Here is a 115343-nt window from a genome sequence, read left to right on the forward strand (position 1 = left end):
TCGAGGTAAGCACGGCAGAAATCAATTTCTGTGCGCATTTCAGCAAGTTTAAAACGTGTATTTTGAAAAGCACCGATCGGTTTACCAAACGCTTTACGGTCTTTGGTATATTGAACGGTATGTGCCAGCGCTGCTTCTGCGCCTGCTTGACAGATAATCGCGACCAGCATACGTTCCCATGCCAACTCTTTCATCAGCATGATAAAACCCATGCCTTCCATACCCAATAAATTTTCTTTTGGCACACGAACATCTTCAAAGAACAATTCGCAAGTATCTTGTCCTTTCATACCAATTTTATTGAGTGGTTTTCCTTTGCTAAAGCCAGCACGGTCAGCTTCAACAATAATCAAAGATAGGTTGGCAGAACCTTTCTCTGAACTGCCTGTTTTACATACGACAATTGCCATATCGCATAGATAACCATTGGTAATAAAGATCTTAGAACCATTGATTACATATTCATCCCCATCTAAAACAGCGGTGGTGCGAACACCTTGTAGGTCTGAGCCTGTTCCTGGTTCTGTCATCGCAATGGCTGTGACGGTTTCTCCAGAAGCCATTTTAGCAATCCAATGTTTTTTCTGCTCTTCATTACCAAAGTTGTTGATGTAGTTGGCAACAATATCCGAGTGCAAAGAAAAACCTGTAGAAGAATCCATTGCATAGGCTTGTTCTTCAATCAGAATCATACTGTAGAGGCGATCTACGCCATAGCCACCATATTCTTCAGGCATAGTCGCACAGAGCAGACCCATTTCACCTGCTTTGTTCCATAAATCGCGATCTACATGTTGTTGCTGTTCATATTTAGCAATATTTGGCACAACTTCTTTTTCATAAAATTTACGTACTGTTTCACGAAAAGCATCGTGATCGGAATTAAACAATTTACGAGGCAACATATTGGTTAAAGGTCGGATAGCACCTGATTGCATTTTTATAATATCCATATGAGTTTTAGTGAGTTGAAATTATGTGAATTGCTTATTTGTCGCAATGAGATGAATGCTCAAAACTCATTTTTAAATGATGAATTTGGTCATTTAGAAGAATTTAGCGAGAAATTGATCGGGAATCGGGTAAACTAAGTCAGAATTAACCATTGGGGGAAAATGATGTCAGAAGAACTTACTTTAGAAGAACGTAAAGTGATTTATCGTGCTCGTCGCGGTTTAAAAGAGATTGATGTATATTTTGACCCATACGTAAAACAATATTACTTAGCAGCAAGTGCGCAAGAAAAAGCCTTGTTTAAAGAGTTAGTTGATCAGGAAGACCCAGATTTATTGGATTGGTTTATGGAAGTTTCAGAGCCACCTCGACCTGAACTCAGAAGCTTGATCAATAAACTTAAAGATTATGTCCACGGATGAGTTAAAAACTCACCAACGATATCAAATCAAACCCAGTCGTATTGCACTGGGTTTTCAGCTTTTGTGTTTAACAATTATTTTTATAGTGCTGTACTCCATTATCACTGTATGGATAAGTGTATTACTGCTGTTGTTGGCATGCTTCAGTCTAAAAAGATTTAGAATGCGTCCACAAGTCCGAAGTTTAGAACATTTTGATTTAGATCAGTGGACCCTACAATATGAGGATTCCAATCAAATTCATCATGTACAAATTCAGCAAATGATTGATCATCGATTTTATATCGCAGTGTATTTTTGTGAGGAAAACAATAAAAGTTTAATTATTTGGCAAGATCAAGTGAGCAAAATACAGTGGAAATCTTTAAAATCTCGGGTTAAATTAAGTTAATTGTCTAACAAATATAAAAAATCTAATTTTAATTTAATTTATATAAAACATAACCTTATTTATATTTTTGCTTATTTAATATTCATTGTTAGACCAAATATATACAAAATAGCGCAATTGTAAAATTGTCCGACAATTATCTCTGTAAAAATCTGATCTTGCATGTAAATTAAAACTACCAACAGCGAGGAGGAATTTCCAAATGGGTGAAATTCATACGTTTTGGTTCTTAGTGGTTGCAATTGTTTTTGCAATTATATTTGGAAGACTAGGAACTATGCTGAGGGAACAGATTGAGAAAGCTAACGCTAACAGTGTTAACGGTAGCAAATTTAAAAGACTTAAAACCAATAAACTCTCTTAAAGAGTTTACCTTTTAACAAGTAGCATGTGCTGAACCGTCGCAATGCTACTTTTTTTTGCTTAAAATTTGTATAAAAACCAGATCAGGTCAATTGAATACTTTCTATATTGTGGCAAATTCTTCAGATGAAATTAGAGCTATTACTCTGTTATTCAGAGATTGCATCTGATATTGTTATTTTAAAAGGGATATAAACACAATTATATAGAGGACAGGAAGTATGTCTAAGGTCCACAAGCTTGGTCAATTGATGCTGACCGCTGTTGTTGCCTCATCTGTGTTATCAGGTTGTTCATATGTTGTAAAATCAGGTGCCAATGTTGCGCTTGGCTTTAGTGAAAAACATATCGTCCCACCCATTTTGGCGGGCAATGATACTGATATGGCGTGCAACTCAGGCAATGCATTAACGCCAGCGATTATGGCAACAAAAGATATGGGGGCCGACCCAACCCGTATGGCGGTATTGTTATATTCAGCTGCGGGGATGTGTGCAGAAAATCGTGCTTTGGATGCAGAACTCAGATATTTACGTGCTTCAAAAGACGGTAAAGTGACTGAAGCGCAAGATGCTCGTATAGAACAAAAACGTTGGGCAGCCCTTGCCGCAGAACGTCAATACACGGGTTATCAATTATTTGCAGAACGTTGGCAGGCAAAATATAAATATACTTTAGGTGATTCTTGTCCAACCATGCGTAAGGACTTAGATCAAACCATCTATTTAATTGGTATGCTCAGTGGTTTGCAATCGATGACCAATGACATTAACTCTGGCGGTGCAGTGAATGTACCGAAAGATATTGCTGCGATTGTCGAACGTGGTATGGCATGTTTAGACAATAACAAATTCTGGGGTGCGCCAATGGCGACACGTGCAGTGATTTGGATATTGTTACCAGGTGCAGGAGATGGTAAGCCTGATCCAACACAGACCTTACAACAATCAATGCAAATCGCAGAACAGAAAGGTGTTCGTTTAGCATTTGCAATGAATGCCGTTGCAGCGCAAGCCAGTGGTGATGATGCTAAATTAAGAGCAGCGTTAAAAGCCTATGCCGCATCGCGTGCAGATGATAAGCCAGTAAACCCTGAATTTAGATTATTAGATGGTATGGCCGGTCAAATGGTTCAAGGTATTGCCGATCGTTATTGGACTGAACATACTGGTGTTCGTGCAGCAGATGATGGAATGACCACATTCTGGGATGAACAAGCATCTACGGGTGATGATGAATTGTTTAATGATCTACCTGCACCGACCGAAGAGCCAAGTGCTTCAGCTGACGAACCTGTAGCAAATCCATAGTATTCAATTGCATGAATTGGTTAGAATTGAGGAAGAGCGACAGCTCTTCTTTTTTTATGGTGTAGCATGGAACAACACAAGTTAGATAAAAATATATTGTTTATTGCAACCAGTATCATTTTTTTTGCAATTCTTCAGCTTTTTCAAACTCATTTCATTTATCAGCACGATGTTTTTTTAAGCCAGCCTTGGCGCTGGTGGACAGGGCATTGGGTTCATGTGGGATGGATTCATTATGTTTTAAATGTTTTGGCTTTGGCTTGTTTACCCTTTTTATTTCCAAACATTAAAAAGCAAGTTTTTATTGCTTTATTGCTTATTTTACCGCCTTTACTCAGTCTCTGTTTTTATCTGATTTATCCTCATATTTTTGCTTATGCAGGTTTGTCTGGCATTCTTCATGGTCTGTTTGTATTTTGTGCAATCGTCAGTTTAAAAGAAAAGCCAGAACGAAATTTTGCCTTCATCGTATTGTTATGCATCTTCGGCAAAATCGCATGGGAACATTTTTTTGGTGCACTACAAACTGAACAATTGATTGGTCATCCTGTTTTAATACAGGCGCATTTGCTTGGGGTGATTTTTGGAAGTATTTGTGCCATCTTGAGCTTAATTTTTCGACTTAATGTTATGAAATAGAAAATGAATCAAGAATATTATTTGTATGAAGTATTATTCTATAAAATTTCATTATTTTGATGAGGTTAAGCACATAGAAGTGTAAAGATATTTAAAAAATAAATTTGAATGAATGCTTTGTAATGAATGGGTGCTGATTCTCATTTGTGGTTAATTATGTGAATGTTACATCTATTTTGGTTGTGAAAAATATAAGTACTTAGTTGTTTTTTCACATTTAATGATAAGACTATAGATGAGTTGACAAAAAGCTCGCCAAAAAAATTAATCTTTGTCATGTTTTTCTTAGGAAAATTAGGGCAAATTTGAGTGGTGATGATAGGAATGGGTATTGGTAAAGGATTTTACCTCTCACCTAATAATAAAAGATAAGCTGTGCAAGCGATTGTACACTGGTTATAAAAACTGGAATAACAATGCAAGAACCTGTAAATAATAGATCGGGATTAGGTCTACTCAGTTATCTCTGGAATGAGTGGTTCTCAACCTTTTCCATCCTTATTCTGCTTCTCCTGACCTTGATCATTGGGACAGGGGATATGATTCATGGGCAAATGCTTCGTTTAGGTGAACGCCTATATGGAGATGAAAAAATAGGAATGCAATATTCCTTTTTACGTGCTGAGCCCAGCAAACCTTCATGTGACCGCAATGTAGATATCGATAAACTTGTCAAAGAAAAAATGCAACAGGAAGCCAGTGATCCTGATGCGGCATTTTTTGGTTTAACGCCAGAAGCAGATGTTCGCGCTTCATTCGTTTCAGCTCAGACGGACTGTGAACAGAAATATGCATTCTATGATAAATCGATTAAACATATGGAAGATCATCCTTCCCTTCGTTCATATCGTTCGATGGAAACGGGTTTCTTCTGGATATTGAAATGGGGCTCTGAACATCGCGTACTCATCCTGATTTTGATGGTCGTGATTGCTGCAATTACAGCATCATTGAAGATGCATCATATTGGGCTACGTCCAGCGCGTACTAAGCTTGATTTTAAAGTCTATAATATTGCGATGGTACTGGGGAATGCCTTACTGAGCTTCTCGGTCATTAGCCAATATCGTTCAGTACTCAATTCTGGTGTTGAATCGACCATTGAAACGATTGGAGTCTATTGGCTATGGATGATTCTGTTTGTGGTCTTAACAGTCATCAGCCTGTTTAAATTATTCCGTACACCAGAAAATGCTGAAGAAGGCGGTAAATTTGGCCTTGCGCTGTTGAGCATACCTTTATATGCCTTTATGGCAATTGTGACAGGTATTGCGTTTACTTTCTTTATGGACTACCCAATGGGGCAAGGTATTTACCTTGGCTTGTTGACTGAATTTTCAAATATCTTCCTTAACTTAGCACTGTTTATTTGGGCAGGGATGTTATTGACCCAAACACGTGTGATGGATCTTTTCTTAGCGATTCTTCGTCCTTGGAACTTAGCGCCTGAAACGTTGACGTGGATCATTTTGATTGGTGCAGCAATTCCAACCGCATATACAGGTGCTTCGGGAATCTTCGTTGTTGCTGCTGGTGCGATTATCTATAAAGAAGTGTGGAATTCAGGTGCACGTCGTCAATATGCATTGGCTGTTTCAGCAATGTCAGGTTCACTTGGTGTTGTATTACGTCCGTGTCTATTGGTGATCTTAATTTCAATGCTGGATAGCCGTCATGTAACTTCAGACGAGTTATTTGATCATGGTATTTATGTATTCTGGTTAACCGCATTTATTTTCTTAGGGGTGTCGTTATTCCTTGCTGAGAATAAGTTCCGTATTAACTCACCGAAAACTGCTGTCCCTGGTATGTTGCGTGCTTTCGTTCCAGTGCTTCCATATATCTTGATTGTTGCTGTAGTGATTGGCTTCTATCAGTTTGGTCTGGACACGAAAATGGATGAATTTACCGCACCTGTAATTCTTCCAATCATGTTATTGGCATTTATTTTATTTGATAAGTTATTTGGTAATAAATTACCGATACCAGAAAACCCAAATAAAGCGCTTGCTCTAGAACATGAAAAAAATTCTGAATACTTACGTGAGCATGGTGATACCGCTGAAACGAAACGTGGCTTCCGTAGCGCAATTCGTTTTGCAACATCGGAAAGTGTTGGTCATATTGGTGCGTTAATTATCCTAATGGCATTGTCTGCAAGTGTTGGTGGTCTGATTGAACGTAGTGAAATCGTGACGATGGTTCCAACGCATCTGGGTAGTATCTTGGTGACACTTGGCTTTATGGCATTGTTACTTGCATTAATTGGTATGACAACAGATCCATTTGGTGCGGTGATTCTTGTTGCTGCGACGATTGCGCCAGTTGCATTTGAAAATGGTATTCATCCGATTCACTTCTGGATGATCGTACTGGTTGCATTTGAGTTTGGTTATGTTACGCCACCTGTTGCGCTCAACCATTTGCTGACGAGGCTCTCGGTCGGTGATGCAGAGGTTGCCGCCGCCGATGCTGAGGCAAAAGCCAAATATACAAGCTTCTACTATCGTTATGAGCGTTGGATCTTGCCAATCGTGGTGCTGTTCTCAGCATTGGTGATTGTGACCTATGCGCCGTACATGTTTAACTTGTTTGACTGGTATGCCAGTAAATAATTGAATGTCTAAAAAGCGCCTTCGGGCGCTTTTTTTCTGTCTGTGGCTTTGAATAGATTTAGTGATCTTTAAATTGAAACTGCTGAATGTACTCACTCGGCGTCAAACTGGTTTCACGTTTAAACATAGCACTAAAGGCACTGGCACTGTCATAGCCCAAATCAAGTGCAACATTGAAAATAGATTTATTCATTGCCAAATCAGTCATGGCTTGCATCAGCCTTGCCTGACGTACCCAATGACTAAAATGCATATTGGTTTCTTTCTGAAAATGCCGAGTGAGGGTTTTCGGACTAACATGTAAAAATTGGGCGGCATGTTCGAGTGTCCATGTATGGCTGAGATCAAGTTTGATTTCAGCACAAAGCTTTTGCAATTTAATATTTTGTGGCTCAGGTAAGTTAAATGGTAGAACAGGGAGAAGCTCCAACTCATCTAAAATTAGTTCAAGCAATCGTGCTTCACGACTTTGAGGATGGATTGTGGTTTGAATCTGCATCGCTGAGCGAATAAGCTCTTTTAGCAGGGGTGAGATCGTGACAACACGACATTCATTGACTAATTTTGAACGCGCATCTGGCTCAATAAATACACCATAAGCTTGCACATCACCACTGATCAGTAACGCATGAGCCTTATATGCTGGAATCCATACACCGCGTCCCGGTGGCGTGACCCATGTTCCTTCTGTCGTTTGAATACGGAGAACACCAGAAAGCGTATGAATCAGTTGGATACGTTCATGGCTATGCCAATCTTCAATATGCCCATGGGAATAATTTTCAGTAAAGGCATAAATTGGATAATCTAAAAATCCATGATCATAATTATTCCCCACGATTTACTCCTCAATCAATACGGCACTGCCAATCATATATTCGTGGAATTGCTTAGACCTCAAGCATAATGTCCTTTTTACGATAATTATTGTCATTTTGTCGTACAAATACAAAATGATTATTTTTTAACATGGTTGAATCTTTCTGTATAGGCAGAGCAGCATGTTTCAAAAAGCTTATTTCTACCCATTGTTCGCCATTTTATTTTGGGCTGGAAATGTGATTGTGTCTAAAATGGCAAGTCATGCAATTTCACCTGTGGCGATTACATTTTATCGTTTGGTTTTTGCGCTCGCGGTGATGAGTACTTTTGTATTGATTCCCACGTGGAAAAATCGCCATATTATTCGCCAGTATTGGAAACATTTGGCTTTAGGTGGATTTCTTTCTGTATCCTTATTCCAATTTTTGTCTTATCAAGCAGCGACAACCACAACAGCGACCAATATGGCGATTGTGACGGCATTGATTCCATTATTGACGATTATTTTAAGTACATGGATTTTAAAAGATCAGATTAGCTACGGCTTAGTAATCGGAGGCTTCTTATCATTCTATGGCATTTTGTATTTATTGAGTCATGGGCATATTGCCCAAGTTTTTAGCCAAGGGATGCATCTTGGCGATGGCTTGATGTTGCTTGCCGCAATCGGCTACGCTTTATATGGTGTGCTGTTAAAACGTTGGAAAATGCCGATCCCTGCATGGCAATCTAATTTTGTGATGTCGAGCTTTGCCATCTTATATGTTTTGCCGTTTTTTATCTTTTTACCCGCATCACAAATGCAATTGAATCAACAGACCATTCCTTTGATTTTGTATGCCAGTATTTTCTCATCGATTTTATTGTCTTATCTATGGATTGAAGGTGTAAGACATTTGGGACCCAATAAAAATAGTATTTTTATGAATTTATTGCCTGTGTTTACAGCTTTAATTGCCGTGGTGCTCTTGGGTGAACATTTACAAGTTTTTCATTTGGTTGGTGGTGGTTTAACACTCTGTGGAATTTTATTGGCGCAAATTATCCAAAAGCCAATCCAATGGAAAAAATCAACACAGCAGTCATTGGACTCACTTTAAAATATTGAAATGTCTATTGTTCAAATTGAAAAAAGCCTTAACTTATAAAGAGGTTAAGGCTTTCTGATATCAGATCGTCATTTTTGCACATGATCAAAAATTATTGATTTTGTGCGGCCATTTGCTGTTGAAGTAGCTTGATTTGCTCTTCCTTAAGTTTAATCAATTGATCCGCATCAGCATGTTGTGATTTGAGGTTTTGTTGCTGATCATCAAGTTGTTTTTGGATGTCTTCTAGTTTAGCCACTTCTTCTTTCGCTAAACTGGCATTTTCAGGAATTTTATCTTTTAAAATTGATGCTTTGACCAATTCTACATTGGCAGCCTCTGAAGCAGCACTTTGTTCAACAGGCGTTGCCACAGGTGGTGCCGTTGTTTCCACTTTCTTCGCAGCAGGTGTAGTCTGATTCAATGGCTCATTGATTTGGGTGCTTTCAGAGGTGTTATTTAACCAGAAAAAAATAGCAATTAAAACGATAACTGCCCCCAACCCGCCTGCAATAATCCACATTAATTTTGAATTGTTTCTTTGTTCTATATGCATTTTATTCGGTCCGATCTATTTTGAAGAGCGAGGCTTGAATTGAATGACCCCAATTTCATCAGGTATAGCAGGTTCTTCAGGCGCATCTACATGGGTAGGGCGATTTTCAGAATATCCACACTCGATGCATTCAATCCATTCAGCATCGCCTTGGGTGAGCATAACAATACGATCCATCGCTTCACATTTTGGACATTTTGCACCAGCAATGAAACGACGTCTAATATTCATACACCCACCACACTTTAAACAATTTTGGCCGTTAGTTTAAGCGTTTTTTTAGCTATTCGTCCAACCTTGATGACGTAATAATGCATCTATTTTAGGTTCACGACCACGGAAATTGATAAATGCATCAAGTGCTGTATCTTTTCCGCCAACTGCAAGGATTGCCTTACGGAACTCTTGTCCAGTTTGGGTATTAAACACACCTTCATTTTCAAAGCGGTCAAAAGCATCACTTGCTAAAACTTCTGCCCATTTATAAGAATAATAACCCGCAGCGTAACCACCCGCAAAAATATGGCTAAAGCCATTTTGGAAGCGATTATAAGGTGCTGTTGCTAAAACAGCATACTTCTGGCGAATATCATCTAAAGTGGCTTGGATTTGTTCGGCATTTAGTGCAGGTGTAAGTTTATGAATGGTTAAATCGAACAGTGCAAACTCAATTTGTCGTAAAGTTTGCATACCTGACTGGAAGAAACGAGCATCGAGTAAGGCTTTTAAAAGATGCTCAGGAAGTGAGTCTTTAGATTCAATATGTTCACTGATTAAAGCCAAGCTTTCCGTATCCCATGTCCAAAATTCCATAAACTGGCTAGGTAACTCCACTGCATCCCATGCAACGCCGTGCGTTCCAGCAACTGCAATATTGTCTACTTCGGTCAACATATGGTGTAAGCCATGACCAAACTCATGAAATAAGGTATTCACTTCATCATGCGTTAATAGGGCAGGCTGATCACCGACAGGTGGGGTAAAGTTCCCAACCATATAGCAGATTGGTTTTTGTAACCCCGTTTCGGTTTGCATACGCGAGCGGAAACCACTCATCCATGCACCACCACGTTTACCGTTACGTGCATAGAGGTCAAAGTAAAAACCACCAATCACAGTGCCTTGGTCTTCTAGTTCATAATAATGAGCATCTGTATGCCAAAGTGGTGCTTGGCGTTCAATGACTTGGATTCCATATAAACGATTGACCACATTAAATAAGCCTTGAATCACTTTAGGCGCAGGGAAGTATGGTTTTAAATCTTCCTGAGAAAGGTTGAACTGTTGAACTTTTAGTTTTTCAGAATAATAACTACTGTCCCAAGGTTTTAGCTCATCTATGCCATCTTGTTTGGCAATGGCTTTGAGTTCTTCGATTTCTTTTAATGCAGGTGTACGTGCATGCTCTGCTAAATCAACCAGAAATTGATCAACAGTGGCCACATCGGGTGCCATTTTTGAAGCAAGTGAGTATTCTGCAAAATTGTCAAAACCTAAAAGCTTGGCCATTTCCTGACGTAAGCTGAGGATTTCAACCATCACGGGTGCATTGTCAAATTGCGTATCGCTGGCTTGATCTGAGGCGCGTGTAACATAAGCGTGATAGATTTCTTCACGGAGCGCGCGATCTTCTGCATAGGTCATGATGGCCAAATAAGATGGAATATCTAAGGTAGCAACAGGCTGATCTAGTTCGCGTTGTTGACCATATTGTTTGAGTAATTCAATACTGCCTTGCGGTAGACCTTTAAGCTGATCCGTGGTTAAAGTTTTGCTATAGGCTTGAGTTGAATCCAAAACATGATTAGAAAAATCAGAAGACAGTTGTGATAATCGTGCTGAAATTTCTGCATAGCGCTTTTTAGCCTCACCTTCGAGGGCAACACCTGAAAGTTTAAAATCACGTAAAGCCAGCTTAATTGCACTTTGTTGCGCCGTTGGCAAGTCGCTAAAAATCGCATGATCATAAACATTTTGATAAGTTTGGAACAAGGCAACGTGTTGACCGATCTGAGTGTAGTATTCACTTAGACTTGGCAATAAGGCTTGATAGACTTCACGCGTTTCAGTGTTATTCATCACTGCATTGAGGTGTGACAAAATTCCCCAAGATTCACTCATGTTATTTTCAAGTGAATCTACATTTTCGATCACTGCAAGTTGTTGTTGAATGCTTTCAGGGACTTGGACCAAGTCATTTAAAAAGTTTTGACCGTCTTGGATGGCTTTTTCAATATTTTGTTTGAGTTGATCTAAACTAATTTGATCAAATTGCGGTACTGGCAACGTTGCCTGTTCTAGTGTCATGAGCTTTATGCCAAATCATTTCTTAAGTTATAGATAGATGTAGGGCTTCTGGCAGGGGAAATCAAGGTGTGACAATAAAATTAACACAGATGTTAATGGACTTGTTTGGTTTTGAGGTTGTATTCAAAAGGGATAGAATATGCGCCCGCATCAAAACTGATGCCCAAAATATCTTTTTTAAGATAAAAGCCATTTGCATTTTTTAGCGCAATAAAATTTCGATCTTCAGCATAGTATCGGTATAGGTATTGCAGATCTGCGCTATCACAGTCATTAGACGTTTTAGAAAGCGTTGCTGTTTTATTTTCAATACATGGGTCAAGTTGCTGAGCAATTTCATTTGAGATTTGTGCTGCAGACAATTGATATTTTTGTAGTATTTGGGACAATGTTGCGAACTGTTTATTTTTTAAATCGATCACGTAATACTTTTCACGAAAATAGCTTCGTCCGCCTTCAATTTCTAAATGAGTATAAACACTTAAATAGTTTTGATCCTGATAGATCTTTCCTGAACTAAAGTCGATACGTGTAGCATCATCTGCCAAAAGTTCGTGTTTGATCTGTTGGTTGATTTTTTCAAAACCTTTGCCTTGGATAAAGGGAAAATTTCCTGAAAAGTTTATGTATTTTGAAGGAATCGCTTGGGTTGTAAAGGTGATGGTTTCAGCAGAAGCTATACAGCTGAGTAGCAGTATTGAGAGTGATAGTATATTTTTAATTTTCATGCTGTTATTTCTAGAGTTATTTGAGTCGCTATAGATGCATTATAAAACAAGGAAGACTCTATGAGGGTACAAGAAAAGTATTTTTAGACGTATTCAAATTTAAAATTTTAATGATAAAAAAGAGAGCCGAAGCTCTCTGATTTTGTGGTAAGTAAAATTACTCAGTCTTTGCTTTTGCGTTCGACTTTTTCTTTTTTGCTTTAGCCTTTTTCTTCACTTTATCTTTAGCCTTTGTTTCAGGCTGAGTTGCAGCACTTTTTCCAGGTTTTTTATTGTAAGAGCTGGGTTTTCCTTTGGGCTTTTTCTTTCGAATGGGACGTTCCCCATCTTCGCTGGCATTCCCACTGTCAGATTCAGATTTAACTTTGACAGGACGTTCAGAAAAAACTTCTTCTTTGGCAACGGGTTTTGCAACACGTGGTGCACGACTACGGATTACACGGCCCGCATGCGACAGTTGTTGTAACAATTCAAAATCAATCTTACGTTCTTCTAGGTTAACCCCAGCAACTTTGATCTTGACTTCGTCACCCAAGCCAAAGGCTTGACCACGATTTTGACCGACTAAATTTTGACTAACTTGATCATAAACAAAGTAGTCATCGCCCAATTGACTCACGTGAATCATACCATCCACATATAAGTCTTTTAGGGTTACAAATAAACCAAATTCAGCGGTTGCACTGATCACACCAACAAATTCTTCGCCTAAATGTTGCTGCATATAGTGACATTTCAGCCATGAAGTAACCGAACGCGAGGCTTCATCTGCACGACGTTCAGTTGCAGAGAAATGTTCACCCGCATCTTCTAACGCCGCACCTGAAAGTGGATACTTTTTGTTGGTTAAACTGGCTTTAATCGCACGATGTAATAGCAGGTCAGGGTAGCGACGAATTGGTGAAGTGAAATGGGTATATGCTTCATAAGCCAAGCCATAGTGGCCCACATTTTTTGGACCATAGTAGGCTTGCATCATTGAACGTAATAACACCGCATGAATACTCGGTGCATCAATACGATCTTTGGTTGCTTCAATCACCGTTTGATAATCGGCTTGTGTCGGTTGGTCTGGGAATTTAAAGCCCAATAATTTTACAAAGTCTTTTACTTTTTGAATACGTGAAAACTCTGGTGCTTCATGCACACGGTACAACATTGGAACTTCATTTTTTAAGCAATATTCCGCTGCTGCAACGTTAGCAAGCAACATACATTCTTCAATAAGCTTATGCGCAACATTACGTGAACGCGGTAAAATTTCTTTAATTCCACCCAATTCATCAAAAGTCATGTAGGTTTCAACGGTTTCAAATTCCATTGCATGACGTTGTGCACGTAAACCTTTTAAGGTTTCATACAATTGGTAGAGCGTATTGACCGATTTACGGACATCACGATCTTCAGGAATCGCATTGCTGTCGCCATCCAAATATTGTGCAACTTGGGTATAGGTTAAACGTGCTTTTGAATGCATTACTGACGGATAAAATTCAAATTTAGTCACTTTACCAGCACGACTTAAATTTAAATCACACACCATACATAAACGGTCAACATGTGGATTTAAAGAACATAAGCCATTTGAAAGTGCTTCAGGCAACATTGGTAATACATAGTGTGGGAAATACACCGATGTACCACGTTCTTGCGCTTCATCATCTAAAGGTTTACCAACACGGACATAATGACTGACATCTGCAATCGCGACAACGACACGATAGCCACCACCAGGACGTTTTTCCGCATAGACTGCATCATCGAAATCACGTGCGTCTTCACCATCAATGGTGACTAAAGGCAGATCTCGTAAATCTATACGACCTTGACGATCTTTTGCAGAAGGTTCTTTAAATGCTTCAGCTTCTTTGATGACTTCTTCTGGGAACTCATAAGGTAAACCATATTCTAAAATGGTTTGCGGGATAATGATTTCAGTATCGGCTTTATCCGCCATTGATTGAATCACATGACCTGTCGCAAATTCATCTCGAGTTGGATAGTCATCAATTTCAACACGTAATGCATCGCCTACTTTGGCTTTGGCATGTTCAATCAGTTCTTTTTCTAAAGTTATGGGCTGATGTGCATTGGGAGGTGCAGGTTGAATAAAGTATTCACCTTCAAATTCTGCAACTTTACCGATCAGTTGTTTAACTCGACGTTGAGTCACTTCAGTAATATAGCCCCAAGCTTTACCTTTACGGTCTACAGAAGTTTGTTGGACTTTAACGCGGTCACCATGGAAGACTTGACGTAATTCGCGCTCAGGCAGAAGGAACTCATCTTTCTTCCCATCTAAGCTTGCAACACCTAAACCTTTAGCGTTGACATAAACAGTAGCGTCTAGGGTAGGTTGATCGGCCATCAGCTGATATTTAAAACCATCTTTCATCAACTGACCATCACGGACCATTGCACTTAAACGATGGCTGAGCGCATCTATACTTTTTTGATCGACAATTTCAAGCAGTTCAACAAGATCTGCATGTGACAATGCTTCTTGTTTTCGTTCAATGATTTCTAAGATAAGGGTACGACTTGGAATGGGATTGTCGTAACGCTCAGCTTCAGCTTTGGCTTCAGGATCGACCCAATTTTTCATGATGTATTTGGTTTCTAGTCAGAAGATATGATTAGCATAAGACATAGCGTGGAATACTGCACGTAATTGATTGCAATATTGTGTTTTTAATTTAGTTTTTAGAGAAAATTTCTAGGTATTTGTAGATTGTGATTATTTTGCAGCATAAAAAAACAACAAAATGATGAAAATCGCTTAAAAAGTATTTAATTGAGTAAATTTCTCTATTTTTTTTAATGTCATCACTTGCCGAATCGGGTTTTAGTTTGTATTATGGCGGCTCGTTACGGTGAGATGGGTGAGTGGCTGAAACCACATCCCTGCTAAGGATGCATACGGGTAACTGTATCGAGGGTTCGAATCCCTCTCTCACCGCCAACGATTACTTATGACGCGCTCATAGCTCAGCTGGATAGAGCACTTGGCTACGAACTAAGGGGTCGGGAGTTCGAATCTCTCTGAGCGCACCAATAAGTTAATCATGATGTAACGAATGCCTTTTGGCAACACAAGTATTGCGCTCATAGCTCAGCTGGATAGAGCACTTGGCTACGAACTAAGGGGTCGGGAGTTCGAATCTCTCTGAGCGCACCAACTTGAAGAATTAACCGCATACATTGCGGTTTTTTTGTGCCTGAAATTTAGATCGATGATTTTAGGCCGGTGATTTTACTTGGTTGAATATATTAATTCTCTTGGCTACTTTTCGAAAAATAAAATAGCTAAATGCAATAAGCCCAATAATAATGCCAGTTATCTCTAAATAGGAAAAAGTGCTAATTTTAAAAAGAAAAAAGATGCTGATTAAACTTAGACTAAGCCACAATAAACAGAAAAATAGCATTTCATTAAAGAAGAATAGTTGAAAGAGCCATTTGCGTAATGCCTTATTTTTAATTCGCGTCAGAAATAAAAACCGATGTTTAAAACCGAATGAACTGTTTGGCGAGATTTCAGCTTTGGACAGCAGCATTCGATAAAAATGGATCTCATCAAAAGACGCATTGAGTTTATTTTTAACAGGCTGTTGTGTCTTTTCATGATTATTTAACCATCTATCCACCTCAAAGCAGGGCAGTAAAGACTCTCCAAAACCATCGATATCTAAATATCGATTTTGGGATGTTTTAAGTTCAAAAGATTTTGGCAGCCAATATTTGGATGGTGATGGACTTTTGGGATCTCGATGTTTTTCTTCGATGAAATGGATCATATCCACCATTTCATTGTTAGCTTCTATGCTAAATGGATCAATCATCATTGCCATAATATCGGTAATATTAAGCTCGACTGAAAATGTTGGAGTACGTTGTAAATATTGTAAAAATGATTGCGCTAAAATGGCTACTTTTTCATCATTATAGAGTGCTGACCATATATTGAGTCTGGATTTAAACGTTTCAGAGCTTTTTAAGATCGTTGCCCGAAAGACGTAATAGCTTAAGCCATCTTCATCTTGAAGAGTGTTAATGTCTTCAACTTTAAATAAGGCCAACCAAAATAATGGAATCGAGTATTTAACTTCTTGATAGGTTTCATTTTCATCCATTTCACCCGTGGTTCTATCGAGATCGGATGAAATTAAAAGTGTTGAGTAATGTCCCATTGTTTCCTTTTATCATCTGAGTTTTTATAGGAATATTTATGAAATAATAGTACAGGATTGATTGATGTGGAATTTAAATAAAATGAATTTTATTATTTTTTGCACGTCTATTCTTGTCGCAGAGCAAGGATTGCAACATCTATTCTAGAGCTAAAAACTTTAAAATAATAAAATAACCGGAGCTTTAGAAAGAAGAACATGAAGAAATATACAGATGGATATTATATTTACCAGCATGTTGATTTTATTTGTCATTTCAACCTGCAACAGTGTGATGGCTGTAATCGCACGCTGACAGGTTTTGTCTATGAACTGAAAATCCAAAGTTTAGAAAATGAATCTGTCATCTTCTGTGCTGAATGTATGGAATTGTTAGACGTGGTGAATGCCGAATAATTGCTTCGGGTCGATGATTGTTTAATTTTAACTTCGCTTATTTTTTCATCGTAAAAAAAGTAAGCATTATCTAGCATTATTTTTATAGAAAAGCTTATCTGATAATCATATTTATTTAGAAAAAATTCTCACTGTAAGATAGTTCCAAATCATTTTTTCTGCTTTAGAGCGTAACAATAAAATAATTATTTTGGACGATTTCTTTGAATTGGCAATATATCTACAGTGTGATGCCACAGTTTGCTTCGGCAATGGTGACGACACTCAAAATCTCAATCATCAGTATTATTCTCGCAATATTGGTTGGTTTAATTTGCAGTATTTTCATTACCTATCGGGTACGGGTCTTTGACAAAATTGCCAAAATTTACATTGAATTATCACGCAATACGCCCTTATTGATTCAGTTATTTTTTCTCTATTACGGTTTACCAAAACTGGGGATTAAAATTGATGGATTTACCTGTGGGGTCATTGGTCTAACTTTTCTAGGTGGAAGCTATATGGCTGAAGCTTTTCGTGCAGGTTTACAAGCTGTGGCCAAAGGGCAAATTGATTCGGGTGAAAGTATTGGACTGAATCCACTGCAAGTTTTTCAATATGTGATCTTCCCTCAAGCTCTAGCAATTTCAATTCCTGCAATTGGTGCAAATTGTTTATTTCTGATTAAAGAAAGTTCTGTGGTGAGTGCCATCGCGGTGGTGGAACTATTGTTTGTCACCAAAGACTTAATTGGTATGGATTATAAAACCACAGAAGCATTGTTTCTCTTGATCATGTCTTATCTGATTATTTTATTGCCTGTGTCTATTCTCACCAGTTATCTGGAATACCGCAGTCGGAAGGTGAGCCATGGAATTTGATTATTTGTTTCAACCCAGCCACCTTGCACGATTACTGGAAGGGCTATGGGTTACTGCAAAAATTGCCTTTATATCAGTATTTTTTTCAGCAATTTTTGGCACGATTTTCGGTGTCATTATGACGTCAAAAAATTTACTGATTAAAAGTTTGTGTCGACTGTATTTAGAAGCGATTCGGATTATTCCAATTCTGGTTTTATTGTTTGTTTTCTATTTTGGCTTTGCAACATGGTTTAACTGGCAGCTCTCAGCGGTACTGGTATGTATTGTGGTTTTTGTATTGTGGGGGACTGCTGAAATGGGCGATTTAGTCCGTGCTGCCATCACATCGATAGATCAACATCAACGCGATTCTGCACATGCACTTGGCCTGAGTCCTATCCAAACTTTGGGCTATGTGATTTTCCCGCAGAGTTTAAAAAGAGTCACACCGGGCGCAATCAATTTATTCACGCGTATGATTAAAACCAGCTCCTTGGCAGTGCTGATTGGCGTGGTCGAAGTGATTAAAGTTGGACAGCAAATTATTGAGAATTCGCTGTTAATTGTTCCGAATGCATCTCTTTGGATTTATGGTTTGATCTTTATTTTATATTTCATCATTTGCTATCCCTTATCCCGTTTAGCGACGCATTTAGAAAAAGTTTGGGAGTAATCATGACTTTGTTATCTATACAACATTTACAGAAATCATTTGCAGAAAGTCATATTTTACAAGGCATAGATTTGGACGTAAAACAGGGTGAAGTCGTGGTGATCCTTGGTCCATCGGGATGTGGGAAAAGCACATTGTTACGTTGTATCAATGGCTTGGAAAAAATTCAGGGTGGCACAATCAATTTAGATGGCTCAGGTGTATTGGGCAAAGATTTAGCGTGGGTGGATGTACGTCAAAAAATTGGCATGGTGTTTCAAAACTATGAACTTTTTGGGCATATGAATGTGATTGATAACATTTTATTAGGCCCTTTAAAAGTTCAAAAACGAACAAGAGCTGAAGCTGAGAAAGTCGCAGACGAATTATTGAAACGTGTCGGTTTATACGATCGTAAGCGAGATTATCCGCGACAGTTATCTGGTGGGCAAAAGCAACGTATCGCAATTGTGCGTTCATTGGTGATGCAGCCTCAAGTGATTCTGCTAGATGAAATCACCGCTGCTTTAGACCCTGAAATGGTACGTGAAGTATTAGATGTGGTTTTAAAACTTGCACATGAAGGAATGACCATGTTGATCGTGACTCATGAAATGTCTTTTGCCAGAAAAGTCGCAGACCGAATTATTTTTATGGATAAAGGCAAAATTATTGAGCAAGCCACACCTGAACAATTTTTTGAGCATCCACAGACTGAACGGGCAAAAGCCTTTTTAAATATGTTGAATTACTAACAGTAATTTAGACATCAATATTCACCCTAATAGCAACACATAATGATCTATAAAAATGAGGATGTATGGCTTTATCTTATTTAACTCAACCATCGATTTTTTTTAATATTTCCAACATTGTTCGAACATTGAGTGTGGCCTTATGTATGGGAATGTTGAGCGCATGTAGTCAGCCAACTGAACCAAATGCATCAGCGGAGCAAAATACCCAGAATGATCAATCTTTAGATCAGATTAAAAAGCAGGGCGTGTTTCGTGTGGCTGTTTTTGCAGATAATCCACCATTTGGTTATGTGGACAGTGCAGGTAAACCACAAGGTTTTGATATCGCTTTAGCAAAAAGAGTGACCAAAGATTTGCTTGGGGATGAAAATAAAGTTGAATTTGTGGTGACTGAGGCTGCTAATCGGGTGGAGTTTTTAAAATCGGGTAAAGCAGATGCGGTATTTGCCAGCTTTTCAGTCACTCCTGAACGTAAACAAGTGGTTGATTTTGCTCAACCGTATTTAAAGGCTGCTTTAGGCATCGTATCGCCTAAAGCCAAGACGATTACAGATATTCAGCAGCTTGAAGGCAAAACCTTGATCGTCAATAAAGGCTCGACATCAGATATTTATTTCACTAAGAATTACCCAAAAATTAATTTATTAAAGTTTGAACAAAATACTGATGCCTTTAATGCATTGAAAGATGGTCGTGGTGATGCAATTTCTCAAGACAGTACTTATGCCTTGGCATGGGCAGCTGAGAATCCAACATTTACGGCGGGAATTCAACAAATTGGTAATCAAGACTTTATTGCACCTGCAGTGAAAAAGGGCAATAGCCAACTTCTAAATTGGCTCAATACTGAAATTTCAAGCTTACAAAAAACAGGTGAAATTCAGAAGATTTATGATCAGACCTTAAAGCCTGTTTACGGTGGAACTGTGGATGCTCAAGTCTTTTTGGATGTGACACCGAAATAAAAATTGCATTAAAGCGTTTAACTATGAAAAGAAATCATTGTTTAAATATGAAAATAGATCAGAGGAAAATTAAATGAATATATCAATAAAACAGCTGACTCATCTACTTGCGGCCTCAGTGCTTAGCTTAGGGTTGGCGGCGTGTAATAAAAACGCGCCAACAACTGAAAAAGCTGCTGAACCTGAAAAAACCAGCTCAAGTATCGAGCAAATTAAGAAAAATGGTGTGGTTCGTATCGGGGTGTTTAGTGATAAGCCGCCTTTTGGTTACTTGGACGCACAAGGTAAAAACCAAGGTTTTGATGTGGAAATTGCCAAGCATGTTGCCAAAGACCTATTGGGAGATGAAAACAAAGTTCAATTTGTTTTAACGGAAGCTGCCAATCGTGTGGAGTACCTTAAAGCCAATAAGGTGGATATTATTTTTGCCAATTTCACCGTGACACCTGAACGCAAGGAAGTTGTCGATTTTGCCAAGCCTTATTTAAAGGTTTCTTTGGGCGTTGTATCACCTAAAGCTAAGCCGATTACAGATATTGCGCAGCTTAAAGAGCAGACTTTATTGGTCAATAAAGGCACGACAGCAGACTCATTCTTTAGCAAATCACATCCTGAAATTAAATTACAAAAGTACGAGCAGAATACAGAGACCTTTGATGCGCTGAAAGATGGACGTGGTGTGGCTTTGGCACATGACAATTTATTGGTACTGGCTTGGGCAAAAGAGAACCCAAATTACACCGTGGGTATTACCAGCTTAGGTCAGCATGATTTAATTGCACCTGCAGTCAAAAAAGGCGATAAAGAATTATTGGATTGGTTGAATCAAGACTTAGAAAAATTATCTAAAGCGGGGGTTATCCAGCAAGCCTATGAAAAGACGTTAAAACCTGTCTACGGTGATAGCATTAATCCAAAAGATTTATTGGTTGAGTAAAACCCTTAAAACTTAAGTTTGCTCTTTTAAAAATATCATCGACTTTAACTGGGAAAACATGATTTGCATTTAATTGATCTTTTTCACAAAGGTCTCTTGTGCAAGTAGATGTTTTCCTTTTTTTGTCATAGGTTGCATAAGTGCTAATTCATCACCTGTGTTTTTCTCAAGTAAAATAGAATGTGGTTGATCCTCAGCAAATAAAAATTGCTCACCCCATTGACGTAATGCCACGATGATCGGGAACAGTGCGTAACCTTGTTCAGTGAGCACATATTCCAAATAGGCTGAGCCATTAGAAGCGGGTTGGTTCTTTAGAATTTGAGCATCAATAAGTTTAGCCAAACGATCAGATAAAATATTTTTGGCAACATTTAAATTTTTTTGAAAATCACTAAATCGTTTTACCCCATCAAAAGCTTCGCGAATGATCAATAAAGCCCAACGATCTCCAATCAATTGCACTGACCGTGCAACTGGGCAAGCTTCATATCTGTCTTGATTCATCAGTCGTTCCTTTCATCTTAAAAAATAGACTATAAATCTAGTTGCAATTTAAAACAAGATTGCGTAATTTAATCTGGTTGCAAATTAAAACCAGATTGGTGCAAAATGAACAAAACAGATCATCATCAGCGCAATAAAACAAGAGAGCAAAAGCAATCCCATCTTTCTCCAGCCTTGGTGATGCTGTTGGCGTGTGCTGCTGGATTGAGTGTTGCAAATGTTTATTATGCACAGCCATTGCTGGATTTGATTGCCCAAGATTTTAAATTAGATTATTCGTGGGCGGGGTTAGTTGTTTCATTGACTCAAGTGGGATCAATCATTGCATTAATTTTTATTGTGCCTTTAGGCGATTTATTACCACGAAAATCTTTGATGTTGTTTCAGTCCATCATTTTATGCCTAGCTTTAATCTCGTTGGTTTTTTCAGATCATATTTTCACGTTGTTATTGAGTATGCTGATTGTGGGCATGTTGGGCACAGCGATGACCCAAGGCTTAATTGTTTATGCATCAGTTTTGGCAGCTGCTGATGAACGCGGCAAAATCGTCGGTACAGTCCAAGCTGGTGTGTTGATTGGCATACTTTTATCTCGGGTACTGTCTGGTAGTTTAGCTGATTGGTTTGGATGGCAAGGGGTATATATATTCTCTGTACTATGTATGAGTATGATCAGTGTGTTTTTATGGAAATACTTAGCTGTTATCCGTATCGAAAAAGATCCTATTCAGCAATCTACTTATTCCCAGATGATCTTTTCATTGTTTGAACAATTGTTTAAAAATAGAGTGTTACAGATTAGAGGCGTACTTGCTTTCATCATTTTCGTCAATTTAAATCTGTTTTGGAATACTTTGGTATTTCCTTTATCTGTTCAGCCTTTTGAATATTCACATAGTTTGATTGGTTTTTTAGGCATCATTGGTGTCATTGGTGCGGTTATGGCAATCCGTGTTGGTGGGTTGGCTGATCGAGGCTATGCGCAGCGTGTTACACAATATGCGTTTCTATTACTGATCGGAGCTTGGGTCATTTTAACCAGCTTATATTTTTCAATTTGGATTTTTATTTTAGCGATTATTTTATTCGATGTGGCCATTCAATCAGTTCATGTGATTAATCAAAGTCTGATCTTCCAAGCGGATATTCGATTACATGGGCGATTGGTTGGTGCTTATATGTTGTTTTATGCATTGGGCAGTGCTGTGGGATCATTATTGGCAACAACACTCTATGGTCATTGGGGATGGTATGCCGTGTGTGCGGCTGGAATCCTATTGAGTATAGTTGGCTATTTATTTTGGTTGTTTACTGAAAAATATTTAATTCAATTTCAAATGAAACAGCATGCAAGCAGTGTATAAATGCATAAATTCTAGGTTTTTTGTCGATTTAAAGATAAATAGCCCAAATACTAAACACTTGGTGTTTAACTATTGAAATAATCCTTAACAAAAAAATGAAAAGGCGTATAATGCGTCCCATCAAGACGTCGCGCTCATAGCTCAGCTGGATAGAGCACTTGGCTACGAACTAAGGGGTCGGGAGTTCGAATCTCTCTGAGCGCACCAACTTGATAAAATATTTAAAAAAACCGCTTTATTGCGGTTTTTTTGTGCCTAAAAATGGCACAATGAGCGAGATAATAAAAATAAGGCCAATCATTCATGCATAAATATTTCTCATTGTTTATCGTGCTGTTCATCACTCAAATGATGGGATGTACCGCCATTCTGTGGAATAACAGTGATTCTGGCAGGTTGGCGACGGGTAAAGTGGTTTCAACCCATGCAGATCGTGTGATTGTAGATCAGGATCAAATTGTCGGTTTTGCCTATTTAGAAGAAAATGCCTCCTCAAAAAATAGCCATTATAGAAACAATGCAGATCGCTCCTTAATCGTGGTTGGGCAAAAATATGCGTATATGATTGATATTGGAAATAAGGAAATTTTAGAGACCATTCAATCTGATTTAGACCCCAAGTATTGGCGGATCAAACCAGTCCGTCCGAGTGACAAGCATTTTAGCTTGTCTTTAATGCCTGAAAGCGATGATCAAAAAAATCCACAAGCAACTCAATTTAGCGGTGATATTGAACTGTATTATGCAAAAAACAATTTAACTGAACAGGAAGAAAATAGGTTATCTCGACTTGGACTGAGTCAGTACGAATATGGTCAGGAAAACTCTGAATTTTATCAAAGAAAAATTGGATTGGTTGGGCGTGTTGTGGGTTTAAACGCTGAAATTAAAAATATGAAATTTCAGAACTTTAATCAGAACTATACGATTGCGATGTATACACAAGGAAAAACCAAATACTCACTACATTCTAAAACATTGTTGCAGAAAGTCGCCTTAACCCCAGTCACTTTAGTCGGTGATCTGGTCGCAATCCCGTTATATTTCCTATTTAATATTGGTACAACAATCAAACATCTGGCTGATTAATTGAGTTTTAAAAGTCCAATCAGCACTACTTTACTTTTTGAGCAAAAATTGCATTTGCACCTAGTGCAGGTAACATTTCATGGTAGGGTAAACTGCGTGCTGCTTTGAGTAGGAATGGTGCTTTTTCATCAATTTTGATGGTGGTGGTCATTTTGAGTAAGGTGTTATTGCCTTGGGGTAAAAATTGAATTTGACCTTTGAGATAACGTAGATCACCGCCATTGGCATAGAAGTTATTTTCAGTGGCTTTGGGATAGCTAAAACGCATTTTAAAATCAAATGGGATGCTAATAACGCCCAATCCGACACTAACTTTAAAGTCTGCATCTTGTCCTTGTGTGTTGATCGCTGTGGTTTTAATACTTTTGATTTGTTTTGGAAAAATCTCTTTATAGGATAAGGGTTGTGTCCAACGTTGTAATTGTTGCGGGGTGGCATTTAAATATTGATAGCTTGTGGTAAAGCGTAAAACTTCTCGACCATGGGTATAAGGTACAGTAACAGGATTAAGTACAATACTGACGGGCTGTTGCGCGTTGGCACTGACCTGAACAATTTTATTGATTTGAGCTGTATTTAATTGTGGGCTAGGCAGTTGCCCTGCATTTAATGCCGTCACTTTTTTAGCCGTATATTTATTTTTGAGTGCTTCTAAAACAAAGGCGCTCGAACCATTTGGAATCGCCAGTTTTACTTCAGGGAAAGCATTTAAAATTTTCTTAAATAGGAAACCCTGCGGTTGGTTTAAATCGCCCCATTGTGTCAGGGTCACTAAGGTTTTGTTGTCAGCTAAATTGAACCATTCAAATTTTCCTAATGCATAAGGAATTGGACCATCAATCACCATGGTTGAAATGCTATTTTGTCCAATTTGATGTTGCATCACCACATCTTCATTAAAATTCAATACAGGTATCGGTGTCGGGATGGAAATACGATATTTCAATTGACTGACAGGTCCTGCTGTTTCGATGACTTTTGCTGATTTTAAAGTCGGGAATAACCCAACATATTGCGTGTAATGGCTTAAAGTTTTAGCCACTTCTTGGCTACTTACAGGCACAACAATGGCTGCTGTTGAAAATTTAGCTATAGGTTGAGGCTGTTTGCTGAATGTCGGTAGCGACGTCTTGGTCGCTGGATGGGCATAAATTAAAATATTGTCTTGTGCAATTGCTGCGATTTGCTGGGCATTATTGTCAAATGGCTTTAGTGCGCTGGGAATATTATCGGTCCAAGTGACCAATTTCGCGAAACTGATTTGACTGATACCGATTAAGAGCACGAGACCGATATTTAAATAAAAAGCTTTCATCACAATTCCTTTTGCGCCTTCATAATCGGCAATCTTTTGTTCTTATAAAAACCATTTGTATGAAAGACCCTAAAAGGATTCACTTTTAAAAAATAGAGGTGTTCTGTAAAACAAGATGAAAATCCGCATCTCGCTGGAAAAATCTAGTGTAATATCTTGGTATCGTAAAACATTTGTATTGAAGCAACTATGTCAGACACCCAGCCTGCATTATCTGCACGTTATTATCTTAATTTAGAAGAATCTCAAGATGGTTTTAAACTGGCAACTTTTGGTAAAAAGCAAATTAGCCAATTTCTCACGCCTTTGGTCAGCATCGGAATCATGGTTTGGGGGATTTACCTCGGTTTAGAGGGTGTGGGTAAATATTATGTTTGCTTAGGTGCTTTTTTCTTAATTCTGCAAATGCTGATGCGGTATTGGTTTTTACCGATGATGTTTAAACGCCAATTCGTTAAATATCAATTTGGTAAAAGCGAACAAGGTATTGAATTATTTCAAGACTATATGGAATTATTCAGTAGTGGCCGTCCAAAACAAGTTCATCATTATTCAGATGTAGATAAATTTGCAGAAGGCAAGCTTACCTATATGATCGAATTAAAAAATCGTACTGTGGTGATTGTGCCTAAACGAGCATTTGCTACACCCGCAGATCAAACGATTTTTATCAATACTTTTAAAAAGTAATTTGGAATTATAAAGTTTTTAACGCTGAGCAATAAGAAGGGAACAATATGAGTACACGTCCATCTAAAATTGTATGTGTCGGTCGTAGTTATGCAGCGCATGCAGCAGAATTAGGTAACGCAATTCCAGATCGTCCAGTCTTATTTATCAAGCCGCCCAGTAGTTTGATTTCATTGCAAGACGGTATCTCTTGGAATGAGGCGTGGGGAAATTGCCACCATGAGTGTGAACTGACGTTACGTATCGACAAGTCACTTAAGGGCGAAACCAATTTAGATAAAGTATTGGATGCGATTGGTGCGGTGACTTTAGGCTTAGATTTAACTTTACGTGATCTCCAAGATGACTTAAAGGGCAAAGGCCAGCCTTGGGAGCGTTCAAAAGCTTTTGATGGTTCATGTGTACTGGCAGATTGGGTCAGTGTGGATGAAATTAAAGATTGGTCGGCTGTTACTTTTGAATTTGCAGTAAATGATGAAGTTCGTCAAAAGGGCGATACGGCTTTATTGATTTTTGATATTGCTTACTTACTTGCAGACATCTGCCAGGTATTCTCTTTAGAACCAGGGGATGTGGTGATGACAGGGACACCAGCAGGTGTTGCAGCATTGGCTTCTGGTGATCAATTGAGTATGACTTTACATGGTCAAAGTCAAGATTTTGTTTGGAAAACTTTTGTAAAATAATCACTTAAAATTCAAGCAACCCAGTGTTTATTTATAATCAATACGCATTGGGTTTTTTATTATCTACAGTTTTATAAAACAATAATTCATCACTAACTTTTGGGATATATCCCGCTTTATTTATCAGTTGAAATTTACAGCATCGCTATTTTTTAGCTATCGTGCAGAAGCTTGGACGAAACGCTTTGATAGCAAAGAAGCAGAAAAGCTGGATGACTTTGGTAAATTACTACATAATCCAAAGTTAAATTCAGCTCATGCATTTTTAGATCGGTGTATAGATTGGTCGGGAAGATTGTTTATTATCAGTATTTAGATCATTCCACCTCATCTACTCAAAATTTAAAAAGTTGATTTAGTGACGCAACAATTTTCTAAACTGGTCTGGGGTACGCATCATCCAACGTTTAAACATATTGATAAAAGCAGAAGCATTGGCATAACCTAAATCCAGTGCAATGCTTTCAACCGTTTTTCCCTCATTGAGCATAGACATGGCTTTCATGACTTTAAGGCGTTGTCGCCATTCATTGAGTGACATTGCCAACTCTTTTTGACTCAGTCTTGCCAAGGTACGTTCAGTCATATTAATCCGTTGGGCTAAAGCCTCTAGGGTACTGTGATCAGCAGGGTGGGCATGTAAAAAATCCAAAACTTGTTTTAAGGCAGCATGATTGGTATGGGGTAAATAACTACCGATTAACTCAGCATGTTGTAATTGATCAAGTAATACCTGTAATAGCCGCAAATATTCGGGCTCAGATGCTTGCATTGGGTGTTGTTTGATGTGCTGTAAAATCGCTGAAACCAAGGGTGAGGTTAAGAGAATCCCAGCTTGTTGAGGTAAGGCACTACATAACGATTGGTGGATATATAAAGTTGCATGGGAAACAGGAGTCCGGTTCAAACCACTGTGTTGCGTATTTGGCGGTAACCAAACTCCATATGGAGGTGGTGTAATATAATTAATTTGATCAATATTGACTTCCATCACCCCATTAAAGGCATAAATAAATTCGCCCCAAGCATGCCCATGTTCAGGATAAGCAGACAGTGCAGGATCATGTCGAAAAATAAGCCACAGCGGCGCAACAATTTCATCATTGGTACTGAGTTGAGTCAGTATATTTTTATCGCTTGTTTTTGTTATCGTCATGCAAAGATTGCCTGAATAAAAAGATCTTTTGTCTACTTTGAATTATATCCTATAAAAAAGACAGGTTAATACCATTGTGGTGTCTTTTATCCGCTTTATGCAGTGGTTTTGGCTATTGCGAAATTATAACGATTCATCGAAAAAGTAATATCACTTCCCTTTCCAATGGGCACGGCTTGGAAAGGGAAGTTGTTTATCTATCTGGGTTAAGATTACTTATCATCCAAAATGGTTGAAAGCGGAATTGATAACTTGGCTGCCAAATATTCATCGGATTCAATTAAAGTTGGACCGATATGTTTCATCCAAACATCATCATCATGGACATGTTCAACATCATGACGACGAGGGAGGGTATAAGGCAATGATGTATAGAATGACCAGAAATCAATTTCATCTAAATTTCTGACCAGCACATATTCATTATTGTCAGTACATTTAACCAAATTCTGTTTTTCTAGAAGTTGGATATAAACTGGCCAGCGTCCAATTTCACCACGACCTAAAATATTTAGTGCTTCTGCATCAGTCACCACGTCACCCATTTTCTGTTTTTTATAAAATAATTCCAGAATATCGAGCATCATCAACACAGGATGGCGGGTTTGGATTTTACCTGTATGAAATGCGGTAAGGGCATAGCTGATTTCCACACCCAATAAGACGATATTCCACGATAAAAAGATCCACAACAGAAAAATTGGTACAGCAGCAAAAGCACCATAAACAAGGGTATAGCTGGTGAAATTTGCCATAACAAAACCAAATAGGTTTTTAAGTAGCTCAAATGCAATCGCACCAAAAAGACCTGCAATCGCGGCCGCTCGAACAGGAATACTGCGATTTGGAATCGTCCAATATAAAATGAAAAAGCCTAAAGTAGTCAGTGCAAACGAAATGACCCCAAGTAACGCTGTACCATCAACTTCATAACCTGCAAAGTTATTACTTAAAACATTCATAGAGGCCAATGTTGATGAAATGACAAAGGCACTCCCCAATAAAATCGGGCCTAAAGAAATAATGGTCCAATAACGCATAAAGCCAATGATGCCATTACGCGTTTCTTGAACACGCCAAATCCGATTAAAAACCGTTTCGATACTGGTAAGCATCAGTACTGTGGTAATGAATAAAAACAGCACACCAATAACAGTTAAATTACTTGAGTTCTCGGTAAAGACATTAAAAGCTTTATCAAAAGCAATGCTGGTTTTCGGCAAGAAATTACTATAAATCATCTGCTGGAGTTGCTGTCTAGCAGGCTCTAAGGCTTTGATTGATGAGATAATAACCAAGAAAACAGTCAACATTGGAACAACAGCAAATAATGTCGTATAGGTCAGCGATCCCGCTTGTTCACGACAACGATCTGCTTCAAAACGACCAAGTACAAAAAGAATGAATTGAAACCAAGTTTTTTCATAGAAGGGTAGTTTTTTAAGTAATTCAAGCATATATATCTTTGATCTCAATTATTTTTCGGCATATCTTGCATTTTCATTGTCTAGCTTACCCAAAAAAGCAGAAAAATACCGTATAGTTTTATTTTCTTATGTTGAAATCAAGAAATCTCTATGCAAGCTTATGTTCTCGTACTCTATTACAGTAAATATGGATCTACCAAAGAGATGGCACACTTGATTGCCAACGGGGTAGAAGCAGCGGGTGTCGCAGTAAAAATTCGCACTGTGCCTAATCTTTCCACTGTAGTGAAAGAAGCGGAAGCCAGTATTCCAGAACATGGCGATATTTATTGTACATTGGATGATTTACAAAATTGTGCAGGATTGGCTTTAGGTTCACCAACACGTTTTGGCAATATGGCATCTGAAATGAAATACTTTTGGGATCAAACCACCAGCCTTTGGCTAAATGGTGCATTACACGATAAACCTGCTTGTGTATTTACCGCGTCAGGGTCAATGCATGGTGGACAGGAAAGCACATTATTAACGATGTTACCGCCATTGTTTCATCATGGCATGATGATCATGGGGCTGACCAATGCCAATCCAGCTTTATCCAACACTAAATCAGGCGGTACGCCGTATGGAGTCAGTCACGTCAGTGGACCACGTCATGACCAAAACTTAAGTTCCGATGAAAAAGCTTTATGTGCAGAACAGGGCAAACGTCTAGGTGAAACGGTTAAAAAGTTAAACCCATAATTTTTGATGCTCTTGCGAGATCTAGATAAAATTCAAATACTTCTCTTTTTGCTCGTTTCTAATCGATTAAAAGAGAAGTTCTTTATCATATTGATATTTTATATTTTGTTATTTTAGATTAAAGCGATGATTACATTTTTTACATTGGTAATCAAAAAAGATATTTTGGTCAACAATCACACCTGCTCGTTTACCAAAGCGATTTCCTAGAAATCCACCTGTAATTCCAACACTGATTGCGCCTACGAAGGTTCCTACGGTTCCACCAACAATAACGCCTAAAGGACCTGCAACCGTTCCGATAGCCGCACCAATTGAAGCACCAGAGGCAGCGCCACCTACAGTTCCTGCTGCTGCACCCGCAGAAGTCAATAATACACTGCCTGCTTTGCCTAAAAGTTGTTCATGGTCACGGCGTTCTAAGTCTGTAGCGCCACACTTTGGGCACTTTACTGTTTGTTCATCAGTCATTGATTTTTACTCACTCAACAAAGTCCATTTGTCTTCGTTAAGTTATGGTTAAGCGTTATATTCACGTTCACTACTGGCATTTTTGTCATGCTTATCGCTATCGTTACAATCATGTCAGGGATATGACATGATTTTGATTGTAACTGAATACCGTGATCAGTCTTTATATTTTGTGTGAATGTAATAGATAGAATGATTGACACAAACTTATAGAAACATCTTGTTATTGCTTCAGCCGCATTAAACTTTCCTGATTAACGCTACACACCAATCGACCATCTTGCCACATCCGGCCGAAATTAAGCCCTCTGGATTGGCTAGATACTGTGGCATTCATATCATAAAGTAGCCACTCATCTACTCTAAAATCTGTATGAAAATAAATGCTATGGTCTAAACTTGCACTACGTACACCGCCGTTCGCATAGCTGACACCATGCGGTCTAAGTGAAACCGTCAGCAGGTTATAGTCAGAATAATATGCAGCAATGGCTTGGTGCATCATGGGTGTATCTTGTTGAGTGGGAATCGTTTCAAAGGTTTGAAAATATTCAGCATAATTTGTGTCTAATTTTATCGGTTTAAATGGATTGAATGGCTGTACAGGATGGATGTTGATAAAAAATTGACGCATAAATATTGCGCGTGCAGGTTCAGGAACATCCTCATAAATCATTTGTTTCAGTTGTTGTTCAGGGATCAGTTCATCTGGCGAAGGGTAGTGAGGTGGTTCAATCTGATTTTCTAAACCCTCTTCAATATTGGCAAATGAAACCATGGCCGAAAATATAATATGGCCGTTTTGCCAAGCATGGACTTGGCGAGTCGAAAAACTTTTGCCATCTCTTAAATTTTCAACTTTATATAAAATCGGAATATCTGTGCGACCACTGCGAATAAAATAAGCATGTAATGAATGTGCTGGTCGATTGGTGGTTTTTGATGCGGCAATCAATGCTTGTGCCACCAATTGCCCACCCACAAGGTGTGATCCAAATAATCGTGTGTTTTGCCCTTGAAATAGACCATCATCCAATTGTTGTACGTCGAGTAGATCAACTAATTTTTGAGTGATTGATCTCATTTATTATTTACCTGAGTTATCTCTTTATTTACACAATATAGCTGAGGGCTTGATCAAAATAAAAGGTAAAACAAAGACGCTACTGATCAAAAAGCAAAAAAAAGAGCGCCTAAAGCACTCTTTTTTAATGAAAACTTTTGAAGTAAGACCAGCTTATTCTTCTACAAAGCTTACCGTACCGTTTGCCAAAGATTCAACACGTGCCAAAGATTCAACACGGTAGCCTTTATCTAATAACAATTGACGGCCTGGTTGGAAAGATTTTTCAATCACAATCCCAATACCCACAACTTCTGCATCCGCTTGATGAATCAAGTCAGCGAGACCTAAAGCGGCTTGACCATTTGCTAAGAAATCATCAATAACCAAAGCTTTATCGCCTTTGCTAATATGTTTCTTAGAAATCGCAATGGTGCTTTCAATTTGCTTGGTAAAAGAGAATACTTTTGAACGATATAAATCATCTTTAAGGGTTAAAGACTGATATTTACGTGCAAAAATAACGGGTACACCAAGTTCCAAACCAGCCATCACAGCAGGCGCAATGCCTGATGCTTCAATTGTGATGATTTTGGTAATGCCGGCATCTTTAAAAAGACGAGCAAACTCTTGACCGATGAGCTGCATCATCACAGGGTCAATTTGGTGATTTAAGAAAGAATCGACTTTCAGAACTTGATCAGATAGAACGATACCTTCAGCTAAGATTTTCTGTTCTAGTGCGTGCACAGGGAGAATCCTCTAGAGGCAAGGTGCTTTTTAAAGCAAAGGCGTATTTTAAAAAGCACTAAAAAAAATGCAAGCTGAAATTGATCAAAAGGTGAAAAATGTCTTACTTTTTGTAACTGGTCAAGGTTAGGTTATAAGATGTTTTACCATCAACATGTGACATTTTCACGGGTAAATAGTCTAATTGAGGCGCTAACCAGAAAATTGAACTCTTTTCACCATTGTCATGGGTGAGTACAACTTTGACCGTGTTATAGGTTCCCGCAGGGGCTTTAATTGACTCTGTGCCTTGTTTAACAAAGCGACGCGCATCTAAACCTTTTGCATCTGCAATTAAATAACTTGATTTTAGACCTGCACCTTTTAAGTCTTCACGTACTTGTAATTCAGCATTTAACTCATCTAAAGCACCTGCTTTCCATGGGAAAGAACGTGCCTGATCTTTTTTCTTGGTGTTAATGGTTTTGCTGTTTGGATTAAAGTTAATGGTCATGGTGTCATTATGTACCAACACTTTACTGGTACGACTAAAACTACTTGAGTTAATTTGACCATTGGTAAAGCTAAAACGGCTTGTTTCACTTGCAGAAGCAATTGCTGCTGCTTTTGCTGCAAATACATAGGTCCAGTTATTGCCACTTTGACTCAATGTACGGGTCGCAGTACCTAAGTTTTTACCATTATAGGCAAACTGGTAGCTTGCTTGGAACGGACTCATGGCAAGAGCATTGCTTGAAAATCCAACCAATAACATTGCAGTTGAAACACCAGTTGCGATACTTAATGTTTTAAATAACGTTTTTGCCATCATTAAATGTCCTATGCATTTAAAAGTATTTTTGGATATGACACCTATTATGCGGTGTAATTAAAGAGAAAATATTCACTTTATTTCTAATCCTGTGAATTTATGTATACATTTTGATTGCGATAACTTGAAATCTAATCTGCAATTTGAGACTTAACTCTTTTGCTCAATCGGTGTAACTTCAGTTTCAAGATAATCATCTTCGTCCCAGTCTGGGTCTTTATCTTCTCTAAATTTACTAAATAAAGCGGTTAGGTTTACATTACCAATCACCACCAACTCAGTTTCACGTAATTCTGCATGGTTCACATGGACTTTGTTTAATGTGTCCATAATAGAACGATTTTTTCCTAACCAACGATTCAGATCTAAGTGAAGTAATTCATCTTTTACGGTAATGACATTAAATTTTTCTAGGATCATTCCTAAAGGATCTTTTTTCAGTACCTTTTGATAGAAGAATAAAGCAGTATTTACGCCCATCTTATACCAAACATTGGGATAGCTAGCTTCGATCACTTGGGTGTTGCTGATTTGTTCAAAAACAATCAACTGCATATCTTTGTTGAGTTCCATTTGAACTAACTTAAGATCTACAGAAAGAACCAAATGCATGCCTTTGACATTGAGTGTGGCATAAAGTTTTAACCAATCATCATGCAGGTCGGCATGTAAATCTTCTAAAATTTTGACGTTGTCGGTGACAAAACGTTTAAAGGTCGCATTTAAAAATACTTGTGATACTGGAAACTCGCGTTCTTCTTCTATAAAACCTTCTGCTTTTTGGTATACTTGTCGAATACGTTTAACAATGTTAGAAAGTAGCGTCGGCATAAGTATTGTCCCAAATCATCATCATTTTTTAAGGCGATAAACTTGTCGATTATTAAAAAAATACAAGTCTAACGATTGCAGTTTAACAAAAAACATTGCACCATTTTGAGTGTTTTAAAATTACGTTTTTACTTTTACTAAATAAGTCACAAAGTTTGTGAATAATGTAAAGTTAAACTTATTTTAATAAATTTTAAATTTGGCGATTGGGGAATTTTGTCGGATTAATGTCATGATAAAAAAATTATTTGCCAATACACAGCATTCTGAGTACTGGTGGCAAGACGCATTATTTGTTGGAGCTGTTTCTGCAGCTGTCATTGCACATGTACTTTTTTTATCTGTTCAATTTGGAATGCCACAAGAAAATAATACCAGCACAAAAGAAATCGCAATCAGTATTCGCCCAAGTGAAGATGAAATTAAAGATGCAGACTTTTTAGCGCAAGCAAATCAGCAAGGTTCTGGAACATTCCGTAAAGAGCATCGTATTTCAAGTGATATGCCAGCGCAAGCAGAAGACAAGAGTGCGGGTGATCAGCAACTCGAAGCTTTAGAGCAAATACAGCAAAAACGAGAATTGAAATTCGAAGAAAAAGTATTAATGACGGTTCTTAGCTGGCAAAAGCAGGCCGAACAAAACGATCGTAAAAAGGCCATGGAAGAGTTGCAGAGCCAGATGCAAGCTAAAACGGCAATGGTGGCGAGTCTAGAAGCTCAATATTTACAGAAACAACAAAATTTTAGTAAACAACAAAAAATTAAAACCTTAGATGGTATTCAAGCCAAACAAGATGCATCTGCTGGATATTTAGATAAATTTCGTGAAAAAGTTGAGATGTATGGAAACCGATATTACCCAGATCTTGCCAAACAGCAGCGTCTTTCGGGTGAGGTCCGTTTAATGGTCATTCTCAATAATGAGGGTGGGATTCGTGCTATACGATTGATTGAAAGCTCAGGTCATTCAAACCTCGATGAAGCTGCCAAAAACTCAGTGCGTAAAGGTGCACCTTTTGGACGTTTTGATTCAAAAATGAAAGATATTTCTGAACTGCGGATCGTGCGTACTTGGCGTTTTGATCCAGCTGAATCTGAATTTGAAGTGCGCTAGAAACTGAACAAGATGTAATGGGATTATCTTGATTCTATTTTTTAGTATCTACCTTCATAAATAGACCGATTTTTAAGTGATCTAGTGCTAATAGCTTTTTTGAATTTGGCAAATCTCGACACTAAATTTTTTATACCACTGTTGTTTACCAATTCGTTGAGCTGCTTGATGTTCTGCATCTTTATGCCAAGCCTGGATATCTTCAAGTGTATTCCAATAAGAAAGCGCAACTTCAAAATCATTTTCACAAAGAGACTCAAATTTTTGGCAGTTAAACTGGCTCAATGCTTTCTCTCGTAAAAGTTGTGCAGTTTGAAAATACTGTTGATCAAGCGTATTGATCTGTGCCTTAAAGATAACCACATATTTCATTTTCAGTGCTCGGCCTTTACTTTAACTTCTCTTTAAAAAGGGCAATAAAATCAGAAACTGATGTATTAAAGTAAATTGTGATCATGGGCTTGAATCGGTGGAGGAGTCGGTTTCCCTAGAGTTCCCAATAATTCAATTTCAATCATTCTTACCATTGAATCTAAAGGTAAATCATTACTTTGCGTACCAAAAGGTTCTTCTATCTCGGTACTTAAAGCATCTAGCCCCAGAAAAGTATAGGCTAAAATACCCACCAGCAAAGGTGTTGCTAAACCCAGTAATGAACCTAAGCTAAAGGGCAGCATAAAGCAGAAAAAATAGACTGTACGATTTAATAAAACTGAATAAGCAAAAGGCAAAGGTGTGGTTGCAATACGGTCACAACCGGTTTGTACCAAACTGAGCTCATTTACATGTTCATTTAATTGGGTATAGATAATGTCGGAAATTTCGCCTTCTTTGAGCGCTTGCATCAATTCCCATTGGATCAAACTCAGCGTGTATTGCGGCGCATTGGTTTGTTGATACAACTGTGTCAGTGCCTGTTGACTCATACCACTGGTTTCCACCAGCGCATCTGGATTTGCTGTTTGATGCCTCAGACGATCTCTTAATAAGTTTGCAAATACAATCACATGTTGAATGATCCGTTCACGACGCCCTTGAGGGAATATGCGACAATCACGGTCAAAGTGACGTGCATTGGCGATCAGCATTCCCCAAAGTTTACGCGCTTCCCACCAACGGTCATAACAGGCGGTATTTTTAAAGCCTAGAAAAATAGAAAGCACCACACCAATCAGGGTAAAGCCAACCAAGGGTAATTCAGGAAAACGATATAAATTGGTATACTCAATGCCACCCACAATTGCAGAAATCAGCATCACAAAACCAAGCGGTGGCAGCACTTTGGGTAAAATCGTACCACGCCAAGAGAGTAATATTTTAAGGGTATCGTTTTGATCGCGGACAATCATACTTTTAAATCTATATTTTTTAGTGATCTTCACCGCTTCAAAGGTGCTTGTCAATCACATTTGTAGGGAAAGTTTTGGGTTTGATGAGTCCGTGTTCAGCAAAGGAGTAGCTTTGCTCAGCAGCAATGATCATATGATCCAATAATTCTATTTCAAGCAGTTGACAGGCTTTTAATATTTCTTGAGTTAAATCGTAATCTTCACGTGAAGGCTTGGCAAAACCTTTAGGGTGATTATGGGCAATAACGATAAAAGTCGCATGTTTTTGTATGACATATCGTAATAATTGATTAATGGAAATATTGCAGTAATTGATTGAACCATAAAATAGTTTTTTAAAACTCAATTTACGTAACTGGCTGTCTAAACACAGTACCGCAAAGACTTCTTGAGATTCTCCGATCAATTCATAACGTAAATAATCTCGGATTAAATCAGAACGACTCAAGTCTAAACCTTGGTTTAGTTGATGTTTCAAGTAACGCCGTCCCAGTTCTTTCACTGCCATCAGTTGTGAATACTTGCTTTCGCCAATACCATGAAATTGTTTTAAATCGTCTAAAGACGAATCAAATACAGCATTTAAATGACCAAAATGTTGAATGAGCAAGCGTGCTAATTCAACAGCGGAGTGTTGTTTTGAGCCTGAGCGTAGAAAAATCGCAAGTAATTCTGCATCAGATAAGCTGTGCGCCCCTTGTAAGAGTAATCTTTCACGTGGACGTTCTTGTTCAGGCCATTGTTTGATTGAATGATTCATTATTTTTCACATTTTAAAATTATTTTACTTCTGATTTTTCTCCCTTGAATGACTTGGGAGATAGACTATTTAATGATATTGTGAGCGCCACTGCAACTGAAAGGTAGCCTGATAGTGAGTTTTGATCTCAGTGTATTTTCTAATAAAAATATTATCCTCGCTGTAACAGGCGGTATTGCCGCCTATAAAAGTGCAATCCTGGTACGTCGTTTAAAGGATTACGGCTTTAATGTACGCGTGGTAATGACCAAAGGTGCACAGGCATTTATTACCCCTTTAACTTTTCAGGCCTTATCAGGCAATTCAGTTCATACCGAATTATTAGACCCTGAAGCAGAAGCGGGAATGGGGCATATTGAATTGGCGCGTTGGGCTGATTTAATTTTAGTTGCTCCTGCAAGTTGTGACACCATTGCAAAGTTCGCCGCGGGTTTGGCTGACGACTTGCTCAGTACTTTGTATTTGGCAACCAAAGCACCTGTTTGGGTTGCGCCTGCAATGAATCAGCAAATGTGGGCAGCTAAGCCGACACAACGTAATCTGAATACCTTAGTTGAAGATGGCGTACATGTGATTATGCCTGAAGCGGGTTCACAAGCTTGTGGTGATGTCGGTTTAGGGCGTATGCCTGAACCTGAAGATTTAGCTGAACAAGTTAAAAATTACTTCCATCAAGCACAACGTGCGATTGCTGAAAAGTTTGGCTTGCTTGCTGGAAAACGTGTGGTGATTACTGCGGGGCCAACACGTGAAGCGATTGATCCTGTGCGCTATATTTCCAATCACAGTACAGGGAAAATGGGCTTTGCCATTGCAGCAGCCTGTTATTCAGCAGGGGCAAAAGTGACGCTATTGGCTGGCCCAGTCAGTTTGGATACCCCGAATGGTGTGCGTCGTATCAATGTTTCTTCTGCGATAAAAATGCTTGATGAAAGCATGCATCAGCTTGAGGAAGGCTGTGACGTGTTTATTGCAACCGCGGCTGTTGCTGACTATCGTGTGGCAGAAGTTGCGGAACATAAGATTAAGAAAGCGGGTGATGAGCTGAATGTTTCGTTGGTGAAAAACCCTGATATTGTGGCGACCATTGCACAGCAGTCAAAGCGCCCATTTATGGTGGGTTTTGCGGCTGAAACCCGTAATGTAGAGGAATATGCAGCAGGAAAACTGGTTGCCAAAAAACTCGATATGATTGCCTGCAATGATGTCTCGCGTGCTGATATTGGTTTTGCTTCTGATCAAAATGCGATGACCGTGTTTTTTGCAGAACAGTACCAGATGGAAAAGCGTGATTTAGAAAAAGCCTCGAAACAAGAGATTGCACAACAATTGGTTGAAGCGATCCACGATGCCTTACACCATGAGATTGAACCAATTTAAGTCTTTCTCTGATTATTTCTGAATATAAAAATGCAACGAATTCGTTGCATTTTTATTTGCAATTTTTTGTGCTTTTAAACTATGTTTAATCTTGGAAATGGACAATAGCCACAATGGGCTTTTTTACACCCCACAATAGCCACAGTTTTAAGGAAGATCATAATGATCAAAAAAACTTTAGCCACCGTCATGATGATTTCTGCTTTAGGTTTCAGCTCAATGACTTTTGCTGCAACGCTACAACAAAATATGCAGGCATTAGGTAAAAACTATAAAGCATTTAATCAAACCAATAATGCTGCTGAAGCAAATAAAGCTTTAGATAATATGCGTGCTGCTGCAACGGACGCTAAAAAAGTCAAACTTAAAGGTCGTGGTGATGCCAGTGCTCCGACTTCGACTCAGTTATATGATCAATTGATTGCGCAAATTGATAAGACTCAAGCGCTAGTCAAAGGCGGTCATTTAGATCATGCCAAAATGGAAGGCAAGAAAATTGCTGAAATACGTGATCAAGGGCATAAGATCTATCAGTAATCGATTCATTTGAAAGCACAAAACCGTTAGTTTTAATGACTAACGGTTTTTTATTGTGAGGAGATTTTTAACGATATTGAATCACTAAACTCAGCATGATTCGGATTTGCTCATTGCATAACAACTGTTAAGTTAGATGTAGAAAAGTGAGGAGAAATGCGATGCAACAGCACCATCAGTTTGAACGTATTGCAAAGGCCATCGAATACATTAAACACAATTTTAAAGCACAACCGAATTTAGATGAGGTGGCTGCGCATATTCATTTAAGCCCTGCACATTTTCAACGCTTATTTACAGAATGGGCTGGTACCAGCCCGAAGAAGTTCTTGCAATATATCAGCATAGAACATGCAAAAAACTTGTTAAAACAAGAGCATTCGGTATTTGATGCGACTTATGACACAGGACTATCGAGCACCAGTCGGTTACATGATCTATTTATACAAATTGAAGGGATGACACCTGCTGAATACAAAAGTGGCGGAGAAAATTTAACCATCCACTACCAGTATGCTGAAACACGCTTTGGAATAGTTTTAGTGGCTTCAACAGCCAAAGGGATTTGTTTTATGTCTTTTGTCGAGCATGAACAAGATGCCTATAGTACACTCGTTGAAAAATTTCCTAAAGCAAGATTTTATCAGCAAGCAGATGCCTTGCATGAACACGCTTTGGCCATTTTCTCATCTGAACAAAAACCATGGAGCCAAATTAAGCTGCATCTAAAAGGTACTGATTTTCAGCTTAAAGTTTGGGAAAGTTTGCTTAAAATCCCGATGGGACAATTGGCGACCTATGCAGACCTTGCAGAACAGATTGGAAATCCAAAAGCTTCCCGTGCAGTCGGTACTGCGATTGGCAATAATCCAGTGGCTTTTTTAATTCCATGTCATCGTGTGATTCAAGCGACAGGTGTTTTAGGTGAATATCATTGGGGTAAAACACGTAAAGCCGCAATGATTGGCTGGGAAGGTGTGCAAGTACATGCCAGCGTTTAATTCACAACAAGCAACAGCGTTGCTCAATAAAATTGAGGGTTTAGATTGGGAGTCAATCCATGCTCAGATGCATACACAAGGCTACTCAATCCTTAAAGACTTTTTATCTGATGAATTGTGTGAGTTGATCAAAAGTCATTATAACCATCAACAACTGTATCGAAAAACCGTCACTATGCAGCAACATCGTTTTGGATATGGCGAGTATAAATATTTTAATTATCCACTACCAAACTTGCTTCAACAGCTTCGAACTCAGTTTTATCCGTATCTGGTTCCTATCGCCAATGCTTGGTCTGATGCTTTAAAGTTGGATCGACAATATCCAGATTCACATCTTGAATTTTTACAACAATGCCAACAAGCGGGTCAAAATAAGGCCACTGTTTTGATTTTGCACTATCAGCAAGATGGGTTTAATACCTTACATCAAGATCTATATGGAGAGGTCTATTTTCCGATCCAAATGGTATTTGTTCTTAGTCAAGTCAATAGCGATTTTACCGGTGGTGAGTTGGTGTTGACTGAGCAAGTACCACGAGCACAGTCAAAAGCCATTGTTTTACAACCTGATCAAGGGGATGTGTTAATTTTTACCACGCAGTTTAGACCCAAGAAAAGCACTCATGGCTATTATCGAGTCAATATGAAGCATGCTGTCAGTCAGGTGCGTACAGGGGAGCGTTATACATTGGGGATTATTTTTCATGATGCTGTGAGTTAAATGATGATTAAGCATGATGACATTGAGCGTTTGGCGTTATATCGAAAAATCAGGAATGCTGAAATTTTATTTGCAGGCAATCAAAAGCTAAAAATTTATGGACGTTTAAACTGTGGTTCGGGCAAGCGTATGTTAAAAGCCAATCGGGTGTTCTTTAGTTGTGAAGCTGAAGCCTTGGCATTGCAATTTCGCCCGTGTGGACATTGTATGAAATCAGCCTATGTGAAATGGAAAAATGCAACAACTTGAGTTTCTAACCGATCCCCATGAGAACTTGCTTCCACAAGATGGAACAGTGAATTATTTCGGAAAAATCATGGATGAAGCCATCGCCAATGATTATTTTGAGCAATTGCTAACGCATATTGAATGGCAAAATGACCAAGCGATTATTTTTGGCAAAAAGATTATCACTAAACGGAAAGTGGCTTGGTATGGAGATCGCGCTTTTGAATACACTTATTCAAATAGCTCCAAATATGCCTTGCCATGGACTGAAGAATTACTCGAACTGAAACAACAGATTGAAATGATCACGGGTGAAACATTTAATTCTTGTTTGCTGAATCTTTACCATACCGGTGAAGAGGGTATGGCATGGCACAGTGATGGTGAAACAGATCTAAAAAAGAATGGTGCAATTGCATCTTTAAGCCTAGGCGCAGTTCGAAAATTTGCCTTTAAACATAAAAATAGCCAAGAAAAGATTGAGGTTTTTCTCGAAAATGGCAGTTTGCTGGTCATGAAAGACACCACACAAACATATTGGTTGCACCGCTTAGCCCCAACAAAGAAAGTGCATACGGCTCGGATTAATCTAACCTTTAGAACAATCGATGAATCATGATTTTCCCTCACGGATAAGCCAAACAATTCCTGCAAAAATAAAGCCAGGGTCTGTTGACAATTCGTCTATGTTTGCGACTACGTGTGTTTTTAGACGATACTAGGCACGAAATACGAAATTTAGTCATTCTAAATGAGTAGTTCGTAACGAAGTAGCGGCAAAAAACACACTAGTCCCGAAGGGTTGTGGCTAAAATTATCTCAGCCTACGTTATGAAACTCGAAAATAGTCTCGCTATTCTCTTCGTTTCCTGCCTTGCCTGCTCAATTTTAGCCTACAACGCAAGCCATTTATGAAATGTCAACAGACCCTAAACTTCCATAGAAAATAAAATTGTAGGGAATCATGTTGAGTAAAACTTGAGAATAACTCAGTGGATAAAAGGGATACATATCTACATGCATCAACGCATCTAAAAAAACATGACTAAAACTACCGACCAAAGCACTGACTGTCGCCACTTGCCATGTGATCTGCCAGTCTGCTTGTTTGAATAAGTTGCGTAAGCAAAACTCACTCATCACTTTACCTATGGGGACTGCAAGCAAAGCAATCAACAAAGCACCAAGTAAATTATGGGTATATAAATGGAGTGTGGTCCAGCCTCGAATGATGCCAATTAGAGGTTCTATATCCATCAAAACCTGAACACCAGAGAAAATTAACAAGCTAAATTTTTTATTTGCAATGGCTTTACAGCTTGCGCCTAAGCCCAAATGTAAGGGAGTAAATGGCATTGTTATTGTTCATGCTTATTGTGATGTTTAAATTATAAAAAATTGCATCACCCACGGTTGTGAAGTTTGGGTGATTTTTATCTGATCAAACATAAAAAAGACCGCATAGTGCGGTCTTTTAAACTTAATTATTGAGAAATTAAGCTTGGCCTTCAGCAGCAGCGCCTTGGGCACGTTCCATATTTGCTTCAAACTCTGCATCAAAATTGATTGGCGTAAGAAGTAATTGAGGGAAGCTACCTTTCGTTACAAGATCATTAACTGCTTCACGCAAGAATGGGAACAAAATGTTCGGGCAGTAAGCACCTAAGATGTATGGAAGACGGTCTTCTTCAATACCATCAATCAAGAAAATACCTGATTGTGTTACATCGACGATAAATGCTGTATCGCCGGCATTGTTCGCTTGAACAACAACTTTTAAAGACACTTCAAAGTGGGTTGCATCCACTTTTTCAGCAGCAGAAGACAAGTTGATGTTTAATTCAGGTTGCCATTCTTTGGTAAAAACTTGAGCCCCAGGTACTTCAAAAGAAATGTCTTTTGTATAAATACGTTCTAAAGCAAGTTGTGGTTGAGCTTGTTGTTCTTCACTCATTCTTTATTCCTTAAATTTTAAGAAGTGATTCATTAATTAAGTTGTGGATTAACCAAGTAACTCATCGAGTTTGCCAGCTTTTTCTAAAGCATAAAGCTGGTCAAAACCACCGATAAATTCATTATTAATAAAAATTTGTGGCACTGTACGGTGTCGAGTTTTCTGGATCAGCTCAGTCTTAACTTCAGGTGCTTCTTCATCGAGATTGATTTCGGTAAAAGCAACACCTTTACGCTCAAGTAGAGATTTCGCACGTACACAGTATGGGCAAAAAGTTGTTGAATATACTTTTACTTCAGCAGTCATGTTGAGCTCCTTAAGCTTATTTTTTAGCTTTAACTAATGGCAAGCCTTGGGCTTTCCAGTTACTGATACCACCATCAAGACGATAGCTGTCTGCATGGCCGACTTGTTGTAAAGCACTTCCTGCAACTTGACCTAAGTTACAGATAAATACTAAAGGACGGTCAGCAGTTTTTAACTCTTCAATGTGACTGGCAATTTGACTGTATGGAATGTTGCGGCTGCCACTCACATGACCTTCACGGAAATCTTTAGCATCGCGTAAATCAATCAACATCGCATTTTTAGCCTTCACTAAAATACCAAGTGATTGTGGTGAAATCTTACGACCACTGCGTTGTCCTTCAAAAATAAAGAACAAGATCGCCAGTACCCCTAAAATACCAAATAAGAAGGGGTGATTCCCCATAAACTCAAACCAACGTTCCACAAGTCACCTAATTACAATCAAAAATTGCGTCGAGTATAGCGTATATATATGGTGATCAAAATCACCGCTTCAAGGTTCTCAAAGAAGAAATTTAATTTTTTTGTTGCGCATCAGTGATTTCTTCAATTAAACGTAAATAACTTTCATGTCGTCTGGCTAGAATTTCACCATTTTCTACCGCTTTTTTAATTGCGCACTGTTTCTCATGTGTGTGGGTGCAATTACGATATTGGCAATGTCCAATCAAGTTAGAGATTTCAGGAAAGCCTGCATCAATCTTTTCTAGGCTCAAATGCCAAAGCCCAAATTCACGGATGCCGGGCGAGTCGATCAAAGCACCATTTTCACCAAAACGAATCAAACGGGTAGAGGTGGTTGTATGTTGTCCGAGTGCTGAGTTTTCAGAAATAATATTGGTCTTTTGTTCTGCATCAGGAACGATGACATTAATCAAGGTACTTTTGCCGACACCTGATTGCCCAACGAAAGCAACGGTTTCATTGTCGAGTCGTTGCTTTAATTCGCTAATATCACCTTCAGACTGAGTGATCAGTACTTCATAGCCCAAGTCTTGATATTCTTTAATGAGATCTAAAATAGGGTCATTTTCTTTGAGTAAATCTGATTTGTTTAACACCAAAAGGACTGGAATATCCGCATCTGCACATGCCACTAAATAGCGATCAATCAGCGTGGGTGCTGGCTCAGGCAGAGTTGCAAAGACAATGACGATTAAACTGATATTGGCTGCGACAGGTTTAACTTTATGATAACGATCGGGACGCGTTAACAATGAAGTCCTTGGATGAATGGCAGTGATGATGCCTAAACCTGTATTTGGATCTGCTTGCCACTGAACTTTGTCGCCTGTCACTAACAGCTCTAAATTGGTTCGTGTATGACAGCGCCAGACACTGCCTAATTCAATCGGTTTCCAAAAGGGCTCTGGATCACCTTCATTGACGATGGGTTTTTGCGGATGTTGAGTAGGAACAGAAAGGGCTTGTACTTCGAGTTGTCGTCCATAATGCTGAACAACAAGACCTTCAAGGTCATTGGAAGTGTCGATTTCTTCTTGACGTGTTTTATGTTGTTTCTGAATGCGGCGTTGCTGCTGTTCAGTTAAACGACGTTTACGAATTAAAGCCATTCATATCCTAAAAACCTTAAAAATGAGAAGGCAAAAATACCATGACAGGCGAATGAATTACAGCGAAGATGCAAGAAATTTGCTACTATTCATTTTTTATTGGCCTAATAAGATTGCACTATATGAGCAGCACTCCGGATACCCGCTTAATTTGGATCGACCTAGAGATGACAGGTTTAGATACAGATAATGACAAGATCATTGAAATTGCGACAATTGTAACAGATGATCATTTGAACATTTTGGCGGAAGGGCCTGTGCTTGCAGTGCATCAATCAGATGTTATCCTCAATGCCATGGATGAGTGGAACACCAAACAACACGGTCAGTCAGGTCTGATTGAACGGGTACGTCGTAGTAAACTCACAGCGCAAGATGCAGAGCAGCAAACGTTAGAATTTTTGAAGAAATGGATTAATCCTAAAACTTCGCCAATGTGTGGTAATTCAATCTGCCAAGATCGTCGTTTTATGCACCGTTTAATGCCAGAGCTTGAACAATTCTTCCATTATCGTAATTTGGACGTGTCTTCAGTGAAAGAGTTAGCAAAACGCTGGAGACCTGAAATTATGAGCGGTCTAAAGAAAAATGCTTCACATTTGGCAATGGATGATATCCGCGATTCGATTGCTGAACTTAAATATTATCGTCAGTATTTCTTTATTGCCAATCAAGATTAATCATTTGAGTGGTTAAATCTCATTACATATCAGATTGAAAGAAGAGGCTTTTTAGCCTCTTTTTTTGCTATGCATTTTGGTTTTTTAAGCTATACTAAAGCTGATGTCCTCTGACAACTCGTTACAAAAAATAGCAAGCAGTTCAAATTGTTTGCATAAAAAACGTTTTAATATCCTTATATATATTTGAATTATTACAAAGAGATTGACTATGCAAAGTAATAACCCAATTTTAACGCGTGCGGAAACGTATGCAGATTATGAACAGCCAATGACTGTACAAGGCGCAATTCAAAAATCAGTTTTATTGACTGTTATTGCGGCCATACTCGGTGTTGGAATTTTTTTCTATAGCTTTACCACAATGAATGTTGGAATTGCCTATGCTGCCGCAATGGTCGGTGCAATTGGTGGTTTGATTCTTGGATTGGTTGCTACATTTAAGCCGAATACGGCACGTGTTTTAGCTATTCCTTATGCATTCTTTGAAGGTGCATTTTTGGGTGGTGTTTCAGTGATCTTCCAACTGAAGTTTCCGGGCGTACCATTACAAGCACTTTTAGCTACATTTATCACAACTTTAGTGATGTTTGGTTTATATAAATTCCAAATTATTCGTGCAACTGAAAAATTTAAATCTATTGTGATTTCAGCATCTATCGCAATTGCATTGGTTTTTGTAGTGCAGTTCATTATGCGTTTGGCTTTTGGTTCAAGTATTCCATTCTTATTTGAAAGCAGCATTTTAGGTATTGGTTTTGCTGCATTTGTTGCGGTGATCGCATCATTGAACTTGATTCTTGATTTCGATTTGATTGAATCGGCTGCTGCACAACGTGCACCGAAAGCCTATGAATGGTTATGTGGTATCGCTTTGTTGGCAACATTGGTATGGATGTACTATTCATTCTTACGTTTATTGAGCTTGTTGCAAGGTGATGATTAATCATTCCCTTTATATAGATTGATAGATTTGAAAAGGCGCACTCGATTCAGTGCGCTTTTTTTATGTTTTTAGTAAACTTTTAAAAAAAGATGCATTATGCAATTTAGTTATGGGTCAAGACTTGGCATTATGCTTACAAAATTGATCAGGTGAGAATTTCATGGCACAAGGACTATTGGCAGGTAAACGCTTTTTAATCGCGGGTATTGCAAGTAAATTATCCATTGCATTTGGTATTGCTCAGGCATTACATCGTGAAGGTGCAGAACTCGCATTTACTTATCCAAACGATAAACTAAAAAAACGTGTAGATGATTTTGCAGAACAATTCGGTTCTACTTTAGTTTTCCCTTGTGATGTTGCTGTGGATGCTGAAATTGACCATGCATTTGCTGAATTAGCAAAGCATTGGGATGGTTTGGATGGTGTTGTACATTCAATCGGCTTTGCACCTGCGCATACACTTGATGGTGATTTCACGGACGTCACAGATCGTGAAGGTTTTAAAATTGCTCATGACATCAGTGCTTATAGTTTTGTTGCTATGGCACGTGCAGCAAAACCTTTATTGTTGGCTCGCCAAGGCTGTTTATTGACTTTAACTTACCAAGGTTCAGAGTCTGTTATGCCAAACTATAATGTTATGGGTATGGCGAAAGCATCTTTGGAAGCAGGTGTGCGTTATTTAGCATCAAGCTTAGGTGCTGAGGGTATCCGTGTAAATGCAATTTCAGCAGGTCCAATCCGTACTTTAGCGGCATCTGGGATTAAATCTTTCCGTAAAATGTTAGATGCCAATGAAAAAATTGCACCGTTAAAACGTAATGTTACGATTGAAGACGTAGGTAATGCAGCCTTATTCCTATGCTCACCTTGGGCAAATGGGATCACTGGTGAAATTCTATATGTTGATGCTGGTTTTAATACGGTCGGTATGAGCCAGTCAATGATGGACAGTGAATAGCATTTAGTCTATATAACAATTTGAATTAAAAACATAAATCTCAACATTAAGCATTTAATGTTGAGATTTTTTTACAAATTTTAAAAAATTAACCGATCAATAAACTAGGATTCAATCGTTTTTTTTGATTAAATATTCATAAATATTAATATTATTTTAAGTTTGATAAAAAAATGAATTTTGCCAATATATTTTCGGCTCTGCAACACCTTGGATTGACTGCGCAAAAACGAGCCTTGCATATCCAATTTAGCAATCCTAATTTGACTGCTCAAGTCTTCTTACAACGCATCGATGGACAACATGGTCTAAACCAAGGTGTGTCTGTTGAACTGATTTGCCTTGCCACTTCGGCTGTGATTCCGCTTAAACAATTCATTGGTAGCCAAGTGGCCATTGATCAAGTCACAGATCATGGACAACTGTTTCGTAGCACAGGGGTGATTACTGAAGCGGCACAAGGGCAGAGTTATGGCGCACTAACGTTATATAAACTCAAACTCGAAGATGCCACTTCACTGTGGCATAAACGCCGTAACAGCCGAGTGTTTATGAATAAGTCGGTTGTGCAAGTCATAGAAACGCTGTTTAAAGAATGGCAAGACAAAAGCCCACTCTTTGCCTCAAGTCTAAGCCTGGATAAAAGTGGACTGAAAAAAGACTACGATATCCGACCATTTATCATGCAGAGCAACGAAAGTGACTATGCATTTTTAAGCCGCTTGATGCGCAGTGAAGGGATCAACTGGTTGATTGATGAAGCACAATTGATTGTGCCTAGTTCTGCGACTCAAATTCAGCCGCAAAAACTGCGTTTGGTGGATGATAACAGTGAATACAAAGCGCTAGAACGAAGAAAGATTCGCTTCCATCGTAGCAGTGCCACAGAACAACAAGACAGCATCACCAGCTTTATCGGACAACGTAGCTTACAACCCACCGCTGTCCACGTACAACGCTGGCAAGCAGATGTGTTAGAACAAGAAGAGGGTGCAGGCAGTGTTCAAAGCAAACACCAGCACAGTCAAAATCAGAACAATGCCAGTCTCGGTTTAGAACAAGCTTGGCATATCAGCCCAGCATGGATTCAAGACCTGAATGGTGAAGATCAAGCAACCGCTTCAAATAACAATCAGATTGAAAAGATCAACCAAAACCTCAGTCATTATTACGATGCTCAATCCAAACAATTCATTGCTAACTCCACTGTACGCGATGCGCAAGTAGGTTACTGGTTTGAATTGAATGAACACCCAGAAATAGACCAACACAGTGGCTCAGACAAAGAGTTTCTGATCACATCAAAGACATTTTATAACCAGAACAACTTACCCAAAGATCTGAATGAACAAATCAATCGCTTGCTCCAACAAAGCAATTGGGTCAATTCAAATGTAGACTCAAACAACCAAGAACGCCAAGCCAATCAATTGGTACTACAACGCCGTAATATCACCACTGTTCCTGAATACCACCCACTACAACATCGTCCTAGTACCCATCCACAACGAGCCAAAGTGGTTGGGCCAAGTGGAGAAGAAATCCATGTGGATGAATGGGGACGGATTAAAGTTCGCTTCCTATTTACCCGCAATGAAGATCATAGTCATGATGGTGGTGCAGGGAGCAATGACAACGATACTGATTCCGCTTGGGTGGATGTACTGACCCCGTGGGCAGGTGAAGGCTATGGTGCGCGGTTCTTACCGAGGATTGGTGAGATTGTGGTGATAGATTTCTTTGATGGTAATATTGACCGACCATTTGTGGTGGGGCGTATCCATGAAGCACAACGTAGCCCAACTAAATTTGATGACAAAGGCCAATTGCCTGATACCAAAAAACTGGCGGGGATCAAAAGTCGAGAAGTTAAAGGCAGTGGCTATGGCCAGCTTAGATTTGACGATACCACAGAGCAAATCAGCAGCCAGCTACAAAGTAGTCACGGTGCGAGTCAACTTAACCTTGGTAATCTGAGTCATCCTAAAGAAACCGAGACCAGTGAAGGACGAGGCGAAGGCTTTGAACTAAGAACAGACCAATGGGGAGCGTTACGAGCTGGGCAAGGCCTACTACTCAGTACCTATGCTCAAGATTCAGCCTCAGGTAACCATCTCGATGCAACCGCCGCCAAAAGTCAGTTAGAAAGTAGTCTAAATAATTCCAAAGCCTTAAGTGAAGTTGCTAAGAATCAGCAAACTGATCCTTTGGAGGTGTTGGAAAGAATAAAAGGGTTTATCAATACACTAGACCAACAAGATCCGAAAAAAGCAAATGCATTTAAGTCTGCGGTGATGATGTTGGCTTCCCCTAATTCGATTGCGCTTGCCAGTAACGAAGATATTCATCTATCAGCAGATGGGCAAATCAGTCATACCGCAGGCGACAGTATCAACCTAAGTACACAAAAGGCTTTGATTGGGCATGCCAGTGCTAAGATCAGTCTTTTTGCGGCACAGGAAGGGGCAAGGTTATTTGCTGGAAAAGGCAAAGTTGAGATCCAAGCTCAAGATGGTGGTGCAGATGTGATTGCACGCAAAGGTATTCAAATCATTTCGACCGAAGACGCGGTTTATATCATCAGTCCGAAAGAGATTAAGTTGATTGGTGATGGTTCTGAATTAAAGATTAATGGTTCAGGGGTATTTTCAACTACAGGTGGTTTGTTTCAGGTGAAGTCGGGGCAACAGAAGTTTACCAGTGGTGCGAAGATTAATTCAGACATTCCTCAGCTTCCTATTTGTGAAATGCGTGTTTCTGGTGCTGCGGCAAAAGGTGATGCTTCTGTGGAGCTTTCATAATGTTATTAGAGCCTATACATCCAAAAGAGGTGATTGAGTATGATTACGTCATTATTGACCCGAATCTAAATGCGCAATATTTTTATGAAGTGGAAGCTCAACTTAAGTCTTTAGCACCTGATTATGCGAAGAATGTACAGCATGTTTTTCCGTATTTATTGCGCTTAAATTCAGTTGATGCTTCGCTTGTTGATGAAATAAAGCAACATGATCAAAATCAGATCAAAGCGGGGCTTTCACCTTTTTTTCTAATGACGTTTAAAAGTGTTCCAACTCGAGAACCTGATATTGTTAATCACTTAAAACAAAATTTAGTCTATGAAGTAGGCACTAAGAAGTATTTGTATCGGTTTTTTGATCCGAAAATTTGGATGTTACTCAATTATTTTGAGAGTCAGGATTTTATATGGATCAATAAATATTTTAAAAATATTGAATTTAATTTCTTAAATGAAACATTGTGCTTTGACGCTGGATCTGAGGGGGATTTTATTCAACAGCCTGATCATGATTTATTGGACAAAATCAGTGTAAACAACAGAGTATTTGAAAAGTTAAAATTCAAGACTGACGACCTGCCAGCATACTTTTTAAAAGTAAATCAGATTTTTAATTATGCAGACTTAATAAAAAATAAAGGGATTTTGACAAAGGATGATGCTGTAGCATCCATTTTTCATACAGATTTAATCGGCGAAAGTTTTCTTGAAACCCATTTTTTTCAACGTTTAACAGAAAGTCCCAAAGGCTATGAACAAGCAAGCAAACAGCTTTCAACGTCTGAGTGGGATGACTTTTTTAAAAAACAAAATATTGATGATGAAAATTTAAAAAATAAGGTGATGTATGACTACTGATAATCAAGAATATCCTTGTGATTTTTGTAAGAGAGATGAAGGGCTACAACTCCTATTAACAAGATATGTTGTTGTGACAAAAAAGGGAACTTATCCTGAAGAAAATGAGGATGATACGGTTTTATCGTGCTATGAAAAGAATGATCCTGCGCTACAAAATCTAACAAGTGTTGAGAATAGCATAAAGAGTGAACTTGAGTTTCGTAAAAAAAGCAATGCTTATTATAAAGCACATGCAAATTATATAAATGGTAGTGGTAAGCCAAAACCTACCAAACCACTACGATCAATATCAGTTACAGCAAGTTTGGATGAAAAATCTTGTTTTAAAACTGTTAATAAGATAGCTCCAACAGAAGGATATGCTTATGGGCTGACTACTTTGAGAGCTGGATATTTATATGTATTTATGAAACATATAGATAAGTGGCATGAATATGAAATATCTCAGCAGGGTTTTTTAAAAAGAATTGATAATAATAATTACTTCTCTGAAACGATCAGCAACTCACAAAGTAAAGAGCCTTGTAGTAAAACAGTTCATCGTGCAAGAGCGCTCATGATTACAATCCCAAAAGCTTCTGAAGCAACTGAAATTTATATGAAATATTCAGAATTAAAATGGAGTAAGGAGAAAAAAATTGAGAATAAAAATAAATACAAAAAAAATATGAATGTATTCAATGTAAAAGCATATTTAAATGGACAGGGGAGTGATGATCGACAATTTCCCATCACAGAGCATAACTTAAACTTAATAAAAAATTACAATTTAGAGCAATATATTTTTTTAGATTCTAATAAGTCTAGCGCATATCTTCAAACTCCGTGGACTTTGAGTAATGTATCAACTAATTTTGAAAATCATTATAATCAGATCTTTGATTATTTGAATTTTAAGAGTTGCTCATCAGAAGCTATTGATAATGACGAAGATTCATCAGTAATTAATAAGTATGATAATTATGAAGTAACAGAATTAAAAGATATTTTATCTGATAATAAAAAAACGAGATTATTTACAGGTGCAATTTTTTGTTTGGATGATTATGTCGGCATAATTCAAGATATTGCTTCTAATGCACTATCTGTATTGGAAGATACTTCAGTATATACAGATCAAGAAAAAACTTTACTTGACGTTGAAGGAATTAAATTAGCATTTGGAATAAATAAAGATATTTATTTTACAGAAGCTGAAAAAGCTGAAATTAATAAAGATCCTATTTTTTTAGATCCTTCTGAGCAATTAGCGAATGAATTTGGAAAATATCTAAAAGAACAAATGCAGAAGAAAAAAACACCTGAACAGATCGCAGAAGAAGAAATTAGAGATAAAGCAAATCAACAAAAATATAAACTACAAGATTGGAATAAAAACTATCAAAGCTGTTTAAATGATAAAATTTACTCAGATGCAATTAAATCAAAAAACGAAAAAGATGATCAGAAATCTAAAAAAATTGATTCATTGGATGAGTGGGCATTAAAATTATTTATGAATAATATTATAAATGAACACTATTTTTATGTTACAGAAAGAGATAATCCAAAATCTTTGTCAGGTAATTATGAGTTGAGTTCCTCTATTCTTGAGTTTTGTAAAGCTTTACCTAAATGTTTAGACTATTTTGTAAAACAGCTTTACTTAATTTCAGGTAATAAAAGTTTGATTTCTGATGCATTATGCTGTAGTTCTTCTGATATTAAAAATAGTGTATCAAGCTATATTAACTACTCAAACTTATCTACAATTCCATGGGGAGATTTAATTTCTCGCACGAATTCAGTAATTTCATCATTAAATTCTTTTGAAATAGCATATTTACAAAGTTCAATAAGTCAGTTTGTTTTGCATTTATCTCCTGTCGCTATGCGTGGAATCGAACTTAATCCTAATCAATTGAATCCTCTTACCATAATGCTAGGTGGCTACACACAAGCACCAGTTAAAGAAGGAATTATTCAGGCGAAAAATGTTTCTCAATTCAATAATAAACTCGCTGACTTATTGATTGCATATTATAAAGATACATTTGGAGCAGATGTTAAGATCAGTAGAGATAGTATGCTTAGTAAAATAGCCAATGATCCACTTTGGAATGCTTCTCGGGAAAAATTAAGAATTAATTTGCCTTATCTTGATGTTAGCACTCAAAATTTACCTAGAGAAAAAGCACATTTTATTAATACTATATCCAGCATGTTATTGGGGAATTATTCAAGTGATGCTGTTCCAAATGAAGTAAATACCTCTAATAAGCTTAAAATCGAAACAGAAATTCCCGTAAACGTATTTACAGATAAAAAAATATCATTTGAGCATCTGGTTGCTACAGGAAACTTCGTTTTCCAGTCACTTGCCATGTATACAGTTTGGACTGATCAAAATTTAAGTGGTTCAGAAAAAGGTGGGCGTAAGGCTGCATCATTAGCAGGTATGGGAATGGCATTAGCAGAAGGTACGTCCATGATGCTTAGTCAATATTTTGAAAGAAAGATGGCTGTTGGACCATTACAAAATACAAAACTATTTGTATTTTCGAAAGATTTAGCCAATGCGACAAGCTTGAAACATTTGGGCTGGAGAACATTAGGTACATTAGTAGGTGCTATTTTTGGTGTGTTCGATATGATTAATGGGTGGAATAGTTTTAAAAGTGGAGAAAGAACTTACGGTTCATTTCTATTTTTAAGTGGATTAACAATGGTTGGTTCATCACTATTTATTATGCTTGGTTTGGCAACCCATCCAATAGGATTAATACTCTTAGCATTAAGTATTGGTTTTGCAATTTATGCACTTTATAAAAGAGAAAAAGAATTGCAAAAATGGTTGCGGAAATGTTTTTTAGGAAACCTAGAAGAAGGAATGATTCCTTTTGGAAAATATGAAATGCAATTATCTGCTCTAAATGGACTATTTAAATGAAAAACCCATGGTATTTTGTTTCTCGTACTAAAGTGGGAGAAAGAGTAAAAAAGTATCAAATTTTTAATTTAGATACTTTTGAACTGAAACGAGTGATCAATCATAATTTTTCAGTTGTTCAGATGAATTCTAACTTTATTGAATTCACAAATAAAAATTATGTATGGAAAGGAAAGAAATTAATCTTTTTATCTTTTTTTGGTATTCCTTTTGTTTTATTAGTTTTATTTGGTGGTTATCTATTTTTAAAAGATGGTATTGGTGATTTGTTAGGTTTTTTAATTTCATTAATATTTGTTTTTCTTATTTCATTATATATGCTTTTAACTATGTTAATTCCTTTCTTGAAACTTGATTTTTTAAAGCCCATTTATTTACCAATTTTAATAAATAGACAAAAAAAGACAATGATAGTCTGCTCTGATGGGGGGAGTACCGCTCAGTTTCAATTAGATGATTTGTATTTTGATATCGTTCAATCGCAAGGTGTCGTTGGGCTCCCTTTGTATGAGTTACATGCCTATATACTAGATGGTGAAGTGATAAAACATGATATACAGTTGGGTACACCGAATATTCATAAAGACTATATAGAAGGCTTTTTATTATTTATCAAAACTTATGTAGAACAGGGACCTGAACCCTTGTATTACAGAAAAGGGATAGACGACCCAGAGCAAGATTATAAAAGTAAACTAACATATTGCTATGATATTCAAGAGAAAAAAGAATCCTTTAAACAAAGTTGGCAAACTGTGTTTATTAATCATTTTCAGACACCACTCTATGCGCTTATTTTTGCTATACCTGAATTTGTAAGGTTCTTTGGACGACGAATTACAGTTGTTTTTTCAAAGCCATTTTATTGGAGTGAGGAACTTAAAAAGGAGCACGTTATAGATGGAAATGATCCATATATTGTGACAGCAAAAGACAATTTGAAATTTGGTTTTTTTAGTGTGAAAGATAAATGATAAAGCGCTTACGCGCTTTGATTTTTAAAAATTAAAAAGAAAATTATTTTTTTTTGAGAGCTTAATATTTAGCAGCATCCGTAAACATGGTTACATGATGAAAAGTAAAATTAAAAAACATGTGTTTGGTTATGATGTGTTTAAAGAAAATATACCTTTTTCAAAATTAGATAAAGGTGATGTACTTTTATCTCCCTATGATGAATTCAAACGTAATCATAACTGGTCTTTTCTAAGCATGAATGATGATTATATTGAACTTATAGATCAATCTTATGCGAGGTTAGGAAAAGGAATAAGTCTTTTAGTTTTTATATCACCTTTAATATTTTTTATAATTGGTTGCTTGGTCTACATGTTGGTTAACCCATTTTATAATGAAGGTGTTTTCTTATATATATTTATTGTATTTGTTTATTTATTCTTATTGTTTTTTACATTATATGGTTTTTTGAGTCCATACTTTAAGCATGATCATAAAAAACCTATTTGTAAACCGATTTTATTTAACCGAAAAATAGGTAAAGTATTTTTTTATTTAACTGATGCTGAGTATATAGAGCGAGATTGGAAAGATGTTGTTTATGTAATGGGTACAAGCTTTGGGCTTTCAGGATTTACCTTAAGAGAACTGAGAGCACATATTGTTGAAGATGGTCTGTTAAAACATACTTTTGTCATTGGCTTTCCAATGATTGGTTGGGATAATACCCAAGGATTATGGTCATTTATATGTCATTTTATGCATAAAGGACCAGAAGAATTGTATCCCAAGCCTAATCCGATGTATGGAACGATAGACCCTTTTACTCAATTGACATTTTGTCAGCAGGTCATTGGTGCAAAAGAAAGTTATCGAGATACATGGAAGTCCTTTCGAATCATTTATCATGATAACTGGGTTCCTGCGTTATTTTCCTATCCTTTCGATGTGTGTAATTTTATTGCAAGACGAATATTGCTTAATATAAAACCTCTACCTGTATGGCATAAAGAGGTTATCCTTAAAAATAAAATGGAACAACAACGCCCAGAGGAAATCAGTTTTAAAGACAACTTTGAATTTAGTATGTTTGAGATGAAAGATAAATGATAAAGCGCGTAAGCGCTTCTATCTTTAATTATATTAATAGGTTAACTATGTTCAATGGTACTTTACAATACCCAGTTTATAAGAATGATAGACATCTAACCCCAAAAGAAAAGGACAACATTCTTTCCAAAAGAGCCACTGATAAATCAAATATTTCTCATAGCTATAATTTTATAAAAATGAATTCTAGCTATATGGAATGTGTGAATAATAGCTTTTTCTTAAAGGGGAATTCTTATTTTAATTTGCTCGGTGTTTTACTAATAGGCGAACCAATTATATTATCGTTATGGATTTTTACTTTTTATGTAAATTTGATCAAATATGATCATGAATTTTTGAGCTTTATTGTCATTTTTTCTCCAATGCATATTTTATTTTCTTTTATTCTTTATGTTTTTTATAAAGGCTATCAGAATTTTAAAAAGTATGAAAAATTAGGCTATAACTATTACCCAATCCGATTTAACAGAATAAATCAAAAAGTTTATGTTTATGATGTAAGTGGCCAAATATTCATAGGTGATTGGAATAAAATTGACTTTATTTTAAATAGTCGACTTGGTGGATATGAAGGTACTTTTTGGGAAGTCAAAGGGTTTATCAAGGATAACAAAGATTTGATAGTTTATACCTTTGCCTTTGCACTCAGTAAGAATAAAAAACAAGAGACACTGGAGATATGGGAATTTATCAAAGAATATATGAATAATGGACCTGAGAAACTTTATTTTAATAAAACGGTAGCAGGTGTAATTCATCGCCTACCCGCTGAAAAGTTAAGTTATTGTCTAAATATCGAAGCACACCCTGAGTCTTTAGAAACTAGTATGGAAATCGTTGCTTTAGATTATCAAAGTGAAATTCGATCATTCTACTCACGAGCAATGATCAAAATTTTAGGGAATACTCGGAACAAATTTATTCGTGCTGATAAACAACCAAAATGGCCTCAGAATGTGAAAAATGAATGTAGGGTTGATGTTACAGACCCCTATGTTGTTGATGCTTCGACAACATACCAACTTGATACATTTGCAAAAATAATCAAATAAAAAAGCCCCTCAGGGCTTTCTCATCTCAACACATTCTTAAGGTAATTGCTTAATCGGGCTACCACCCAAAGCTTGCATCAAAGTGACATAAGCATTGTATTGGCTTTGCTTGGCTTGGACTAAAGACAAACGAGCACTACGCGTAGTTTCTTGAGCATCCAAAACATTTTTTAAAGCAATTGCACCATTACGATAACGTACATTGGTTAAACGTTCTGTTTTTTCCGCAAGTTCCAAGTTCTTTTGTTGAAAGGCGACTTGTTTATCTAGCTCAGTACGATTCGACAATGCATTTTCAGTATCCGCAAAAGCTTGGTACAAGGTATTGCGATATTGAACAATGGCTTTTTCATAGTCCAGTTCACTGATCTTTAAATTCTTTTGCATATCATTATATTGTAAAAACGGCAGGCTTAAGCTTGCGCCTAAAGTCAGTGCAGGATTTTTCAATAAATTTGTCAATGATGTGCTGGTTGAACCTAAATTCCCCGTCAAACTGATTGAAGGATAATAGCTGGCTTTGGTGGCATCTTTGGTCGCCAAGGATTCACGTAAACGCAATTCGGCTGCTTTTAAATCAGGACGGCGCGACAAAATATCTGCCGGCAAACCTGCTGAGATATTGGGTAGACTGATCTGCGGTAATTGCTGTGGTTCTTGAATATTTAACTGTTGCACAGGTATTTGTAATAACACGGCCAAAGCGGTACGTGTTTCAACACGTTGCTGTTCAATTTGACTTAAACTGGCTTTTTGGCTTTGTACCGATTGCTCAGCTTGGGTCAAATCTAGTCCTGAAACTGCGCCAGCGCGATATTGAGTACGCACCAATTCAAAGGTTTTTTGAGTGGCGGCTAAGCTCTGTTGGGCAGAGCTATAGCGTTCATTTAAATAACCCAATTGCCAATATAAATTTGCGGTTGTGGCAATTAAGGTCTGCCCAGTGGCTTGTAAGTCTTGTTCCGTGGCTAAAGATTCCCACTTTGATGCTTCAGTTTGACGTGCTAATTTTCCAAACAAATCCACTTCATAACTGACACCCGCACTGAGAGATAGACCTTTGGCAGCATCATCACCTGAATGAAGGTCAAAGCTATGTCCCGTAGATACCCCTGAATTAACACGAGGACCTTGTTGGTCTCGCGCTAAGCCAGCTCTTAAACGGGCTGTTTGTAAGTTAATCCCTGCAACAGCTAAATCAGCATTGCGTTGAATCACTTGATTGACCAGTTGATTTAACTGAGCATCACCAAATAAGGTCCACCACTGATCTGCATATAAATCTGCCTGAACTTGTTTAGATTTTGCATTGTCATAAACAAAACCATTTGGAATTTGCACAGCAGGGACCTCGTATGGGGTTTTAACCACAGCCGCACAACCGACTAATGAACTCCCAAGAATCAAGGCGCTTGCAAGTTTGCTTAAATTCATTTGCATTAATAATTTCCTTATTCTTCGGTTATTCACGCGAAAGTGCATCAACAGGATTGAGCTGTGCTGCATTACGAGCTGGGATAAATCCAAATACCACACCAATCAAGGTTGAACATACAAATGCCGCAATGATAGAGGTGCTTGAATACGCCATTTGGAAACTGCCTTTCGCAATATGTCCAATTAACTGTCCAATGCCTAAAGAGAGCAGAACCCCTAAGATACCGCCCAAAATACACACCAAAACAGCTTCGATCAGGAACTGTTGCAGAATGTCACTTTGCCGAGCACCTACAGCCATACGCACACCGATTTCTTGGGTTCGCTCGGTCACCGACACCAACATGATGTTCATTACCCCAATACCACCGACAACCAATGAAATCACCGCAATAGCTGAAACCAGTAAAGTCATAGTTTGTGTGGTCTGTTCAATGGTTTGACGAATACTGTCAGAGTTTTGAGTAAAGACATCTTGTGCGCCATGACGTTGTTCCAACAAACTTAAAATAGCATTTTCAGCAACCGCAGTTGGATATTCATCTTTAATACGCACGATGATGCTACGAACATTGGATTGTCCTAACATTCGGCTCATGACGGTTGAATAAGGTAGATAAACATTGAGACTGTCTGAGTTGCCCATAAAGCCTTGCTGTGCATCAATCACACCAATGATTCGGCTTGGAACACTCCCCAATAACAGCACTTGCCCTACAGGGTTAGTGCCATCTGCAAAGAAAGTCTTTTCAGTATTGGCATCAATCACCACATCCTGCGCTCGCCCAGTGATACTGTTTTTATCAAAAGCTTGCCCAGATTTAAAGGTCATACCACGTACATAGAAGAAATCAGCACTGACACCATTGACGGTTGCAGAAGCTTCGGTGTCTTTAAAACGCGCTGTTACGCTACTATTGACTGTTGGACTGACTGCTTCGACATAAGGTTGCTCTGAGAGTGCTTCAGCATCTGCTGGAACCAAGGTTTTAAACTGTGCTGTTTTCGAGTTATCACCAAAGCCACGTCCCTGAAAGACGGTAATGGTATTGGTGCCTAAACTGCTGATGTTATCAAGAATCTGCTTTTGTGAGCCATTGCCCAAAGCCACCACCGAGACCACAGATGCAATCCCGATAATAATACCCAGCATGGTTAAAAAGGTACGCATACGGTGGGCATTCATTGCCAGCAATGCCATACGAAAGGCTTCTGCAAAACGATCTAATGCAGAGCGCCATTTGGATGATTTTTTACGATTTGACTTAGGTTCTTGGTCGACAACAACATCAATCTCATCATCATGTTCGGGAACATTTGGCTTATCCGCGATGATGTTACCATCACTGATTTCAATGATACGTGTCGCATTTTTTGCCACATTCATATCATGGGTAACCAGAATAATGGTATGACCTTTGGCATTGAGCTCACGCAAAATACGCATAACCTCAACACCACTGTGCTTATCTAGTGCACCAGTTGGTTCATCGGCAAGGATGACATCACCACCATTCATCAAAGCACGTGCAATTGAAACACGCTGTTGTTGTCCACCCGAAAGCTGATTTGGACGGTTTTCAGTTTTTTCACCGAGTCCTAAGTCAGTCAAGATTTCATGTGAACGCTTTTGACGCACACTCGGGTCCATACCAGCATAAATCGCTGGAACTTCAACATTTCCTGCGGCATTTAAATCACCCAGTAAGTGATAGCGCTGGAAAATAAAGCCAAAATATTCACGACGTAATTGCGCGAGTTCATCGGGTTCAAGTTGACCTGTTTCACGTCCATTGACTTGATAACTACCTGATGTAGGTTGATCAAGACAGCCCAAGATATTCATCAATGTCGATTTACCCGAACCAGATTGCCCAACAATAGCAACCAGTTCACCGGGGTAAATTTTAAGGTTAATACTCTTTAAAATCTGAATAGTGGATTCACCCGCAGGGAACTCACGAATCAGATTACTGACCTCAAGTAGAGGTTTGATCTGATGATTGTTCTGATCCATGCTTAGAGTCTCATTGGGCCACTGTTTTTATTGCTTCGTTTTGCAGAGTCATTGGATGTATCTGAACCATCTGCTAGTACAACTTGATCACCTTCATTGAGGCCACGCAGTACTTGGGCGGTTACACGGTTATTTAAACCAATTAAAACTTGTTTACGTTGAGCGCTACCATCCGCCTGTAAAACGCGAACAATCGAAACCGAAGCTTTACCTTGATCAATCAAAGTCTTTTCATCTGCTGTGAGTTCAAGACGTTCTGGGCGATCAGCAGCATTTTGTCCATTTTTATTTGCTTGACCTTGAGGTGCAGATGCTGAACGAGTTGAATTTGCAGCAGATGCGCCATTTGCGGATTTATTGGCACGTTGTGGGCGGTTTGAAGACTGTAATGCCGCAGCAGGAACAGTCAGTGCATTTTTGGCTTCAGCCAGAATGATATACACCTGTGCGGTCATATCAATTCGGAGTTTACCGTCATCGTTTGGTACATCGAATAGGGCATTATAATAAATCGCTGTACTTGTTGATGATGAAGATGAGTTGCTTGATGTTTCAGTATTAATTGATTCTGGTGCAGGCTCTACTTGACGCAGTGTTGCATAGCGTTTTTTCTCACTATCACCCAGTGTAGTGAAATAAACTTTTTGACCTTCTTGAACTTTCATGACATCTGCTTCAGACACTTGTGCCTTGATGGTCATGGTGTCCAATTTTGCAAGTTTCACAATAGTCGGTGCACTTTGGTTGGCGTTTACCGTTTGACCTTCTTCGGTCACAATGGCTACCACGGTGCCGTCCATAGGTGCAACAATACGGGTATAACCTAAGTTTTCTTGTGATGTTGCAAGTGTAAGTTTGGATTGCTCAATTTGTGCATCCATCGAAGCAATATCAGCTTGTGCTGTTTTAAATGCGGCTAAGGCACTGTCATAATCTGCTTTAGAGGTTGCATCTTGTGCAAACATATTTTTTTGGCGGTTATATTCTGCCTCAGCTTTGGCTAAAGTCGCCTGTTTGGTTGTCAACTGAGCCTGTTGATTTTTAATATTGGCTTCAGCCGTTTTTAAATCGTTGCTTTGACGCACTGAATCAATTTGTGCAATCAGTTGACCTTGTTTAACTTGGTCACCCAGCTTGACGTACATTTTTTTAACTTGACCTGAAACCTGCGCACCAACGCTCACCATCTTGGTTGCTTCTAAATCACCTGTTGCAAGAACTGCATCTTCAATATCACCACGTGTGACTTCTGAGGTTATATACTGCGGTTGTGTATTTTTAGGCTTTAATACATACCATGCGATTGCGGCAATGATGGCAAGACAAACCGCTATAAGAATGGCTTTGGCTGGTTTTATTTTTGGCATAGCGATAATTGGGCTGAGAGAAAAATTGATCAAATTATAATGATTAAATAAGGATAAAGCGTGAATTTTTTAAAATAAATGGAAATGAGAATTATTCTGCATAATATCTATCTAAGCATTGATAAATAAAGTTTTTCCACATAATTCAGCAATACATTGTTGAATGATATGTTCTGGGCTTTCTTTGCTGAGTCCTTTGATTGCAGCATCTACACGCAATAACAGTTGTGGCCAAGTTAAAAATGAATGTGGATTTAAGCGTCTAAGTGCTTGTTGATACAAAGAAATCTTGGTTTTCCAAATACCGAGCTGTAAGGCATTTTGTGGTTGTTCATACAACTGCATCAAAAGACGCATTTCTTTACTAATTGTCCATAAAATTAAACTGTTGGGTTCGCCTGACTCCACAAGATATTGGAAAATTTTAATCGAAAGTGCCAAGTTTCCAGCAATCAATGCATCACTTAAATCAAAGGTGCTATAACGTGATTGATCCTGTAAACATTCTTGTAAATGTTCAATTGAAATCCGTTTTTGATCTGGGAAGGTGTCGGCAACACGCATCAGGCTGTTTTTGGCAGCCAAAAGATTATGTTCATGATGTTGCTCAAGCCAGATCCAGGCATCTTGATTTAACTGGACACCGAGCTGATCTGCTTCGATTGACAATATTCGCTGACGGTCTTGCGGGTAATTTGCAGTTAAAGCAATCACCACACCATTGGCTTCAACGGTTTGAAAGAAACTTGACTTTAGACTGCTTGAGTCTTGTTTGGGCATAATGATCACAAGCAGGTTGTGTTCATTATGTTGAATATAGTGTTTGAGTTGTTTGAGTCCATTGGCATCGGGTTTGATATTACCATGGACTTCAAGTGCCAGATTTTGAGAAAATAAAGATAAGCTATTCAAAGCATTAAAGACATTTTTCCAGTCGGAAACGCTATTGAGATCATAGCGTTGTCTTTCTACTTCATGTTTTGCCCAGCTTTTTCTTAAAGCATCGAGTAGGTTTTGTTCTAAAAGTGGTTCTTGACCATGTAAAATCCAAACACCTCGCGCTTCATCAACACGTTTAAGGGCTTGTAAATAGTCAAGTTTCATGGAATTATTGCGCTACAGGTTGGGTCGAAAGAGTACGTGCTTTAGGTAAGCGATTGGCTGCAATTTGACGTGACATTTGTTGTGCAATGTCATCAATCAAAATTTGGCTCAGATATTTATATTGTTGATCATCTGTGTTGACCGTTGCAACATCATATTGATAACTACGAGATGCATTTAAGGTTCGAGGTTCAGTAATCGGATTCCCTTGTTTATCTTCAATCTGGAAAGTAACACTTAGACGGAGTAGTGTTTCCACCAATTTACCATTTAACTCATGACGAACAGGCTTGTAGTCTAATACTCGTAATACATAAGCGTCACTTGAATTACTCAGTTGGACACCTGTTGCAGTTAAATAAACACTGAGTTTCTTTTCAAGATCTTCAGTATTCGCTGGTAACACCAGTTGTAATTTAGTGTAAACCAAAGGCGTTGCTTGGGCATTAGTGCCCTTTAAATGAAAGCCACAACCTACTAAGCCCGCACTCAGACCCAAAGTTAATACAACTGCAGCAACACGTTGAACTAAATGCATGCTTTGTCCTCATGAAATTCCATTGGATATGGAATATTTAATCTTTATAAATTCACGCCATTTTAGAATCAAAGCCCGTTGAATGACAACGGGCTTTGTTTGGGTTTTGTTTATTCTACTAAAGTCCCTTCTCCCTTAGGGAGAAGGTTAGGATGAGGGGAATGACCTCTCCCTAACCCTCTCCTAGAAGGAGAGGGGATTTAAGCAGGAAATTAAACCACCAAATTCACAAGCTTATTTGGAACCACAATTTCTTTCTTGGTTGGACCTGTTAAGAATTGCTGAACCTCAGGTAACGCTTTAGCCAATGCCAATAATTCATCTTTCGATGCATCAACAGAGACTTCTAACTTGCCACGAAGCTTACCATTGACTTGAACTACGATGGTTTGTGTATTACGTGTTAATGCAGACTCATCAACCGTAGGGAACAGTACCGAAGTTAAATCGATATCAAACTCAGTCAATAAGGTCTGACTTAAGTGTGGTGCAAATGGTGCAAGTAAAGTCAGTAAAGTGGTAATTGCTTCACGTGCTACAGCAACATCGTTGTCATCTTTTGCTTCAAACTTATTGCTGGCATTGAGCAATTCCATCAAAGCTGCAATCGCGGTATTGAATGCATGACGACGTTCGATGTCATCACCCACTTTTTGAATCGTTTCATGGGTCTTACGACGCAGGTCTTGTGCTTCAGTGGAAAGTTTCGAAGCATCAATTGCTGTTGCATGGTTGCCTTTTTCAAGGAAACCTGCAACTAAACGCCATACACGTTTTAAGAAACGATTTGCACCTTCAACGCCCGCATCAGACCATTCTAAAGATTGATCTGGTGGTGCAGCAAACATCATAAATACACGTGCAGTATCCGCGCCGTACTGGTCAATAATCGCTTGTGGGTCGATACCGTTATTTTTCGATTTCGACATTTTCTCTTGACCACCAACCACAACGTCTTGACCGTCACCTGAATATTTAGCAGAAAGTACACGACCTTTCTCGTCTTTTTCTAACTCAATATCCGCAGGATTAAACCAAGTTTTTTTGCCACTTTCCGCTTCACGATAGAAGGTATCCGCTAAAACCATACCTTGAGTCAATAAGTTGGTAAATGGTTCATTGCCTTGTACCACACCCTCATCACGCATAAGTTTATGGAAGAAACGTGCATAAAGTAAATGTAGGATGGCATGCTCTACACCACCAATATATTGGTTTACAGGCAACCAAGATTTTGCAGCTTCAGGTTTAACTAAACCACCCGTGAAATCAGGAGAAGCATAACGTGCATAATACCAAGACGACTCTACAAAGGTATCCAAAGTATCGGTTTCACGACGTGCATCACCACCACAGCTTGGGCATTTTGTTTGATAGAATTCAGGCATTTTATTTAAAGGATTACCTGAACCATCTGGAACCACATCTGTTGGAAGAACAACCGGCAGTTGATCTTCTGGAACTGTGACTTGACCACACTTGTCACAGTTGATCATCGGAATTGGACAACCCCAGTAACGTTGACGAGAAACCCCCCAGTCACGTAAACGGAATTGAACTTTAGCGCTGGCAAGACCTTGTGGTTCTAATTTGCTTAGGAATGCATCAAAAGCAGCTTGGAAGTCTAAACCGTCAAATTCAGCCGAATTGACCAATTTACCTTCTTTAGAACCGTACCATTCTTGCCATTCAGACGCAGAATATTCGGCATCATCTGAGCCTTTGGCATCAATGACTTGTTTGATTGGTAAGTTGAATTTATTGGCAAACTCAAAATCACGTTCATCATGTGCTGGAACTGCCATCACCGCGCCTGAACCATATGACATCAATACATAGTTTGCGATCCAAACAGGGATATCTTGACCCGTAACAGGGTGTTTAACAGATAAACCTGTTGCCATGCCTTTTTTCTCAGCAGTCGCAAGATCCGCTTCTGCAACAGAACCCATACGACATTCTTCAATAAAGGCAGCAAGTTCTGGCTTGCCTGCTTCAGATTGAATCGCAGCAGCTTTGAGCGCTAGAGGATGTTCAGCTGCAACCGCAACATAAGTTACCCCCATCAAGGTATCGGCACGTGTGGTATAAACCGTTAAACCATCTGCATAAACTTCGGGATTTGCTGACGGGAAGGTAATGTCCATACCCGTTGAACGACCAATCCAATTGCGTTGCATGGTTAAAACTTGTTGTGGCCAACCGTCTTTTAAGGTATCTAAATCGTCTAATAATTCTTGTGCATAATCGGTAATACGGAAGTAATACATTGGAATATCACGTTTTTCTACCAATGCACCTGAACGCCAACCACGTCCATTTTCAACTTGTTCATTTGCAAGAACAGTTTGGTCTACAGGATCCCAGTTTACTGTAGACAACTTGCGATAGATCAAGCCTTTTTTATAGAGCTGTACAAATAACCATTGTTCCCAGTGGTAATACTCTGGTGTACAGGTGGCAAATTCGCGATCCCAGTCGACAGATAGACCAAGTTTCTTCAATTGATCGCGCATATATGCAATATTTTCAAAGGTCCACTTTGCTGGTGCAACTTGATGAGCAATCGCTGCATTTTCAGCAGGTAAGCCGAAAGCATCCCAACCCATTGGTTGTAGCACAGTTTCACCTTTGAGACGGTGAAAACGGCTGATCACATCACCAATAGTATAATTACGCACATGACCCATATGCAGTTTGCCGCTTGGGTAAGGGAACATCGAGAGGATATAACGATGTGGACCTTCTACAGTGTCGGCAACTTTAAACGATTTGCGATCTTCCCAGTCTTTTTGGACTTGAGGCTCAATCGCATTTGCTTGATATTCAGGGTCAATATGAGTAGTCATAAATGTATTTGAGAATAATGGTTAAAAAACTGTGCACACAGCATAGCGCAAAATCCATCTAAAAGTGAATTTTGCGCGCTTTTAAATCTGAAAAACTTGTGATTTTACTTTTAATTTAATTATTGAGGCGTCGCAAGGCTAGGAGGAGTATTTTGCTCATTTTGTGGTGCGACATTCGGCTGTTGTGTATTCGGTGGGTTAACCACTGGTGCAGGTGTTACAGGTTGCGCACTTTGTGGTTGTCCATTTTGTGACTGATTTTGTGAGGCATTTGGCTGAGCAGTTGGTGCTGGGTTGGTGGGTCTCGAATCTCCATGATAGCCATAAGTATTCACCTTGCTTTGGCTACGTGCATTCTTCGGCGGCGGTGTGGTGGTGTAATGGGTAGAGCCTTTGCTGTCTACCCATTTATAATACTGTTTTGCATGACTGGCGCTGACCCCAACCATAGAGAATAAGGCAAAAATTGTCGATACAAAAACCGTGTGTGCAAAGCGTTGACGTTGTTTCATTTTATAGAACCTTTGAGTCATTTTTTATTCAGATGAAAACGAAAAATCATTCTGCTATCTAATATACATCGGATTGTTTTCGCTTGATCTGGGTATTTTAAAAATCGTATTTATTTTATACAGAAAAATAAAATTTTAAATAATTCTTTTGCAATTTTATTGGCTTATAAGTCTTTGAAAGTTTTATTTATAAGACAACCAAAAAAAAGGAATAGTTTTAAAAATAAACGCTTGGTAAATAAACAATAAAAAGCCTGATAGAAACCTTGACTTTGTTCGCTAAAACTACAAAAATGCTTGCTTTAGTTTCAGATGTTTTTTTCGATCACCCTTCGAGTAAAAATATCAAAGCAAGCAATAACATTTTCTCTAAGCCGAGAAAATGACTCTACCGAAGCATGTTTATCCCAACATATTTCAGTGATTCATACAGCTCAAACAGCTGCGTGACGATTTATTTTTTTATTGCTGCAAAAACTAGTAAATATGTGTGCTATAACAGAGCGCACAATCAATGAATGAAACACAGTCTGTGTCTCCCATAGCGCTGTGGAATAAAGATTAGGGTGAATACGTTGGAACTTTTATCTGGTGGTGAAATGCTCGTTCGTGCATTGGCGGACGAAGGCGTTGAACATGTTTTTGGATATCCAGGCGGCGCAGTATTACATATTTATGATGCGCTATTTAAACAAGATAAAATCAATCATTACCTCGTACGTCATGAGCAAGCTGCTGGTCATATGGCAGATGCTTACTCACGTGTGACGGGTAAAACAGGTGTAGTGCTGGTCACTTCTGGACCTGGCGCAACCAATACTGTAACACCAATCGCTACAGCCTATATGGACTCAATCCCAATGGTGATTTTGTCTGGACAGGTTGCCAGCCATCTTATTGGTGAAGATGCATTCCAAGAAACAGATATGGTCGGTATTTCTCGCCCGATCGTAAAACATAGTTTCCAAGTGCGTCATGCAAGTGAAATTCCTGCCGTTATTAAAAAAGCATTTTATATTGCTGCTTCAGGTCGTCCGGGTCCTGTTGTGGTCGATATTCCGAAGGATGTCACTAATCCTGTCGACAAATTTGCTTATGAATATCCTGAAAAAGTGAAGATGCGCTCTTATCAGCCACCTCACCGCGGTCATTCAGGTCAAATTCGTAAAGCCATTGATGAGCTTATTAATGCCAAACGCCCTGTCATTTATACAGGTGGTGGTGTTGTTCAGGGCAATGCTTCTGCATTACTGACTGAATTGGCGCATTTATTGAATTACCCAGTGACCAATACGCTAATGGGTTTGGGTGCATTCCCAGGCGATGATGAGCAATTCTTGGGTATGTTGGGTATGCATGGTACATACGAAGCCAATATGAGTATGCATAATGCGGATGTTATCTTGGCGATCGGTGCGCGTTTTGATGACCGTGTAACCAATAATCCAGCGAAGTTCTGTACCAATGCGAAAGTGATTCATATTGATATCGACCCAGCGACGATTTCAAAAACCATTATGGCGCATATCCCAATCGTGGGTGCGGTAGAGCCAGTACTTCAAGAGATGTTGGTTCAATTGAAACAAATGAATGTTTCTAAACCAAACCCTGAAGAAATCTCGGCATGGTGGTCACAAATCAACGAATGGCGCAAAGTACATGGTTTGCGTTATGCGCCAGGTGAAAATGGTGTGATGAAACCACAACAAGTGGTTGAAGTCTTAGACAAAGTAACCAATGGTGAAGCGATCATTACTTCTGACGTTGGTCAGCATCAAATGTTTGGTGCGATGTATTACAAATACAAACGTCCACGTCAATGGATCAACTCAGGTGGCTTAGGCACAATGGGTGTGGGTTTACCTTATGCCATGGCTGCGAAACTTGCATTCCCAGACCAACAAGTGGTGTGTATCACAGGTGAAGCATCGATTCAGATGTGTATCCAAGAGCTTTCTACATGTAAGCAATATGGCTTAAATGTGAAAATCCTCTGCTTGAATAACCGTGCTTTGGGGATGGTAAAACAATGGCAAGATATGAACTATGAAGGACGTCATTCAAGTTCTTATGTTGAGTCATTACCCGATTTTCCAAAATTGATGGAAGCTTACGGCCATGTAGGTATCCAGATTGACCATGCGGATGAGCTTGAATCTAAGCTTAAAGAAGCAATGGCGATTAACGATAAATGTGTATTCATTAACGTGATGGTTGATCGTACCGAGCATGTATATCCGATGCTTATTGCAGGTCAATCTATGCAAGATATGTGGTTGTCTAAAGGGGAGCGTACTGAATGAGACATATTATTTCTGTACTCGTTGAAAACGAAGCTGGTGCGCTTTCTCGTTTAGTGGGGTTGTTCTCTCAACGTGGTTATAACATTGAAACTTTAAATGTCGCACCAACTGAAGATCCAACCATGTCACGTTTGACATTAACCACCTATGGCGATGACCATAAAATTGAGCAAATCACCAAACAGCTGAATAAATTGGTTGAAGTGGTTAAAGTGGTTGATTTGTCAGAAGGCGCGCACATTGAGCGTGAGCTGATGCTGATTAAAGTCAAAGCATTGGGTTCTGCACGTGCTGAAATTAAGCGCACAGCGGATATCTTTCGTGCTCAAGTGGTTGATGTTACTCCAACGACTTATACCATTCAGATTGCGGGTACAACTGAAAAAATTGATGGCTTTATTGATGCCCTTGCAGAAAACACAATTTTAGAAGTTGTTCGTTCTGGTGTATCCGGTATTGCTCGTGGTGAAAAGGTTCTTTCACTCTAGTTGCACCTCAACCAGTAATTAATTATTTGATTTTTTATTCCCTCATGTATAACCTCTCCTCGCAATAGGAGAGGGACTTAGACTAGAAGATTCAAAACAATAATCTTCAGGATAGGAAGAGGAAACACAGCATTTTAGCGGAGACAGCAATGCAAATTTTTTATGATAAAGACTGCGACTTATCTATCATCCAAGGTAAAAAAGTAGCGATCATTGGTTATGGTTCACAAGGTCATGCTCACGCGCAAAACCTTCAAGATTCAGGTGTAGACGTTACTGTTGGTTTACGTGCTGGTTCTACTTCTTGGAAAAAAGCTGAAAATGCAGGCCTTAAAGTTGCTGAAGTTCCAGCTGCTGTTGCTCAAGCTGATTTAGTGATGATCTTGACACCAGATGAGTTTCAATCACAGCTTTATCGTGACGTGATCGAACCAAACATCAAAGAAGGTGCGACTTTAGCATTTGCACATGGTTTCGCTGTACTTTATAACCAAGTTGTTCCACGTAAAGATTTAGACGTGATCATGGTTGCACCAAAAGCACCAGGTCATACTGTACGTTCAGAATTCCAACGTGGTTCAGGTGTACCTGATCTTATCGCGATTCATCAAGATGCTTCTGGTAATGCACGTAACGTTGCACTTTCTTATGCTTCAGGTGTAGGTGGTGGTCGTACAGGTATCATCGAAACTTCATTCCGTGAAGAAACTGAAACTGACTTATTTGGTGAGCAAGCAGTACTTTGTGGTGGTGCTGTTGAATTGGTTAAAATGGGTTATGAAACGCTTGTTGAAGCGGGTTATGCACCTGAAATGGCTTATTTCGAATGCTTGCACGAACTTAAATTAATCGTTGATTTAATGTTTGAAGGCGGTATTGCGGACATGAACTATTCAGTATCTAACAATGCTGAATATGGTGAATATGTGACTGGCGTTGAAGTGATCAACGAGCAATCACGTGAAGCGATGCGTAATGCACTTAAACGTATCCAATCAGGTGAATATGCGAAGATGTTCATCCAAGAAGGTGCATTGAACTATCCATCTATGACAGCTCGTCGCCGTCAAAACGCAGCTCACGGTATTGAAGTGACTGGCGGTAAATTACGCGCGATGATGCCTTGGATTCAAGCCAACAAAATCGTAGATAAAGAAAAGAACTAATTTTTAGTTTTTATCAAAGCCCACTCTTTTGAGTGGGTTTTTTTATGCTATATTTTAGCTAAAGTTAATAATAAAGCAGAAAGCAACATGACATTAAAAGCATATTTCGCTATCGCCAGTCTGCTTGGCTGTTGTGCTATATATCCAGTATATGCACAGAACGCGAGCGTTGATAATCCTATGCAAAAGTCTAGGCAGAATCATAATCAGCTTCAAAATACGCAAAATAAATTACTCGATGAAAAGATTGCGTACAATGCTTTAGAAAAAGCCAAGCAGTCTTTAAATGTGGGTCATCCACAACAGGCCATCGCGGCATTACAGACTGCAATTCAGTATTTTGAAAAATACCAAAACAGTAGTCAAGACACACTCTATGCTGCCAACGGAACAGCTGAAACCTTGCTATACCTGACACTTGATATGGGAAAGCAAAAAAATATTCGAGTTTTTTCAGGTTGTTGGGCGGACTTATACTTTCAAGCCGCTTATGCCTTTATTGAAATGAATGATCTAAAGAATGCTCAAGTGAAGTTAAAAAGTGCTTTAACGCTATCACCTTTTAATAGTGAGTATTTAAAAGAGGCAGGGTTTATTCAGCAAGCACAAAAACAGTGGCAAGCGTCATTGGAAAGTTTTAAAACTGCTGAACAGTATCTGTATTTGCTTGAGCCTGAAGAAAAAAGATTGGCGATTCAACAGAGTGTAAGACGTAGTTTAGGGGTGAGTTTGATTGAATTAAATCAACTGGATGAAGCTACTCAATATTTTAATAAAGTTTTAAAGGTTGATCCCTCGGATGCAAAAGCGCGTAATGAATTAAACTACATTGAGGAGTTAAAGAAAAAAGGTCATGTTGCCAAGCAGCCAATTGGTCGCGTCTAAATCGCGTTTTTTAAAATCATCTTTTAGGGTAGCAATTTTTAACTAATAAAAATTTATTTTGTGATAAATTACACATTATTGATTCTGGTTAAACGTGGTATTCAAGCATGAAATCTAAACTTCTCATCGCAATGACGACTTTGTCTATTTCATGCTTTAGTTTTGCTGAAACGCAACCCACTTCGACCAATACCGCACTAAAGCCTTTTAGTGGCGTACGCGTATCGATGCAACGTATGCTTAAGTCGAGCGAAGGTCGATACTTTATGAACCTTTATGCGGGGATTGCCCATCCGCACGGTGTGCTGACGGATTTAATGGATGGTACAACAACAGATTTTAAAGGGACACAAAAAGCTGATCAGTTGGATTTAAAGTCGATCACTGCTCAATCAGATCCTTTGGCAAATGGTAGTGATCAATTAACTGGTTTATTAAATGCAAATACAGGCGTGTTTAAAGCATCATTGTTAAAGAAACCAAATACAGCTTGGCAGTCGATACAGTTTGAGCCTGCTTTTAAAGTCAGCAATAAACCCGTTTTTATCTTTAAATTTTATGGTCAAGATGATGCCAATAGCCCTTATGGAAAAACCTTAAAACGTGTTGATGTGTTAAATAAAACCAACAATACAGTGGTACAGAGCTTGACAGGTTTTACTGGTTATCCAAACAGCATTGGCTATATGGATATAAATTTTGATGGTTATTATGATGTCATTGTGTCGGACTTGTCGCAAGGTCGTACAGTCGATGATAAGCGCTATATTTACTGGATGTATAATCCAAAAACACAACAATTTCAACGTTCTCCGCAGCTTGAAAAAATTGTTGGTTTCCCAAGTTTACATGGTGAAAAACAACAAATTGATTTTGGTAATGGACAGCTTTATCAAGTTCAGAATGGTTTGTTAAATCGTATTTCTGATGAAAATTGAAATGGTCAAAAAACTGTCATTAAATAATCATTAAAATGTCAAAAACTTAGCCTAATCTATTCAAAAATGAAGAGATTAGGTATCGTATGAATAAACCGTACGCGAACACCTTGCAATTTAAACAACAAGATTTTCCCGATAACTTTAAATTTTATTTTAATCCAAACAAGAAAAAAATCGATACGAATAAAGACCATCTTATTCGTGACTTATCCCGACCTCGACTGAAAATTGCAATCGTGACTGAAACATGGCCACCAGAAATCAATGGTGTTGCTTTGTCTTTGATGCAACTGTGTAAAGGCTTGCAAAATCAAGGTCATAAAATATTACTGATTCGCCCTGCACAGAAGACCCAATGTCAAGACTTTAGCCCGAATAAAGAGTGCTTGGTGACTGGGCAATCAATTCCGAAATATCCAGACATGAAGTTTGGCTGGCCCCAATTTCTAAAAGTCTCTCAAGCGATTACGGCATTTTCACCTGATGTGGTACATATCGTGACTGAAGGGCCTTTAGGCTTTACTGCGCTGCATGCGGCAAAGACACGACGAATTCCGGTATCAAGTGGTTTTCATTCACAATTCCAAGAATTTAGCCGTTTCTTTGATTTAGCATTCTTGGTCAAACCAATTCAAAGTTATTTGAGATGGTTCCATAACGCAACGCAACTGACCTGTGTGCCAAGCCGTGATACAGAGCAGGCATTACGTGAGTTTGGTGTGACCTGTCCATTGGTTGTAGTCGGGCGAGGAATTGATACAGAACGCTTTTCATCACAACGCTACTCCGAACAGTTGAGACAACAGTGGGGTGCAGATGAAGACACCACAGTCTTGATCTATGTTGGGCGTTTGTCTTCTGAAAAAGAAGTCAATGTGGTGATTGATGCCTATTCTGAACTGCGGCAACAAGCACAACGAAAAGTAAAGTTGGTGCTGGTAGGGCATGGTCCAGATCGTGGTCGTTTAGAAAAAATGCCGGGTGCTGAACATGTGATTTTTATGGGTAGTCTAACTGGCACACAACTTGCTGAAGCCTATGCGAGTGCAAATGTTTTTGTTTTTGCAAGTCAGGTAGAAACCTTTGGGAATGTCGTTATCGAAGCGATGGCGAGTGGTTTACCGATTATTGCTTATGACTATGCCTGCGCTCAACTTCATGGCAGACATGCTCAGAATGGCTGGTTATGTCCAATTGGAGACATCAAGCAATTCACTCAACATGTATTAGATATTCCAGATAACAGCACACTCAAACGTTTCGGGCAACAAGCGATGCATGATGTGCAAAGCATTGGATGGCAACATCCCGTACAACAATTCGAAGAAGCACTATACCAGGTAACGCAGTATGCAAAACGACTGACCTAGTTCATCTCAAATAATGAGAGGAGAGTGGAAAATGAATTTTAAAAATACCAAAATAAAAATGCTCGATCTCGACCTTAGAGGTTGTTTATATCTCAATAATTTATCGCATACCCAAAGTATTGCGACGTTCTTTAAAACTGTGAGCCGTTTGGGAGATGGTCCTTTCTGGTGCGCAATGTTGGTTCTGATTTGGCTACAAAAGAGCTGGATCTATGGTCTGCAACTTCTCTATGTCGTTGTTATGGGTCTTTTAGGAACAGGAATTTATAAGTTCTTAAAACACAAAACAGTGAGACCACGACCTTATCAAGTTCATCAAGTCATTATTCTGGGTGAACGACCATTGGATCATTTTAGCTTTCCGTCAGGTCATACGTTACATGCGGTCATGGTCACTATTGTCTTTGGCTATATTCAACCAGTTATGTTGTTCATTATGATGCCTTTTACCATTCTTGTGGCGTTATCTCGGATGGTTTTGGGTCTGCATTATCCAAGCGATGTCATTGTTGGCGCACTGATTGGTGCAAGTGTCGCGAGTTTGATTGTGTTAAGCGCACCATATTTAGGAGTGATGTTATGATGGTTTACTTACTGCTGGTCTGTAATTTTATTTTTAAAGAATCTGATGATTTTGATCATCAAGGTTTTAACTTTGAATAATTGGCTCAATTCAATCCGTCTTGTAAATTAAACGCTTGAATCCGTGGTGAATCTTGTAAATGTCTAGAATGATTTATTTCTGAATGAATTGAGATTTGATACAGTAGCAGAATTAAATTGAGCAAAGGAAGACCTGATATGGGCTTACGTTGGACAGATACAATTGATATCGCAATTGAACTCAGTGAAGTGCATCCAGATGTGGATCCACAATGGGTGCGTTTTACCGATATGCATGCATGGATTTGTGCATTGCCAGAATTTAGTGATGATCCAACCAAATCGACTGAAGGTCTGCTAGAAGCCATTCAAATGGCATGGATTGATGAAGCGAATTAATGGCTTGAGATGTTGCTGAATGATGCTAAACGTCACAGCGCATCGAAAAATCCAAATTTTTTACAGATTAAAAGCAGAAAATTGTTCATTATTCGGTATAATGCGCCCAAATTTTCGTGTCAATTTGACTAAAGGAGCCACTCATGGCTATTGAACGTACTTTATCTATCGTAAAACCAGATGCAGTTGCTAAAAACCACATTGGTGACATCTTTGCTCGTTTCGAAAAAGCTGGTCTTAAAATCGTTGCGACTAAAATGAAACACCTTTCTAAAGCAGAAGCTGAAGGTTTCTATGCTGAGCATAAAGAACGTGGTTTCTTTGGTGACCTTGTTGCATTCATGACTTCTGGTCCAGTTGTAGTATCTGTTCTTGAAGGTGAAAACGCAGTTCTTGCTCACCGTGAAATTCTTGGTGCTACAAACCCTAAAGAGGCTGCTCCTGGTACAATCCGTGCAGATTTCGCTGTAAGCATCGATGAAAATGCTGCGCATGGTTCTGACTCAGTTGCATCTGCTGACCGTGAAGTAAATTACTTCTTCGCTCAAACTGAAGTTTGCCCACGTACTCGTTAATTCGACGTATCTAGGGTCTCTTTTTCTACACGAATAAATCTCCGATTTATGAATTGATAACAGACCCGAAACCAGATAGGTGATATACTACTTGTCTGGTTTTTTTATTTTTGTTGCTTTATTTGGCTAAATATTGGTCAATATGTTTTATTACTACGGCATGATTTAGGTAATCCCCATGAATTCTGAAGTTGTCGCTTCATCGTTAAATCTAGATGAACAGCAGCCTGCATCATCAAAATCTGTACAGGCTGATCGTATTCAGACTGCAAATGTGCAGAAAGTGAATTTACTTGGCATGTCACGTCCGCAATTGGAAAAATTCTTCGAAGAAATCGGCGAGAAAAAATTCCGTGCTGGGCAGGTAATGAAATGGATGCATCAATTTTTTATCACTGATTTTGCTGAAATGACCAATATTTCAGGGAAGTTGCGTGAAAAACTAGAAAGAATTTGTGAAATCAAAGCGCCAGAAGTGGTGCATCGTAACTATTCGAAAGATGGAACTCGTAAGTGGGTATTCCGTGTTGGTGATGGTGCGGGCTCTTTGGTTGAAACGGTATTGATTCCAGCAGAAGATAAAACAGGCTCACGTAAAACACTGTGTATTTCATCACAAGTGGGTTGTGCTTTAGATTGCTCATTCTGTTCAACAGGAAAGCAAGGTTTTCAGCGTGATTTAACCCCTGACGAGATTATTGGACAGTTATGGGTGGCCAACTATTCTTATATGGAAGACGTACCTGTTGCTGAACGTGAGCGCTCGGTGACTAATGTGGTGATGATGGGAATGGGTGAGCCATTACTCAACTATGATGCTGTATTAAGCTCAATGAATATCATGTTAGATGATTTTGCTTATGGCATGTCTAAACGTCGCGTTACATTATCAACCTCAGGTGTTGTACCGAAAATTGACCAATTGGCACAAGATATAGATGTGGCTTTGGCGATTTCTTTACATGCGCCAAATGATGAGTTACGTAATGAATTGGTGCCGATTAATAAAAAATATCCATTAGCACAATTGATTGCTGCATGTCAGCGCTATATTGCCAAAGATGGTAATGAAAGCTCTCGTAAACATGTCACTATTGAATATGTGATGTTGGAAGGGGTGAATGATCATCCTGAACATGCACAACAAATGATTAAGTTACTGAAAAACTTACCAAGTAAAATTAATTTAATTCCATTTAATCCATTTCCGCATGCGCCGTATGGCCGTTCAAGTCGAAATCGTATTATTTCTTTCCAAAAAACTTTGTCTGATGCAGGTTTTGTGTGTACGATTCGTCAGACACGTGGTGATGATATTGATGCAGCATGTGGGCAGTTGGTGGGGCAAGTGGCAGATCGTACCCGTCGTGCAGAGCAGTGGAAAAAGAAAGTTGCTGAACGTGGTGAGATTATCCGTTCATAAGCTTAAAGATTTGTAGACATACATTTATATCAACAAATAATCAGGGGCTGACTTTGAGAAAATCGATGTATCAAAAAGCAGTTGTAATATTGGCAATTGGTTTATCTGCATTGGTCGTACAGGGTTGTCAAACGACAAATTCAGACACAATAATAAAAAAAGATCCTGAAAAAGCCGTTAAAGTACGTACTCAGCTTGCTGCTGAATATATTCGTACAGGTGATTTAGATGCTGCAAAACGCGCACTAGACCAAGCTTTAGAAACTGATTCACGTGATTCTGCGGCAAATATGATGATGGGTGTCTTACTGCAACAAGAAGGCAGTAAGATCAGTATGGAAAAAGCAGACGGCTATTTTAAGCGTGCAATTTCCAGTGACTCAAAAAATGCACAAGCTCGTAATAATTATGGAACATATTTATTTGTTACTGAGCGCTATAATGACGCGATTGAACAATTGAGTATAGCTGGTGCTGCGCTTGGTTATGATCAGCGTTACAAGGCTTTAGAAAATTTAGGTCGGGTTTACTTAAAAGTCGGTGATGTGGCAAATGCTGAAAAAGCATTCAAACAAGCTTTACAAGTCAATCGCGATTCGATTATTTCTCTGGTAGAGTTATCAGAAATTTTCTATTTGCAACAAAAAAGTGCGCAAGCAAGTCAACTCTATGAGCAATATGTTCGTTTAGTAGGTCAGGACAAACAGGGTGCGAGAGCGCTTTGGATTGGTTTACGTATTGCACGTGCCAATAATGATCAGATGGGAATGCAAGTGTTGGTCAATCAACTGCGTGCATTGTTCCCGGACAGTAAAGAATATCAACGTTATCTGCAATTACAGTACAGTACTGAGGCCGTATGGAAGTAAATCCTAATTCACAGCAACCTACAGGTTCAAACGTAGCATCTAATGGCTTAGGAAATGTTCAACGTCCAGGTGAGTACTTGCGTCAAATTCGAGTCTCCAAAAACCTAGACATTCAAGATGTTGCAAACGAACTAAAAATGCCTGTAAAAACCTTACAAGCATTGGAACAAGATGAATATAAGTCTTTGCCAGAAGCAACCTTTATTAAAGGTTATTATCGTTCATATGCCAAGTTTCTAGGTGTTGATGCAACGGTAGTCATTCAACGCTTTGATGAAATTTATCAAAATGATACTGGACTTTTGCCAAATCACGCCTTGAACAACTCCCCAATCAAGATTATGGGGAAATTGCCTGGATCAAACAGTGATCGTAATAAAAAATGGTTAAAGCGAATTTTAATTGCCATTGTTGCGCTTGCGGTGATTTGGGCTGTGATTGCTGGAATTCAAAAAATGACATCGGGTAAAAGCGCTGATGTCGATGCCAAACCACAAGCCTCAGAAGTAGAAGTGTTGAATTTAAACAATGCAACTGCGACTTCAGGTGACCAAATGGTATTGAATTTCAGTCATCCAACTTCTGTACATATTGTAGATAGTACAGGAAAAGTTTTGGCGACTGGTCGCCAGTCGGCTGCTTTAACCGTTAATGGCCAATCACCATTCCAAATTCGTCTCGATGATGCAACTGCTGTGTCATTAAGCCTTAATAATGAACAGATTTCATTGTCTCCATATACAGTGAACGGAAAAGCAGAATTCCGTTTGTCACGTTAATGGGCAAGAGTAGATAAGATCATGATTGAGAATCCAATCAAGCGCCGTCCTACACGCAAAATACGTGTGGGTTCAGTGTATGTCGGTGGTGATGCACCGATCAGTATTCAAAGTATGACCAATACTGAAACCTGTGATGTCGATGCAACAGTCGCGCAGATTCAACGCTGTGCAGATGTCGGTGCGGACATTATGCGGGTATCGGTACCGACTATGGAAGCTGCTGAAGCTTTTGGCGAAATTCGTAAACGTGTTACGGTACCATTGGTTGCAGATATTCATTTCGATTATAAAATCGCATTGAAAGTTGCAGACATGGGTGCAGACTGTTTGCGGATCAACCCCGGGAATATTGGTTCTGAAGCCAAGATTCGTGAAGTGGTTGCTGCTGCACGTCATCACGATATTTCTATGCGTATTGGTGTCAATGCTGGATCTTTAGAAAAAGATATCCAAAAGAAATATGGTGAGCCGACAGGTCAGGCATTACTTGAATCTGCAATGCGTCATATCGATATATTGGATCGTTTAAACTTTCACGAGTTTAAAATTTCAGTAAAAGCATCAAATGTATTTTTAACAATGGATGCTTATCGTTTATTATCTGCACAAATTGATAATCCATTACATTTAGGTGTAACGGAAGCTGGGATCTATCGTACGGGTTCTGTGAAATCTGCGATTGCTTTAGGTGGCTTGCTGTTGGATGGCATTGGTGACACCATGCGTATTTCATTGGCGGCTGAGCCTGAAGAAGAAGTAAAAATTGGTTTTGATATTTTAAAATCCCTGAGCCTTCGTTCAAATGGGATTAACTTTATTGCTTGTCCAAGCTGTTCACGTCAGGAATTTAACGTGATCAAAGTGATGCAGGCTTTAGAGGAGCGTTTAGAAGATATTCGTACACCAATGGATGTGTCTGTCATTGGTTGTAAAGTCAACGGTCCGGGTGAAGCAAAAGAAGCTGATATTGGTATAGTCGGTGCAAGTCCGCGCTCACTCGTGTATCGTAATGGTGAAAAGAGTCACTTAATAGATACAAATCAGTTGGTTGATGAAATCGAAAGCATGGTTCGTCAACGTGTTCAAGAGCTTGAAAAAGCTAAAGCTAAAGAGATTATTCGTAGTTCATCATGAGTTCAATTGTCGCAATTAAAGGTTTTAATGACTTTCTTCCATCGCAAACACCTGCGTGGAGACGTCTTGAGCAGCATTTAGCATCACTTATGGATGCATACGGTTATCAGCAAATCCGTTTGCCGGTGGTTGAACATACCAATTTGTTTAAGCGTTCAATTGGTGATGCAACTGATATCGTCGAAAAAGAAATGTATACCTTCTTCGATAAGGGTAATCCGCCTGAATCTTTAACTTTGCGTCCAGAAGGCACAGCAGGTTGTGTACGTGCAATGTTGGAACATAACTTACTCCGTGGTGCAAATCCACGTGTTTGGTATGTTGGACCAATGTTCCGCTATGAAAAACCGCAAAAAGGTCGTTATCGCCAGTTTCACCAATTTGGTGTAGAAACTTTTGGTGTAGCGACACCTGATCAAGATGCTGAACTGATTCTCATGACTGCGCGTTTATGGAAACGCATGGGTGTTGCAGATAAAGTTCAACTTGAGCTAAATACCTTGGGCGAGTCTGATGAACGTGCAGAGTATCGTGCTGCATTGGTTGAATTTCTTACAGCGCATCACGCTGATTTGGATGAAGATTCGCAACGTCGTTTAACCACCAATCCATTGCGAATTTTAGATTCGAAAGATGCACGAACTCAGCAAATTCTTGAAAATGCACCTAAGTTGCATGATTTCTTAAAAGAAGACAGCTTGAATCATTTTGCTCAATTGCAACAGTATTTAACTGATGCAGGTATTGAGTTTGTCATCAATCAAAAACTAGTCCGTGGTTTAGACTATTACAACAAAACTGTTTTTGAATGGACAACGACACATTTAGGTTCTCAAGGAACGGTGTGTGCGGGTGGTCGTTATGATGGTTTGGTTGGACAGCTGAAAGGTAAGCCTGATCAATCTGTACCAGCAGTTGGTTTTGCCATGGGCATGGAACGTTTATTATTGCTTCTTGAACAAGTTGAAGACAATACACCTGTGCGTGAATGTGAGTTATTCTTGCTATCGGATCCTGCAACACAAGGTCAGGCTTTGGTATTGGCTGAACAAATTCGTGATCAACTTGAAGCTGTAAATAGTACAATTCGTTTGAAAACAGGTTCACAGGGTTCAATGAAGAGTCAAATGAAGAAGGCAGACCAATCGGGTGCCATCTATGCTTTGATCTTTGGTGAGCGTGAGGCTGTAGCGCAGCAAGTTTTAGTCAAAGAACTTGCGACAGCAGAACAATATGAAATTAAGGCCACTGAAATTGTGCCTTTTTTCATTGAAAAATTTTCGTCAAAATAAGCCGATAATCATAAGGAAAAGGGGAGTCAAATGAGTGCAATGACTGATGATGAGCAACTGGATAGTGTGAAGTCATTTTTTAAGAAATATGGCTCGGCTATGGTGACAGGTGTCCTCATTGCATTGATTGCCTTTTTCGGTTGGGAATATTGGCAAAAGAAAACTTTGGCTGAAAATCAAAATGAAACAGCCAAAGTCCAACAATTGATGGATGAAGCGCGAGCAGCTAATGGTGATGCTAAAGTCACTGCTGCCTTAGTCGCGTCAGCAGATAAAATTGTCAAAGACAATCCAGATTCTGTTCATGCAATTCAAGCACAAATTGTCATGGCAAAAGTTGCCTATGATAAAAATGACTATGCATTGGCTGAGCGTGAACTGAAAAAAGTTGAAAATTCTAAAATTAAAGACGCTGGTTTGTTACAAGTTGTAAAAATCAAACTTGCCGATGCACAATTGGCGCAAAAGAAGTTTGATGAAGCCTTGAAAACCTTGTCAGCTGTGAATGATCCTGCTTTTCAGGCAAGTGCTGATGAGTTAAAAGGTGATATTTATGTGGCAAAAAATGACACTGAAAATGCAAAAAAATCGTATCAAGCAGCATGGAATGCGGTCGTTGAGCGTAAACAAGAACGTCAAATTTTACAAATTAAACTCGAAAGTGTTGGCGTATTAGTAGAAGATCCTGATCTTGAACGCCCAATCTTAGCAACACAAGTGGATGAGTCTTAATGGATAGAAATTTTAAAATACCTTTTGCTTTAGCAATCTTATCAATCGCTTTAATCGGCTGTTCAAGTAATAAGACGAAAGAAGTGAAGATTAAGCCTAATCCACTGCCTAAAGTTGCACAAGCTTCGAGTTTGGTTCAAGTATTTTCGACCAGTGTCTCTTCGACCAGCAGTGAAGATGCATTACGTCTACGTTTAGATACAGACAATGGTGTTGTGTTTGCTTTAGATCCAAAAGGCGAAGTGGCTGCCTATAAAGGCAAACAGCGCTTATGGAATGCTAAAGTTACCAAAGATGGCTTAAGTTCTGGTGTTGAAGCAGCAGATGGTGTGGTGATTGTTGGTAATCAAAAAGGACATGTTTTTGCATTAGACCAAGCGACGGGTGCAACCAAATGGTCTGCGCAATTGTCAGGTGCAATTATCAGTTCTGCTTTGATTCAATCTGGTCGCGTGATTGTGGTTGCAAATGACGGTACGGTTTATGCCTTAGATGTTGCGACAGGTCAGCAAGCGTGGACTTATAAGTTACCAAGCGCTTCATTTAGCTTAAGAGGCCAAGCAACTCCAGTTAGTTTAGATCCACGTACCGTGCTTATCGGCACTTCTACTGGCTATATTTTTGCAATAGATAGCCTTGCAGGTGTACCGCGTTTGCAACGTCGTGTTGCGGTATCTGAAGGTCGTTCTGATATTCAGCGCTTGATTGATGTGGACAGTGAGCCTGTCGTTTCAGGACAATATGTGGTTACGACGAGTTTCCAAGGTCAAGTCACTGTTCTAGATTTGGCTTCACAACGCGTTTTGTGGAGTGAAAATTCAAGCAGTATCAACCGTCCAGAAGTGACCGATGGTAAAGTCATCGTATCGCAAACCGATGGTCAAATTATTGCGTATGACTTGATTACAGGTCAGCAGCTTTGGAAAAATGAGCAACTGCTCAACCGTAACTTAAGCAACCCTGTATTGCTTGGTTCAAATCTTGTTGTGGGTGATTTAGATGGTTATTTACATCAAATTGATCCAAATACAGGAACAACGTTAGGTCGTGCTAAAACCAGTGGTGAAGTACGTACTTTGAGAGTGATTGATAATCAAGTTTATGTTTCGACACGCAAAGGTGCAATGAGTATCTGGCAAAGTCGTTAACAGTTAATCAACAGACACGATTAGGATTCTCTATTTTTTTAGTCTTGTGTTAAAATAGAGCAATCCGTATGAATTCCATACACGGGGTGATTGAAAATCAATACCCCGTGTTTTTATTTTAGGTTTTTCCTATTCTTCTTCCTATACATTTCTGATGTTCAGACCAGTCATACTGGCTGATCTTGAATAAAGGTTATTTTATGAAACCCGTAATTGCGCTCATTGGTCGTCCAAACGTCGGCAAATCAACGTTATTCAACCAGATTACCAAGAGCCGTGATGCACTCGTTGCTGATTTTGCTGGTCTTACCCGAGATCGTAAATATGGTGATGCAACTTATGAAAATAAATCGTTCATTGTCGTCGATACTGGGGGTATTGGTGAAAATGAAGGTGGTATCGACTCATATATGGCAGAGCAATCAAAAACTGCGATTAATGAAGCCGATATTATTGTTTTTGTTGTCGATGCTCGCGCTGGGTTACTGGCTTCTGATGAGCAGATTGCCCGTGAGTTGCGTACACTTGGTAAAAAGGTTTACTTGGTTGCCAACAAAGTCGATGGTGTACATGCTGAAGCTGCATTAGTTGAATTTTATAAACTTGGTATGGGTGAACCCTTACAAGTTGCGGCGAGTCATGGTCGTGGTGTTCAACAAATGCTTGAGGATATCTTGGTGGATGTCCCTGAAGATGAAAATCCAGAAGAACACGATAAGGCAACAGGTTTACGCTTAGCAATTATTGGTCGTCCAAATGTAGGTAAATCTACTTTGGTTAACCGTTTGTTAGGTGAAGATCGCGTTGTTGCATTTGATCAACCGGGTACAACCCGTGACTCGATTTATATTCCGTTTGAGCGTGATGGTCGTCAATATACCTTGATCGACACAGCGGGTGTACGTCGTAAAGGTAAAGTTGATGAAATGATTGAGAAATTCTCAATCGTTAAAACGCTACAAGCGATTAAAGATGCACATGTCATTGTGGTGGTTTTAGATGCACGTGAAGGTGTGGTTGAACAAGATCTACATTTGATCGGTTATGCACTCGAAGCTGGTCGTGCCATGGTGATCGCCATTAACAAATGGGACAACATGACAGAGTATGATCGCAAACAATGTAAATTGGATGTTGATCGTCGTTTTGACTTCATTCCTTGGGCAAAAGTGCATTTGATTTCTGCTTTGCATGGAACAGGTGTCGGTGAGATGTATCCAACTATTCACCGTGCTTATGATTCATCACACTTAAAAGTTTCACCTGCAAAATTAACTCAGATTTTGAATGATGCAACTGAAGCACATCAACCGCCAATGATCAGTGGTAAACGTATTAAAATGCGTTATGCCCACATGGGTGGACAAAACCCACCAACGATTGTGATTCATGGTAATAAGGTGGATAAGACACCTGCGGACTACCGTCGTTATTTAGAAAATGTCTTCCGTAAAGTGTATAATCTTGAAGGTACACCAGTTCGCGTTGACTTTAAAACTGCTGAAAATCCATTTGAAGGCCGTAAATCTCAAATTGATGAGCGTGTTGCAGCACGTCGTCGTCGTTATGTACAGAAATTTAAAAAGGCTGAAAAGAAATTTAGAAGCTAAATTTAGCGTTGAACACATCAAAACCCAAAGTGATCTTTGGGTTTTTTTGATTTAAGATAATGAAAAATGTTTGGGAATGGATTGTGAATCGTATTATTCAATTGGATGTTAATTCTATTCAAAATATTCTTCCGACTTACTATTCGAGCGATCGAAAGGGGCAGATCCAAGAACTGAAACAGGCGATCTATCAATACAGAAACCAATTGTTGTCTGATATTTTTTCAGTTGAAATTAGTAACCACTCTTTTGAAAAAACAGATTTTGGTAAACCCTATTTAATTGATTATCCGAAGTTTCACGTGAATCATTCACATAGCCAGCACCATTATGCTTTGGCAAGTAGTCAACAGATCCAAGATTTGGGTGTGGATGTCGAGGACTTAGATCGAAAGGTGCGCTTTGAGGCTTTAGCAAAACATGCTTTTCATCCTCAAGAATATCAAGCTTGGCAAGCGTTAGACTTTGATCCTACTTTTTGGTTTAAGGTGTGGACCACAAAAGAGGCGATTTTAAAAGCATCAGGTTTAGGGATTCGTTTGAGTCTAAATGAGCTAAATACTGGAGTGCATGTGATGAATGATGGTGGGATCTCTACGCATCCGTTATTGGGCAGCTTTGCCTATCAAAATCTCCAGCTGAGCAGAGTCATGCTGACGGTGGCATGGCGTTCTGAATTATCCTGTAAGGGCTTTGCATTTCCACAGATTCAAATTATTCAACATGGTTGATTAAAAACGGTATAGATGTTTTCATTCTGCATAACACATAAATTGCAACAACGTTATTCCATATTAGAGTGTGGCATCTATACGTCTAAGTGCTGAAATTTTCAACCTTAAGCTACATATATTGCAAATCGGCATTGTTTAATAAAACCAGTTAAATGTAAGCTGCTTATCTTTAAATAAAAATAAATAGTACTCGATCACGAACAAACAATCTTGCTCGTCGTGTGTACTTTGTAAGCTATATTTTTTACATAAAAATTAGTTTATTTCTCCATGAAATTCTCTATACTTGATAAATTAAATGATAATTAAGTAGCGAAAATACTAATTATTGTGAATTTAAAGCGATGAAAAAGCGATAGGTTAGGATTAATTATATAGTGCGATTTAAATACTTCATCAGCTTAATTTGCATCATATTTTTTTATCCAAATTTTAGTTTTGCTTCAAGTTTAGAAAGTGATCTTGCTGCTTTTAATCTCATTACCAACTACGAGCTTTTATTCTTTGGTGGAATATTTGTCATTTTGATGCAAGCTGGTTTTGCTGTAGTTGAAGGCGGATATGAAAATACCTATAAATCAATTTCCGCATTATTGGTCAATTATGTTTCAGCAGTTTTAGGAACGCTTATTTTTGGTTTCTTCTGCGCAAAAATTCTCCTTGCAGGCGATGCCAGCTCCGAAAAATATATGAATGGCATGCTGCATGGTTGGCATTGGAATTTATTATTTTTTTATACCCTAATGGCCACCACAATCACCACTGTGGTTGGGCGAGTGATTCCAAGTAAAGTTCCCTTATTCGTCAACTGGATAACCGGTTTAATGATCGCAGGTGTGATCTTTCCTTTCTTTAGTAGCTGGACTTGGGGAAATATCTTATTCGGTAAGGGCTGGTTAAAAGAGTTAGGATTTATTGATTTCGCGGGTTCAACAGTGGTGCATTCCACCGCAGCATGGATTGTTTTGGCGGGCTACTTAACTTTAAAACCTCAAGACCGACAAGAAATCTTAAAAAAAGACTTAATCTTTGAAGATTATAAAATCTTATCTTTGGCATTGGCTGGCTTTATTCTTTGGCTGGCATGGTCAGGTCTAAATGTAGTTTATATCTCAGCACTCTATGCGGATATAGGGGTGATTGTCGTCAATGCCTTTGCTGCACTCTTTGGGGCAATGATTGCACCCTTGATTTTTTCCTTGGTACTCAACAATAAAATTATTTCATGGGTTGAAATGATTAAAGGTGCTTTGGGTGGCTTGGTGGCGATCACGGCAAGTTGTGGTTTAGTGAATTTGTCATCGGCATTGATTATTGGTTTGGTTTCAGGATTATTCACAATCTATTTACCCCGTTTATTGACCTATTGGATTGATTCTAAGCATATTCGTGAAGTTGTTGTGGTACATGGTATTTGTGGGGCATGGGGCACACTGGCTGTTTCTTTGACAGATAACCCCGTAATTAATTTAGCCAACAAGGCCAGTGTTATCGATCAAAGTATTGGGATTGCGGTAAATTTTGTGTGGAGTTTTGGCGTTGCATTCTTAGTATTTAAACTGATTTGTAAACTGCGTAATGCATACTCCATTAAGTCGTAAAAAAATTGAGTACTTAAAAGCTTTGAAAAAAGCCAAGCACTAAAAAAAGCGACATAAAGTCGCTTTTTTTATATTTAAGTTCTGTATTAAAAGTTAGGCAACACTTTCAGGTGTCGCACGCCATAAACTTTCCAGATCATAAAATTTACGTGCTGTTGGTAGCATCACATGTACGACTACAAATCCTAAATCGATAAGGATCCATTCAGCGTCTCGTTCACCTTCAACACCAATTGGGCGAAAGCCTGCTTTACGTGCTTCTTCAGCGACATTGTCAGCAAGTGCTTTAACATGGCGTGTTGATGTCCCGCTCGCGATGACAATTGCATCTGAAACGTTGCTAATAGCGCTGACATCAAGTTGAATAATATCTTTGGCTTTTACATCAAGTAGAGCTTCTTGTACGACTTTTAAACAAGTCTGTACGTCTTGATTTTGAGTGTTCATTGCAAGTTCGTGAGAATTAGAAGCGCTGGGCGATGGTTCTAAATTCATATAAGGTATATTTTCCAGAAAATATCTCATCTTCTAATATAGCGCTTTTGTCTAAAAAATACAAATTATACAATGCAACCGTTTGCCTAAGCACACACCTATTTAATAGCTATGGTTGTTGGAAAAATATTTTTCTTTCCATGCAAATGACTGATTTGAATGCGATTGTGGCTTGTATTCTGCTGCAATAAAGCCCGTATAGGCGCTTTGTTTTAACCATGAAAAAATTGCAGAATAATCAATTTGTGCGGTATCTGGTTCATGACGTCCTGGGCAGTCAGCAAATTGGATATGCCCAATCCAATCAATATTTTCTTGTAAGGCTGCCAGTACATCTTCGCCCATCATCGCCATGTGGTAACAGTCAAATTGCATTTTTAATGCAGGATGTTGTACTGCTTCTAACATTTCTTGGCCTTGTGCAATATTTTGAACCAAGAAACGCGGCATGTCTGTACCATTGATCATTTCAAATACAGGCTGAATATCACGGTTAGAGAGTAGATGGCAAGCCAGTTTTAAATTGTTTGCTAAGGTGTTTAAACAGGGGAGTAAGTCGGCATCTTGTGGTTGTTTACCTGCCAAAATATTGACGTTTGGAACATTGAGCGCTTCTGCATATTCAATTGCAAGTTCTAAGGCTTGATGAAATGCCAGTTCTTGACCAGGCACACCAGCAAGTCCGTTTCCACCTTGCATCAAGTCACCAGCGGGAACATTGATCAGGCAAAGGCTGAGGTCATATTGTTCAAGTTGCGCTTGAATCTCTTCAATGCTTAATTCATACGGAAATTGAATTTCAACATTGTGGAAGCCATGAAGATGTGCCAAAGCAAAGCGTTCAATGAGCGGCACTTCAGTAAAAATCAAAGATAGGTTTACTGCGAGTTTAGTCATAAGAACGCTCCTTGCTATATTTGGACTCTCATCTTCAATGTAGTAGGCAATAGATTATTTTTCAACTTATTTATGTGTAGTTCCGTGTATTTTAACCCGATTTATTTTCCACTTGATGAATGACTGTGGCTAAATCAGACTCAGCAAATCCGTTGTTTTGATGGCTTTGTAATTGCCCCAGTGCACGTTGAGCCACAGGGATTTTTAAATCAAATTGTTGTGCAAGTTGAATGGCATTATTTAAGTCTTTAGAAAGCGTTTGTACCTTCCATTGTACTGGCTCAAAAGTATGTGTTGCCATGCGTGGGGCTAAAATTTGGAAAGGTTTTGAGTCGGCAAAACCACCAGCCAAAGCTGGTGCCAATAGGGCTGTATCTACACCTGCTTTACTGGCAAGCGCAACAGCTTCCGCGATCAAGGTGCTATTGGCAGCAACGATAAGTTGGTTACAGATTTTAGTGGCTTGTCCAGTACCTGTTTCACCCATACGTGTGACACGCTGTGACAGGATATTGTAAACGAGGCTCAGTGCTTGGATCACCTCAGCATTGCCCCCAGCAAAAATAACCAGCGTGCCATTTTCAGCGCCTGCTGTTCCACCTGAAACAGGTGAGTCAATCCAAATCACCTGTTTTGTTGTGGCGCTTTCGGCCAGTTGCTTGGTTTTATCCACAGATAAACTGGAGAAATCCACAATCACTTGCTTGGCTTGTAAATAGGGCTCAATGTGCTCATAGACTAGCTGTACAGCTTTATCATCAGCAAGGCAGCTGAGAATAATCGGATATTCTGCAATATTCTCAAGCTGTAATGGGTGAGCGCCTAGATCAATAAGGGCATCACAAGCAGATGCGGTTCTGTTCCAGACAGCAACATGCAAGCCTGCTTGGATTAATCGGGTTGCCATACGGCTACCCATTAATCCCATCCCTAAAAATGCAATTTTACTGTTACGATCAAAATTCATTTTATAACTCAAAAAGCTTTCAATAATAATTTTGGATTATTTATATTGGCGCGGTAAAAATTTTAATTCAGGATTTTTATCCTTTTTACGTGCAATTTGACTATTTTTACCCAAGAGTAATTTTAACTGCCAAATCTTCTCTAAACGTAAAGATTTCTGAGGTTGATGTTCCATCGCATCTAAAACACGTTTAGCAGCCATCAGCGCATCTGGCGAGCGTTGCAGCATCTCTTCGGCAATGGCTTGAGCTTTTGCCAAGGGTGAGTCGTCTACATGCGTCACCAAACCAATGTCTTTGGCATAATTGCCATCAAAAATACGTGCAGTGAGGGTAAGCTCTTTGACTAAATCAATACCAATTACGCCCTTGATTGAACGAGTTAAGCCCATGTCAGGCACAAGCCCCCAACGGCTTTCCATGATTGACATTTTAGTCTCTGGGTGTGCAATACGAATATCTGCAGCCAATGCAAGTTGCATCCCAGCACCAAAGCAGAAACCTTCAATTGCTGCAATGACAGGGACAGGCAATTCTTGCCAGATTAAAAATGCTTTTTGGAATAGGCTTTGACCGGGTTTAATCAGTTCCCAAGCAGCAAAAGCTGTATTTTTAGGGCTATTTAAGTCAGCAAGGTCAATACCTGCACTAAATACATTGGCTTCACCCGTCAGAATCACCACACGAATACTGCGGTCTTTTTTAATCTGTTGTGCGGCGCTTACCAATTCACGGAGTAAAGCAAAACTCATGGCATTGCGTTTATCTGGACGATTTAATGAAACTGTTGCGATACCATTGTTTTTTTCTATATGTAGTAGTGCCATGATCTTGACTCATTTTTTCCTTGGTCATCAGCATAGCATGTGAATTGAATAGTTACATGACAGTAGAGTCACCGAAACTGTGTTGATGTGCCAATTGCGTGGTAAAGCCAAAACAGGATTGCAATAGTGACTTGTATCATTTTATTGGATCTTTAATAAGATGATTGCAATAAAAAGATTGTTCTAATTCATGCTGTTTTAAAGAAACAATAAAAACCATACGCAGGATAAAACCCAGAGTCAATTTGGGTTGTATCCTGACGATTTAAAACAGCTTAAAGCGCGATAAGAAAAGCATTTATAGCGCTGAATCGGATAGAACTGCGCTGTATTTATGAGGCGGGTAAAATCTGCTGTGCCGCGGTTTCAACTTCATGAATCGCCAATTGAAGCTCATCAAAGCGTTTCATCACGTCTTGGATAAAGGCTTCATCTGCTTTACGGCGCTCTTTGCGTAGCATAGAAATAAATTGTTCAAAATCACCCGTAATGCGTTGCAATTTTGGTGTGCCGACATAACGGGTAGCGCCATATAAGCGATGTAAGACATGTTCTAATTGCGGGAAGTCCTCAAGCTCAATGAGTTGCTCAATTTCAGCCAACTCCGTTGGGAAGCTGTCGACTAGCATTTTTAACAAATCTTGTGCGAGATCTTCTTTATTGGCCGCTAAAGCAAGGCTTTGTTTCCAATCTAGAATATAAGAGTCCAGCGCTTCGATATATACTGTATTTTCGATAGGCTGTTGATGTTGAATAAATTTATCGCTTGTCCAATTGGTGAGAATTTGAATAATTTGTTCAATCTGGATCGGCTTGGTTACATAGTCATCCATACCCACTTTGAGTAGTTTTTGTTTTTCATCAGCCAATGCGTGAGCTGTCAATGCAATAATCGGCATTCGCATACCATCTAAGGTAGATTCCAGCGAGCGAATTGCCCGTGTGGTATCAATCCCAGACATGACTGGCATTTGAATATCCATAAAGATAAGATCAAATGGTTTTGCACCTTGTTCAACCCCTTGCTGAATAATAGTTAAGGCTTCTTGACCACTGAGAGCTTTGGTGGTTTTTACATTTAGCTCGCCTAATAGCGCTTCTAGTACGATCAAATTCGGTAAATGATCATCTACTGCTAAAACATGTAAATCTTGCCCTTTAAAGTCTTTATGATGTTCTTGTTCAAAAACAGGCTGATTACTTAATAGTTGAATCACTGAACTACGGCTCAGTGGCTGATACAATGGACGCGCTTTATATTCAGTCAACATATTTGGATCAAGTGACATTTGATAACCATATACCGCCAAATGACCTTGATAGCGACCACGAATTTCTTTAAGTAAGGCTTCGGTATCTCCACTGTGATCAACGATCAACCAGGTGTTTTCAGTATTTTTTTCTAAGCTATTTAGTCGGCTAAACAGATCTAAAATCGATTGTGCTTCGGTGTGCTGAACTTGATAGTCTTCTAAGTAATGACGTAATACGTTGGCGGTTGCAGGGTGTGCCAAGAAAGACACCACATTTAAGTTTTTAAATGATGGATGAACAATTTCTTCATCTTCATTTACCGTTAACATGGCGGTAAACCAGAAGGTTGAACCTTTTTCTGTGGGTGCGCGTTCTTGGTTATCTTCAAAGCCAATTTGACCATGCATTAAATGTACAAGTTGCTTGGAAATGGCTAAACCGAGTCCTGTACCACCAAATTGGCGAGTGACAGAAGCATCACCTTGAGAGAATGATTCAAATAGTCGTTTACGATCGGTACCACTTAAACCAATACCACTGTCTTGTACACTAAAGTGCAGCAAACATTGCCCGATATCATCGTGTTCCATCCGCGCACGAACAATAATTTCACCATCAGGGGTGAATTTAATCGCATTGGAAATAAGATTGGTCAGCACCTGTTTAAAGCGTAAGGCATCACCAATGACATGTTTAGGCACATTGTCTGCAAAATAGAATGCCATCTCGATATGCTTTTGCGCTGCCAATGGCGAGAGCATATCCATCACATCGAAAATTGCTTCTTCAAGATCAAAAGGTGCGGTTTCGAGTTCTAATTTACCTGCATCAATTTTCGAGAAATCGAGTACATCATTAATCAATGCCAATAAATGTGCAGAAGACTTACGGATGGTCTGTAAATATAAACTTTGATCATTGCTTAAATTGTCTTGGCGCAACATCAAATGAATAAAGCCATCAATACTATTTAATGGGGTACGTAATTCATGACTGATATTGGCAAGGAAGACCGACTTCGCCTGATTGGATGAAATCGCCTGATCACGGGCTTGTTTATAGGTAATGTTCTGGACTTCTAAGGTGTCTAATGTACGACGTAAATCATCTTCCGTTTGTTCCGTATGTTCTTTTAGTTCAAGGAAACTGAAATGTAGCCGTTTCACTACATTGGCAATATCACGCTGTAATAAGCGCAGCTCCCCAGTACTGTTGATCACCATATGTTGATCAAGTGTATCTGCATTTAAGCGTTGCAATTGCATCCGAATTTCGTACATCGGTGCAATCCAGCGTCTTGAATAGAAGTTTAGACACAATAGAAGCAACAGTAGTGTTAATAAGGCAGTCGTAATCAATACGATCATGACACGATAATGTGAAATTTCTAAAGGTTGATTATCAAGTTCAATCACCAACCACATATTTTGAGCAGATTTGCTGGGATTAAGTTTAATCCCATAAATATTGTTGTACTTATTTTGAATCGGTCCAAAGAAGGTGCCTGATTTTGGAATTTTTGGCCAAGCACGTTGATTTTGGTAGCCTACACTTAAATGATTGACATTATTTTCATCTAAAATCGCTGCGCTCAGTAAATGCTTTTCGTTAAACATTTTTTGTAAAATGCTTTCAGCTTTGGCGTGTTGAATTGGATCCTGTTCCATGACTGCAGTGAGTTGCTCAGCAGTATATTGGTAACGGCTCAATATCGCGATGGCTTGGAAGCGCTGTTTGGACTTGGCAGCAGCTGATGTTTCAGAAAGAACCAGTGCTGTTCCAACACATGCCAAAATCATAATTGGCACGAAAATTAACGCAATAAGTTGACCATAAGCGTGATTGAGTTTTAAGCGTTTAAAGAGTTTTTTATTGAAATTCGACATTGTTCCAGCAACTCATTGCCCATGGCAAAGATATTAACATGCTTTAATCATCCTGCATGACAATATGACTAAAAATCTTGTGAATTGAAAATGAGTTATGCTGTTTTATAGATAACTTTATCATTTCTAATTCTAAGTAAAGTTTATTTTTTTATATGTATTTAATTTTATTCAATAAAGAAAATCATGCTCCTACTTGGGTGTGTTGATATATATGAATTTAGTTTGATCATTCCAAGCAAAATGAAGCGGAAAGATGTGCAGTATGTTTCTTTTTTTCATACAATATGCCCACCTCGATATAGGTGCAACCGATGAGTCACACACAACCTGATTTCTTAGCCGACGAATTTTTGTTAGATCACTATGTAGGAAAAACTCCTTTGGTGCGTTTACAACGTTTGGCAAGTCATACTCAAGCAACAGTATTGGCAAAGCTAGAAGGCAATAATCCTGCTGGTTCTGTCAAAGATCGTCCTGCATATAACATGATCATGAAAGCTGAACAGCGTGGTCAAATTAAGCCAGGTGATACGTTGATTGAGGCGACGAGTGGAAATACTGGGATTGCGTTGGCAATGGTCGCCGCAATGCGTGGTTATAAAATGAAATTGATCATGCCAGGGAACTCTAGCCAAGAGCGTAAAGATGCGATGCGTGCCTATGGGGCTGAATTGATCGAAGCAACTAATATGGAGGTTGCGCGTGATATGGCTTTGCAAATGCAAAGTGAAGGCCAAGGTTTAGTATTAAATCAGTTTGGCAACCCAGACAATGTGGAAGCACACTACCTGACCACAGGCCCTGAAATTTGGCAACAAACCGCAGGGAAAATCACCCATTTCGTGAGCTCTATGGGCACAACGGGCACGATCATGGGGATCTCTAAATATTTAAAAGAACAAAATCCAGATATTCAAATTATCGGATTACAACCTTCAGAAGGTTCAAATATTGCGGGGATTCGTCGTTGGCCACAAGAATACTTACCGACTATTTTTGATCCAAGCCGTGTCGATCAGATCATGGATATTCCGCAAATTGAAGCGGAAAAAACCGCACGCCGTTTAGCACGTCAAGAAGGCATTAGTGCTGGGACTTCTTCAGGTGGTGCTGTATGGGCATCGGTTAAAATTGCTGAAGAAAATCCAGACGCAGTGATTGTCTGTATTGTCTGTGACAGAGGTGATCGTTATCTTTCTACAGGTTTGTTCTCTGTTGAGGATGAAGAATAGTTGCTTCGAAGTCATAAATTGCTTCATGATGGCAAACTTGAGTATTGAGTAAAGCTTTTATGCGTCTTCCAGTTTTAGTTTTTGATATCGAAACCCTGACCGATCTTAAGTCTGGGGCGCATTTATATGGCTTGGATTTACCACAGGACGATTTAGAACAGGCGTTGGCAAAACTACGCCGTCAAGAATCGGGGATGGATTTTCAGCGCTTGGCTTTACATGAAATTGTTTGTATTTCGGGATTGTGGATTGATGAAAATGGTGTGATGAAACTGTTTTCATTTAGTCGAGAGCACTATACTGAAACTGAAATTTTACAAAAATTTTTATCTATCTTTGATAAAAGACATCCAACACTCGTGAGCTGGAATGGCTCACAGTTTGATTTGCCTGTGATTTTATTCCGCGCCATGTATCATGGACTATCTGCGCCAAGTTTGTTCGATCAAGGTGAGATTGACACACAAAAAAGGTATAATAACTATCAGAACAGATACCACAACCGTCATGTTGACTTAATGGATGTCATGGCGATGTTTAATGGACGTCATTTCCAGAAATTGGATGATGTTGCACATTTATTGGGTTATCCCGGTAAACGTGGTATTTCAGGTTATTTTGTTCCCGAATATGTGAATACACAGCAATGGTTGAAACTCACCAGCTATTGCGAAGGTGATGTTTTAAATACATGGTTGATTTTCTTAAGATGGGCTTTGCTTAAAGGTCAGATTTCTTTACAAGATCACCGTTTATGGATTCAAGCCTCGATTCATTATTTGCAAGGACAAGCTCAACAACATGAGTTTTTAAATGTTTGGCGTGAAACCTCACAGCGAACTGAATTTACTCAAGCAGATTTTTCCTCCACACCCGATTAGGTATCCCTTTGAAACATAGAGCCAAACCTCGACCATCTCAGCTTCCACAATATATTTTTAAAGTTGAAAGATTGTCACACGAAGGGCGAGGGATTGCGCATTATGGTACAGAACTCAATCATCCAAGTGAAAAGCAGGGTAAAAAAGTTTTTATTCGCTATGCACTGCCTGGTGAAATCGTAAAAGCTCAAGTGACGCGTCAAGTATCCAAACTTGAAGAAGCGGACAGTATTGAATTACTCAGTGAGCCAAATCCACATCGTATTCAACCGATCTGCCCACATTTTGGTACTTGCGGTGGATGCAATATGCAACATATTCATCCAGATGAGCAAATTCGCTTAAAACAAGATGTTTTAAAGTCACATCTCAGCCACTTTGCGGGTTTAGTGCCTGAACAGTGGTTAGCGCCATTGCGTTCAACACGTACCGACTATCGACATAAAGCCCGAATAGGGGTGCGTTATTTAGCTAAACAAAATAAATTACTGATGGGTTTTCGTGAAGCACAGAGCAACCACTTAACTGCAATTGAAACCTGTAAAATTTTAGATATTGAATTAGATCAGGCTTTACCTGAAATCAAGGCATTACTCGAAAGTCTAAAAGGCAAAAGCAGCATTGGTCATATAGAATTAGCCAAAGGCGATAGCGAAATTTCATTATTGGTTCGCCATACTGAAAAATTAAAAGCCCATGATGTCAACCTATTGCAACAATATGCGTTACAGAAACAGTGGCAGTTGTATTTGCAACCTGCGGGTGTGGAAAGTGTACAACGTCTAGATGGTGCTCAGGCAGACATGCATTTGCATTACCGTTTAAAAGATTTTGATATTGAGTTTGCGTTTAATCCAACAGATTTTACCCAAGTGAATCCCACTGTAAATCCGCAGATGGTTAATCTGGCATGTGATTTGCTTGAGTTGAAAGCAGGTGAAACTGTTTTGGATTTATTTTGTGGATTGGGGAATTTTTCTCTGCCGCTCGCTAAACGTGTGGGTGCTACAGGAAAAGTCATTGCTGTTGAAGGTAGCGAAGCGATGGTGAAGCGTGGTACAGAAAATGCACTGAACAATCGCATAAGCAATGTTAAATTCTATTCACAAGATTTAACAAAAGACTTTTCGCATTATTCTTGGGCAAATCAAGGATTTGATGCATTATTGATTGACCCTCCTCGTGCGGGTGCAGAACAAGTTATGCATTATTTGCCCAAATTTGGTGCGCAAAGAATCGTTTATGTGTCGTGTAATCCCGCAACATTGGCGAGAGATGCTGGAATTTTGGTACAACATGGTTATCAGCTCACTAAAGCAGGTGTGATGGACATGTTTACGCACACAGGGCATGTAGAATCGATTGCTTTGTTTGAAAAGAAATTAGAGATAAACGATTTATAATGAAATATAGAGTTAGAGGAGTAGGGTATGGTCACAGTACGTGAGCAACTTCCTGATCAGCTCAATGAGCTATCAGAGGAAGCGACTGTAGAACATGCCGATGAAGCGCAACAGGCTCTAGCAACTTGGCTAGATCGAGTGCGTGGAATTTTAGACGGTGCTGAACTTAAGCAGTTAGAAGAAGTCGCGCAATTAGTATTACAAAAAGAATTGGCGACCACAGTAAATTCCAGAACCAATACCTTTGCAACAGGCATTGGAATGGCCGATATTCTCGCGCATTTACATGTCGATGAAGATACGCTGGCAGCAGCTGTGCTTTATCGTAGTGTGCGTGAAGATCTCACGACTTTAGAGGAAATACAGCAACAATGCGGTGAGCAGGTTTACAACCTTGTCAAAGGCACTTTGGCGATGGGTAAACTTTCTGAACTGATTGAAAAGAATAAACGTTTAGAAGATCACTTTAATAATAATCAGCGTGAACACCTGACGGGCATCTACAAGATGTTGATTTCTGTGACAGAAGATGTTCGTGTGGTATTGATTAAACTGGCTGAACGTACCTTTGCTTTACGTGAATTGGCGCATTCTTCAAAAGAGCGTCAAGAGCGTGTTGCACGAGAAATTCTCACCATCTATTCGCCTTTGGCGCATCGTTTAGGCATTGCCCAATTAAAGTGGGAGCTCGAAGATCTTGCTTTCCGTTATTTGGCACCAGAACGTTATAAAGAGATTGCTTCTTTACTCAATGAAAAGCGTCTAGAGCGTGAGCAATATATCCAGTTTGTGGTGGATAAACTCAAGAATGAGCTGGCAGGGCATGATATTGAAGCTGAGATTTCAGGTCGGGTAAAACATATTTATTCGATCTACCGCAAAATGAAGAGTAAAAATCTGAGTTTTGATCAGCTTTATGATATTCGTGCATTACGGGTTTTGGTTAAATCTGTCGCAGAGTGTTATCACGCTTTAGGCATTGTGCATCAAATTTGGCGTCATATTCCTCATCAGTTTGATGATTATATTACTAACCCCAAAGCCAATGGTTATCGCTCTTTACATACTGCGGTGATTGCAGAAAATAAATCTTTGGAAATCCAGATCCGAACCAAAGAAATGCATGAAGAAGCAGAGTTGGGCGTGTGTTCACACTTCAATTATAAAGAAGGCTCGAAAACCACTGACTATTCATTTAATCATCGTTTGCATTCTTTACGTGCAGTGCTTGAGCATTATCAAGAACGTACCGAAACCAGTGCACATCCCAATGAAGATGAAACCGAAGATTTTGAACAAATTCAAGACTTTGAAGGTTTTGAAAAAATCTATGTGTTTAGTCGTGATGGGGATATTAAAGAATTACCACGCGGATCGACGGTGCTTGATTTTGCTTATCATGTGCATACCGAGGTCGGCAATAAGTGCTATGCATCACGGGTCAACCAACGCTATGTGCCGTTAACCTATACCTTAAAAACAGGCGAACAGGTTGAGATTTTAACCAAGAAAGATCGAGAACCCAATCGTGATTGGTTGGTTAACTCTTTGGGTTATATTAAAACAGCACGTGCGCGTGACAAGTTGCGCCACTGGTTTAGACAACAAGATCGCAGTAAAAATTTGGAAGTTGGGCGTGAGTTGCTCAATAAAGAACTTTCACGTTTAGCGATTCACCCGAAAAGTATTGATTTAAGTGATTATTGTAATCATTTCAATGTGAAAACTGGGGATGACATCTTGGTGTCATTGGTGAGTGGGGAAATTAGCCTGCATGCCTTGATCAATCAAGTCAATCGCCACATGCACTTAGATCAGGATGAACCAGAGCTGGTTTTAAAACCAACATTAAATCCACGCGCAAGTCATACCTTGTCGGCGCATGGAATTTTAATTGATGGTTTGGACAATGTTGAATTACATATTGCACAATGTTGTCAGCCTGTTCATGGTGAATCGATTGCTGGGTATATCACATTGAATCGTGGTGTCAGTATTCACAAGGTTGCATGCCCAGATTATATGCGCATGATCAAGTTAGAACCTGATCGTGCGGTTGAAGCAGATTGGGAAATGCAACCGACACGTGGGCAAAGTGTGCAAATTGTGGTGGAAGCGTATGATCGCCGTGGTTTGTTAAAAGATTTGACCCAAGTGATTTTTTCAGATCAGATCAATATCCGTCAGGTGAATACGATTTCTGAAGCAGATGGTATTGCCAATATGAAATTGTTGATTGAAGTGAAAGGCTTGGCACAATTGTCTCGCCTCTTGGCGAGATTGGAACAACAGCCTGGCATTATCAGTGCTCGACGCTTGGTTCAAGGCAATTAGTTCGCTGTTCTGACCTCATTTATTTCAAAAAAACCTGCACAATGCAGGTTTTTTTGATTTGAAATCACCCGATAAAAATTACACGCTACATTTTTTTGAGTTTTGGTAAATGGCGATATTTTCTATGTTGGCTTGAGCATCAGTCATAAGTTGAGTATCGACTTGACCAGGATCTGACTCAGTCGAGACCTTATTGGCAAAGCCTCCAGCTTTGGATGCTGTATCAGAGCCCCCACCAAAAGCATTTAAAGCACTACTTGCAAGACCCGCCCATTTACTAATGGTTTTGCCCGTTGCCTTAGTTTCAGAAGAGGAGAGCACGCGGCTTGCATTGGCTTTTTCAACAGCAAGCGCGGCACAATCCATACTTTTTAGTTCAGTAGTGCTCAGTGGGGCAGCAGTTAGGATTGTACTTGATGCAAGTATGGTTATTGTTAGGAGTGTTTTTTTCATTGTTTATTCCATTTGCACATTGGAAACAAAACTATAAATTAAAATAACAAAAACAAAAATTACAAAGCTGTCAGGAAGCGAAATAGGCGCTTTCCATAAGGCGGCATTACAATCAAAATCTAAAATATTTTTATATCAATATAAATGGGCTAAGCTTAAACGCCATAATTGTTTTATGACCTATAGGCGAGCAAAAATTATTTTTTGGTGAGCAGTAAATTGGCTAAACGATTGACAAACTGGGGGCTGATTGCAGACAGTTGGAACATAATTTTGGTTTTCAATCCCACAGGCGTATGCGTAGCCGTTAAGATGCTTCCTTTGGCTTTGACTAAGGCAAACACTTGCTCCGCAACATCTTGGGGCGTGAGACTGACCCCAATATTTTGAATCGCACCTGCATCCATGTCTGTCACCATCGCTGTTTGGACAAAAAGCGGCATCACATCCAGTACGCGAATACCATATTTTTGCCATTCGATATCTAATCCTTCTGTAATACCGCGTACGGCAAATTTACTGGCAGAATAGGAGACTAAATCTGCTTGTCCATAAATGGCTGATGCTGAGGAAAGATTGATGATACGCGCAAATTTTGCTTGTTTCAGATAGGGAAGAGCGGCATGACAGCCATTTAAAACGCCATTGACATTGATATTGATTGTACGATGATGGGCACTAATCTCAGTTTTTTCAAAATCTCCAGAATACAGAATCCCAGCATTATTGACTAAAATGTTGAGACCATTTGCCCATTGAGAAAATTCTTTAAGCGCGGTTTGCCATTGCGCATAATCGCTCACATCTAATTTGCCCGCTTTGGCATTGTCACCCAATTGATCTGCTAAAATTTGAGCCTGCGCTTCATTGATATCATAAATACCAACTTGATAACCTTGTTGATAGAATAGACGTGCAATCGCAGCCCCAATCCCTTGCGCAGCACCACTAATGAATATGCTTTGACTCATTGCAGCATCCTTTTTAGTTTATTTTGATTGCAAAGAGTTGAACATAAAATATGCATAACAACAAGTGTTGTGCAGTCATTTGTTATTGATCTTAAAGGACATAAAATGCAACAGCTATTCGCCATCATGAAACAATTACGTGCAGAATGCCCTTGGGATCGTGAACAGACACCTGAAAGTTTAACGCGCTATGCGATTGAAGAAGCATATGAAGTGGAAGAAGCAGTACGTTCTGGTGATATAGATGAAATTAAAAATGAATTAGGTGATTTATTGCTACAAGTGGTTTTTCAATCACAGATGTACAGTGAGCAGGGGGCTTTTGATTTTAACGATGTTGTCGATGTACTTTGTCAAAAATTGATCCGACGCCATCCACATGTTTTCCAAAAACAACAATTTGATAATTTAACCCCTGAACAAGTGTCGGTGTTGTGGCAGGAAATTAAACAACAAGAAAAACAGGGCAAAACTCAATCTCGATTAGATGCGGTAAAACATGGTCCCGCTTTATCTCAGGCAGAAAACATTCAAAAAAATGTCGCAAAAGTAGGCTTTGATTTTCCTGATGTGGCGCAGGCCTACGATAAAGTCAAAGAAGAATTGGCAGAGTTTGAAGAGGCGCTGCAATCGGAAAAACCTGATGAAATTATGGAAGAATTTGGTGATTGTTTATTTTCTTTAATCAATGTAGGGCGTAAACTAGGCATTTCAAGTGAGATGGCGCTGTTAGGAACCATTTATAAATTTAAATCTCGCTTTGCTTATATTGAAGATCAAATCAATTTTAAAAATAAAAGATTAGAAGATGCGTCTTTAGAAGAAATGGATCTCCTTTGGGATCAGGCAAAGCAACAATTAAAATCAAAGGTTAGCAATGAGTAATCAGTATTTTTATTTTAATCGTGTAGTAAAACTAATTAAATTGTTTTTCTTATTGGTGCTTTTGAGTTGCTCCTTGAGCTTGTATGCACAACAGTTTGATCAAGCTTATCTCAACTGGAAAGCACAACAACAGGCCCATGATGCACAATTAAAAAAAGTCGATGATCAATACTATCTTTCGCGACCGAATAGCAAAACATCACCATCGAATAGCAATCACAAAGGCCCATCATCACCTACTCAATCTTTAAACAGCTCAGCTTCAAAAGTCAGTTTAAACTCTGCAAGTGTCGAGCAATTACAACAGCTCACGGGTGTGGGAGCAAAGAAAGCACAGGCGATTATTGCTTATCGCAATCAGAATGGCGGATTTAAAAGTATTGATGACTTAAAAAAGTGAAGGGGATTGGCGAGAAACTTTTCGAGCAGAATAGGGCACGACTGAGTTTATGATGGGTTTAAGAGCCTGTAGATCGACGAATTATCAATAGTCCATAAATTCAAGTGAAGTTTGCGAGAATCAAATTGCCCTTTAGCTGTGTAAGCGATATCATTAGCACAATTATGATTTTTACGTCCTGACGTAGGAGACAGTGTCTTTTGCAAACTTTGCGTGCGTCAAAGTGTGGGTTATCCACCGCTCAATTACCTTCCTCCATTTTAGATGTTATTGATTCTTTAACTAAAGCTGGCTATGAAGCTTATATAGTCGGTGGTGGTGTACGTGATTTAATGCTTGGCTTAAATCCGAAAGACTACGATGCTGTGACCAATGCAACACCTTCACAGGTGAAAGAGGTATTTGGTCGTCGTTGCCGAATTATTGGGCGACGTTTTGAATTGGCACATGTGTATTCAGGTCGTGAATTGATTGAGGTGGCGACATTCCGTGCCCCACCGAAAAAAGCCATTACCTCTGCACAAGGGATGATTTTACGTGACAACAATTGGGGAACAATAGAGCAAGATTTTGCTCGACGTGATTTTTCGATTAATGCCATGTATTACCAACCTCGAAAAGGGGAAGTGCTCGATTTTTGTAATGCTATTGATGATATAAAAACCAAAACTTTAAGACTATTGGGTGATCCAGCACTTCGTTTTGAAGAAGATCCAGTACGGATGTTGCGTACATTACGTTTTGCTGCGAAGTTAAATTTTAGTATAGATCCTAAAATATTAGACGTTTTTACCCAAGAAATGACACAATTGCTGCGTGATGTTTCTCCGCATCGTTTATATGATGAGTCGCAAAAATTATTCACCATGGGGCATTTGCATCGTGTGATGCCGATGTTGATTGAATTTGGTATTTGGAAGCAATTATTTGCTGATATTAGCCCTGAGATTACCCAATTTATAGAGCGCGCAGCGAAAAATACCGATCAACGGATTCAAATGGGTAAAACCATTAATCCTGCATTTTTCTATGCGGTATTGCTTTGGAATAATTTCTTAGCGCGTTGTGATTTCTACCATGCTAAAGGTGTAGTTGCTGCAGAAGCACGAGCTCAAGCAGGCTTAGATGTGTTAAAACGTCAAGCGACACGAACCATTATTCCTCGTTTTGCCGAAACCTTTATTCGTGAAGTCTGGGAAATGCAAAGTCGTTTGCTCAACCCGAAACCACAACAGATTGAAGCGCTTTCGGGTCATGCACGTTTCCGTGCAGGATTTGATTTCTTGCTGTTGAGAGAGAAGTCAGGTGATGCTTCTACCAATGGCATGGGTGCATGGTGGGAAGCTTACCAAGACATGTCGACTGATGAGAAAGAACGTGCAATTGGCAGTTATAATCGTCAGCGTGCCAAAAGTCGTAAGAAACTTGCTGAAGTTGCCCCTGTTGAAGATGTAAAAGCAACAGCTTCCACGCAAATTGAACCATTGGTGAAAGAACAAGAATCTCGTAGCCGTCGTTCACGGGCTAAACCAAACTCAACATCATCTCAAGATTTTAGAAGTAGAAGTGATGCTCGAACGGCAGTAAACAAAGGCGAGATTACAGCGGATCATCCAATCACCAAGCGTAGACGCGTACAACGTGATTTAAGCAGTGTGATTTTTGGACCGACCCAATCATGATTAAAACCTATATTGGTTTAGGCAGTAATTTAGGTGATTCTGAGCAAATTCTACGGGAAGCTGTAGAAAAACTCAGAAACTTAGGTGTTGTTACTGTTTCAAAGCTGTATCAAAGCCCACCGATGGGGCCTCAAGATCAGCCAAATTATCACAATGCAGTTGCAGAATTACACACTGATTTAGCGCCTTTGGCCTTGCTGGATGAGTTGCAAGGTATTGAAAATGAATCGGGTCGAGTACGGTTACGCCGTTGGGGTGAGCGTACTTTAGATTTAGATCTTTTGCTTTATGCTGAAAAAAACATTATAAATGAGCGGCTCACAGTACCTCATATTGGTATTTTAGAGCGTGATTTTGTGGTGATTCCATTGTTGGATCTCGATCCTGAGCTTCAAGTCAATGGACAATCATTGCAAAAGTTAGATTTCGTGCAACATTCAACCCTAAGTGTTTTAGCAGATCAGTCATGGGCTGATTAAAGGATTGAATGGGCAGAGGAACTCTCATTGATAGAGGAATATCGTCATGATTAGCCTAAGTGATTTAAGACAATTCAAAACTCAGGGACGTAAATTTTCATGCTTAACTTGCTATGATGCAAGTATGGCAAAAGGTATGGAAGTTGCTGAGATTGACACCATTTTGATTGGTGACTCTTTAGGGATGACAATCCAAGGGCATGATTCTACCTTGCCTGTGACTGTTGCAGATATGGCCTATCATACTGCTGCTGTACGTCGTGCAAATCAACATGCGTTTGTCCTGTGTGATTTACCCTTTATGAGTTATGCCACGCTCAATGATGCGTTGCTCAATTCAAAAACCGTGATGCAAGCGGGCGCTCAAATGGTGAAAATTGAGGGCGGTGAGTGGCTGGCTGAAACTGTAGAAGTTTTGACACGAAATGGTATTCCTGTTTGTGTACATTTGGGTTTAACACCACAATCGGTGCATGTTTTTGGTGGTTATAAATTACAAGCGAAAACACGTGAATCAGCAGATCAACTGATTGCTGACTGTAAAGCTGTAGTCGAGGCAGGTGCCGCTGTGTTATTGCTCGAATGTGTTCCGGCACAGATGGGTAAAGAAATTGCTGAATTATTCCCACACGTTCCTGTGATTGGCATTGGTGCTGGTGCAGATACCGATGGTCAAGTACTTGTGGTGCAAGATATGCTTGGTTTGACGTTTGGTAAAGTGGCACGTTTTGTACGTAATTTTATGAAAGAACAAGCAGGGGAAACTGCAATCGTGGATGCATTCAAGGCATATCATGTTGCTGTACAAGAGCAATCATTCCCTGCCAAAGAACATACTTTCCAAGTAGAGCTGTAAACATGAAAACAGAAACGACCATTCAAGGATTAACAGCATCACTTCAGCCTGCTCGATCGGCACGTAAAATCATTGGTTTTGTACCGACGATGGGAAATCTACATCAAGGCCACTTAAATCTGGTTCGTGAAGCTCGTAAATTATGTGATGTGGTGGTGGTCAGTATTTTCGTCAATCCAATCCAATTTGGACCGAATGAAGATTTTGATAATTATCCTCGTACACTTGAGCAAGACAGTAATTTACTTGCTGAAGTGGGTTGCGACATTGTTTTTGCACCTTCTGTGGAACAAATGTATGGTAAATTCCCACGCTTAACCAATATTAGTGTGGGCGAAATTACCAATGATTTGTGCGGTTTACAACGTCCCGGTCATTTTGATGGTGTCGCTGTCGTTGTTACCAAATTGTTTAATATTGTACAGCCGAACTTTGCATTTTTTGGACAGAAAGATTATCAACAATTGGCTGTGATTAAGCAGGTTGTTCGTGATTTGAATATGCCAATTGAAGTGATTGGTGTACCAATTGCACGTGCTGAAGATGGTTTGGCCTTAAGTTCTCGTAATGGTTACTTATCTGAACAAGATCGTCAAACAGCTCCTGTTATTTTTAAGAGCTTAACGACTGCTGAACAAGATTTACATGCAGGTAAAGCACTTGCAGATGTCTTGGCGCAAATTCGTGAAAGTTTAAATGATGCAGGATTGATTGTGGATTATGTCGAAGCACGTAGCCCAGCGTTGCAAAAAGTTGAACAATTCGATCAAGATGTTGTATTGTTTGTTGCAGCGAAATTAGGCAAGACTCGTCTGATTGACAATTTACAAGTAAAACATTTTACATAAACTTTGCTTTTAGGATCGCCATGCCATGAAGCGCATACTTATCGTAACAGGACAGTCTGGTTCAGGTAAATCATCTGCTTTGCAGGTGCTTGAAGATTTGGGTTATTACTGTATCGATAATTTGCCTTTGGCATTGCTTCCTGAAATCGTTGAAAAGCTGGATAGAGAAAACAATTTAGAGTTATTGGCACTCGGTGTCGATGTTCGAAGTGCCAAAGAAGATTTACAAGGTTTTGATCAGGTTTTTCAACAGTTACAGAAACATGGTAGTGTAGACGTTATTTATTTAACGACTCGTGATCAGGAGTTGATTTCGCGTTTTAGTGCATCGCGACGTCCACATCCTTTATCAAATCGCTTCCAAAGTTTGAATGAATGTATTCAAGAAGAAAAAAATTTATTGCTCCCAATTCAACTGCGAGCAACAGTACATATCGATACAACGGATAAAAGTGTACACGATTTAAAAGATACCTTATTGTCCAAACTGGGACAGTCCGATAAACTCATTTTAATTTTGCAATCTTTTGGTTATAAACATGGTATTCCATTAGATGCAGATTTTGTTTTTGATGTAAGGCATTTGCCGAATCCACATTGGGATTTAGAGTTACGTAAATATTCGGGTTTAGATGAACCAGTACGTAAATTTTTAGAAGCCAGCGAGCAAGCAAATGAGATGTATCAAGACATCTATCAGTTTTTAAATAAGTGGTTGCCTGCTTTTTCGGAAGGTCATCGTCACTATATTACAGTGTCAATTGGCTGTACGGGGGGGCAACATCGTTCGGTTTATATTGTGGATAGGTTGAAAAAGGCTCTTGAGTCGAAATGGACTATTCAGGTATTACATAGAGAAATGAAGCACTGGTCATGATTGACACAACTGTTGACGTAATTAATAAATTAGGATTACATGCGCGTGCATCTGGAAAACTAATCGAAGTCACGACTAAATTTAAATGCTCTATTCAAATTGGTAAGGGTGACAAGTTAGTCGATGCCAAGAATATCCTTTCTTTACTTATGCTCGGAGCTGGTAAAGGAACCACCTTGCGTCTAGTGATTGATGGTGCAGATGAAGAAAAAGCTTTGTCTGAAGTTCAAGCACTGTTCGCAGATAAATTTTACGAGGCAGAATAATCGTGGCACGTCGTCCGCAACGTTTTACTGAAGATGATTTTGAGTCTTTAGAAGGGCGTGCAAGTAAAACCGAACAGAAAAAAGCTGTACAACGTATGGCTGCTTTAGGTGAACAACTCGCAGAGTTGTCGAAGAAACAAATTGAATCTTTACCTGTTGAAGATCGGTTGATTGAGGCTTTGCTTGATGTGCAATTGATCACATCTTTTGAAGCACGTCGCCGTCAATTTCAACGGATTGGTAAGCTTTTGCGTAATGAAGATGAAGCCATCATTTTGTCTTATTTAACCCCTAAACAAGGGATTAAAAAGTTGGCGCAATTGGATCGTTGGGTTGATCGAATGATTGAACAGCGTGATCCTGCAATTAAAGAATTCTGTAAATCTTACAATGCTGCAGAAAGTCATTCTTTACGTCAGCATGTATTGCGTATTCATCGGGATATCACCCGCCAAGCCACTGCTGAAGAATTAGCGGCTTCTAAACTTAAGTTATTAAATTATGCCCAACAAGTGGCTTTGATTTCGGATAATTCCAAGTAAACTATCGTGACAAATAAAAAACGACCCTTTTGGGTCGTTTTTTATATTTAGCCGAGATAGATTAAACTTTTGATGGCATCATGGGCATGTTTTCGCCTGCTTTAAATTCTGGCTGGAATTTAACAACGCATTTACCATCGATGATTTTGTCATTCATTTTTACTTGAATTGCCTTGCCATCAGTTTGGCCTGCACATGATTTTTGAATCGCATCCCACTGCGCTTTACGTCCCGCTCGTTTTTGTGCAAATTCTTGCTTAATTTGAGCACGTTGCTCTTCGGTCATGTCTTTCATACGTGGTCCTCCATGATGCATCATACGGCCACGTTGTTCTCCATCACGACGGTAATCCTGTTTCATTTCTTTCATCGCCTTGTGATCAGGCTTGAATACGATATTACATGTACCATTAATATTTTGCTGACCTGCTGTCACCTGAACCGTTTGACCAATTGCTTTGCCATCACAGGCTTTTTGCATTTGTTGGCGTAACGCTTTATGTTGAGCACGTTTCTGTTTCATTTCTTCGCGTTGTTCTGGTGACATTTTATGATGCCCACCATGCATCATTGGGCGACCATCTGGACCGTCTTTAGGACCAGGATTGGATTGGCAGGCTGTCAAAGCCCCCGCAGTTAAAATACTTGCTGATACCAGTGCTATTTTTGTCATTGCTTTCATTGTTACTACTCCAATGAATATTTTGATGTTCTGTTGATACAGTAAAGATTAAATAATAATGATGTAGAAACAATGGAGAGAATTTTGAGCAACTGTTGGGTACAATGTTGAAATGAGAAGAAAAACGTGAGACCAGTTTTGAAAATACGTCGAGTTCCCATTGCATTACGCTTATTTCTGACTGTTTTGTTGACAACTTTAGTCATTACAACAGTGAGCTTGGGTGTCTTACATTGGACTATGCAAAAGAACTTTGCCAGATATGTTGCAGATGTTGAGATGCAGAAACTTGATCATCTGATCGAAAACTTGGCAGATGTATATGGGGTCTATCAAGACTGGGGTAACGCAGTTCAAGCACAGATTTTGCAAATTGAAGGTGATGCTGCGCCTGATGATTATGATAAATTATCACGCTGGTGGCTACGTCGTCAGTATGATATTGCTTTACAGCAACGCTACTTTAAAGAACATACAATGGTGGCGACTTTGGGACAAACGGACGGTGCAGTTCATAAGTCTCAGCTGGATAAAGAAGAACTGAAAATTCTCGAAGAAAATTTACCCTCAGCTTATCAACCTTTTGAAGGTTTGAAATTTCCGCTTAGTTCAAATCAAAACTTATATAGACCCTCAGATCGTAAAGCAAATAAACCGCCTATAGGCAAAGATAAAGGTCATCTTTCAGCAGGACATGAAGCACCAGCTTCTGCAGCGAAAGAAGCGCCAACGCGAGATTCGATGCGAACGGTAAATCCGCAGAATGGCAAAAAAATATTTGTGTCATTGCCTGACCGTTTGGGGCTGAGTTCACGGCTTTCTTTATATGATGCAAAACAACAGTTTATTTTAGGTGAGCCGTCAGATGATCAGGTGTCTTATCGTCCGATTTTAGTCAATGATGAAGTGGTCGGTTACTTGGGTTTAAAACCAGTTTTAGATCAGGATGATGCACTGAGTATTAACTTCTTTAGTAATCAAAAGCGTTATTTAGTGCTGATTTATATCTTCACCTTCTTATCAAGTTTGGTTGCCGCATTGCTATTGGCGACTTATTTTAAAACACCGATTCAACGTTTATTGAACGCAACTCGCGAATTAACCAAAGGTAACTACCAGCATCAAGTGGTGATTAACCGTAATGATGAATTGGGAGACTTGTCGACAGAGTTAAATCAACTGGCTGTTATTCTCGACCAGCATGAAACATCACGCCGTCAGTGGGTTGCAGATACTTCACATGAGTTAAAAACGCCATTAGCAGTATTGCAAGCACAGATTGAAGCCATGCAGGATGGAATTCGCAAGCCGACACCAGAACATTTTGAAGCGATGTTACGTCAGGTTACGAGCTTGAAGAAGTTGACACAGGATTTAGCCGATTTGGCGCAAGCTGAAGCACAACAATTAAAATGCTACTTTGCAGAAATTGATCCTTGGTCGGTGGTCTTACAAGAAATAGAGAATTTTAAACCTAAATTTGAACAAGCTGATTTAACAATTTCAGCCACAGGTGAGGGAGCGAAATTACAATTAGATATAGATCGCTTTAAGCAAATTATGGTCAACTTACTTGGAAATAGTATTCGCTATACTGAGGCAGGTGGTGAAGTCCAAGTGCATACAGAGCAAGATGCAGATTCTTGGAGTGTGATCGTTGATGATAGCCCATTGGGTTTGAGTGATGAACAGATTGCACACTTGGGCGAACGTTTCTATCGTGTGGATAATTCACGTACACGTAGTACAGGCGGTACAGGATTGGGATTGGCTTTATCAGGTAAAATTGCACAAACACTCGGTGGTCAGCTTACTTTTGATCATTCGCCATTAGGCGGTTTGCGTTGCAAACTGACATTTTCAAAACATACTAAAGTTTAAAAGGAATAGTACAACATGAAGCATATCATGCTGGTAGAGGATGAAGTTGAACTTGCGCAATTGGTGCGGGATTATCTAGAAGCAGCGGGCTTTGAAGTCAGTATGTTTCATGATGGTCAAGAAGCTTATGACAGCTTCCTGCAACGCAAGCCAAGTTTAATGGTGTTGGATTTGATGGTCCCGCGTATGGATGGTTTGACCATTTGCCGTAAAGTGCGTGAGCAAACCGACTTACCGATTATCATGGTGACTGCACGAACTGAAGAAATCGATCGTGTCTTGGGTTTAAATATGGGAGCAGATGACTATGTCTGTAAACCTTTTAGCCCAAAAGAGTTGGTGGCACGTGTACAAGCGGTATTACGCCGTTTGGAACGTAAAGCTGAACCTGAAGCCAATGACTTATTTCGTATTGATAAAGCACAACAACGTATCTGGTATCAACAAAAATCGTTGAATTTAACGCCAACTGAATTCCGTCTTTTAGAGCTTTTCCTCGAACATTTGGGACAAGTCTATTCTAGAGCGCAACTTTTAGACCATATTAACCCAGATAGTTTTGATGTTGCTGACCGTGTTATTGATAGTCATATCAAGAACTTACGTCGTAAAATATCTGAAGCAGCGGAAACCGGAAATCGTCATGAATGGGTACAAGCTGTTTATGGCGTAGGCTACCGTTTTGAATATCCAGAAGATTAAGTTTTCGACATTTTAAGTTCATCGTTGTGGATAAACACAGGTTTATCCACAGATATTGTGGGTAAATGTTTATAAATGTAAAAAGTTATGTTTGAAAAATAAACATATAACTTTATGTTTATTGATACATTCTAATTTTGACTGAATCGTGTATAGATAGAGGTTAGGTCTGTTGATCTAATGTGCGATCCAAAACCCGCTAATTATTTAATGTGTTGATAAACCGCCAATACCTGCTTTTGGGCTTTGGTCAGGCTCTTGCTCACAAGCTCATAAGAGCCTTCAACCAAGTCTTGAATCAGATCAGCACTGATCTGTTCGCCTTCATAGATTGAAATCCAATGACGTTTATTCATATGGTAGCCCACCTGAATCGAGGGGTAGAGATCTCTCAACATTTCTCCATGATCAGGTTCAACTTTTAAATTAATCAGTTTTTTGCCATGCAGTTCAGAGCCTAACATAAACATTTTTCCCATCACTTTAAAAACAGGAACATCCTCACCAAAAGGATAGTCAAGTTCGGATTTAGGCAAATGTGACGCAATCTTAAATGCTAAAGTTCGGATTTCTTCACCAGTCATCACTGTCTCTTTTTAAAATATTATTTATGAATAAATGCTAATCACTGTTCCATCATCGACCAGTTTCCAAATTTCATCCATATCTATATTTCTAACGGCAATACACCCCCATGTCCAGTCATTTCTAGGTAAGTAGGTCATTAAACTCGGGAGTTTTTCCACTTGTGAGCGTGTTGCTGAACCATGAATCATAATGTCGCCACCAGGAGAAACGCCAAGTTGGTTGGCTTTAGATTTATCCTGTTGGTTTGGATAGGACACATGCAGCGATTTATAAAATGCACTATTGGGATTACGCCAATCTAGAATATAACGACCTTCAGGGGTTTTTCCATCACCTTCTTTAACTTTATGTCCAATAGGATCAAAGCCTAAGCGCATTGGATATGTTCGTATGTCTTGATCATGATGCATGAGTTTAACAATACGATCCGATTTATAAACTTTAACTTCGGTGATTGGCGTGTTTTGACGAAGACGTTGAATCTCTTGCTCAGATAAATTCTGCACATGTATGGCAGCATTTGCGGTTGGAATAAATTGATTATATTTTTGATAAGTCCAGACACTTGCTATAGCTATAGCCAAAAGAATCAAGCATGGAATGAGGTATTTTTTATTCATTTTAGAATACTAATGTTGTAAAACCCTGTATTGCCTAAATTTTATTCATTCTAAAGACAAAAGCTGTAGTTAATTTGTGATTGTGGATTTATCCTGTGGATAAACACAAGTTTATCCACAGAAATTGTGGGTAACTATGATGGGGCAGATCAAAGAAAGTGATTCGGCAATTTATTTGATCAAGAAGAACAACTCACCATCACTTCAGGAACGTCGCTCGGTAAAGGCGCTAAATCTTTGGCTGTTTCTAAATCCGTTTGTTTGGTAAAGGGCTGACCAAGCAATTTAAATAGGCGATCAACCTCAGAAAAATCATCACGTTCAGCCTGTTCAATGGCTGTTTGTAGCATATGATTTCTTAAAATATAGACTGGATTGGCCTTTTTCATTTCCGCATCAAGTACATCAACATCTTGCTGCTCACGAATATTGTGATATTGCGTCAAGAAGTTTTCAAATTGAAAGCGATCTAGGCAATCATCTTTAATAGCTTCATATTCTTTATTCTGTAAGCGAAGAAAACTGTCGGTATAGTCGAGTTGCTCACTTTGTAGAATTCTTAAAAATGCCATACCACAATCAAAACTATCTTTGTGGAAGCTGGGTAGTCCAAGTTTTTGGCATAGCCCATGGGTATAATGTTCTAGAAAGGTCGGTTCAAAATGCTCTAAACATTCGACGAGGTCTTGCTTAAATTGTTCTTTATTTTCTGCTTGTGCCAGTGGAATTAAATTGTTTAACCAATTCCATAAGTTCCAATGTGCAATACTCGGTTGGTTTTGGTAGGTATAACGACCATTGTAATCACTATGATTGTTGATCCAATTGGGACGGAAACGCTCCATAAAACCATAAGGGCCAAAATCGAGGGTAGAACCTGTAATATTGAGATTATCTGTATTCATAACCCCATGTGCAAAACCAACCAATTGCCATTTTGCGATCATGACAGCGGTGTTTTGAATCACTTGCGTTGCAAATGCTAGAACAGTGTCTTCAAACTTTTGCTGTTCAGTACTCAAACATTGTGGATAGTGCCATTCAATACATTTTTGGGTAAATTCAGTGAGTAATTCAGGCTGATATTGATTAATCCATTCAAAATGCCCTAAACGGATGTGGCAATCCGAAGTGCGTAACATCATTGCACCAAGTTCAAGTTTTTCTCGTTGTACGCCTTGGGTTGAAGAAGTAAAGCCTACAGAATTGCTTGAAGGAACCCCCAGTGCATTGAGTGCATGACCCGCTAGATATTCGCGAATCACAGAACGTAATACAGCACGTCCGTCTCCCATACGAGAGTAGGGGGTTGAGCCTGCACCTTTTAAATGTAGGTCAATGGTTTGACCTTGTCGATTTAAAATTTGCGCTATCAATAGGCCACGTCCATCCCCCAATTGACCTGCCCATTGTCCAAATTGATGCCCTGCATAAACCATGGCAAGGGGATGAAATTCAGCAAAGGTTTTTTGTCCGCTACAAATCTCGACCCATTGGGCTTTTTCATCTTCAGACCATTGTAATTCATCCGCAAGCGCAGCATTAAAATGCCCAGCCTTTGCACCTTTCAGTGGACTAGGCATTTGCTCATGGTAGAGCTTTGAATCAAGAGATGGATAACGTGGGGCAAATTGCATAGCGATCGGTCACAATGGTTTTACTTGTCCCTCTCAATATAGCAAAGTTTTAAGCTGTTGAGATAATGTCGACTGTTTTAGTCAACAATAAATAGTTTTGCACCAAATGCGGTAGAAGAACGATGCGCTTCAGCTTGGTCTGCAACTTGATAACTCATCCCTGCTTTTAAGGTAAAGGTACGTCCATCATCAAGTTCAGTGTGCAATTCACCTTCTAAGCAAAACAGGATATGACCTTTAAGACACCAGTGATCAGCCAAATAATCGACAGAATATTCGACCATTCGCACTCGAATATTATCAAATTGTTGTGTGCGCCAAAGTGCAAAGCCTTGCTCACCCTCATGGCGCGTTGTTGGAACTTCTGCCCAGTTGGTAATGCCAAAGGGGATGTTATTAATTTGCATATTATTTTCTCTCAATATTCTCAGTATGAGTTTCTGTAAAAAATGGATAAAAGAAAAGCCCCTTTCGGAGCTTTGCTTTTGATGTGTATTGAGAATTTAAGAAACAACGTTCTTTTTGATTCCACGCATCAATGTTTCTAAACGTTCACGATGGAAAGCAAGTTTCTGTTCGACCAATTGGAAATCAACTTTGAGTTTGACATCCATTTGGTGGATTTTTTCAGCAACAGATGCTTTTTTCGCTTGTAGCTCTTGTTCTTTTAACGCAGCCCAATCATTTAACGTATTGGTGAATGCTTCATATTCTTGCGATACTTTTTGTTTCATCGCGATGATGTCTGCATTGACGTTATGACCATAAATCGCTAAATCCTGTTCAGCATATTTAAATCTCATCGCCAATTCCGCTTTTTTGATATTAAAGCTTGGGATACGACGTAGATTCTTGGCTAAACCGATTTTAGAGCACGACCAAATCAACCATTTTGTTGGATCATATTGCCACCATTTCACACCATTACGATAATCGTATTGGAAAATATGGTGATAGTTATGATAACCCTCGCCCCATGTTGCAATGGCAAGAACAAAGTTATCACGTGCAGTATTTTCGTCAGTATAAGGACGTTTGCCCCACATATGGCAGAGTGAGTTGATAAAGAATGTTACATGGTGGCTAATGATTAAGCGGAGTAAACCACCTAAGAGTAATACGCCCCACATGTCACCTACAGCCCAACCCAGTGGAACTAAAATCGCAGCATGTACAGCAATCACAAGTGGAACATAATACTTGTCTTGGAACATAACCACTTTGTCATTCAACAAATCAGGTGCATTTTTATAATTTGATTCAGCAGCAGGATAATTACGTAACATCCAGCCAATATGAGCGTACCAAAAACCATTGTTAATCGAATACGGATCTTGATCCACATCATCCACATGGCGGTGATGTGTACGGTGACCAGAAGCCCAGAACAAAATACTGTTTTGAACAGCAAAAGTTCCCATGATCATCAAAATGATTTTAAGTGGTAAAGTCGCTTCGTATGCACGATGTGCCCACAAGCGATGATAACCTGCAGTAATACCTAAACTACTGAGACCGAGTAAAACGAATAAACTAATCCAAGCTGCCGCACTAAAATCGTGGTGGTAGGCATATAAAGGGATCGCAATTACTGCCACAAGAGGTAAAAAAACCAAGGCAAAAACACCGATCCAATTTATTGGGGCTTTGGGTAGGGGAGCATTCATCTCCAACAGCACTCCTAAGAACCTTAATCAGGTAAAGTTAAACGCATAGCTTCAGCATTTTTCTAGGCTATACTTTCACAGATATTATCATGGGCGAACATGTGTTCACTAGTATTAGTGTACATCTGTATTGTATAAAACAGTAACAGAATAAAACATGAATTCTAGCGGTTTGA

112 protein-coding genes, 4 tRNA genes and 1 pseudogene (1 of these 117 running past the window's edge) are annotated in these 115343 nt (G+C 39.0%); 72 read left to right on the top strand and 45 right to left on the bottom strand.

Translation table 11 applies throughout. The features are described from left to right. A protein-coding gene (locus CQZ96_RS15890) for an acyl-CoA dehydrogenase family protein (protein WP_004725731.1) crosses the window boundary here: on the bottom strand, window positions 1-938 show its 5' portion. The gene continues 235 nt to the left of window position 1, outside the view; 938 of the gene's 1173 nt are visible here — the first part of the coding sequence; the start codon lies at window positions 936-938; its stop codon lies off the left edge, out of view. Window positions 939-1118: 180 nt separating this feature from the next. Between CQZ96_RS15890 and CQZ96_RS15895 the strand changes: the two genes are divergently transcribed. From CQZ96_RS15895 to CQZ96_RS15920, 6 genes are all read left to right on the top strand, one after another. Further along, window positions 1119-1376, top strand: coding sequence for a succinate dehydrogenase assembly factor 2 (locus CQZ96_RS15895; protein ID WP_004816878.1), 258 nt, complete (start codon window positions 1119-1121; stop codon window positions 1374-1376). Between the two features lie 163 nt (window positions 1377-1539). Beyond that, the gene (locus CQZ96_RS15900) at window positions 1540-1767 is read left to right on the top strand and encodes a hypothetical protein (protein ID WP_105714578.1); all 228 of its coding nucleotides are present in this window, start codon (window positions 1540-1542) and stop codon (window positions 1765-1767) included. A 202-nt stretch (window positions 1768-1969) separates the two neighbouring features. Further along, window positions 1970-2131, top strand: coding sequence for a hypothetical protein (locus tag CQZ96_RS15905; RefSeq protein ID WP_004725737.1), 162 nt, complete (start codon window positions 1970-1972; stop codon window positions 2129-2131). A 220-nt stretch (window positions 2132-2351) separates the two neighbouring features. Further along, complete coding sequence (locus CQZ96_RS15910; RefSeq protein WP_105714577.1) at window positions 2352-3440, top strand: hypothetical protein; 1089 nt, start codon at window positions 2352-2354, stop codon at window positions 3438-3440. A 66-nt stretch (window positions 3441-3506) separates the two neighbouring features. Further along, complete coding sequence (rrtA, locus tag CQZ96_RS15915; RefSeq protein WP_004725740.1) at window positions 3507-4079, top strand: rhombosortase; 573 nt, start codon at window positions 3507-3509, stop codon at window positions 4077-4079. A 416-nt stretch (window positions 4080-4495) separates the two neighbouring features. After that, on the top strand, window positions 4496-6694 hold the full coding sequence (locus CQZ96_RS15920) for a TRAP transporter large permease subunit (protein ID WP_105714576.1): 2199 nt from the start codon (window positions 4496-4498) through the stop codon (window positions 6692-6694). A 58-nt stretch (window positions 6695-6752) separates the two neighbouring features. Here CQZ96_RS15920 and CQZ96_RS15925 read toward each other — a convergent pair whose 3' ends face one another. Beyond that, window positions 6753-7532 (bottom strand): AraC family transcriptional regulator, encoded by a 780-nt coding sequence (locus CQZ96_RS15925; protein ID WP_004725744.1) that lies wholly within the window; start codon window positions 7530-7532, stop codon window positions 6753-6755. Between the two features lie 163 nt (window positions 7533-7695). Between CQZ96_RS15925 and CQZ96_RS15930 the strand changes: the two genes are divergently transcribed. Then, window positions 7696-8616 (top strand): DMT family transporter, encoded by a 921-nt coding sequence (locus CQZ96_RS15930; protein ID WP_034614348.1) that lies wholly within the window; start codon window positions 7696-7698, stop codon window positions 8614-8616. A gap of 100 nt (window positions 8617-8716) precedes the next feature. On the opposite strand, the gene CQZ96_RS15935 is transcribed toward CQZ96_RS15930, so the two are convergent. The 5 genes from CQZ96_RS15935 to rnr form a co-directional block, all read right to left on the bottom strand. Then, complete coding sequence (locus CQZ96_RS15935) at window positions 8717-9160, bottom strand: hypothetical protein (protein WP_105714575.1); 444 nt, start codon at window positions 9158-9160, stop codon at window positions 8717-8719. 15 nt (window positions 9161-9175) lie between these two features. Next, window positions 9176-9385 (bottom strand): YheV family putative zinc ribbon protein, encoded by a 210-nt coding sequence (locus CQZ96_RS15940; RefSeq protein ID WP_171066870.1) that lies wholly within the window; start codon window positions 9383-9385, stop codon window positions 9176-9178. A gap of 54 nt (window positions 9386-9439) precedes the next feature. Next, window positions 9440-11467 carry a M3 family metallopeptidase gene (locus CQZ96_RS15945; protein ID WP_004725750.1) on the bottom strand — a complete coding sequence of 676 codons (2028 nt, stop codon included), beginning with the start codon at window positions 11465-11467 and terminating at the stop codon, window positions 9440-9442. Window positions 11468-11559: 92 nt separating this feature from the next. Beyond that, window positions 11560-12195: a hypothetical protein gene (locus CQZ96_RS15950; RefSeq protein WP_105714574.1), complete on the bottom strand. Its 636-nt coding sequence runs from the start codon at window positions 12193-12195 to the stop codon at window positions 11560-11562. Between the two features lie 157 nt (window positions 12196-12352). Further along, window positions 12353-14803: a ribonuclease R gene (gene rnr, locus CQZ96_RS15955; RefSeq protein ID WP_178283395.1), complete on the bottom strand. Its 2451-nt coding sequence runs from the start codon at window positions 14801-14803 to the stop codon at window positions 12353-12355. A gap of 264 nt (window positions 14804-15067) precedes the next feature. On the opposite strand from rnr, the gene CQZ96_RS15960 reads away from it, so the two are divergent. From CQZ96_RS15960 to CQZ96_RS15970, 3 genes are all read left to right on the top strand, one after another. Continuing rightward, window positions 15068-15157 (top strand) — tRNA-Ser (locus CQZ96_RS15960). 15 nt (window positions 15158-15172) lie between these two features. Continuing rightward, window positions 15173-15249 (top strand) — tRNA-Arg (locus CQZ96_RS15965). A gap of 47 nt (window positions 15250-15296) precedes the next feature. Continuing rightward, window positions 15297-15373: transfer RNA gene (locus CQZ96_RS15970), tRNA-Arg, on the top strand. A 61-nt stretch (window positions 15374-15434) separates the two neighbouring features. Here the strand turns inward: CQZ96_RS15970 and CQZ96_RS15975 are convergent. Next, window positions 15435-16328, bottom strand: a complete 894-nt coding sequence (locus CQZ96_RS15975; protein ID WP_228722726.1) for a hypothetical protein — start codon at window positions 16326-16328, stop codon at window positions 15435-15437. 255 nt (window positions 16329-16583) lie between these two features. On the opposite strand from CQZ96_RS15975, the gene CQZ96_RS15980 reads away from it, so the two are divergent. The 6 genes from CQZ96_RS15980 (at window position 16584) to CQZ96_RS16005 (ending at window position 20938) form a co-directional block, all read left to right on the top strand. Continuing rightward, on the top strand, window positions 16584-16781 hold the full coding sequence (locus CQZ96_RS15980; RefSeq protein WP_105714794.1) for a hypothetical protein: 198 nt from the start codon (window positions 16584-16586) through the stop codon (window positions 16779-16781). A 203-nt stretch (window positions 16782-16984) separates the two neighbouring features. Beyond that, entirely contained in the window at window positions 16985-17644 is a 660-nt protein-coding gene (locus CQZ96_RS15985) for an amino acid ABC transporter permease (RefSeq protein ID WP_218619749.1), read from the top strand. Continuing rightward, complete coding sequence (locus CQZ96_RS15990) at window positions 17634-18299, top strand: amino acid ABC transporter permease (protein WP_004816904.1); 666 nt, start codon at window positions 17634-17636, stop codon at window positions 18297-18299. The genes CQZ96_RS15985 and CQZ96_RS15990 overlap by 11 nt, the downstream gene beginning before the upstream one ends. 2 nt (window positions 18300-18301) lie before the next feature. After that, window positions 18302-19033: an amino acid ABC transporter ATP-binding protein gene (locus tag CQZ96_RS15995; protein WP_105714795.1), complete on the top strand. Its 732-nt coding sequence runs from the start codon at window positions 18302-18304 to the stop codon at window positions 19031-19033. 146 nt (window positions 19034-19179) lie between these two features. Beyond that, entirely contained in the window at window positions 19180-20001 is an 822-nt protein-coding gene (locus CQZ96_RS16000; protein WP_392389727.1) for a transporter substrate-binding domain-containing protein, read from the top strand. 73 nt (window positions 20002-20074) lie between these two features. Then, window positions 20075-20938: a cysteine ABC transporter substrate-binding protein gene (locus CQZ96_RS16005; protein WP_105714797.1), complete on the top strand. Its 864-nt coding sequence runs from the start codon at window positions 20075-20077 to the stop codon at window positions 20936-20938. Between the two features lie 69 nt (window positions 20939-21007). Here CQZ96_RS16005 and CQZ96_RS16010 read toward each other — a convergent pair whose 3' ends face one another. Beyond that, window positions 21008-21445: a winged helix-turn-helix transcriptional regulator gene (locus CQZ96_RS16010; RefSeq protein WP_004725772.1), complete on the bottom strand. Its 438-nt coding sequence runs from the start codon at window positions 21443-21445 to the stop codon at window positions 21008-21010. Between the two features lie 105 nt (window positions 21446-21550). Here CQZ96_RS16010 and CQZ96_RS16015 point away from each other — a divergent pair, with 105 nt between their 5' ends. From CQZ96_RS16015 to CQZ96_RS16025, 3 genes are all read left to right on the top strand, one after another. Beyond that, window positions 21551-22810: an MFS transporter gene (locus CQZ96_RS16015; protein WP_105714798.1), complete on the top strand. Its 1260-nt coding sequence runs from the start codon at window positions 21551-21553 to the stop codon at window positions 22808-22810. A gap of 130 nt (window positions 22811-22940) precedes the next feature. Continuing rightward, a tRNA-Arg gene (locus CQZ96_RS16020) sits at window positions 22941-23017 on the top strand. A gap of 96 nt (window positions 23018-23113) precedes the next feature. Further along, window positions 23114-23899: a hypothetical protein gene (locus tag CQZ96_RS16025; RefSeq protein ID WP_105714417.1), complete on the top strand. Its 786-nt coding sequence runs from the start codon at window positions 23114-23116 to the stop codon at window positions 23897-23899. 25 nt (window positions 23900-23924) lie between these two features. Here the strand turns inward: CQZ96_RS16025 and CQZ96_RS16030 are convergent, their stop codons facing one another. Beyond that, window positions 23925-25214, bottom strand: a complete 1290-nt coding sequence (locus tag CQZ96_RS16030) for a hypothetical protein (RefSeq protein ID WP_056512228.1) — start codon at window positions 25212-25214, stop codon at window positions 23925-23927. A gap of 189 nt (window positions 25215-25403) precedes the next feature. On the opposite strand from CQZ96_RS16030, the gene CQZ96_RS16035 reads away from it, so the two are divergent. Together CQZ96_RS16035 and CQZ96_RS16040 are read left to right on the top strand one after the other, a co-directional pair. Further along, window positions 25404-25904, top strand: a complete 501-nt coding sequence (locus tag CQZ96_RS16035) for a YcxB family protein (RefSeq protein ID WP_004816919.1) — start codon at window positions 25404-25406, stop codon at window positions 25902-25904. A 47-nt stretch (window positions 25905-25951) separates the two neighbouring features. Further along, on the top strand, window positions 25952-26590 hold the full coding sequence (locus CQZ96_RS16040; RefSeq protein WP_004816920.1) for a fumarylacetoacetate hydrolase family protein: 639 nt from the start codon (window positions 25952-25954) through the stop codon (window positions 26588-26590). A gap of 355 nt (window positions 26591-26945) precedes the next feature. Here CQZ96_RS16040 and CQZ96_RS16045 read toward each other — a convergent pair whose 3' ends face one another. After that, window positions 26946-27746, bottom strand: a complete 801-nt coding sequence (locus CQZ96_RS16045) for an AraC family transcriptional regulator (RefSeq protein WP_105714415.1) — start codon at window positions 27744-27746, stop codon at window positions 26946-26948. A gap of 212 nt (window positions 27747-27958) precedes the next feature. Then, entirely contained in the window at window positions 27959-29203 is a 1245-nt protein-coding gene (locus tag CQZ96_RS16050; RefSeq protein ID WP_105714414.1) for a YihY family inner membrane protein, read from the bottom strand. 120 nt (window positions 29204-29323) lie between these two features. Here CQZ96_RS16050 and wrbA point away from each other — a divergent pair, with 120 nt between their 5' ends. After that, window positions 29324-29917: an NAD(P)H:quinone oxidoreductase gene (gene wrbA / locus CQZ96_RS16055; RefSeq protein ID WP_004725790.1), complete on the top strand. Its 594-nt coding sequence runs from the start codon at window positions 29324-29326 to the stop codon at window positions 29915-29917. Window positions 29918-30025: 108 nt separating this feature from the next. Here the strand turns inward: wrbA and CQZ96_RS16060 are convergent, their stop codons facing one another. From CQZ96_RS16060 to CQZ96_RS16080, 5 genes are all read right to left on the bottom strand, one after another. Then, complete coding sequence (locus CQZ96_RS16060; protein ID WP_004725792.1) at window positions 30026-30388, bottom strand: hypothetical protein; 363 nt, start codon at window positions 30386-30388, stop codon at window positions 30026-30028. Between the two features lie 223 nt (window positions 30389-30611). Further along, window positions 30612-31472, bottom strand: coding sequence for an acyl-CoA thioesterase (locus tag CQZ96_RS16065; protein ID WP_105714413.1), 861 nt, complete (start codon window positions 31470-31472; stop codon window positions 30612-30614). A 153-nt stretch (window positions 31473-31625) separates the two neighbouring features. Next, window positions 31626-32201 carry a xanthine phosphoribosyltransferase gene (locus tag CQZ96_RS16070; RefSeq protein ID WP_004725796.1) on the bottom strand — a complete coding sequence of 192 codons (576 nt, stop codon included), beginning with the start codon at window positions 32199-32201 and terminating at the stop codon, window positions 31626-31628. Between the two features lie 103 nt (window positions 32202-32304). Further along, window positions 32305-33012 carry a DUF3108 domain-containing protein gene (locus CQZ96_RS16075; RefSeq protein ID WP_105714412.1) on the bottom strand — a complete coding sequence of 236 codons (708 nt, stop codon included), beginning with the start codon at window positions 33010-33012 and terminating at the stop codon, window positions 32305-32307. A 150-nt stretch (window positions 33013-33162) separates the two neighbouring features. After that, complete coding sequence (locus CQZ96_RS16080; RefSeq protein WP_004725799.1) at window positions 33163-33843, bottom strand: hypothetical protein; 681 nt, start codon at window positions 33841-33843, stop codon at window positions 33163-33165. Between the two features lie 232 nt (window positions 33844-34075). Here CQZ96_RS16080 and CQZ96_RS16085 point away from each other — a divergent pair, with 232 nt between their 5' ends. Then, window positions 34076-34957 carry an energy transducer TonB gene (locus CQZ96_RS16085; RefSeq protein WP_105714411.1) on the top strand — a complete coding sequence of 294 codons (882 nt, stop codon included), beginning with the start codon at window positions 34076-34078 and terminating at the stop codon, window positions 34955-34957. A gap of 87 nt (window positions 34958-35044) precedes the next feature. On the opposite strand, the gene CQZ96_RS16090 is transcribed toward CQZ96_RS16085, so the two are convergent. The 3 genes from CQZ96_RS16090 to radC all read right to left on the bottom strand — a co-directional run bounded on the left by CQZ96_RS16090 (window position 35045) and on the right by radC (window position 37066). Next, window positions 35045-35329, bottom strand: a complete 285-nt coding sequence (locus tag CQZ96_RS16090) for an antibiotic biosynthesis monooxygenase family protein (RefSeq protein WP_056512243.1) — start codon at window positions 35327-35329, stop codon at window positions 35045-35047. 65 nt (window positions 35330-35394) lie between these two features. Then, on the bottom strand, window positions 35395-36306 hold the full coding sequence (locus CQZ96_RS16095) for a bestrophin family protein (protein ID WP_004725806.1): 912 nt from the start codon (window positions 36304-36306) through the stop codon (window positions 35395-35397). A gap of 37 nt (window positions 36307-36343) precedes the next feature. Further along, a complete protein-coding gene (gene radC, locus CQZ96_RS16100; RefSeq protein WP_004725808.1) occupies window positions 36344-37066 on the bottom strand; it encodes a RadC family protein in 723 nt (240 codons plus the stop codon). A gap of 114 nt (window positions 37067-37180) precedes the next feature. Here radC and coaBC point away from each other — a divergent pair, with 114 nt between their 5' ends. The 6 genes from coaBC (at window position 37181) to CQZ96_RS16130 (ending at window position 41555) form a co-directional block, all read left to right on the top strand. Continuing rightward, window positions 37181-38446 (top strand): bifunctional phosphopantothenoylcysteine decarboxylase/phosphopantothenate--cysteine ligase CoaBC, encoded by a 1266-nt coding sequence (gene coaBC, locus CQZ96_RS16105; RefSeq protein ID WP_105714410.1) that lies wholly within the window; start codon window positions 37181-37183, stop codon window positions 38444-38446. Window positions 38447-38608: 162 nt separating this feature from the next. Then, the gene (locus tag CQZ96_RS16110) at window positions 38609-38983 is read left to right on the top strand and encodes a cytochrome b562 (RefSeq protein ID WP_004725812.1); all 375 of its coding nucleotides are present in this window, start codon (window positions 38609-38611) and stop codon (window positions 38981-38983) included. 161 nt (window positions 38984-39144) lie between these two features. Then, complete coding sequence (locus CQZ96_RS16115; protein ID WP_105714409.1) at window positions 39145-39984, top strand: methylated-DNA--[protein]-cysteine S-methyltransferase; 840 nt, start codon at window positions 39145-39147, stop codon at window positions 39982-39984. After that, window positions 39971-40708, top strand: coding sequence for a 2OG-Fe(II) oxygenase (locus tag CQZ96_RS16120; protein WP_105714408.1), 738 nt, complete (start codon window positions 39971-39973; stop codon window positions 40706-40708). The genes CQZ96_RS16115 and CQZ96_RS16120 overlap by 14 nt, the downstream gene beginning before the upstream one ends. 3 nt (window positions 40709-40711) lie before the next feature. Further along, window positions 40712-40957: an Ada metal-binding domain-containing protein gene (locus tag CQZ96_RS16125; protein ID WP_004816946.1), complete on the top strand. Its 246-nt coding sequence runs from the start codon at window positions 40712-40714 to the stop codon at window positions 40955-40957. Beyond that, window positions 40944-41555, top strand: coding sequence for an alpha-ketoglutarate-dependent dioxygenase AlkB family protein (locus CQZ96_RS16130; RefSeq protein WP_105714407.1), 612 nt, complete (start codon window positions 40944-40946; stop codon window positions 41553-41555). Before CQZ96_RS16125 ends, CQZ96_RS16130 begins: the two co-directional genes overlap by 14 nt. 290 nt (window positions 41556-41845) lie before the next feature. Here CQZ96_RS16130 and CQZ96_RS16135 read toward each other — a convergent pair whose 3' ends face one another. The 5 genes from CQZ96_RS16135 to rsgA form a co-directional block, all read right to left on the bottom strand. After that, window positions 41846-42292: a hydrolase gene (locus CQZ96_RS16135; RefSeq protein WP_105714406.1), complete on the bottom strand. Its 447-nt coding sequence runs from the start codon at window positions 42290-42292 to the stop codon at window positions 41846-41848. Window positions 42293-42431: 139 nt separating this feature from the next. After that, window positions 42432-42890, bottom strand: coding sequence for a protein-export chaperone SecB (gene secB, locus CQZ96_RS16140; RefSeq protein WP_004725824.1), 459 nt, complete (start codon window positions 42888-42890; stop codon window positions 42432-42434). 48 nt (window positions 42891-42938) lie between these two features. Further along, window positions 42939-43196 carry a glutaredoxin 3 gene (grxC, locus tag CQZ96_RS16145; protein WP_004725827.1) on the bottom strand — a complete coding sequence of 86 codons (258 nt, stop codon included), beginning with the start codon at window positions 43194-43196 and terminating at the stop codon, window positions 42939-42941. A 16-nt stretch (window positions 43197-43212) separates the two neighbouring features. Further along, a complete protein-coding gene (locus CQZ96_RS16150) occupies window positions 43213-43623 on the bottom strand; it encodes a rhodanese-like domain-containing protein (protein WP_004725828.1) in 411 nt (136 codons plus the stop codon). Window positions 43624-43714: 91 nt separating this feature from the next. Next, a complete protein-coding gene (gene rsgA, locus CQZ96_RS16155; protein ID WP_004725830.1) occupies window positions 43715-44773 on the bottom strand; it encodes a small ribosomal subunit biogenesis GTPase RsgA in 1059 nt (352 codons plus the stop codon). Window positions 44774-44895: 122 nt separating this feature from the next. Here rsgA and orn point away from each other — a divergent pair, with 122 nt between their 5' ends. From orn to CQZ96_RS16200, 9 genes are all read left to right on the top strand, one after another. Further along, on the top strand, window positions 44896-45453 hold the full coding sequence (gene orn, locus CQZ96_RS16160; protein WP_004725833.1) for an oligoribonuclease: 558 nt from the start codon (window positions 44896-44898) through the stop codon (window positions 45451-45453). A gap of 211 nt (window positions 45454-45664) precedes the next feature. Continuing rightward, complete coding sequence (locus CQZ96_RS16165; protein ID WP_004816949.1) at window positions 45665-46399, top strand: Bax inhibitor-1/YccA family membrane protein; 735 nt, start codon at window positions 45665-45667, stop codon at window positions 46397-46399. A gap of 160 nt (window positions 46400-46559) precedes the next feature. After that, on the top strand, window positions 46560-47363 hold the full coding sequence (locus CQZ96_RS16170) for an enoyl-ACP reductase FabI (protein WP_004725837.1): 804 nt from the start codon (window positions 46560-46562) through the stop codon (window positions 47361-47363). 173 nt (window positions 47364-47536) lie between these two features. After that, window positions 47537-50164: a type VI secretion system Vgr family protein gene (locus CQZ96_RS16175; protein ID WP_105714405.1), complete on the top strand. Its 2628-nt coding sequence runs from the start codon at window positions 47537-47539 to the stop codon at window positions 50162-50164. Continuing rightward, window positions 50164-51021 (top strand): hypothetical protein, encoded by an 858-nt coding sequence (locus tag CQZ96_RS16180; protein ID WP_056512257.1) that lies wholly within the window; start codon window positions 50164-50166, stop codon window positions 51019-51021. Before CQZ96_RS16175 ends, CQZ96_RS16180 begins: the two co-directional genes overlap by 1 nt. Further along, window positions 51011-53953 carry a toxin VasX gene (locus CQZ96_RS16185; RefSeq protein ID WP_105714404.1) on the top strand — a complete coding sequence of 981 codons (2943 nt, stop codon included), beginning with the start codon at window positions 51011-51013 and terminating at the stop codon, window positions 53951-53953. The genes CQZ96_RS16180 and CQZ96_RS16185 overlap by 11 nt, the downstream gene beginning before the upstream one ends. Continuing rightward, a complete protein-coding gene (locus CQZ96_RS16190; protein WP_105714403.1) occupies window positions 53950-54927 on the top strand; it encodes a hypothetical protein in 978 nt (325 codons plus the stop codon). Before CQZ96_RS16185 ends, CQZ96_RS16190 begins: the two co-directional genes overlap by 4 nt. Before the next feature lie 97 nt (window positions 54928-55024). Then, window positions 55025-56020 (top strand): DUF6708 domain-containing protein, encoded by a 996-nt coding sequence (locus tag CQZ96_RS16195; protein ID WP_105714402.1) that lies wholly within the window; start codon window positions 55025-55027, stop codon window positions 56018-56020. 47 nt (window positions 56021-56067) lie between these two features. After that, the gene (locus tag CQZ96_RS16200; protein ID WP_105714419.1) at window positions 56068-57075 is read left to right on the top strand and encodes a DUF6708 domain-containing protein; all 1008 of its coding nucleotides are present in this window, start codon (window positions 56068-56070) and stop codon (window positions 57073-57075) included. 36 nt (window positions 57076-57111) lie between these two features. Here CQZ96_RS16200 and CQZ96_RS16205 read toward each other — a convergent pair whose 3' ends face one another. The 7 genes from CQZ96_RS16205 to CQZ96_RS16235 form a co-directional block, all read right to left on the bottom strand. Then, on the bottom strand, window positions 57112-58515 hold the full coding sequence (locus CQZ96_RS16205; protein WP_105714401.1) for an efflux transporter outer membrane subunit: 1404 nt from the start codon (window positions 58513-58515) through the stop codon (window positions 57112-57114). A 22-nt stretch (window positions 58516-58537) separates the two neighbouring features. Continuing rightward, window positions 58538-60529 carry a MacB family efflux pump subunit gene (locus CQZ96_RS16210; RefSeq protein ID WP_105714400.1) on the bottom strand — a complete coding sequence of 664 codons (1992 nt, stop codon included), beginning with the start codon at window positions 60527-60529 and terminating at the stop codon, window positions 58538-58540. Between the two features lie 2 nt (window positions 60530-60531). Continuing rightward, the gene (locus CQZ96_RS16215; protein ID WP_105714399.1) at window positions 60532-61896 is read right to left on the bottom strand and encodes a MacA family efflux pump subunit; all 1365 of its coding nucleotides are present in this window, start codon (window positions 61894-61896) and stop codon (window positions 60532-60534) included. 111 nt (window positions 61897-62007) lie between these two features. After that, window positions 62008-63000, bottom strand: a complete 993-nt coding sequence (holA, locus tag CQZ96_RS16220) for a DNA polymerase III subunit delta (protein ID WP_105714398.1) — start codon at window positions 62998-63000, stop codon at window positions 62008-62010. 4 nt (window positions 63001-63004) lie between these two features. Next, window positions 63005-63538 (bottom strand): hypothetical protein, encoded by a 534-nt coding sequence (locus tag CQZ96_RS16225; RefSeq protein ID WP_004725857.1) that lies wholly within the window; start codon window positions 63536-63538, stop codon window positions 63005-63007. Window positions 63539-63750: 212 nt separating this feature from the next. Further along, on the bottom strand, window positions 63751-66387 hold the full coding sequence (leuS, locus tag CQZ96_RS16230; RefSeq protein ID WP_105714397.1) for a leucine--tRNA ligase: 2637 nt from the start codon (window positions 66385-66387) through the stop codon (window positions 63751-63753). A 119-nt stretch (window positions 66388-66506) separates the two neighbouring features. Continuing rightward, window positions 66507-66899 carry a DUF4124 domain-containing protein gene (locus CQZ96_RS16235; protein WP_105714396.1) on the bottom strand — a complete coding sequence of 131 codons (393 nt, stop codon included), beginning with the start codon at window positions 66897-66899 and terminating at the stop codon, window positions 66507-66509. A gap of 575 nt (window positions 66900-67474) precedes the next feature. Here CQZ96_RS16235 and CQZ96_RS16240 point away from each other — a divergent pair. From CQZ96_RS16240 to CQZ96_RS16330, 19 genes are all read left to right on the top strand, one after another. Further along, window positions 67475-69202 carry an acetolactate synthase 3 large subunit gene (locus CQZ96_RS16240; protein ID WP_016539389.1) on the top strand — a complete coding sequence of 576 codons (1728 nt, stop codon included), beginning with the start codon at window positions 67475-67477 and terminating at the stop codon, window positions 69200-69202. Next, a complete protein-coding gene (gene ilvN, locus CQZ96_RS16245; RefSeq protein ID WP_004725868.1) occupies window positions 69199-69690 on the top strand; it encodes an acetolactate synthase small subunit in 492 nt (163 codons plus the stop codon). The genes CQZ96_RS16240 and ilvN overlap by 4 nt, the downstream gene beginning before the upstream one ends. Window positions 69691-69839: 149 nt before the next feature. After that, complete coding sequence (gene ilvC / locus CQZ96_RS16250; protein WP_004725869.1) at window positions 69840-70856, top strand: ketol-acid reductoisomerase; 1017 nt, start codon at window positions 69840-69842, stop codon at window positions 70854-70856. A gap of 87 nt (window positions 70857-70943) precedes the next feature. Next, on the top strand, window positions 70944-71741 hold the full coding sequence (locus CQZ96_RS16255) for a hypothetical protein (protein WP_228722727.1): 798 nt from the start codon (window positions 70944-70946) through the stop codon (window positions 71739-71741). Window positions 71742-71848: 107 nt separating this feature from the next. Beyond that, window positions 71849-72679, top strand: coding sequence for an XAC2610-related protein (locus CQZ96_RS16260; protein WP_105714394.1), 831 nt, complete (start codon window positions 71849-71851; stop codon window positions 72677-72679). Between the two features lie 86 nt (window positions 72680-72765). Continuing rightward, window positions 72766-74052 carry a glycosyltransferase family 4 protein gene (locus tag CQZ96_RS16265; protein WP_096735176.1) on the top strand — a complete coding sequence of 429 codons (1287 nt, stop codon included), beginning with the start codon at window positions 72766-72768 and terminating at the stop codon, window positions 74050-74052. A 31-nt stretch (window positions 74053-74083) separates the two neighbouring features. After that, a complete protein-coding gene (locus CQZ96_RS16270) occupies window positions 74084-74635 on the top strand; it encodes a phosphatase PAP2 family protein (protein ID WP_004725875.1) in 552 nt (183 codons plus the stop codon). 218 nt (window positions 74636-74853) lie between these two features. Further along, window positions 74854-75054: a Fe-S cluster assembly protein IscX gene (gene iscX / locus CQZ96_RS16275; RefSeq protein WP_105714393.1), complete on the top strand. Its 201-nt coding sequence runs from the start codon at window positions 74854-74856 to the stop codon at window positions 75052-75054. 143 nt (window positions 75055-75197) lie between these two features. Next, window positions 75198-75629, top strand: coding sequence for a nucleoside-diphosphate kinase (gene ndk, locus CQZ96_RS16280; protein WP_004725878.1), 432 nt, complete (start codon window positions 75198-75200; stop codon window positions 75627-75629). Window positions 75630-75807: 178 nt separating this feature from the next. Continuing rightward, the gene (gene rlmN / locus CQZ96_RS16285; protein ID WP_105714392.1) at window positions 75808-77052 is read left to right on the top strand and encodes a 23S rRNA (adenine(2503)-C(2))-methyltransferase RlmN; all 1245 of its coding nucleotides are present in this window, start codon (window positions 75808-75810) and stop codon (window positions 77050-77052) included. Between the two features lie 65 nt (window positions 77053-77117). Continuing rightward, window positions 77118-77921: a type IV pilus biogenesis/stability protein PilW gene (pilW, locus tag CQZ96_RS16290; RefSeq protein ID WP_004725881.1), complete on the top strand. Its 804-nt coding sequence runs from the start codon at window positions 77118-77120 to the stop codon at window positions 77919-77921. Next, entirely contained in the window at window positions 77912-78700 is a 789-nt protein-coding gene (locus tag CQZ96_RS16295) for a helix-turn-helix domain-containing protein (protein WP_004725882.1), read from the top strand. The genes pilW and CQZ96_RS16295 overlap by 10 nt, the downstream gene beginning before the upstream one ends. Window positions 78701-78721: 21 nt before the next feature. Beyond that, window positions 78722-79837 carry a flavodoxin-dependent (E)-4-hydroxy-3-methylbut-2-enyl-diphosphate synthase gene (gene ispG, locus CQZ96_RS16300; protein ID WP_004725885.1) on the top strand — a complete coding sequence of 372 codons (1116 nt, stop codon included), beginning with the start codon at window positions 78722-78724 and terminating at the stop codon, window positions 79835-79837. Further along, window positions 79834-81129: a histidine--tRNA ligase gene (hisS, locus tag CQZ96_RS16305; RefSeq protein ID WP_034612341.1), complete on the top strand. Its 1296-nt coding sequence runs from the start codon at window positions 79834-79836 to the stop codon at window positions 81127-81129. Before ispG ends, hisS begins: the two co-directional genes overlap by 4 nt. A 30-nt stretch (window positions 81130-81159) precedes the next feature. Continuing rightward, window positions 81160-81861, top strand: a complete 702-nt coding sequence (locus tag CQZ96_RS16310; protein ID WP_004816992.1) for a YfgM family protein — start codon at window positions 81160-81162, stop codon at window positions 81859-81861. Next, entirely contained in the window at window positions 81861-83009 is a 1149-nt protein-coding gene (gene bamB, locus CQZ96_RS16315; RefSeq protein ID WP_004725891.1) for an outer membrane protein assembly factor BamB, read from the top strand. The genes CQZ96_RS16310 and bamB overlap by 1 nt, the downstream gene beginning before the upstream one ends. Before the next feature lie 200 nt (window positions 83010-83209). After that, window positions 83210-84619, top strand: a complete 1410-nt coding sequence (der, locus tag CQZ96_RS16320) for a ribosome biogenesis GTPase Der (protein WP_004725892.1) — start codon at window positions 83210-83212, stop codon at window positions 84617-84619. 59 nt (window positions 84620-84678) lie between these two features. Next, window positions 84679-85350, top strand: a complete 672-nt coding sequence (locus CQZ96_RS16325; protein WP_105714391.1) for a 4'-phosphopantetheinyl transferase family protein — start codon at window positions 84679-84681, stop codon at window positions 85348-85350. 380 nt (window positions 85351-85730) lie between these two features. After that, window positions 85731-86954: an ammonium transporter gene (locus CQZ96_RS16330; RefSeq protein ID WP_105714390.1), complete on the top strand. Its 1224-nt coding sequence runs from the start codon at window positions 85731-85733 to the stop codon at window positions 86952-86954. A gap of 93 nt (window positions 86955-87047) precedes the next feature. On the opposite strand, the gene rsfS is transcribed toward CQZ96_RS16330, so the two are convergent. From rsfS to CQZ96_RS16355, 5 genes are all read right to left on the bottom strand, one after another. After that, on the bottom strand, window positions 87048-87449 hold the full coding sequence (rsfS, locus tag CQZ96_RS16335) for a ribosome silencing factor (protein ID WP_016539395.1): 402 nt from the start codon (window positions 87447-87449) through the stop codon (window positions 87048-87050). A 102-nt stretch (window positions 87450-87551) separates the two neighbouring features. Continuing rightward, window positions 87552-88346: a hydroxypyruvate isomerase family protein gene (locus CQZ96_RS16340; protein WP_004725901.1), complete on the bottom strand. Its 795-nt coding sequence runs from the start codon at window positions 88344-88346 to the stop codon at window positions 87552-87554. Between the two features lie 91 nt (window positions 88347-88437). Next, window positions 88438-89313, bottom strand: a complete 876-nt coding sequence (locus CQZ96_RS16345) for an NAD(P)-dependent oxidoreductase (RefSeq protein ID WP_105714389.1) — start codon at window positions 89311-89313, stop codon at window positions 88438-88440. Window positions 89314-89349: 36 nt separating this feature from the next. Further along, on the bottom strand, window positions 89350-90138 hold the full coding sequence (locus CQZ96_RS16350; protein WP_105714388.1) for a crotonase/enoyl-CoA hydratase family protein: 789 nt from the start codon (window positions 90136-90138) through the stop codon (window positions 89350-89352). A gap of 332 nt (window positions 90139-90470) precedes the next feature. Further along, window positions 90471-93278 (bottom strand): ATP-binding protein, encoded by a 2808-nt coding sequence (locus tag CQZ96_RS16355; protein ID WP_105714387.1) that lies wholly within the window; start codon window positions 93276-93278, stop codon window positions 90471-90473. Between the two features lie 314 nt (window positions 93279-93592). On the opposite strand from CQZ96_RS16355, the gene cysM reads away from it, so the two are divergent. Genes cysM through CQZ96_RS16375 form a run of 4 tightly spaced genes read left to right on the top strand, consistent with a single transcriptional unit; the run spans window position 93593 to window position 99131 of the window. After that, entirely contained in the window at window positions 93593-94513 is a 921-nt protein-coding gene (cysM, locus tag CQZ96_RS16360) for a cysteine synthase CysM (RefSeq protein WP_004725909.1), read from the top strand. A gap of 59 nt (window positions 94514-94572) precedes the next feature. After that, the gene (locus CQZ96_RS16365; RefSeq protein WP_004817004.1) at window positions 94573-95394 is read left to right on the top strand and encodes a 3'-5' exonuclease; all 822 of its coding nucleotides are present in this window, start codon (window positions 94573-94575) and stop codon (window positions 95392-95394) included. Between the two features lie 8 nt (window positions 95395-95402). Further along, window positions 95403-96797 carry a 23S rRNA (uracil(1939)-C(5))-methyltransferase RlmD gene (gene rlmD / locus CQZ96_RS16370; RefSeq protein WP_105714386.1) on the top strand — a complete coding sequence of 465 codons (1395 nt, stop codon included), beginning with the start codon at window positions 95403-95405 and terminating at the stop codon, window positions 96795-96797. A 27-nt stretch (window positions 96798-96824) separates the two neighbouring features. Next, on the top strand, window positions 96825-99131 hold the full coding sequence (locus CQZ96_RS16375) for a RelA/SpoT family protein (RefSeq protein ID WP_004725915.1): 2307 nt from the start codon (window positions 96825-96827) through the stop codon (window positions 99129-99131). Between the two features lie 78 nt (window positions 99132-99209). Here the strand turns inward: CQZ96_RS16375 and CQZ96_RS16380 are convergent, their stop codons facing one another. Together CQZ96_RS16380 and CQZ96_RS16385 are read right to left on the bottom strand one after the other, a co-directional pair. Continuing rightward, window positions 99210-99584, bottom strand: coding sequence for a hypothetical protein (locus CQZ96_RS16380; RefSeq protein WP_096735165.1), 375 nt, complete (start codon window positions 99582-99584; stop codon window positions 99210-99212). A gap of 197 nt (window positions 99585-99781) precedes the next feature. Further along, window positions 99782-100555: an SDR family oxidoreductase gene (locus tag CQZ96_RS16385; RefSeq protein ID WP_105714385.1), complete on the bottom strand. Its 774-nt coding sequence runs from the start codon at window positions 100553-100555 to the stop codon at window positions 99782-99784. A gap of 105 nt (window positions 100556-100660) precedes the next feature. Here CQZ96_RS16385 and mazG point away from each other — a divergent pair, with 105 nt between their 5' ends. The 9 genes and pseudogenes from mazG (at window position 100661) to yjgA (ending at window position 107390) form a co-directional block, all read left to right on the top strand. Continuing rightward, a complete protein-coding gene (mazG, locus tag CQZ96_RS16390; RefSeq protein WP_004725919.1) occupies window positions 100661-101440 on the top strand; it encodes a nucleoside triphosphate pyrophosphohydrolase in 780 nt (259 codons plus the stop codon). Then, a pseudogene (locus CQZ96_RS16395) lies at window positions 101433-101893 on the top strand (ComEA family DNA-binding protein). Before mazG ends, CQZ96_RS16395 begins: the two are co-directional and overlap by 8 nt. A 147-nt stretch (window positions 101894-102040) precedes the next feature. After that, window positions 102041-103522 carry a polynucleotide adenylyltransferase PcnB gene (pcnB, locus tag CQZ96_RS16400; protein ID WP_056512336.1) on the top strand — a complete coding sequence of 494 codons (1482 nt, stop codon included), beginning with the start codon at window positions 102041-102043 and terminating at the stop codon, window positions 103520-103522. Beyond that, entirely contained in the window at window positions 103516-104001 is a 486-nt protein-coding gene (gene folK / locus CQZ96_RS16405; protein WP_105714384.1) for a 2-amino-4-hydroxy-6-hydroxymethyldihydropteridine diphosphokinase, read from the top strand. The genes pcnB and folK overlap by 7 nt, the downstream gene beginning before the upstream one ends. A gap of 46 nt (window positions 104002-104047) precedes the next feature. Next, entirely contained in the window at window positions 104048-104857 is an 810-nt protein-coding gene (panB, locus tag CQZ96_RS16410; protein ID WP_004725927.1) for a 3-methyl-2-oxobutanoate hydroxymethyltransferase, read from the top strand. 2 nt (window positions 104858-104859) lie between these two features. After that, window positions 104860-105705: a pantoate--beta-alanine ligase gene (gene panC, locus CQZ96_RS16415; RefSeq protein ID WP_004725929.1), complete on the top strand. Its 846-nt coding sequence runs from the start codon at window positions 104860-104862 to the stop codon at window positions 105703-105705. Between the two features lie 25 nt (window positions 105706-105730). Continuing rightward, a complete protein-coding gene (gene rapZ, locus CQZ96_RS16420; RefSeq protein WP_004725931.1) occupies window positions 105731-106582 on the top strand; it encodes an RNase adapter RapZ in 852 nt (283 codons plus the stop codon). Beyond that, on the top strand, window positions 106579-106848 hold the full coding sequence (locus CQZ96_RS16425) for an HPr family phosphocarrier protein (protein WP_004725933.1): 270 nt from the start codon (window positions 106579-106581) through the stop codon (window positions 106846-106848). Before rapZ ends, CQZ96_RS16425 begins: the two co-directional genes overlap by 4 nt. A gap of 2 nt (window positions 106849-106850) precedes the next feature. Beyond that, complete coding sequence (gene yjgA, locus CQZ96_RS16430; protein ID WP_004725935.1) at window positions 106851-107390, top strand: ribosome biogenesis factor YjgA; 540 nt, start codon at window positions 106851-106853, stop codon at window positions 107388-107390. Window positions 107391-107451: 61 nt separating this feature from the next. Here yjgA and CQZ96_RS16435 read toward each other — a convergent pair whose 3' ends face one another. Then, the gene (locus CQZ96_RS16435; protein ID WP_105714383.1) at window positions 107452-108072 is read right to left on the bottom strand and encodes a hypothetical protein; all 621 of its coding nucleotides are present in this window, start codon (window positions 108070-108072) and stop codon (window positions 107452-107454) included. A 138-nt stretch (window positions 108073-108210) separates the two neighbouring features. On the opposite strand from CQZ96_RS16435, the gene baeS reads away from it, so the two are divergent. Both baeS and CQZ96_RS16445 read left to right on the top strand, forming a co-directional pair. After that, entirely contained in the window at window positions 108211-109953 is a 1743-nt protein-coding gene (baeS, locus tag CQZ96_RS16440) for a sensor histidine kinase efflux regulator BaeS (protein WP_105714418.1), read from the top strand. Between the two features lie 15 nt (window positions 109954-109968). Beyond that, window positions 109969-110655, top strand: coding sequence for a response regulator (locus CQZ96_RS16445; RefSeq protein ID WP_004725942.1), 687 nt, complete (start codon window positions 109969-109971; stop codon window positions 110653-110655). 203 nt (window positions 110656-110858) lie between these two features. Here the strand turns inward: CQZ96_RS16445 and CQZ96_RS16450 are convergent, their stop codons facing one another. The 5 genes from CQZ96_RS16450 to CQZ96_RS16470 all read right to left on the bottom strand — a co-directional run bounded on the left by CQZ96_RS16450 (window position 110859) and on the right by CQZ96_RS16470 (window position 115167). Continuing rightward, window positions 110859-111239, bottom strand: a complete 381-nt coding sequence (locus CQZ96_RS16450; RefSeq protein ID WP_056512341.1) for an MmcQ/YjbR family DNA-binding protein — start codon at window positions 111237-111239, stop codon at window positions 110859-110861. A gap of 24 nt (window positions 111240-111263) precedes the next feature. Next, window positions 111264-111863, bottom strand: a complete 600-nt coding sequence (locus CQZ96_RS16455) for a L,D-transpeptidase family protein (protein ID WP_004817028.1) — start codon at window positions 111861-111863, stop codon at window positions 111264-111266. Between the two features lie 179 nt (window positions 111864-112042). After that, on the bottom strand, window positions 112043-113500 hold the full coding sequence (locus CQZ96_RS16460) for a protein adenylyltransferase SelO (RefSeq protein ID WP_056512344.1): 1458 nt from the start codon (window positions 113498-113500) through the stop codon (window positions 112043-112045). Between the two features lie 77 nt (window positions 113501-113577). After that, on the bottom strand, window positions 113578-113907 hold the full coding sequence (locus CQZ96_RS16465; RefSeq protein ID WP_004725953.1) for a DHCW motif cupin fold protein: 330 nt from the start codon (window positions 113905-113907) through the stop codon (window positions 113578-113580). Between the two features lie 96 nt (window positions 113908-114003). Continuing rightward, window positions 114004-115167 (bottom strand): acyl-CoA desaturase, encoded by a 1164-nt coding sequence (locus tag CQZ96_RS16470; protein WP_004725954.1) that lies wholly within the window; start codon window positions 115165-115167, stop codon window positions 114004-114006. Between the last annotated feature and the right edge of the window lie 176 nt (window positions 115168-115343).

This window comes from Acinetobacter sp. MYb10 (genome assembly GCF_002980175.2).
Taxonomy (GTDB): Bacteria; Pseudomonadota; Gammaproteobacteria; order Pseudomonadales; family Moraxellaceae; genus Acinetobacter; species Acinetobacter guillouiae.

What these genes read in the sequence shown, in the direction of transcription:
- mazG (WP_004725919.1), top strand. Translation starts at nt 100,661, where the DNA reads ATGCAACAGCTATTCGCCATCATGAAACAATTACGTGCAGAATGCCCT.
- CQZ96_RS16010 (WP_004725772.1), bottom strand. Translation starts at nt 21,445, where the DNA reads ATGAATCAAGACAGATATGAAGCTTGCCCAGTTGCACGGTCAGTGCAA.
- CQZ96_RS16135 (WP_105714406.1), bottom strand. Translation starts at nt 42,292, where the DNA reads ATGCCATTTACTCCCTTACATTTGGGCTTAGGCGCAAGCTGTAAAGCC.
- CQZ96_RS15980 (WP_105714794.1), top strand. Translation starts at nt 16,584, where the DNA reads ATGAAGAAATATACAGATGGATATTATATTTACCAGCATGTTGATTTT.
- CQZ96_RS16265 (WP_096735176.1), top strand. Translation starts at nt 72,766, where the DNA reads ATGAATAAACCGTACGCGAACACCTTGCAATTTAAACAACAAGATTTT.
- CQZ96_RS16215 (WP_105714399.1), bottom strand. Translation starts at nt 61,896, where the DNA reads ATGCCAAAAATAAAACCAGCCAAAGCCATTCTTATAGCGGTTTGTCTT.
- CQZ96_RS16080 (WP_004725799.1), bottom strand. Translation starts at nt 33,843, where the DNA reads ATGCCGACGCTACTTTCTAACATTGTTAAACGTATTCGACAAGTATAC.
- CQZ96_RS16180 (WP_056512257.1), top strand. Translation starts at nt 50,164, where the DNA reads ATGTTATTAGAGCCTATACATCCAAAAGAGGTGATTGAGTATGATTAC.
- CQZ96_RS16165 (WP_004816949.1), top strand. Translation starts at nt 45,665, where the DNA reads ATGCAAAGTAATAACCCAATTTTAACGCGTGCGGAAACGTATGCAGAT.
- CQZ96_RS16065 (WP_105714413.1), bottom strand. Translation starts at nt 31,472, where the DNA reads ATGAGATCAATCACTCAAAAATTAGTTGATCTACTCGACGTACAACAA.
- CQZ96_RS16365 (WP_004817004.1), top strand. Translation starts at nt 94,573, where the DNA reads ATGCGTCTTCCAGTTTTAGTTTTTGATATCGAAACCCTGACCGATCTT.
- wrbA (WP_004725790.1), top strand. Translation starts at nt 29,324, where the DNA reads ATGCAAGCTTATGTTCTCGTACTCTATTACAGTAAATATGGATCTACC.
- grxC (WP_004725827.1), bottom strand. Translation starts at nt 43,196, where the DNA reads ATGACTGCTGAAGTAAAAGTATATTCAACAACTTTTTGCCCATACTGT.
- CQZ96_RS15930 (WP_034614348.1), top strand. Translation starts at nt 7,696, where the DNA reads ATGTTTCAAAAAGCTTATTTCTACCCATTGTTCGCCATTTTATTTTGG.
- CQZ96_RS15995 (WP_105714795.1), top strand. Translation starts at nt 18,302, where the DNA reads ATGACTTTGTTATCTATACAACATTTACAGAAATCATTTGCAGAAAGT.
- CQZ96_RS16195 (WP_105714402.1), top strand. Translation starts at nt 55,025, where the DNA reads ATGAAAAGTAAAATTAAAAAACATGTGTTTGGTTATGATGTGTTTAAA.
- pilW (WP_004725881.1), top strand. Translation starts at nt 77,118, where the DNA reads ATGTATCAAAAAGCAGTTGTAATATTGGCAATTGGTTTATCTGCATTG.
- CQZ96_RS16130 (WP_105714407.1), top strand. Translation starts at nt 40,944, where the DNA reads ATGCAACAACTTGAGTTTCTAACCGATCCCCATGAGAACTTGCTTCCA.
- CQZ96_RS16015 (WP_105714798.1), top strand. Translation starts at nt 21,551, where the DNA reads ATGAACAAAACAGATCATCATCAGCGCAATAAAACAAGAGAGCAAAAG.
- CQZ96_RS16025 (WP_105714417.1), top strand. Translation starts at nt 23,114, where the DNA reads ATGCATAAATATTTCTCATTGTTTATCGTGCTGTTCATCACTCAAATG.
- ndk (WP_004725878.1), top strand. Translation starts at nt 75,198, where the DNA reads ATGGCTATTGAACGTACTTTATCTATCGTAAAACCAGATGCAGTTGCT.
- CQZ96_RS16260 (WP_105714394.1), top strand. Translation starts at nt 71,849, where the DNA reads ATGAAATCTAAACTTCTCATCGCAATGACGACTTTGTCTATTTCATGC.
- CQZ96_RS16255 (WP_228722727.1), top strand. Translation starts at nt 70,944, where the DNA reads ATGACATTAAAAGCATATTTCGCTATCGCCAGTCTGCTTGGCTGTTGT.
- CQZ96_RS16380 (WP_096735165.1), bottom strand. Translation starts at nt 99,584, where the DNA reads ATGAAAAAAACACTCCTAACAATAACCATACTTGCATCAAGTACAATC.
- CQZ96_RS16310 (WP_004816992.1), top strand. Translation starts at nt 81,160, where the DNA reads ATGAGTGCAATGACTGATGATGAGCAACTGGATAGTGTGAAGTCATTT.
- CQZ96_RS16175 (WP_105714405.1), top strand. Translation starts at nt 47,537, where the DNA reads ATGAATTTTGCCAATATATTTTCGGCTCTGCAACACCTTGGATTGACT.
- CQZ96_RS16090 (WP_056512243.1), bottom strand. Translation starts at nt 35,329, where the DNA reads ATGAAATATGTGGTTATCTTTAAGGCACAGATCAATACGCTTGATCAA.
- cysM (WP_004725909.1), top strand. Translation starts at nt 93,593, where the DNA reads ATGAGTCACACACAACCTGATTTCTTAGCCGACGAATTTTTGTTAGAT.
- CQZ96_RS16115 (WP_105714409.1), top strand. Translation starts at nt 39,145, where the DNA reads ATGCAACAGCACCATCAGTTTGAACGTATTGCAAAGGCCATCGAATAC.
- CQZ96_RS15920 (WP_105714576.1), top strand. Translation starts at nt 4,496, where the DNA reads ATGCAAGAACCTGTAAATAATAGATCGGGATTAGGTCTACTCAGTTAT.
- CQZ96_RS16005 (WP_105714797.1), top strand. Translation starts at nt 20,075, where the DNA reads ATGAATATATCAATAAAACAGCTGACTCATCTACTTGCGGCCTCAGTG.
- CQZ96_RS16185 (WP_105714404.1), top strand. Translation starts at nt 51,011, where the DNA reads ATGACTACTGATAATCAAGAATATCCTTGTGATTTTTGTAAGAGAGAT.
- rlmN (WP_105714392.1), top strand. Translation starts at nt 75,808, where the DNA reads ATGAATTCTGAAGTTGTCGCTTCATCGTTAAATCTAGATGAACAGCAG.
- CQZ96_RS16425 (WP_004725933.1), top strand. Translation starts at nt 106,579, where the DNA reads ATGATTGACACAACTGTTGACGTAATTAATAAATTAGGATTACATGCG.
- CQZ96_RS16170 (WP_004725837.1), top strand. Translation starts at nt 46,560, where the DNA reads ATGGCACAAGGACTATTGGCAGGTAAACGCTTTTTAATCGCGGGTATT.
- iscX (WP_105714393.1), top strand. Translation starts at nt 74,854, where the DNA reads ATGGGCTTACGTTGGACAGATACAATTGATATCGCAATTGAACTCAGT.
- hisS (WP_034612341.1), top strand. Translation starts at nt 79,834, where the DNA reads ATGAGTTCAATTGTCGCAATTAAAGGTTTTAATGACTTTCTTCCATCG.
- CQZ96_RS16125 (WP_004816946.1), top strand. Translation starts at nt 40,712, where the DNA reads ATGATTAAGCATGATGACATTGAGCGTTTGGCGTTATATCGAAAAATC.
- CQZ96_RS15905 (WP_004725737.1), top strand. Translation starts at nt 1,970, where the DNA reads ATGGGTGAAATTCATACGTTTTGGTTCTTAGTGGTTGCAATTGTTTTT.
- CQZ96_RS16060 (WP_004725792.1), bottom strand. Translation starts at nt 30,388, where the DNA reads ATGACTGATGAACAAACAGTAAAGTGCCCAAAGTGTGGCGCTACAGAC.
- orn (WP_004725833.1), top strand. Translation starts at nt 44,896, where the DNA reads ATGAGCAGCACTCCGGATACCCGCTTAATTTGGATCGACCTAGAGATG.
- CQZ96_RS16200 (WP_105714419.1), top strand. Translation starts at nt 56,068, where the DNA reads ATGTTCAATGGTACTTTACAATACCCAGTTTATAAGAATGATAGACAT.
- CQZ96_RS16225 (WP_004725857.1), bottom strand. Translation starts at nt 63,538, where the DNA reads ATGCATTTAGTTCAACGTGTTGCTGCAGTTGTATTAACTTTGGGTCTG.
- panB (WP_004725927.1), top strand. Translation starts at nt 104,048, where the DNA reads ATGATTAGCCTAAGTGATTTAAGACAATTCAAAACTCAGGGACGTAAA.
- CQZ96_RS16095 (WP_004725806.1), bottom strand. Translation starts at nt 36,306, where the DNA reads ATGATTGTCCGCGATCAAAACGATACCCTTAAAATATTACTCTCTTGG.
- CQZ96_RS15950 (WP_105714574.1), bottom strand. Translation starts at nt 12,195, where the DNA reads ATGAAAATTAAAAATATACTATCACTCTCAATACTGCTACTCAGCTGT.
- holA (WP_105714398.1), bottom strand. Translation starts at nt 63,000, where the DNA reads ATGAAACTTGACTATTTACAAGCCCTTAAACGTGTTGATGAAGCGCGA.
- CQZ96_RS16205 (WP_105714401.1), bottom strand. Translation starts at nt 58,515, where the DNA reads ATGCAAATGAATTTAAGCAAACTTGCAAGCGCCTTGATTCTTGGGAGT.
- leuS (WP_105714397.1), bottom strand. Translation starts at nt 66,387, where the DNA reads ATGACTACTCATATTGACCCTGAATATCAAGCAAATGCGATTGAGCCT.
- der (WP_004725892.1), top strand. Translation starts at nt 83,210, where the DNA reads ATGAAACCCGTAATTGCGCTCATTGGTCGTCCAAACGTCGGCAAATCA.
- CQZ96_RS16340 (WP_004725901.1), bottom strand. Translation starts at nt 88,346, where the DNA reads ATGACTAAACTCGCAGTAAACCTATCTTTGATTTTTACTGAAGTGCCG.
- CQZ96_RS16295 (WP_004725882.1), top strand. Translation starts at nt 77,912, where the DNA reads ATGGAAGTAAATCCTAATTCACAGCAACCTACAGGTTCAAACGTAGCA.
- bamB (WP_004725891.1), top strand. Translation starts at nt 81,861, where the DNA reads ATGGATAGAAATTTTAAAATACCTTTTGCTTTAGCAATCTTATCAATC.
- CQZ96_RS16445 (WP_004725942.1), top strand. Translation starts at nt 109,969, where the DNA reads ATGAAGCATATCATGCTGGTAGAGGATGAAGTTGAACTTGCGCAATTG.
- CQZ96_RS16325 (WP_105714391.1), top strand. Translation starts at nt 84,679, where the DNA reads ATGAAAAATGTTTGGGAATGGATTGTGAATCGTATTATTCAATTGGAT.
- CQZ96_RS16000 (WP_392389727.1), top strand. Translation starts at nt 19,180, where the DNA reads ATGGGAATGTTGAGCGCATGTAGTCAGCCAACTGAACCAAATGCATCA.
- CQZ96_RS16270 (WP_004725875.1), top strand. Translation starts at nt 74,084, where the DNA reads ATGAATTTTAAAAATACCAAAATAAAAATGCTCGATCTCGACCTTAGA.
- CQZ96_RS16375 (WP_004725915.1), top strand. Translation starts at nt 96,825, where the DNA reads ATGGTCACAGTACGTGAGCAACTTCCTGATCAGCTCAATGAGCTATCA.
- CQZ96_RS16450 (WP_056512341.1), bottom strand. Translation starts at nt 111,239, where the DNA reads ATGACTGGTGAAGAAATCCGAACTTTAGCATTTAAGATTGCGTCACAT.
- CQZ96_RS16235 (WP_105714396.1), bottom strand. Translation starts at nt 66,899, where the DNA reads ATGAAACAACGTCAACGCTTTGCACACACGGTTTTTGTATCGACAATT.
- CQZ96_RS16190 (WP_105714403.1), top strand. Translation starts at nt 53,950, where the DNA reads ATGAAAAACCCATGGTATTTTGTTTCTCGTACTAAAGTGGGAGAAAGA.
- CQZ96_RS15975 (WP_228722726.1), bottom strand. Translation starts at nt 16,328, where the DNA reads ATGGATGAAAATGAAACCTATCAAGAAGTTAAATACTCGATTCCATTA.
- rsfS (WP_016539395.1), bottom strand. Translation starts at nt 87,449, where the DNA reads ATGAATTTAGAACCATCGCCCAGCGCTTCTAATTCTCACGAACTTGCA.
- CQZ96_RS16385 (WP_105714385.1), bottom strand. Translation starts at nt 100,555, where the DNA reads ATGAGTCAAAGCATATTCATTAGTGGTGCTGCGCAAGGGATTGGGGCT.
- CQZ96_RS16355 (WP_105714387.1), bottom strand. Translation starts at nt 93,278, where the DNA reads ATGTCGAATTTCAATAAAAAACTCTTTAAACGCTTAAAACTCAATCAC.
- radC (WP_004725808.1), bottom strand. Translation starts at nt 37,066, where the DNA reads ATGAATCATTCAATCAAACAATGGCCTGAACAAGAACGTCCACGTGAA.
- ilvN (WP_004725868.1), top strand. Translation starts at nt 69,199, where the DNA reads ATGAGACATATTATTTCTGTACTCGTTGAAAACGAAGCTGGTGCGCTT.
- CQZ96_RS16085 (WP_105714411.1), top strand. Translation starts at nt 34,076, where the DNA reads ATGATAAAAAAATTATTTGCCAATACACAGCATTCTGAGTACTGGTGG.
- rrtA (WP_004725740.1), top strand. Translation starts at nt 3,507, where the DNA reads ATGGAACAACACAAGTTAGATAAAAATATATTGTTTATTGCAACCAGT.
- CQZ96_RS15935 (WP_105714575.1), bottom strand. Translation starts at nt 9,160, where the DNA reads ATGCATATAGAACAAAGAAACAATTCAAAATTAATGTGGATTATTGCA.
- CQZ96_RS16040 (WP_004816920.1), top strand. Translation starts at nt 25,952, where the DNA reads ATGAGTACACGTCCATCTAAAATTGTATGTGTCGGTCGTAGTTATGCA.
- CQZ96_RS16120 (WP_105714408.1), top strand. Translation starts at nt 39,971, where the DNA reads ATGCCAGCGTTTAATTCACAACAAGCAACAGCGTTGCTCAATAAAATT.
- rapZ (WP_004725931.1), top strand. Translation starts at nt 105,731, where the DNA reads ATGAAGCGCATACTTATCGTAACAGGACAGTCTGGTTCAGGTAAATCA.
- CQZ96_RS16035 (WP_004816919.1), top strand. Translation starts at nt 25,404, where the DNA reads ATGTCAGACACCCAGCCTGCATTATCTGCACGTTATTATCTTAATTTA.
- CQZ96_RS15910 (WP_105714577.1), top strand. Translation starts at nt 2,352, where the DNA reads ATGTCTAAGGTCCACAAGCTTGGTCAATTGATGCTGACCGCTGTTGTT.
- CQZ96_RS16210 (WP_105714400.1), bottom strand. Translation starts at nt 60,529, where the DNA reads ATGGATCAGAACAATCATCAGATCAAACCTCTACTTGAGGTCAGTAAT.
- CQZ96_RS16465 (WP_004725953.1), bottom strand. Translation starts at nt 113,907, where the DNA reads ATGCAAATTAATAACATCCCCTTTGGCATTACCAACTGGGCAGAAGTT.
- secB (WP_004725824.1), bottom strand. Translation starts at nt 42,890, where the DNA reads ATGAGTGAAGAACAACAAGCTCAACCACAACTTGCTTTAGAACGTATT.
- ispG (WP_004725885.1), top strand. Translation starts at nt 78,722, where the DNA reads ATGATTGAGAATCCAATCAAGCGCCGTCCTACACGCAAAATACGTGTG.
- CQZ96_RS16470 (WP_004725954.1), bottom strand. Translation starts at nt 115,167, where the DNA reads ATGAATGCTCCCCTACCCAAAGCCCCAATAAATTGGATCGGTGTTTTT.
- CQZ96_RS15895 (WP_004816878.1), top strand. Translation starts at nt 1,119, where the DNA reads ATGTCAGAAGAACTTACTTTAGAAGAACGTAAAGTGATTTATCGTGCT.
- rsgA (WP_004725830.1), bottom strand. Translation starts at nt 44,773, where the DNA reads ATGGCTTTAATTCGTAAACGTCGTTTAACTGAACAGCAGCAACGCCGC.
- CQZ96_RS16075 (WP_105714412.1), bottom strand. Translation starts at nt 33,012, where the DNA reads ATGATGGCAAAAACGTTATTTAAAACATTAAGTATCGCAACTGGTGTT.
- ilvC (WP_004725869.1), top strand. Translation starts at nt 69,840, where the DNA reads ATGCAAATTTTTTATGATAAAGACTGCGACTTATCTATCATCCAAGGT.
- CQZ96_RS16050 (WP_105714414.1), bottom strand. Translation starts at nt 29,203, where the DNA reads ATGCTTGAATTACTTAAAAAACTACCCTTCTATGAAAAAACTTGGTTT.
- CQZ96_RS16350 (WP_105714388.1), bottom strand. Translation starts at nt 90,138, where the DNA reads ATGGCACTACTACATATAGAAAAAAACAATGGTATCGCAACAGTTTCA.
- CQZ96_RS16435 (WP_105714383.1), bottom strand. Translation starts at nt 108,072, where the DNA reads ATGAAAGCAATGACAAAAATAGCACTGGTATCAGCAAGTATTTTAACT.
- CQZ96_RS16460 (WP_056512344.1), bottom strand. Translation starts at nt 113,500, where the DNA reads ATGCAATTTGCCCCACGTTATCCATCTCTTGATTCAAAGCTCTACCAT.
- CQZ96_RS15900 (WP_105714578.1), top strand. Translation starts at nt 1,540, where the DNA reads ATGCGTCCACAAGTCCGAAGTTTAGAACATTTTGATTTAGATCAGTGG.
- CQZ96_RS16045 (WP_105714415.1), bottom strand. Translation starts at nt 27,746, where the DNA reads ATGACGATAACAAAAACAAGCGATAAAAATATACTGACTCAACTCAGT.
- panC (WP_004725929.1), top strand. Translation starts at nt 104,860, where the DNA reads ATGAAAACAGAAACGACCATTCAAGGATTAACAGCATCACTTCAGCCT.
- CQZ96_RS15945 (WP_004725750.1), bottom strand. Translation starts at nt 11,467, where the DNA reads ATGACACTAGAACAGGCAACGTTGCCAGTACCGCAATTTGATCAAATT.
- CQZ96_RS16030 (WP_056512228.1), bottom strand. Translation starts at nt 25,214, where the DNA reads ATGAAAGCTTTTTATTTAAATATCGGTCTCGTGCTCTTAATCGGTATC.
- CQZ96_RS16455 (WP_004817028.1), bottom strand. Translation starts at nt 111,863, where the DNA reads ATGAATAAAAAATACCTCATTCCATGCTTGATTCTTTTGGCTATAGCT.
- CQZ96_RS16345 (WP_105714389.1), bottom strand. Translation starts at nt 89,313, where the DNA reads ATGAATTTTGATCGTAACAGTAAAATTGCATTTTTAGGGATGGGATTA.
- CQZ96_RS16110 (WP_004725812.1), top strand. Translation starts at nt 38,609, where the DNA reads ATGATCAAAAAAACTTTAGCCACCGTCATGATGATTTCTGCTTTAGGT.
- CQZ96_RS15990 (WP_004816904.1), top strand. Translation starts at nt 17,634, where the DNA reads ATGGAATTTGATTATTTGTTTCAACCCAGCCACCTTGCACGATTACTG.